General features: G+C 61.9%; 92 protein-coding genes and 4 pseudogenes (1 of these 96 cut by a window edge). 58 read left to right on the forward strand and 38 right to left on the reverse strand.

The genetic code is table 11. The features are described 5' to 3' along the window. From aceE to msrA, 4 genes are all read left to right on the forward strand, one after another. A protein-coding gene (aceE, locus tag A462_RS02260; RefSeq protein WP_003209439.1) for a pyruvate dehydrogenase (acetyl-transferring), homodimeric type crosses the window boundary here: on the forward strand, nt 1–235 show its 3' portion. 2,411 nt of this gene lie to the left of the window's left edge; 235 of the gene's 2,646 nt are visible here — the last part of the coding sequence; its start codon lies beyond the left edge, outside the window; its stop codon occupies nt 233–235. Nucleotides 236–246: 11 nt separating this feature from the next. After that, on the forward strand, nt 247–1,893 hold the full coding sequence (gene aceF, locus A462_RS02255; protein WP_008439163.1) for a dihydrolipoyllysine-residue acetyltransferase: 1,647 nt from the start codon (nt 247–249) through the stop codon (nt 1,891–1,893). A 315-nt stretch (nt 1,894–2,208) separates the two neighbouring features. Continuing rightward, nucleotides 2,209–4,899: a putative bifunctional diguanylate cyclase/phosphodiesterase gene (locus tag A462_RS02250; protein ID WP_008439165.1), complete on the forward strand. Its 2,691-nt coding sequence runs from the start codon at nt 2,209–2,211 to the stop codon at nt 4,897–4,899. A 74-nt stretch (nt 4,900–4,973) separates the two neighbouring features. Beyond that, the gene (gene msrA / locus A462_RS02245) at nt 4,974–5,621 is read left to right on the forward strand and encodes a peptide-methionine (S)-S-oxide reductase MsrA (RefSeq protein WP_003209436.1); all 648 of its coding nucleotides are present in this window, start codon (nt 4,974–4,976) and stop codon (nt 5,619–5,621) included. Nucleotides 5,622–5,744: 123 nt separating this feature from the next. On the opposite strand, the gene A462_RS02240 is transcribed toward msrA, so the two are convergent. After that, the gene (locus A462_RS02240; protein WP_003209435.1) at nt 5,745–6,581 is read right to left on the reverse strand and encodes a 23S rRNA (adenine(2030)-N(6))-methyltransferase RlmJ; all 837 of its coding nucleotides are present in this window, start codon (nt 6,579–6,581) and stop codon (nt 5,745–5,747) included. A 174-nt stretch (nt 6,582–6,755) separates the two neighbouring features. Here A462_RS02240 and A462_RS02235 point away from each other — a divergent pair, with 174 nt between their 5' ends. After that, on the forward strand, nt 6,756–8,033 hold the full coding sequence (locus A462_RS02235) for an O-acetylhomoserine aminocarboxypropyltransferase/cysteine synthase family protein (RefSeq protein ID WP_008439168.1): 1,278 nt from the start codon (nt 6,756–6,758) through the stop codon (nt 8,031–8,033). Here the strand turns inward: A462_RS02235 and A462_RS02230 are convergent. Continuing rightward, nucleotides 8,019–8,732 (reverse strand): DUF4123 domain-containing protein, encoded by a 714-nt coding sequence (locus tag A462_RS02230; RefSeq protein WP_008439170.1) that lies wholly within the window; start codon nt 8,730–8,732, stop codon nt 8,019–8,021. The genes A462_RS02235 and A462_RS02230 overlap by 15 nt on opposite strands. Then, nucleotides 8,729–10,762 (reverse strand): type VI secretion system Vgr family protein, encoded by a 2,034-nt coding sequence (locus tag A462_RS02225; RefSeq protein ID WP_008439173.1) that lies wholly within the window; start codon nt 10,760–10,762, stop codon nt 8,729–8,731. Before A462_RS02225 ends, A462_RS02230 begins: the two co-directional genes overlap by 4 nt. Before the next feature lie 188 nt (nt 10,763–10,950). Here A462_RS02225 and A462_RS02220 point away from each other — a divergent pair, with 188 nt between their 5' ends. Next, nucleotides 10,951–11,445, forward strand: coding sequence for a DUF2165 family protein (locus A462_RS02220; protein WP_008439179.1), 495 nt, complete (start codon nt 10,951–10,953; stop codon nt 11,443–11,445). 268 nt (nt 11,446–11,713) lie between these two features. On the opposite strand, the gene putP is transcribed toward A462_RS02220, so the two are convergent. Both putP and A462_RS34515 read right to left on the reverse strand, forming a co-directional pair. Next, nucleotides 11,714–13,198: a sodium/proline symporter PutP gene (putP, locus tag A462_RS02215; protein WP_003209422.1), complete on the reverse strand. Its 1,485-nt coding sequence runs from the start codon at nt 13,196–13,198 to the stop codon at nt 11,714–11,716. 138 nt (nt 13,199–13,336) lie between these two features. Further along, nucleotides 13,337–13,627, reverse strand: a complete 291-nt coding sequence (locus A462_RS34515; RefSeq protein ID WP_157222894.1) for a hypothetical protein — start codon at nt 13,625–13,627, stop codon at nt 13,337–13,339. A 29-nt stretch (nt 13,628–13,656) separates the two neighbouring features. On the opposite strand from A462_RS34515, the gene putA reads away from it, so the two are divergent. Continuing rightward, nucleotides 13,657–17,610, forward strand: a complete 3,954-nt coding sequence (gene putA, locus A462_RS02210; RefSeq protein WP_008439180.1) for a trifunctional transcriptional regulator/proline dehydrogenase/L-glutamate gamma-semialdehyde dehydrogenase — start codon at nt 13,657–13,659, stop codon at nt 17,608–17,610. A gap of 227 nt (nt 17,611–17,837) precedes the next feature. Beyond that, on the forward strand, nt 17,838–19,640 hold the full coding sequence (locus A462_RS02205; protein ID WP_008439181.1) for an acyl-CoA dehydrogenase: 1,803 nt from the start codon (nt 17,838–17,840) through the stop codon (nt 19,638–19,640). Here A462_RS02205 and A462_RS02200 read toward each other — a convergent pair. Together A462_RS02200 and A462_RS02195 are read right to left on the reverse strand one after the other, a co-directional pair. Next, entirely contained in the window at nt 19,637–19,930 is a 294-nt protein-coding gene (locus A462_RS02200) for a cell division protein ZapA (RefSeq protein ID WP_003209415.1), read from the reverse strand. The two genes, A462_RS02205 and A462_RS02200, sit on opposite strands and share 4 nt — an antisense overlap. Beyond that, nucleotides 19,927–20,157 carry a hypothetical protein gene (locus tag A462_RS02195; RefSeq protein ID WP_003209413.1) on the reverse strand — a complete coding sequence of 77 codons (231 nt, stop codon included), beginning with the start codon at nt 20,155–20,157 and terminating at the stop codon, nt 19,927–19,929. The genes A462_RS02200 and A462_RS02195 overlap by 4 nt, the downstream gene beginning before the upstream one ends. A gap of 343 nt (nt 20,158–20,500) precedes the next feature. On the opposite strand from A462_RS02195, the pseudogene A462_RS35345 reads away from it, so the two are divergent. The 5 genes and pseudogenes from A462_RS35345 to selO form a co-directional block, all read left to right on the forward strand. Beyond that, nucleotides 20,501–21,154 (forward strand): annotated as a pseudogene (locus A462_RS35345) (MCP four helix bundle domain-containing protein); the annotation flags it as partial. Nucleotides 21,155–21,463: 309 nt separating this feature from the next. Then, a pseudogene (locus A462_RS35350) lies at nt 21,464–22,060 on the forward strand (methyl-accepting chemotaxis protein); the annotation flags it as partial. 234 nt (nt 22,061–22,294) lie between these two features. Continuing rightward, nucleotides 22,295–24,037, forward strand: coding sequence for a potassium/proton antiporter (locus A462_RS02185; protein ID WP_008439183.1), 1,743 nt, complete (start codon nt 22,295–22,297; stop codon nt 24,035–24,037). Between the two features lie 70 nt (nt 24,038–24,107). Beyond that, nucleotides 24,108–27,458, forward strand: a complete 3,351-nt coding sequence (mscK, locus tag A462_RS02180; RefSeq protein ID WP_008439184.1) for a mechanosensitive channel MscK — start codon at nt 24,108–24,110, stop codon at nt 27,456–27,458. A gap of 50 nt (nt 27,459–27,508) precedes the next feature. Next, entirely contained in the window at nt 27,509–28,972 is a 1,464-nt protein-coding gene (selO, locus tag A462_RS02175) for a protein adenylyltransferase SelO (RefSeq protein WP_008439185.1), read from the forward strand. 6 nt (nt 28,973–28,978) lie between these two features. Here selO and A462_RS02170 read toward each other — a convergent pair whose 3' ends face one another. Together A462_RS02170 and A462_RS02165 are read right to left on the reverse strand one after the other, a co-directional pair. Next, nucleotides 28,979–29,380, reverse strand: coding sequence for a helix-turn-helix domain-containing protein (locus tag A462_RS02170; RefSeq protein WP_008439186.1), 402 nt, complete (start codon nt 29,378–29,380; stop codon nt 28,979–28,981). Beyond that, nucleotides 29,377–29,673 carry a type II toxin-antitoxin system HigB family toxin gene (locus tag A462_RS02165; protein ID WP_008439187.1) on the reverse strand — a complete coding sequence of 99 codons (297 nt, stop codon included), beginning with the start codon at nt 29,671–29,673 and terminating at the stop codon, nt 29,377–29,379. The genes A462_RS02170 and A462_RS02165 overlap by 4 nt, the downstream gene beginning before the upstream one ends. A 235-nt stretch (nt 29,674–29,908) precedes the next feature. Here A462_RS02165 and trxC point away from each other — a divergent pair, with 235 nt between their 5' ends. Next, nucleotides 29,909–30,343: a thioredoxin TrxC gene (gene trxC / locus A462_RS02160; protein WP_003209402.1), complete on the forward strand. Its 435-nt coding sequence runs from the start codon at nt 29,909–29,911 to the stop codon at nt 30,341–30,343. Here the strand turns inward: trxC and A462_RS02155 are convergent. After that, a complete protein-coding gene (locus A462_RS02155) occupies nt 30,331–30,579 on the reverse strand; it encodes a DUF6124 family protein (protein ID WP_003209399.1) in 249 nt (82 codons plus the stop codon). The genes trxC and A462_RS02155 overlap by 13 nt on opposite strands. A gap of 429 nt (nt 30,580–31,008) precedes the next feature. After that, the gene (locus tag A462_RS02150; RefSeq protein ID WP_003209397.1) at nt 31,009–31,779 is read right to left on the reverse strand and encodes a ParA family protein; all 771 of its coding nucleotides are present in this window, start codon (nt 31,777–31,779) and stop codon (nt 31,009–31,011) included. Nucleotides 31,780–32,127: 348 nt separating this feature from the next. On the opposite strand from A462_RS02150, the gene A462_RS02145 reads away from it, so the two are divergent. From A462_RS02145 to A462_RS02055, 19 genes are all read left to right on the forward strand, one after another. Further along, complete coding sequence (locus tag A462_RS02145) at nt 32,128–32,850, forward strand: beta-ketoacyl synthase chain length factor (protein WP_008439188.1); 723 nt, start codon at nt 32,128–32,130, stop codon at nt 32,848–32,850. Next, nucleotides 32,826–33,638 (forward strand): lysophospholipid acyltransferase family protein, encoded by an 813-nt coding sequence (locus A462_RS02140; protein ID WP_008439194.1) that lies wholly within the window; start codon nt 32,826–32,828, stop codon nt 33,636–33,638. The genes A462_RS02145 and A462_RS02140 overlap by 25 nt, the downstream gene beginning before the upstream one ends. Next, the gene (locus A462_RS02135; protein WP_008439197.1) at nt 33,616–33,885 is read left to right on the forward strand and encodes a phosphopantetheine-binding protein; all 270 of its coding nucleotides are present in this window, start codon (nt 33,616–33,618) and stop codon (nt 33,883–33,885) included. The genes A462_RS02140 and A462_RS02135 overlap by 23 nt, the downstream gene beginning before the upstream one ends. A gap of 9 nt (nt 33,886–33,894) precedes the next feature. Next, nucleotides 33,895–34,149 (forward strand): acyl carrier protein, encoded by a 255-nt coding sequence (locus A462_RS02130; protein ID WP_003209389.1) that lies wholly within the window; start codon nt 33,895–33,897, stop codon nt 34,147–34,149. Further along, nucleotides 34,146–34,691: a membrane protein gene (locus tag A462_RS02125; RefSeq protein WP_008439202.1), complete on the forward strand. Its 546-nt coding sequence runs from the start codon at nt 34,146–34,148 to the stop codon at nt 34,689–34,691. The genes A462_RS02130 and A462_RS02125 overlap by 4 nt, the downstream gene beginning before the upstream one ends. After that, complete coding sequence (locus A462_RS02120) at nt 34,688–36,358, forward strand: acyl-CoA synthetase family protein (protein ID WP_008439204.1); 1,671 nt, start codon at nt 34,688–34,690, stop codon at nt 36,356–36,358. Before A462_RS02125 ends, A462_RS02120 begins: the two co-directional genes overlap by 4 nt. A 167-nt stretch (nt 36,359–36,525) precedes the next feature. Next, nucleotides 36,526–37,260, forward strand: a complete 735-nt coding sequence (locus A462_RS02115; RefSeq protein WP_008439215.1) for a glycosyltransferase family 2 protein — start codon at nt 36,526–36,528, stop codon at nt 37,258–37,260. Beyond that, nucleotides 37,257–38,192, forward strand: coding sequence for an LpxL/LpxP family acyltransferase (locus A462_RS02110; protein WP_008439230.1), 936 nt, complete (start codon nt 37,257–37,259; stop codon nt 38,190–38,192). Before A462_RS02115 ends, A462_RS02110 begins: the two co-directional genes overlap by 4 nt. After that, nucleotides 38,176–39,717, forward strand: a complete 1,542-nt coding sequence (locus A462_RS02105) for an HAL/PAL/TAL family ammonia-lyase (RefSeq protein ID WP_008439231.1) — start codon at nt 38,176–38,178, stop codon at nt 39,715–39,717. Before A462_RS02110 ends, A462_RS02105 begins: the two co-directional genes overlap by 17 nt. Next, nucleotides 39,710–40,135: an acyl-CoA thioesterase gene (locus A462_RS02100; RefSeq protein WP_008439232.1), complete on the forward strand. Its 426-nt coding sequence runs from the start codon at nt 39,710–39,712 to the stop codon at nt 40,133–40,135. Before A462_RS02105 ends, A462_RS02100 begins: the two co-directional genes overlap by 8 nt. Further along, nucleotides 40,132–40,857 carry an outer membrane lipoprotein carrier protein LolA gene (locus A462_RS02095; protein WP_032899863.1) on the forward strand — a complete coding sequence of 242 codons (726 nt, stop codon included), beginning with the start codon at nt 40,132–40,134 and terminating at the stop codon, nt 40,855–40,857. The genes A462_RS02100 and A462_RS02095 overlap by 4 nt, the downstream gene beginning before the upstream one ends. Then, nucleotides 40,847–43,165, forward strand: coding sequence for an MMPL family transporter (locus A462_RS02090; RefSeq protein WP_008439234.1), 2,319 nt, complete (start codon nt 40,847–40,849; stop codon nt 43,163–43,165). Before A462_RS02095 ends, A462_RS02090 begins: the two co-directional genes overlap by 11 nt. Further along, on the forward strand, nt 43,162–43,896 hold the full coding sequence (locus A462_RS02085; RefSeq protein ID WP_008439235.1) for a class I SAM-dependent methyltransferase: 735 nt from the start codon (nt 43,162–43,164) through the stop codon (nt 43,894–43,896). Before A462_RS02090 ends, A462_RS02085 begins: the two co-directional genes overlap by 4 nt. Then, nucleotides 43,893–44,375: a hypothetical protein gene (locus A462_RS02080; RefSeq protein WP_032899865.1), complete on the forward strand. Its 483-nt coding sequence runs from the start codon at nt 43,893–43,895 to the stop codon at nt 44,373–44,375. The genes A462_RS02085 and A462_RS02080 overlap by 4 nt, the downstream gene beginning before the upstream one ends. After that, a complete protein-coding gene (locus A462_RS02075) occupies nt 44,372–45,538 on the forward strand; it encodes a beta-ketoacyl-[acyl-carrier-protein] synthase family protein (protein WP_008439238.1) in 1,167 nt (388 codons plus the stop codon). Before A462_RS02080 ends, A462_RS02075 begins: the two co-directional genes overlap by 4 nt. Continuing rightward, entirely contained in the window at nt 45,535–45,996 is a 462-nt protein-coding gene (locus tag A462_RS02070; protein ID WP_008439239.1) for a hotdog family protein, read from the forward strand. The genes A462_RS02075 and A462_RS02070 overlap by 4 nt, the downstream gene beginning before the upstream one ends. Next, on the forward strand, nt 45,993–46,721 hold the full coding sequence (gene fabG, locus A462_RS02065) for a 3-oxoacyl-ACP reductase FabG (RefSeq protein ID WP_008439240.1): 729 nt from the start codon (nt 45,993–45,995) through the stop codon (nt 46,719–46,721). Before A462_RS02070 ends, fabG begins: the two co-directional genes overlap by 4 nt. Continuing rightward, nucleotides 46,721–47,947, forward strand: a complete 1,227-nt coding sequence (locus A462_RS02060; protein WP_008439241.1) for a beta-ketoacyl-ACP synthase — start codon at nt 46,721–46,723, stop codon at nt 47,945–47,947. The genes fabG and A462_RS02060 overlap by 1 nt, the downstream gene beginning before the upstream one ends. Nucleotides 47,948–47,973: 26 nt before the next feature. After that, the gene (locus A462_RS02055) at nt 47,974–48,414 is read left to right on the forward strand and encodes a hypothetical protein (protein WP_003209360.1); all 441 of its coding nucleotides are present in this window, start codon (nt 47,974–47,976) and stop codon (nt 48,412–48,414) included. A gap of 161 nt (nt 48,415–48,575) precedes the next feature. Here A462_RS02055 and A462_RS02050 read toward each other — a convergent pair whose 3' ends face one another. Continuing rightward, complete coding sequence (locus A462_RS02050; protein WP_003209358.1) at nt 48,576–49,469, reverse strand: LysR family transcriptional regulator; 894 nt, start codon at nt 49,467–49,469, stop codon at nt 48,576–48,578. A gap of 181 nt (nt 49,470–49,650) precedes the next feature. On the opposite strand from A462_RS02050, the gene A462_RS02045 reads away from it, so the two are divergent. After that, the gene (locus A462_RS02045) at nt 49,651–50,868 is read left to right on the forward strand and encodes an MFS transporter (protein WP_371132458.1); all 1,218 of its coding nucleotides are present in this window, start codon (nt 49,651–49,653) and stop codon (nt 50,866–50,868) included. Nucleotides 50,869–50,921: 53 nt separating this feature from the next. Here the strand turns inward: A462_RS02045 and hemE are convergent, their stop codons facing one another. The 10 genes from hemE to pilM all read right to left on the reverse strand — a co-directional run bounded on the left by hemE (nt 50,922) and on the right by pilM (nt 65,453). Next, nucleotides 50,922–51,989, reverse strand: coding sequence for a uroporphyrinogen decarboxylase (hemE, locus tag A462_RS02040; RefSeq protein WP_008439243.1), 1,068 nt, complete (start codon nt 51,987–51,989; stop codon nt 50,922–50,924). A 242-nt stretch (nt 51,990–52,231) separates the two neighbouring features. Continuing rightward, entirely contained in the window at nt 52,232–53,650 is a 1,419-nt protein-coding gene (locus tag A462_RS02035; protein ID WP_003209353.1) for an FAD-dependent oxidoreductase, read from the reverse strand. Between the two features lie 32 nt (nt 53,651–53,682). Beyond that, entirely contained in the window at nt 53,683–58,128 is a 4,446-nt protein-coding gene (gltB, locus tag A462_RS02030; RefSeq protein WP_003209351.1) for a glutamate synthase large subunit, read from the reverse strand. Between the two features lie 350 nt (nt 58,129–58,478). Next, entirely contained in the window at nt 58,479–60,038 is a 1,560-nt protein-coding gene (locus A462_RS02025; RefSeq protein WP_003209350.1) for an SPOR domain-containing protein, read from the reverse strand. A gap of 10 nt (nt 60,039–60,048) precedes the next feature. After that, entirely contained in the window at nt 60,049–61,149 is a 1,101-nt protein-coding gene (gene aroB, locus A462_RS02020; RefSeq protein WP_003209346.1) for a 3-dehydroquinate synthase, read from the reverse strand. A 147-nt stretch (nt 61,150–61,296) separates the two neighbouring features. Then, nucleotides 61,297–61,815, reverse strand: a complete 519-nt coding sequence (aroK, locus tag A462_RS02015; protein WP_003209345.1) for a shikimate kinase AroK — start codon at nt 61,813–61,815, stop codon at nt 61,297–61,299. A gap of 4 nt (nt 61,816–61,819) precedes the next feature. Next, nucleotides 61,820–63,157 (reverse strand): type IV pilus secretin PilQ, encoded by a 1,338-nt coding sequence (locus A462_RS02010; protein WP_008439247.1) that lies wholly within the window; start codon nt 63,155–63,157, stop codon nt 61,820–61,822. A gap of 69 nt (nt 63,158–63,226) precedes the next feature. Further along, nucleotides 63,227–64,252 carry a pilus assembly protein PilP gene (locus A462_RS02005; protein WP_008439249.1) on the reverse strand — a complete coding sequence of 342 codons (1,026 nt, stop codon included), beginning with the start codon at nt 64,250–64,252 and terminating at the stop codon, nt 63,227–63,229. Continuing rightward, nucleotides 64,249–64,800, reverse strand: a complete 552-nt coding sequence (locus A462_RS02000; RefSeq protein WP_008439254.1) for a PilN domain-containing protein — start codon at nt 64,798–64,800, stop codon at nt 64,249–64,251. The genes A462_RS02005 and A462_RS02000 overlap by 4 nt, the downstream gene beginning before the upstream one ends. Then, complete coding sequence (gene pilM, locus A462_RS01995) at nt 64,800–65,453, reverse strand: type IV pilus biogenesis protein PilM (RefSeq protein WP_008439255.1); 654 nt, start codon at nt 65,451–65,453, stop codon at nt 64,800–64,802. The genes A462_RS02000 and pilM overlap by 1 nt, the downstream gene beginning before the upstream one ends. Nucleotides 65,454–65,536: 83 nt before the next feature. On the opposite strand from pilM, the gene A462_RS34520 reads away from it, so the two are divergent. Next, nucleotides 65,537–65,674: a hypothetical protein gene (locus A462_RS34520; protein WP_157222895.1), complete on the forward strand. Its 138-nt coding sequence runs from the start codon at nt 65,537–65,539 to the stop codon at nt 65,672–65,674. Beyond that, a complete protein-coding gene (locus tag A462_RS01990) occupies nt 65,674–68,130 on the forward strand; it encodes a penicillin-binding protein 1A (protein ID WP_371316571.1) in 2,457 nt (818 codons plus the stop codon). The genes A462_RS34520 and A462_RS01990 overlap by 1 nt, the downstream gene beginning before the upstream one ends. A 195-nt stretch (nt 68,131–68,325) precedes the next feature. On the opposite strand, the gene A462_RS01985 is transcribed toward A462_RS01990, so the two are convergent. From A462_RS01985 to rpmE, 3 genes are all read right to left on the reverse strand, one after another. Beyond that, nucleotides 68,326–69,594 carry a malic enzyme-like NAD(P)-binding protein gene (locus A462_RS01985; protein ID WP_003209334.1) on the reverse strand — a complete coding sequence of 423 codons (1,269 nt, stop codon included), beginning with the start codon at nt 69,592–69,594 and terminating at the stop codon, nt 68,326–68,328. 181 nt (nt 69,595–69,775) lie between these two features. Continuing rightward, nucleotides 69,776–70,564 carry a thermonuclease family protein gene (locus A462_RS01980; protein WP_032899879.1) on the reverse strand — a complete coding sequence of 263 codons (789 nt, stop codon included), beginning with the start codon at nt 70,562–70,564 and terminating at the stop codon, nt 69,776–69,778. 41 nt (nt 70,565–70,605) lie between these two features. Next, nucleotides 70,606–70,836 (reverse strand): 50S ribosomal protein L31, encoded by a 231-nt coding sequence (gene rpmE / locus A462_RS01975; RefSeq protein WP_003209330.1) that lies wholly within the window; start codon nt 70,834–70,836, stop codon nt 70,606–70,608. 297 nt (nt 70,837–71,133) lie between these two features. Here rpmE and A462_RS01970 point away from each other — a divergent pair, with 297 nt between their 5' ends. From A462_RS01970 to A462_RS01925, 10 genes are all read left to right on the forward strand, one after another. After that, nucleotides 71,134–73,353 (forward strand): primosomal protein N', encoded by a 2,220-nt coding sequence (locus tag A462_RS01970; RefSeq protein ID WP_008439257.1) that lies wholly within the window; start codon nt 71,134–71,136, stop codon nt 73,351–73,353. A gap of 234 nt (nt 73,354–73,587) precedes the next feature. After that, nucleotides 73,588–75,324 carry an arginine--tRNA ligase gene (gene argS / locus A462_RS01965; protein WP_003209327.1) on the forward strand — a complete coding sequence of 579 codons (1,737 nt, stop codon included), beginning with the start codon at nt 73,588–73,590 and terminating at the stop codon, nt 75,322–75,324. A gap of 1 nt (nt 75,325) precedes the next feature. Then, complete coding sequence (locus A462_RS01960) at nt 75,326–76,030, forward strand: SPOR domain-containing protein (RefSeq protein WP_003209324.1); 705 nt, start codon at nt 75,326–75,328, stop codon at nt 76,028–76,030. A gap of 256 nt (nt 76,031–76,286) precedes the next feature. Continuing rightward, entirely contained in the window at nt 76,287–76,817 is a 531-nt protein-coding gene (gene hslV, locus A462_RS01955; RefSeq protein WP_003209323.1) for an ATP-dependent protease subunit HslV, read from the forward strand. Between the two features lie 38 nt (nt 76,818–76,855). Beyond that, a complete protein-coding gene (gene hslU, locus A462_RS01950) occupies nt 76,856–78,193 on the forward strand; it encodes an ATP-dependent protease ATPase subunit HslU (protein WP_008439258.1) in 1,338 nt (445 codons plus the stop codon). Between the two features lie 162 nt (nt 78,194–78,355). Then, nucleotides 78,356–78,733: a gamma-butyrobetaine hydroxylase-like domain-containing protein gene (locus A462_RS01945; RefSeq protein WP_003209319.1), complete on the forward strand. Its 378-nt coding sequence runs from the start codon at nt 78,356–78,358 to the stop codon at nt 78,731–78,733. A gap of 249 nt (nt 78,734–78,982) precedes the next feature. Further along, on the forward strand, nt 78,983–80,662 hold the full coding sequence (gene phaC, locus A462_RS01940; RefSeq protein WP_003209318.1) for a class II poly(R)-hydroxyalkanoic acid synthase: 1,680 nt from the start codon (nt 78,983–78,985) through the stop codon (nt 80,660–80,662). Nucleotides 80,663–80,851: 189 nt separating this feature from the next. After that, nucleotides 80,852–81,697, forward strand: coding sequence for a poly(3-hydroxyalkanoate) depolymerase (gene phaZ, locus A462_RS01935; RefSeq protein ID WP_003209316.1), 846 nt, complete (start codon nt 80,852–80,854; stop codon nt 81,695–81,697). Between the two features lie 101 nt (nt 81,698–81,798). Continuing rightward, nucleotides 81,799–83,481 carry a class II poly(R)-hydroxyalkanoic acid synthase gene (gene phaC, locus A462_RS01930; RefSeq protein ID WP_008439266.1) on the forward strand — a complete coding sequence of 561 codons (1,683 nt, stop codon included), beginning with the start codon at nt 81,799–81,801 and terminating at the stop codon, nt 83,479–83,481. Between the two features lie 27 nt (nt 83,482–83,508). Next, complete coding sequence (locus A462_RS01925; protein WP_008439270.1) at nt 83,509–84,129, forward strand: TetR/AcrR family transcriptional regulator; 621 nt, start codon at nt 83,509–83,511, stop codon at nt 84,127–84,129. Between the two features lie 171 nt (nt 84,130–84,300). Here A462_RS01925 and A462_RS01920 read toward each other — a convergent pair whose 3' ends face one another. From A462_RS01920 to A462_RS01910, 3 genes are all read right to left on the reverse strand, one after another. Then, complete coding sequence (locus A462_RS01920; RefSeq protein WP_008439271.1) at nt 84,301–85,323, reverse strand: phasin family protein; 1,023 nt, start codon at nt 85,321–85,323, stop codon at nt 84,301–84,303. 12 nt (nt 85,324–85,335) lie between these two features. After that, complete coding sequence (locus A462_RS01915; protein ID WP_003209309.1) at nt 85,336–85,758, reverse strand: phasin family protein; 423 nt, start codon at nt 85,756–85,758, stop codon at nt 85,336–85,338. A 105-nt stretch (nt 85,759–85,863) separates the two neighbouring features. Continuing rightward, nucleotides 85,864–86,139, reverse strand: coding sequence for a polyhydroxyalkanoic acid system family protein (locus A462_RS01910; protein ID WP_008439272.1), 276 nt, complete (start codon nt 86,137–86,139; stop codon nt 85,864–85,866). Between the two features lie 143 nt (nt 86,140–86,282). Here A462_RS01910 and ubiE point away from each other — a divergent pair, with 143 nt between their 5' ends. The 12 genes and pseudogenes from ubiE to A462_RS01855 all read left to right on the forward strand — a co-directional run bounded on the left by ubiE (nt 86,283) and on the right by A462_RS01855 (nt 96,474). Continuing rightward, nucleotides 86,283–87,053: a bifunctional demethylmenaquinone methyltransferase/2-methoxy-6-polyprenyl-1,4-benzoquinol methylase UbiE gene (gene ubiE, locus A462_RS01905; RefSeq protein WP_003209306.1), complete on the forward strand. Its 771-nt coding sequence runs from the start codon at nt 86,283–86,285 to the stop codon at nt 87,051–87,053. Further along, nucleotides 87,053–87,676 carry a ubiquinone biosynthesis accessory factor UbiJ gene (locus A462_RS01900; protein WP_003209304.1) on the forward strand — a complete coding sequence of 208 codons (624 nt, stop codon included), beginning with the start codon at nt 87,053–87,055 and terminating at the stop codon, nt 87,674–87,676. Before ubiE ends, A462_RS01900 begins: the two co-directional genes overlap by 1 nt. Next, a complete protein-coding gene (gene ubiB, locus A462_RS01895; protein WP_003209302.1) occupies nt 87,673–89,277 on the forward strand; it encodes a ubiquinone biosynthesis regulatory protein kinase UbiB in 1,605 nt (534 codons plus the stop codon). Before A462_RS01900 ends, ubiB begins: the two co-directional genes overlap by 4 nt. A 41-nt stretch (nt 89,278–89,318) precedes the next feature. After that, nucleotides 89,319–89,711 (forward strand): phosphoribosyl-AMP cyclohydrolase, encoded by a 393-nt coding sequence (gene hisI / locus A462_RS01890; protein ID WP_003209300.1) that lies wholly within the window; start codon nt 89,319–89,321, stop codon nt 89,709–89,711. A 2-nt stretch (nt 89,712–89,713) separates the two neighbouring features. Then, nucleotides 89,714–90,046, forward strand: a complete 333-nt coding sequence (locus A462_RS01885) for a phosphoribosyl-ATP diphosphatase (RefSeq protein ID WP_008439273.1) — start codon at nt 89,714–89,716, stop codon at nt 90,044–90,046. A gap of 25 nt (nt 90,047–90,071) precedes the next feature. Further along, nucleotides 90,072–90,350, forward strand: coding sequence for a twin-arginine translocase TatA/TatE family subunit (locus A462_RS01880; protein ID WP_003209298.1), 279 nt, complete (start codon nt 90,072–90,074; stop codon nt 90,348–90,350). Between the two features lie 10 nt (nt 90,351–90,360). Further along, nucleotides 90,361–90,807: a Sec-independent protein translocase protein TatB gene (tatB, locus tag A462_RS01875; protein WP_008439274.1), complete on the forward strand. Its 447-nt coding sequence runs from the start codon at nt 90,361–90,363 to the stop codon at nt 90,805–90,807. Next, nucleotides 90,804–91,595, forward strand: coding sequence for a twin-arginine translocase subunit TatC (tatC, locus tag A462_RS01870; RefSeq protein WP_003209295.1), 792 nt, complete (start codon nt 90,804–90,806; stop codon nt 91,593–91,595). The genes tatB and tatC overlap by 4 nt, the downstream gene beginning before the upstream one ends. After that, nucleotides 91,592–92,299 (forward strand): 16S rRNA (uracil(1498)-N(3))-methyltransferase, encoded by a 708-nt coding sequence (locus A462_RS01865; protein WP_003209293.1) that lies wholly within the window; start codon nt 91,592–91,594, stop codon nt 92,297–92,299. The genes tatC and A462_RS01865 overlap by 4 nt, the downstream gene beginning before the upstream one ends. A gap of 178 nt (nt 92,300–92,477) precedes the next feature. Continuing rightward, nucleotides 92,478–93,536 (forward strand): annotated as a pseudogene (locus A462_RS35355) (methyl-accepting chemotaxis protein); the annotation flags it as partial. Nucleotides 93,537–93,680: 144 nt separating this feature from the next. After that, complete coding sequence (locus A462_RS35360) at nt 93,681–94,394, forward strand: methyl-accepting chemotaxis protein (protein WP_371132926.1); 714 nt, start codon at nt 93,681–93,683, stop codon at nt 94,392–94,394. Between the two features lie 172 nt (nt 94,395–94,566). Continuing rightward, complete coding sequence (locus A462_RS01855) at nt 94,567–96,474, forward strand: methyl-accepting chemotaxis protein (RefSeq protein ID WP_008439276.1); 1,908 nt, start codon at nt 94,567–94,569, stop codon at nt 96,472–96,474. Between the two features lie 126 nt (nt 96,475–96,600). On the opposite strand, the gene A462_RS01850 is transcribed toward A462_RS01855, so the two are convergent. The 10 genes and pseudogenes from A462_RS01850 to A462_RS01805 all read right to left on the reverse strand — a co-directional run bounded on the left by A462_RS01850 (nt 96,601) and on the right by A462_RS01805 (nt 108,607). After that, nucleotides 96,601–97,335, reverse strand: a complete 735-nt coding sequence (locus tag A462_RS01850; protein WP_008439278.1) for an amino acid ABC transporter ATP-binding protein — start codon at nt 97,333–97,335, stop codon at nt 96,601–96,603. Continuing rightward, nucleotides 97,328–98,287, reverse strand: a complete 960-nt coding sequence (locus A462_RS01845) for an amino acid ABC transporter permease (RefSeq protein ID WP_003209286.1) — start codon at nt 98,285–98,287, stop codon at nt 97,328–97,330. Before A462_RS01845 ends, A462_RS01850 begins: the two co-directional genes overlap by 8 nt. Before the next feature lie 128 nt (nt 98,288–98,415). Continuing rightward, nucleotides 98,416–99,213 carry a transporter substrate-binding domain-containing protein gene (locus A462_RS01840; RefSeq protein ID WP_003209284.1) on the reverse strand — a complete coding sequence of 266 codons (798 nt, stop codon included), beginning with the start codon at nt 99,211–99,213 and terminating at the stop codon, nt 98,416–98,418. A 219-nt stretch (nt 99,214–99,432) separates the two neighbouring features. After that, a complete protein-coding gene (locus A462_RS01835; protein ID WP_032899874.1) occupies nt 99,433–100,236 on the reverse strand; it encodes a transporter substrate-binding domain-containing protein in 804 nt (267 codons plus the stop codon). Nucleotides 100,237–100,473: 237 nt separating this feature from the next. After that, nucleotides 100,474–103,049, reverse strand: a pseudogene (gene mdoH / locus A462_RS01830) (glucans biosynthesis glucosyltransferase MdoH); the annotation flags it as partial. Continuing rightward, complete coding sequence (locus A462_RS01825) at nt 103,042–104,793, reverse strand: glucan biosynthesis protein G (RefSeq protein WP_008439280.1); 1,752 nt, start codon at nt 104,791–104,793, stop codon at nt 103,042–103,044. The pseudogene mdoH and the gene A462_RS01825, both read right to left, overlap by 8 nt. Nucleotides 104,794–105,060: 267 nt before the next feature. Then, the gene (gene dtd / locus A462_RS01820; RefSeq protein WP_008439281.1) at nt 105,061–105,498 is read right to left on the reverse strand and encodes a D-aminoacyl-tRNA deacylase; all 438 of its coding nucleotides are present in this window, start codon (nt 105,496–105,498) and stop codon (nt 105,061–105,063) included. Further along, nucleotides 105,495–106,466, reverse strand: a complete 972-nt coding sequence (pip, locus tag A462_RS01815; RefSeq protein ID WP_008439282.1) for a prolyl aminopeptidase — start codon at nt 106,464–106,466, stop codon at nt 105,495–105,497. The genes dtd and pip overlap by 4 nt, the downstream gene beginning before the upstream one ends. A 103-nt stretch (nt 106,467–106,569) precedes the next feature. Beyond that, nucleotides 106,570–107,505, reverse strand: a complete 936-nt coding sequence (locus A462_RS01810) for an alpha/beta hydrolase (protein ID WP_008439283.1) — start codon at nt 107,503–107,505, stop codon at nt 106,570–106,572. Between the two features lie 154 nt (nt 107,506–107,659). Beyond that, nucleotides 107,660–108,607: a choline ABC transporter substrate-binding protein gene (locus tag A462_RS01805; protein WP_008439284.1), complete on the reverse strand. Its 948-nt coding sequence runs from the start codon at nt 108,605–108,607 to the stop codon at nt 107,660–107,662. Nucleotides 108,608–108,827: the final 220 nt, after the last annotated feature.

A 108,827-nucleotide genomic window follows, 5' to 3' on the forward strand; every position in this document is an offset into this window, starting at 1 on the left:
ACAAATTCGTCAGTGGGTACCGTCCAAGGAATTCAAAGTCCTGGGCACCGACGGTTTCGGCCGTAGTGACAGCCGCAAAAAGCTGCGTCACTTCTTCGAAGTCGACCGTCACTTCGTGGTGTTGGCAGCCCTGGAAGCCTTGGCTGACCGTGGTGAAATCGAACCCAAGGTGGTAGCAGACGCTATCGTCAAGTTCGGGATCAACCCGGAAAAACGCAACCCACTGGACTGCTGAGGAGACTTTCTGTGAGCGAACTCATTCGCGTACCTGACATCGGCAGCGGTGAAGGTGAAGTAATTGAACTGTTTGTGAAGGTCGGCGACACCGTCGAAGCCGACCAGAGCATCCTGACCCTGGAATCGGACAAGGCGAGCATGGAAATCCCTGCTCCCAAGGCCGGCGTGGTCAAAAGCCTGAAAGTGAAGCTGGGCGACCGCCTGAAAGAAGGCGACGAACTGCTTGAGCTGGAAATCGAAGGTGCCGCTGATGCGGCCCCTGCGGCGGCCGCTCCTGCTGCTGCCCCGGCTCCTGCCGCTGCTGCCGCTGCTGCCGAGGCCCCTGCGGCTCCGGCGGCTGCACCTGCCGCCGAAACAGTCCAGGACATTCATGTTCCGGACATCGGTTCGTCGGGCAAGGCCAAGATCATCGAACTGCTGGTTAAAGTCGGCGACACCGTCGAAGCTGATCAATCGCTGATCACCCTGGAGTCCGACAAGGCCTCCATGGAAATCCCTTCGCCGGCTGCCGGTGTGGTGGAAAGCATTGCCGTGAAGCTGGAAGACGAAGTCGGCACTGGTGACTTCATCCTCAAGCTGAAAGTGGCGGGCGCTGCTGCCCCGGCTGCTGCCGCTCCGGCCGCCGCTGCTCCGGCCGCCAAGGCTGAAGCCGCACCGGCTGCTGCCGCGCCTGCACCTGCGCCTGCTGCAAAAGCCGAGGCCGCACCGGCTCCGGCGGCTGCACCTGCGCCAAGCGGTGCCAAGGTTCATGCCGGCCCTGCCGTGCGCCAACTGGCCCGTGAATTCGGCGTCGAGTTGAGCGCGGTAACCGCCAGCGGTCCTCACGGTCGCGTGCTCAAGGAAGACGTGCAGGTTTACGTCAAATCCATGATGCAGAAGGCCAAGGAAGCTCCGGCTGCCGGCGCTGCTACCGGTGGCTCGGGCATTCCGCCGATCCGCACCGTCGACTTCAGCCGCTTCGGCGAAATCGAAGAAGTGCCGATGACCCGCCTGATGCAAATCGGCGCGGCCGGCCTGCACGCCAGCTGGCTGAACATCCCGCACGTGACCCAGTTCGACCAGGCCGACATCACCGACCTGGAAGCATTCCGCGTTGCGCAGAAAGCCGTGGCCGAGAAGGCCGGCGTGAAGCTGACCGTGCTGCCCCTGCTGCTCAAGGCTTGCGCACATTTGCTCAAGGAGCTGCCGGACTTCAACAGTTCGCTGGCGCCAAGCGGCAAGGCGATCATTCGCAAGAAGTACGTGCACATCGGCTTTGCCGTCGACACTCCGGATGGCCTGCTGGTACCGGTCATCAAGAACGTCGACCAGAAGAGCCTGCTGCAGCTTGCCGCTGAGGCTGCTGCACTGGCTGCCAAGGCCCGCGACAAGAAGCTCACCCCGGACGACATGCAGGGCGCGTGCTTCACCATCTCCAGCCTCGGGCACATTGGCGGCACTGGCTTCACGCCAATCGTCAACGCGCCGGAAGTAGCGATCCTGGGTGTTTCCAAGGCCACTATCCAGCCTGTGTGGGACGGTAAAGCGTTCCAGCCGAAGCTGATGCTGCCACTGTCGCTGTCCTACGATCACCGTGTGATCAACGGCGCGGCTGCCGCACGCTTCACCCAGCGCCTGAGCCAGTTGCTGAACGACATCCGCACCATCCTGCTTTAAGCCACAACAGGTCTTCTGCCCATGCAGAAGACCTGGCTTCAACGATTTCCGAGCGCCACGCTCGTACCTCAACCCCGCCAATTGGCGGGGCTTTTTTTGCCTGCTTTCCAGGGAAAACCTGGACACGGAAATCGAGGTTGTACACCGCCCATCACCCCGGTTGCAGAAAACCGCTCGCTGGCCGATAACCCACTTATAGCACTTAGCCTTCATCCTCTCTTGTCAGCCTGTGCTGCATGATGCAACCTTGCCGCAGGCAACAGTAAAGAGGGCGTGAGCCCGGCGCGATGCGCATTTTTCCAAGCGAGTTTCCCCATGAAAAGCCAACCCGATGTCGCCCGTACGGCGGCCGAGGTAGTGACGCAATTACCGGTGCCTTCGCGCCTCGGTATGCTGCGTTTCGAGCGGCTTAATGAGGCTAGCTGGGCCCTGCTGTACCTCGACCCCAATTGCGAACGCCAGTTCGGCCTGCCCGCGATGGAACTGTGCGCCCTGATCGGCTCGCCCTACGCCAGCCTGATGGAGCCCCAAGCGCGCTATCAGCTGCATGATGCGATCCAGGAGCAGCTGACCATCAGCCCGCATTACCTGGTGCGCTACACCCTGCACACCAACGACGGCCCGTTGAGCCTGCTGGAACTGGGTGAAGCCTACAAACAACACAATCGTCACCTGCTGCGCGGCTACCTGATGGTGGTCGACGGCCTGTTCAGTGATCTCCCACCGGCCCCTGCGGCAGACCTGGAGAGCCAGAACAGCCGCTTGCAGATTGCCCTGGAACTCAACCAGCGCGCCCAGCAGGAACAACTGCAACACCTTGAGCGGGTGCGCGCCCAGCAGGAGTTGATCCTGCTGCTGGCCCGCCAGCGCTACAGCACCAACAACTCGCTGCAGGAAGCCGCCGAGCTGATCACCCGCAGTGCCTGCGATATCTACCAGATCGACTGCGCGAGCATCTGGAACCTCGAAAACCAGCATCTGGTGCCGATTTCCGCTTATCACCGCGCCGATCAGCAGCACCACCTGCCAGAGTCTATCGATGCCAGTGGCTTCCCGGATTACCTGGAAGCCCTGCAAACCAGCCGTGCGATCGACGCCACCAACGCCATGCGCGACCCACGCACGCGTGAAATGGCCGAGAGCCTGCGCCCGCGGGACATCCACGCCATGCTCGACGCCAGCATCCGCGTCGATGGCAACGTGGTCGGCGTGTTGTGCCTGGAGCAAAGTGGCAGCACCCGCGTCTGGCAGTCCGACGAGATCGCCTTTGCCGGCGAGCTGGCCGACCAGTTCGCCCAGGTGATCAACAACCACAACCGCCGCACCGCCACCAGTGCCCTGCACTTGTTCCAGCGAGCCGTGGAGCAAAGCGCCAATGCGTTCCTGCTGGTCAATTGCGACGGCGTGGTGGAATACGTCAACCCCAGCTTTACCGCGATCACCCAGTACAGCACCGAAGAAGTCCACGGCCACCAGCTGTCGGAACTGCCGGCGCTGGAGAACCTCAGCGAGCTGCTGTTCGACGCACCTTCAAGCCTGGCCAAGAGCAACAGTTGGCAAGGCGAGTTCAAGAGCCGGCGCAAGAACCTCGAACCCTACTGGGGCCAGTTGTCGATCTCCAAGGTTTATGGCGATAACCGTGAGTTGACCCATTACATCGGCATCTACGAAGACATCACCCAGACCAAGCTGGCCCAGCAGCGCATCGAGCGGCTGGCCTACACCGACAACCTGACCAACCTGGGCAACCGCCCGGCGTTCATCCGCAACCTGGACGAACGCTTTGCCCGGGACAGCGACAGCCCCATCAGCCTGCTGCTGGTGGACATCGACAACTTCAAGCGGATCAACGACAGCCTCGGCCACCAGACCGGCGACAAGCTGCTGATCAGCCTGGCCCGGCGCCTGCGCAACAGCCTGACCGCCAGTGGCAGCCTGGCGCGATTTGCCAGTAACGAATTTGCCGTGCTGCTGGACGATACCGACCTTGAAACCGGCCAGCAGGTCGCCAGCCAGTTGCTGGCCACCCTCGACAAGCCGATGTTCGTCGACAACCAGCTGATCAGCGTCACCGGCTCCGTGGGCCTCGCCTGCGCGCCGCTGCATGGCCGCGACCCGCAGACCCTGATGCGCAACGCAGGCCTGGCGCTGCACAAGGCCAAGGCCAACGGCAAACACCAGGTGCAGGTATTTACCGAAGCGCTGAATGCCGAAGCCAGCTACAAACTGTTCGTGGAAAACAACCTGCGCCGCGCCCTGACCCAGAACGAACTGGACGTGTTCTACCAGCCCAAGCTGTGCCTGCGCAGCGGTCGTCTGCTGGGGATGGAAGCGTTGTTACGCTGGAACCATCCGGAAAAGGGCATGATCCGCCCCGATCAATTCATCAGCGTGGCTGAAGAGACTGGGCTGATCATCCCCATCGGCAAATGGATCGCCCGCCAGGCCTGCCGCATGAGCCGACATCTGACCGCCGCCGGCATGGGCAACCTGCAAGTGGCGATCAACCTGTCGCCCAAGCAGTTTTCCGACCCGGACCTGGTGGCCTCGATTGCCACGATCCTCAAGGAAGAACAGTTGCCGGCCAACCTGCTGGAACTGGAGTTGACCGAAGGCCTGCTGCTGGAAGCCACCGAAGACACACGCCTGCAACTGGACCAACTGAAGAGCTTCGGCTTGACCCTGGCGATGGATGACTTCGGTACCGGTTACTCGTCGCTGAGCTACCTGAAAAAATTCCCGATCGACATCATCAAGATTGATCGCAGCTTCATCCATGAAATCCCGGACAACCAGGACGACATGGAAATCACCTCGGCGGTGATCGCCATGGCCCACAACCTCAAGCTCAAGGTGGTGGCCGAAGGCATCGAGACTGCCGAGCAGCTGGCGTTCCTGCGCCGCCACCGTTGCGACGTCGGCCAGGGCTACCTGTTCGACCGGCCAATCCCGGGGGCCGAGCTGATGACGATGCTTAAACGCTACCCTCGCGGGCCAATCGCCTGACAGCGCGGTAACACTCGGGCACACTGGCAGTCTGAACTCTTACTTGTAACTCAATCTGACTGAGAGGACTGATCATGGTCTTGCGCTCGGAAATCCTGGTGAATAAAAACGTGCTTCCCACTCAAGAACAAGCTTTGCCTGGCCGTGAAACCCCGATGTCGCTGCCCGAGACGCACTTCGTCAACGGCAACCCTCTGCTGGGCCCGTTTGTCGACAACGTAGAGTTTGCGATCTTCGGCCTGGGTTGCTTCTGGGGTGCAGAGCGTCGTTTCTGGCAGCGTGACGGTGTGGTCAGCACGGTGGTGGGCTATGCCGGCGGCTACACGCCGAACCCGACGTATGAAGAAGTCTGCTCGGGCCTGACCGGCCACAGCGAAGTGGTGTTGGTGGTGTTTGACCAGGACAAGATCAGCTACGAAGAGCTGCTGAAAATGTTCTGGGAACTGCACAACCCGACCCAGGGCATGCGCCAGGGCAATGACATCGGCAGCCAGTACCGCTCGGTGATCTACGCGGTCAAGCCGGAGCACCTGGAGGCGGCGAAGGCCAGCGCAGAGGCTTATCAGGCGGAATTGACCAAGGCCGGCCTGGGCACCATCACCACCGAAATCGAAGAAGCGCCGACGGTGTATTTCGCCGAGGCGTACCACCAGCAGTACCTGGCGAAGAATCCGCAGGGTTACTGCGGAATCGGCGGCACCGGCGTGACCTGCCCGATCTGATTGCACCAGATCGTTCCCACGCTCTGCGTGGGAATGCCGCTCTGGGCGCTCCGCGTCCGCTCTGAAATTCGTGACGCAGAGCGTCACAGGATGCGTTCCCACGCAGAGCGTGGGAACGATCAGTTACTCGGCGATAAGCCAATCCATCTGCCAGCCACCCTGGGTTTGCCCAAGCTGCTTGGACAACCACGGCAGCAGCTCACGCAACTCCTCCTCCAGCCCCCACGGCGGATTGGCAATCGCCAGACCCGAACCGGTCAGGGTGTTGGGCGTGTCCAGCGGATGCACCAGCAATTCCACCCGCAGCAACTTCGGCGCACCGGTACCGGCCAGGTCCTGGTAGAAGCGGCGCAGCATGCGCTGGTCCTTCACCGGGTACCAGATCGCAGCCACTGTCTGGCGCATCCGGCTCACGGCTTCCTTGAGGGACGCGGCGCAGCGCTGCATCTCGTCGAGCTTCTCGAACGGCGGGTCTATCAACATCAACGCACGCTTTTCCGGCACCGGCAGCAATGCCCGTGGCACGTGCCAACCTTCGCCAAGGTGGACTTTCACCCGACGATCACCCTTCATGTTGTCCTTGAGCAGCAGGCCGTCTTCCGGGTGCTTTTCGTTGAGCAGCACGCGGTCCTGAGGACGAGTCAGGCGTCGCGCCAGCTCCGGCGAACCCGGGTAGTAGCGCAATTCGCCATCCGGGTTCATCTCGTGCAGCACACGCATGTAATCGGCGGTCAGCGGCGGCAGGTCCGCCTGGCCCCACAGGCGGGCGATGCCTTCCAGGTATTCACCGGTACGGTTCGCCTGGTCGCCCTGCAGGTCGTACAGACCAATGCCGGCGTGGGTGTCGAGATAGGCAAACGGCTGCTCCTTGCGCGACATCAGGGCGATGAGGCGGGTCAAGGTCAGGTGTTTGAAGACATCGGCGTGGTTGCCGGCGTGATAGGCGTGACGATAATTCATGGTTGCTCCTGCGCAGGGGGCGAAGTTTACCTTTTACGCAGGCAAAGGTGCAGGGCTGCGCGTCAGGTGGCGCTTATGCCGCAAACACAGGGGCGCTGCCGAAAATAGTCTAATTGGCGGTGCGAAAGCGGATTTATTGTGGCGAGCAATTATCCATGGAGGTCATAACAACTCATGAAAGACGCCACCATCGCTTTGCACCATGGCTTCAAGTCGGACCCGACTACCAAGGCCGTCGCCGTGCCGATCTACCAGAACGTCGCTTTCGAATTCGATAACGCCCAGCACGGCGCCGACCTGTTCAACCTCGACGTGCCCGGCAATATCTACACGCGCATCATGAACCCCACCAACGACGTGCTGGAGCAACGCATCGCAGCACTCGAAGGCGGCATCGCGGCCCTGGCGGTGTCGGCCGGCAGCGCGGCGATCCACTACGCGATCCAGACCCTGACCCGTGCCGGTGACAACATCGTCACCACCCCGCAACTGTACGGTGGCACCTACACCCTGTTCGCCCACTTACTGCCGAGCTTCGGCGTTGACGTGCGCTTCGCCCGTGACGACTGCGCCGAAGCCATCGCCGAGCTGATCGATGACAACACCAAACTGGTGTACTGCGAGAGCATCGGCAACCCGGCAGGCAATATCATCGATATCGAAGCCCTGGCCAACGTCGCCCACGCCCGTGGCGTGCCGCTGATGGTGGACAACACCGTGGCCACGCCAATCCTGTGCAAGCCGATCCAGTTCGGCGCGGACATCGTCGTGCATTCGGTGACCAAATACGTGGGCGGCCACGGCAACTCGCTGGGTGGCGTGATCGTCGACAGCGGCACCTTTCCCTGGACCCAGTACCCGGAGAAATTCCCCGGCCTCAACCAGCCGGAGCCGGCCTATCACGGTGTGGTCTACACCGAAAAATTCGGCCCGGCGGCGTTCATCGCCCGCGCCCGTACCGTGCCGCTGCGCAACACCGGCGCGGCCCTGGCGCCAATGAATGCATTCCTGCTGCTGCAAGGCCTGGAAACCCTGGCCCTGCGCATGGAGCGCCACACCGAAAACGCCTTGAAGATTGCCCACTTCCTGCAAGACCACGCACTGGTGGAGTGGGTCAGCTACGCCGGCCTGCCGGATCACCCCCACCATCACCTGGCGCAGAAATACATGCAGGGCAAACCGTCGGCGATTCTGTCCTTCGGCCTGAAGGGTGGTTATGAGGCGGGCGTGCGTTTCTACGATTCGCTGCAGATCTTCAAGCGCCTGGTGAACATTGGCGATGCCAAGTCCCTGGCCTGCCACCCGGCGTCCACCACCCATCGCCAGATGAATGAACAGGAGCAGGCGAAGGCCGGGGTGAAGCCGGAGATGATTCGCCTGTCTGTCGGCATTGAGGCGATTGAGGACCTGATCGAAGACTTGCAGCAGTCGCTGGCCTCAACCCAGCTCTGAGGCCAGCCAGGCGGCCAGCGCCTGATGGCTGACATCCAGCCGGCGCACGAAGTAGGCGACCTTGTGCTTCAAGGTCGCCGGCACAAAGGCGCTGTACAGGTCCGGGCGCTGTTCTTCCAGCCACTGCAACAGGTTGTCCACCTGCGTAACGCTCGATTGCTCACCCAGGTGCTGGAGAACATGCGGCGGCACTTGCCACCATGGGCCGGGCTTTGCCGCTCCCGCTGCCGTAACCGCTACCTCATGCTGGCGACCATTGATCCAGTAGCGACTGAACACCGGGAGCAACTCCTTTGCCTGTGGCCCCAGCGCCTGCAACACAGGCAGGACATAAGCACCGTCCCAGAAGCGAAAGAACACCGCCGGCCCTTCCGGCAACAGTACCTTGGTCAGGCTGCGCAGATGCTCGACGACGGTGTGCAAGGAACAGGACGACACCGCCAGCCAACCCCAGTCGATACCTTCGCATTCGGCGGCCCATTTCAGAAAAGCGCTGTCCACGGCGACCACCGCGACGTAGGGCATGACCTCCTCCCACGCTGCATACTCGCTGCCCGCCCAGATGGGGCTAAGTGCACGTCCGTCGGTACGCCGCCACGCATCGAGCGGCTTGCAGTCGCTGGCATTGCCCATCACCGCAAACAACTGCTCGCCCGCCTGCAACGGCGCAGCCTCAAGCCACTGCCCGGGAGAAATCATGGCGCACCCGCGGGCAGTGATGTATTGCGATGCAGGGGCGTATTGCACACGCCATTCCTGCAGCGCTCGCACTCTTCGCAAAAGGGTGCGCTGCGCTTCAGGCTTAACACCTGGACGGCACTCAACGGTGCAGGTATTACCGCCAGCAACTTTTCCTGCAGCCCCGGCGTCAGCGGCGCTCCCGCCGGTGCCGGGGAGCCGCCAAGCTGGATTTGCGTGCTGCTGAAAATCCCGCCCGCCGAAACGTTGATCCACTGCCCACCGGCCTGGAGGGTCACGCTGGCACCCGCATCAATAACGACGTTTTGCCCGGCACCGATGTGAATGGTCAACCCGGCACGTACCTGCTGGGAGCCCGCGACCATCAGGTGATCGTCCTGCTTGAGTTCGGTCAGGCGGTTGCCGTGGGTGGTGCGCTGTTCTTCGCCCTGAAGCTCGTGACGATCAAGGCCTTTGACGATCACGTCGCGCTGGTTGTCGACCTGCACGTGCTGGTCGTGCAGTACATGCTGGGTCCAGTTGCGCTGGGCGCGCAGGTAGATTTCCTCGGCACCCTTGCGGTCCTCGATGCGCAGCTCGTTGTAGCCACCGCCGCCGGGGCTGGTCTGGCTACGGAAGATGCTGCGGGTCTTGTCGGCTGGCAGGTCCAGCGGCACCGGCGTGGCGGCATTGGCCAGGCAACCGACCACCAGCGGCGTGTCGGCGTCGCCGTCGACGAAACCCACCAGCACCTCCATGCCCACCCGCGGGATCAACACCGAGCCGTAGTGCTCATGGGCCCAGCCACTGGCCACCCGCAGCCAGCAACTGGAATGTTCGTCGTGCTCCCCGGCGCGATCCCAGGCCATCTGCACCTTGACCCGGCCATACTCGTCACAATGGATCTCGCTGCCTGCCGGCCCTGTAACCACGGCGTTTTGATAGCCAGACACCGGCGGTCGCGATACCAGCAGCGGTGTTCGAAACGGCACCTCCCATGGCGTTACGACAAAGTGATTGCTGTAGCCCTGAGCCGATTCATCACCTGAGGCGTCGATGGCCGACTCCTCCAGCACCTGAGGCTGGCGCCCTGCATGCGTCACCTGGGTGACCAGCCACAAATCATTCCATTCCTGGCGAGGATGCCCTTCCATCCTCAGGAACTGCCCGCTGACCAGGGACGGCTGGTCGCTATGGCCACTGGCCTGGCGAAAGTCACCGCGATGGCGCTCCAACCTACGTTGCGCCAGGTATTTACCATGAGCGCGATCCGTAAAATTCCCGGGATAACACTGTTCCTCCAGCATGGGACGCTGGCCGCCGGACACCGTGCTTTCCAAGCTCAGACGTGGCTTTCTGAAGTCGTAGTCCCGCAGATTCACATCGGTGGTACGGGTCTTCAACCGCAGGGTAAAACGCTTGATCACCGGCGTGTCGGCAACCATCCCCGAACCCGCCGCGTATTGAGTGGCTTGCTCAGGCTGGGCGAACACGCTCTGGTCATCGCCGAACACCAAAAGGTGGCGCTCGGGGTGATGCTGGAAGTGGTAGTGAATGCCCGACTCGGCGCACAAGCGCTGGATGAACGCCAGATCGGTTTCGCCAAACTGAACGCAGTACTCACGCTCGGGGTACACCCCGCTCAGTTGAAACGAGAAGGCATCCGCCTGGATACCCTGCCCTTCCAGCACCAGTGCAATGATCTGCGGCACCGTCCGGTTCTGGAAAATCCGCTGGTGAGCGCTGTGCTCAAGATAAGCCAACCGCGGAACCAGCGTGATCTGATAACGCGTCAGGCGCTTGCCCGAGTCGCCTTGTGCCACCCGATAAACTTGGCCATGAATACCATGGCCATGCGCATCAAACCCCAGGAACGCCTGGCGATGCATCAAGCTTTCCAGGTCAAGGTCGGGCTGCTCGCTGACCAGTTCAAGGTCAAAACGATAGGGCAGGCTGATGAATTCATCGCCCGTGAACTCACGTACCTTGAGAACACTTGGCACACCGTCGAGGGTCAGGCTAAAGGCACTTTGATTGGCAGGAGCGAACATCCGGTGTTTCTCTGCGAGTAGTGGGTGGCCGATTCTGCACCAGCTGTTTGCCGAGCTGAGTGCGCTGCAGGCAAATCAGTAAATCCCTACATCGCAGGCGCTTTAATCTTCATGTATCAGGCATCGAAGCCCTACCACCAGCGTGCTAGCGTATTCGTCCCCCGTCGCCCCATGACAATGGAAAAAACATGGCCACCCGCTACGCAAAAATCGTCCTGACCCTTGCCCTGGCAGCCTTCGCCACACTCGTGGCCTTCAGCAACATCACCGACTACGGCTCCAACTTTGCCTTCGTCAAACATGTGCTGAGCATGGACACCACCTTCCCCGGCAACGCCGCGATGTATCGCGCCATCACCACCCCATGGCTGTGGCACGGTGCATATTGGCTAATCATCGCCGGTGAAGCCCTGACGGCCGTGCTGCTGGCGCGTGGAGCACTGGCCTTGTGGCGGGCTCGTCGTGCCACAGGTATCGACTTCAATCGCGCCAAGAAAAGCGCAATCGTCGGGCTGACCCTGGGTTTTGTGGTGTGGTTCTTCGGCTTTATGGTGATCGGCGGCGAGTGGTTCCTGATGTGGCAATCCCATCAGTGGAACGGCCAGGAAGCGGCGTTCAAGTTTTATATGGCGATCCTGGGTGTGCTGATTTTTCTCAACCAGCCGGACACTGACCACGACTGAAAAACCACGAATTCAAAATCGGTGGATGCCCTTTCGCAAACTACTGTCAGATAGCTGACGGTAGTTTGTAGCCCTTTTCCCAAAGTATAAAAACCGCCTCACATTCAACGCTCACAGCCACCAGGCGAGCCCTTAAATTGGCCGTTTACTTCAGTGATCATCTGAATCTGTGAAAACAACACTGCGAGATCTGGAAGGCAAAAAAACGGCCCGTCATCCAAAAGATGCGGGCCGTTTTCACTTCAGCGGGCATTCAAGCCCCCGCCGATTACTTGTTGAGGTTGTAATCCGCCTCGGCTGCGTCAAACCGCTGAAGCATGCCAGCCGTCGGAGCGCCCAGCTTGCTCACGAAGTAGATCGCCAGGCTGGCGAAGATGAAGCCCGGGATGATTTCGTACAGGCCAAACAGGCTGAAGTGCTTCCACACGATCACGGTGATCGCGCCCACCAGGATGCCGGCCAGTGCGCCATTGCGTGTCATGCCTTTCCACAGTACGGAGATCAGTACCACGGGACCGAACGCAGCACCGAAACCAGCCCAGGCGTAGCTCACCAGGCCCAGTACGCGGTTTTCCGGGTTGGCGGCCATGGCGATGGCAATCAGCGCCACCAACAGCACCATGGCGCGACCGACCCATACCAGCTCGACCTGGGAGGCGTTTTTACGCAGGAAGGTTTTGTAGAAGTCTTCGGTGAGGGCACTGGAGCACACCAGCAACTGGCAGCTCAGGGTGCTCATTACCGCCGCCAGGATGGCCGACAGCAGCACACCGGCAATCCATGGGTTGAAGAGCAGCTTGGCCAACTCGATGAACACACGCTCGTGGTTCTCGGTCACGGGACCGGCGACTTCCGGGTGCGCCGAGAAGTAGGCGATACCGAAGAAGCCCACCGCCACGGTGCCGCCCAGGCACAGGATCATCCAGGTCATGGAGATGCGACGGGCATTGGCAATCGATTTCACCGAATCCGCCGCCATGAAACGCGCGAGGATGTGCGGCTGGCCGAAGTAACCCAAGCCCCAGCCCATCAGCGAAATGATGCCGATGAAGGTGGTGTTTTTCAGCATGTTGAAGTTGTCAGGGTTCTGCGCTTCGATCGCCAGGAAGGTGGTGTCGACGCCACCGGTGGCCAGCAGCACGATGATCGGGGTCAGCAACAAGGCGAAGATCATCAGCGTGGCCTGCACGGTGTCGGTCCAGCTCACGGCCAGGAAACCACCGACGAAGGTGTAGGCAATGGTCGCGGCAGCACCGGCCCACAGCGCGGTCTCGTAGGACATGCCGAAGGTGCTTTCAAACAGACGGGCGCCAGCCACGATGCCGGAAGCGCAGTAGATGGTGAAGAACACCAGGATCACCACCGCAGAGATGATTCGCAGCAGGCCGCTTTTATCTTCGAAACGGCTGGAGAAGTAATCCGGCAGGGTCAGGGCGTCGCCGTTGTGCTCGGTCTGCACCCGCAGGCGGCCGGCTACAAACAGCCAGTTCAGGTAGGCACCGACGATCAGGCCGATGGCGATCCAGCTTTCCGACAGGCCAGACATGTAGATCGCGCCGGGCAAGCCCATCAGCAACCAGCCGCTCATGTCCGAGGCACCGGCCGAAAGCGCGGTAACCACGCTGCCGAGGCTGCGACCGCCGAGGATGTAGTCGGAAAGGTTGTTGGTGGAGCGATAGGCCATGAAGCCGATCAGCACCATGGCAGCGATATAGATCACAAATGTGATCAGGGTAGGATTACTTACGCTCATTGAGTTACGCCCTGGCTTTGTTTTTATGTAGCGGCGGTCTGTCCGGACGGCCATCCACTTTGCTAGTGGATAGACGAAGCCTGGCGCCGCGCATTTATGACTGACGTTTCCCCAGGAAAGCCATCAGCCGATGAACCGTCAGTAAGAGGTTGCACCTTGGGCGCGAATGCTATTCAACAAAGCAAATAAGGTGCAACCAGTTTCTTGAGAATAAGTTGCACCTCGATGTTTTTTGTGGAAAACACCGTGTTTTTGCTCCTTTTCGGAGCAAGAGCAGCCAAAGTCATAAGCAAATGCACCAAGGCGCAGCCGATTCGGCTGCGGCGATAATTTTTCCCGATCAGCATCAAAAAATTCATGGATAAAAAGGGTTGCACCCGGTTGCACCTCTCTCGGCGCAAAGCTAATCTTGCCGCCAGCTGATGCCACGCAGTAGTGGCACCCATGAGGATAAAAAGATGGCTACGACCACCCTTGGGGTCAAACTTGACGACCCGACCCGCGAGCGCCTGAAGGCGGCCGCGACCTCCATTGATCGCACGCCGCACTGGCTGATCAAGCAGGCGATTTTCAATTACCTGGAGAAACTCGAGGGTGGTGCAACCCTGGCCGAGCTCAACGGCCTGGGCAGCAAGGACGCGGAAGAAGCCGGCGAGGTCCAGACCGACCACGCCCACCAGTGCTTCCTGGAATTTGCCGAAAGCATCCTGCCGCAATCGGTACTGCGCGCCTCGATCACCGCCGCCTACCGTCGCCCGGAGCCGGAAGTGGTGCCGATGCTGATCGAGCAGGCTCGCCTGCCCGCGGCAATGGCCGAGGCCACCAACAAGCTCGCCTCTTCGATCGCCGAGAAACTGCGCAATCAGAAAAGCGCCGGCGGCCGTGCAGGCATCGTCCAGGGCCTGCTGCAAGAATTTTCCCTGTCGTCCCAGGAAGGCGTAGCGCTGATGTGCCTCGCCGAAGCGCTGCTGCGCATCCCGGACAAGGGCACCCGCGACGCACTGATCCGCGACAAGATCAGCACCGGCAACTGGCACCCGCACCTGGGCAACAGCCCGTCGCTGTTCGTCAACGCCGCCACCTGGGGCCTGTTGCTGACCGGCAAACTGGTCGCGACCCACAACGAAGCCGGCCTGACCTCGTCCCTGAGCCGCATCATCGGCAAGAGCGGCGAGCCGATGATCCGCAAGGGCGTCGACATGGCCATGCGCCTGATGGGCGAGCAGTTCGTCACCGGCGAAACCATCGCCGAAGCCCTGGCCAATGCGAGCAAGTTCGAAGCCAAGGGCTTCCGCTATTCCTACGACATGCTCGGTGAAGCCGCACTTACCGAACATGACGCCCAGAAATACCTGGCCTCGTACGAACAAGCCATCCACTCGATCGGCAAGGCGTCCCACGGTCGCGGGATTTATGAAGGCCCGGGCATTTCCATCAAGCTCTCGGCCCTGCACCCGCGTTACAGCCGTGCGCAGTACGAGCGCGTGATGGACGAGCTGTACCCGCGCCTGCTGTCGCTGACCCTGCTGGCCAAGCAATACGACATCGGTTTGAACATCGACGCCGAAGAAGCCGATCGCCTGGAGCTGTCCCTCGACCTGCTGGAACGCCTGTGCTTCGAGCCGCAACTGACCGGCTGGAACGGCATCGGTTTCGTGATCCAGGCTTACCAGAAGCGTTGCCCGTATGTGATCGACTACGTGATCGACCTGGCACGCCGCAGCCGCCACCGCCTGATGATCCGCCTGGTAAAAGGCGCGTACTGGGACAGCGAAATCAAGCGCGCCCAGGTCGAAGGCCTGGAAGGCTATCCGGTGTACACCCGCAAGGTGTACACCGACGTCTCCTACATTGCCTGTGCACGCAAACTGCTTTCGGTACCGGAAGTTATCTACCCGCAGTTCGCCACCCACAACGCTCACACCTTGTCGGCGATTTACCATATTGCCGGTCAGAACTATTACCCCGGCCAGTACGAGTTCCAATGCCTGCACGGCATGGGCGAGCCTCTGTACGAGCAGGTTGTAGGCAAGGTCTCCGAAGGCAAGCTGAACCGTCCGTGCCGCGTGTACGCACCCGTCGGCACCCACGAAACACTGCTGGCTTACCTGGTGCGTCGCTTGCTGGAAAACGGCGCCAACACCTCGTTCGTCAACCGTATTGCCGACCAATCCATCTCGATCCAGGAGCTGGTGGCCGATCCAGTGGCCAGCATCGAGCAGATGGCGACGCTGGAAGGCGGCTTCGGCCTGCCGCACCCGCGTATCCCTCTGCCCCGCGACCTGTATGGTGCCGAGCGCGCCAACTCCGCCGGTATCGACCTGGCCAACGAACACCGCCTGGCGTCGCTGTCCTGCGCCTTGCTGGCTACCGCGCATAACAACTGGAAATCCGCGCCGATGCTCGGTTGCGCTTCCAGCAATGAAGCGGCTGCACCGGTGTTGAACCCGTCGGATCTGCGTGACGTGGTTGGCCACGTACAGGAAGCAACTGTCGAAGACGTCGACAACGCCATCCAGTGCGCCCTGAACGCTGCGCCAATCTGGCAGGCCACCCCGCCCGCCGAACGCGCCGCGATCCTGGAACGTGCCGCCGACCTGATGGAAGGCGAGATCCAGCCGCTGATGGGCCTGCTGGCCCGCGAAGCCGGCAAGACCTTCGCCAACGCCATCGCCGAAGTGCGTGAAGCCGTGGACTTCCTGCGTTACTACGCGGTGCAGGCTCGCAACGATTTCACCAACGACGCTCACCGCCCGCTGGGTCCGGTGGTGTGCATCAGCCCGTGGAACTTCCCGCTGGCGATCTTCAGTGGCCAGGTCGCCGCTGCACTGGCCGCCGGCAACCCGGTACTGGCCAAGCCTGCCGAGCAAACACCGCTGGTGGCCGCACAAGCCGTGCGCCTGCTGCTGGAAGCCGGGATTCCGGAAGGCGTGCTGCAACTGCTGCCGGGCCAGGGCGAAACCGTCGGTGCGCGCCTGGTGGGTGATGATCGCGTCAAGGGCGTGATGTTCACCGGTTCCACCGAGGTTGCGCGCTTGCTGCAACGCAGTGTCGCCGGCCGTCTGGATGCACAGGGTCGTCCGATTCCGCTGATCGCCGAAACCGGTGGCCAGAACGCAATGATCGTCGACTCCTCGGCACTCACCGAACAAGTGGTGATCGACGTAGTGTCGTCGGCCTTCGACAGTGCCGGTCAACGTTGCTCGGCCCTGCGCGTACTGTGCTTGCAGGAAGATTCCGCTGACCGCGTCATCGAAATGCTTAAAGGTGCCATGGCTGAATGCCGCCTCGGCAACCCGGAGCGCCTGTCGGTGGATATCGGCCCGGTGATCGACGCCGAAGCCAAGGCTGGCATCGAGAAACATATCCAGGCCATGCGCGACAAAGGCCGCAACGTTTACCAGGTCGCGATTGCCGATAGCGAAGAGATCAAGCGCGGCACCTTCGTGATGCCAACCCTGATCGAACTGGAAAGCTTCGACGAACTGCAACGGGAGATCTTCGGCCCGGTGCTGCACGTGGTGCGCTACAAGCGCAAAGAGATCGACCAGCTTATCGGCCAGATCAATGCCTCCGGCTATGGCCTGACCCTGGGCGTGCACACCCGCATCGACGAGACCATCGCCAAGGTGATCGACAACGTCCATGCCGGTAACGTCTACGTTAACCGCAACATCGTGGGCGCCGTGGTCGGCGTGCAGCCGTTCGGTGGCGAAGGCTTGTCGGGCACTGGCCCGAAAGCTGGCGGCCCGCTGTATCTGTACCGTTTGCTGTCGACCCGTCCTACGGACGCCATCGAGCAATCCTTCGTCCGTGGTGATGCACTGGCCGCACCGGATGTTCGCCTGCGGGATGCCATGAGCAAGCCGCTGACCGCCCTGAAAGCCTGGGCCGACAGCAGCAAGCTGAGCGACTTGAGCGCCCTGTGCGTGCAGTTCGCCGCGCAATCCCAAAGCGGTATCACCCGCCAACTGGCCGGCCCGACCGGCGAGCGCAACAGCTATGCCATCCTGCCCCGCGAGCACGTGTTGTGCCTGGCGGAAGTGGAAGGCGACCTGCTGACGCAACTGGCGGCCGTGCTGGCAGTCGGCGGCTCGGCGGTATGGCCGGAAACTGAATTGACCAAGGCCGTGTTCGCACGCTTGCCGAAGGATATTCAGGCGAAGATCACGCGGGTGGCTGACTGGACCAAGGATGAAACCGTGTTTGATGCCGTGCTGCATCACGGCGATTCCGACCAACTGCGCGGGGTTTGCCAGCAAGTGGCCAAGCGTGGCGGGGCGATTGTCGGGGTTCACGGTTTGTCTTCGGGCGAAACCGGGATTGCCCTGGAGCGCCTGGTGATCGAGCGGGCGCTGAGCGTCAACACCGCTGCGGCGGGCGGCAACGCCAGCCTGATGACCATCGGCTAACTGAAGAAACGCGGTAAAACTGTGGGAGCGGGCTTGCTCGCGAATGCGGAGTGTCAGTCACCGGAGGTACTGACTGATCCACCGCATTCGCGAGCAAGCCCGCTCCCACATTGACCGCGTTCCACCTTCGAGCCGCGTTTTGCCCCTCCATCACCCAGATCAATCTTGCTATCCAGCCTCTATTTGCGCACTTAGACTCAGGCCCATTCCCACACAGGTAAGCCGCCATGTCCGAGACGCTGCTCAGTTCCCGCAATCTGGCTTTCGAGCTGTACGAAGTCCTCGATGCCGAGGGCCTGACCCAGCGCGAGCGGTTTGCCGAACACAACCGTGAAACCTTCGACGCCGCCATCGGCACCGCCCGCAGCATTGCCGAGAAGTTCTTCGCCCCGCATAACCGCAAGGGCGACGAGAACGAGCCCCGCTACGAAAACGGTCAGGCGATTCTGATTCCCGAGGTGAAACCGGCGGTAGATGCCTTCCTCGAAGCCGGTTTTCTCAACGCCGCCCGCAGCTTCGAAGCCGGTGGCATGCAACTGCCCACCCTGCTCTCCCAGGCGTGTTTCGCCCACTTCCAGTCGGCCAACGCCGCATCCACGTCCTACCCGTTCCTGACCATGGGCGCCGCCAACCTGATCGAGAGCTTCGGCACCGAGGAGCAGAAACAACGCTTCCTGCAACCGATGATCGAAGGCCGCTTCTTTGGCACCATGGCGCTGACCGAGCCCCACGCGGGCTCATCGCTGTCGGATATTCGTACCCGCGCAGAGCCGGCGGCTGACGGCAGCTACCGCCTCAAGGGCAACAAGATCTTCATCTCCGGCGGAGATCACTCGCTGTCGGAGAACATCGTGCACATGGTGCTGGCCAAGCTGCCGGACGCACCTGCCGGGGTGAAGGGCATTTCGCTGTTTATCGTGCCCAAGTTCCTGGTCAACGACGACGGCAGCCTGGGCAAGCGCAACGATGTGCTGCTGGCCGGGCTGTTTCACAAGATGGGCTGGCGTGGCACCACCTCGACCGCGTTGAATTTCGGCGATAACGGCGAGTGCGTCGGCTACCTGGTGGGCCAGCCACATCAGGGCCTGAGTTGCATGTTCCAGATGATGAACGAAGCGCGGATCGGCGTGGGCATGGGCGCGGTGATGCTGGGTTACGCCGGCTACCTGTACTCCCTGGAATATGCCCGTGAACGTCCGCAAGGCCGCTTGCCCGACAGCAAGGATCCCAACACCGCGCCGGTGTCGATCATCCAGCACGCCGATATCAAACGCATGCTGTTGACCCAAAAAGCCTACGTGGAAGGCGCCTTCGACCTTGGCTTGTACGCCGCGCGCCTGTTCGACGACACCACCACCCTGGAAACCGAAGCTGCGCGCAAACAGGCCCACGAACTGCTGGACCTGCTGACGCCGATCGTCAAATCCTGGCCGTCGGAGTTTTGCCTTAAAGCCAACGAACTGGCGATCCAGATCCTCGGCGGCCACGGCTACACCCGCGAATACCCGGTGGAACAGTACTACCGCGACAACCGCCTGAACCCGATCCATGAAGGCACCCACGGCATTCAGTCGCTGGACTTGCTCGGGCGCAAGCTGGCGCAGAACGGCGGTGCGGGCTTGAAGCAACTGATCCGCCTGATCGCCGAGACCGGCGCACGGGCACAGGAGTATCCGTCGCTGAATGCCTTGCGGGAACCGCTGGAACAACTGGTGGCGCGCCTGCAAGAGGTCACCCTCGGCCTGCTGACGGATCTCGCCCAGGGCAAGGTCAACAGCAGCCTGGCGAATTCGGCGCTGTACCTGAAGGTGTTCGGGCATATGGTGATTGGCTGGCGCTGGCTGGAACAGGCAATTCGCGCCGAGGAAGGGCTGGCCAGGGGCAATGCTGCCGATGTCGCCTTCTATAAGGGCAAGCTCCAGGCCGCCCGGTACTTCCTGACGTGGGAAATACCGGGCTGCCATCATGAACTGGCGATTCTCGAGGCACGCGATGACACGTGCCTGGGGATGCAGGATGAGTGGTTCTAAGGCGTTCCGATTGCCTTGGAAATCACCTCGACCGTGGCGCTGACTTGCTCTTGGTAACGGTCGAGTTCCTGCTGGTGGTGCTTTTGCATTTCGATCTGCTCGGCGCACAGGTTCAGCGCCGCCAGCACCAATAGCTTGTCACCGATCAGCGTCGGGTACTTTTTCTTGGTGGTGGCCAGGGATGCCTTGAGCATCGTCACGGCGCTCATCAGGGTGTTGTCTTCCCCCTCCGGTGCCTTGATCGAGTAATCCTCACCGAGAATCGAAACGACCTTTATCCCTTCATTCATGCGCTGACAGGACCTGCGCTCACACGCTCAACCAACGCCTGGATACGGGCAGCGGTGGCGCCCTGCTTTTCTTCCTGTTCCATCAGGTTCAGCTGCAAGCTGTCGTTTTCATCCTTGGCGCGAGCCAGTTCGGCCTTGAGGGATTCGTTGGTGCCCAGTAGATCCTGGTTCTGCTGTACCAGGTCGCTGACCAGTTGTTCCAATTGGCTGAGGGATGCTTCTAACATTTTGATTTCTCGGGCTTTTTCAAAGGGCGGTGACGATAAAGAAAATTCACCTCGGATGCCAGGGTTATCCCTGGCGCGGGGCCTTGATTTTACAGGGCAGGCCACGCTTTCGAGCCTTAGTGACTGCATTTATGGCATCTGGTTCCTGAATCCCGTCGGCCCGCCCCGATCTGCGACAAAAGCGCGCACCCCCTCAAGACTTTAGTCGTATGACCGATAGGTCATGGACACCCCGCTCAAACCCCGCATGGATCGCGCTTCTCCCCAGGATCACAACATGTCTCTTCGTAATATGAATATCGCGCCGCGGGCCTTTCTCGGCTTCGCGTTGATTGGCGCGCTGATGTTGTTTCTCGGTGTGTTCGCCCTGAACCAGATGAGCAAGATCCGTGCGGCGACGGAAGACATCACCCTTAGCAGCGTGCCGAGCATTCGCGCCCTGGACGAGTTCACTCAACTGACCCTGCGCCTGCGGGTGCTGTCGTATCGCCTGCTGACCAACCGCGAGCCTGACGTCCAGCAAAAGACCCTTGAGTCTTTTGACGTGCGCAATCAGCAGATTCGTACGGCCCAGGCGGTCTACGAGAAGTTGATCGACAGCAGCGAAGAACGTGCTGCCTACGATGAATACGTGCGTCTGCTGGCCCAGTACCATCAGGTTGAAGAGCGCATGAAGAGCCTGTCACGGGCCAATCAGGTGGAAGAGCTGCGCACGCTGCTGAATACCGAGCTGCTGAACAACTCGGATCAGGTCAACGCCGTATTGAACCGGCTGCTGGACATCAACAACAAGATGGCGCTGGCCACCAACCAGCAAGCTGCCGACCAGTACGACCTGGCGTTTGAGCTGGTGGTGATCCTGCTGATCCTGGCCACTGCATTGACCATGCTGTTCGCCTGGCTGCTGACCCGCAGCATTACCCAGCCGATCGCCCAGGCCCTGGATGCCGCCGAGGAAATCGCCGAAGGCAACCTGACGCGCCCGATCAAGGTGGAAGGCAACGACGAAGCCGGCCGACTACTGTTGGCAATGGCCAAGATGCAGGACAAATTGAAGGACACCTTGCAGCGCATTTCCGGCTCGGCCACCCAATTGGCCTCCGCCGCGGAAGAGCTGAATGCCGTGACCGACGAAAGCGCCCGTGGCCTGACCCAGCAAAACAACGAAATCGAACAGGCCGCCACGGCGGTGAACGAGATGACCAGCGCGGTTGAAGAAGTGGCCCGCAACGCGGTCAGCACTTCCGAAGCCTCGAAGAACGCCACGTCGTCTACGGGCGATGGACGTGATTTGGTGCAGGAAACCGTCAGCGCCATTGAACGCATGAGCAGCGACGTGCAAGCCACTGCCACCTTGATCGGCAACCTGGCGGAAGAGTCCCGGGACATCGGCAAGGTGCTGGACGTGATTCGTGGCTTGGCTGACCAGACCAACCTGCTGGCCCTGAACGCCGCGATTGAAGCGGCGCGTGCCGGTGAAGCCGGGCGTGGTTTTGCGGTGGTGGCGGATGAGGTGCGGGCCCTGGCCCATCGCACCCAGCAGTCCACCAGCGAAATCGAGCGGATGATCGGCAGCATTCAGGCCGGTACCGAGCATGCAGTGGATTCGATGCGCAACAGCACCGAGCGGGCGGAATCGACGTTGAACATCGCCAAGGGTGCGGGGATGTCGCTGGACACCATCAACACTGCCATCGTTGAAATCAACGAGCGCAACCTGGTGATCGCCAGTGCCGCCGAAGAGCAGGCGCAGGTGGCGCGGGAAGTGGATCGTAACCTGGTGAATATTCGTGACTTGTCGGTGCAGTCGGCAACCGGCGCCAGCCAGACTAGTGCGGCGAGCAGTGAGCTGTCGCGGTTGGCGGTGGATTTGAACGGGATGGTGGGGCGGTTCAGGCTTTAACGGATACCGCAGGGCTAAAAATGTGGGAGCGGGCTTGCTCGCGAATGCGGTGGATCAGATACGCATAAGGCGACTGACACACCGCTTTCGCGAGCAAGCCCGCTCCCACATTGAATATGCGCCAGCCATTCAAAACCTTTTTGACAGCACAGCAATTCAACAGGTTAGAATCGCTGGCACGCAGACTGCATGGTCAGTTTGCGCCTCGTCTTTCCTGCTCATGGAGTACTGCCTTTGAATGCGACGACCATCAACAGCCTGTTCTTGATCGGCGCGTTGCTGGTAGGTGCGAGCATTCTGGTGAGTTCTCTTTCGTCCCGTCTGGGGATTCCGATCCTGGTGATCATCCTGGCCGTGGGCATGATCGCCGGCGTCGACGGCGGCGGCATCATCTTCGATAACTACCCGACTGCCTACCTCGTGGGCAACCTCGCCCTGGCCGTGATCCTGCTCGACGGCGGACTGCGAACGCGGGTAGCCAGTTTCCGTGTAGCCCTCTGGCCTGCGTTGTCCCTGGCGACGGTCGGGGTGCTGATCACCACCGGCCTCACCGGCATGGCAGCCGCCTGGCTGTTCAACCTCAACATCATTCAAGGCCTGCTGATCGGCGCCATCGTCGGCTCCACGGACGCCGCAGCGGTGTTCTCGCTGCTGGGCGGCAAAGGCCTGAACGAACGGGTCACCGCCAGCCTGGAAATCGAATCCGGCAGCAACGACCCGATGGCGGTGTTCCTCACCGTCACCCTGATCGACATGCTTGCCAGCGGCCAGACCGGCCTGCACTGGAGCCTGCTGGGCCACTTGATCCGTGAGTTTGGCATCGGCGGCATCATCGGCCTGGGCGGCGGCTGGTTGATGCTGCAGATGGTCAACCGGATCAACCTGGCCAACGGCCTGTACCCGATCCTGGTGATTTCCGGCGGCCTGGTGGTGTTCGCCCTGACCAACGCCTTGCACGGCAGCGGCTTCCTCGCCGTTTACCTGTGCGGCCTGGTGATCGGCAACCGCCCGGTGCGCAGCCGGCACGGCATTTTGCATATGCTCGACGGCATGGCCTGGCTGGCACAGATCGGCATGTTTCTGGTGCTGGGCCTGCTGGTCACGCCCCATGATTTGCTGCCCATCGCGCTGCCGGCCCTGGGCCTGGCGCTGTGGATGATTCTCTTCGCACGGCCGCTGTCGGTGATCGTCGGCCTGTTGCCGTTCAAGGCCTTCCATGGCCGAGAGAAAGCCTTTATCGCCTGGGTCGGCCTGCGCGGTGCGGTACCGATCATTCTGGCGGTGTTCCCGCTGATGGCCGGCCTGCCCCACGCGCAGCTGTACTTCAACCTGGCGTTCTTTATCGTGCTGGTGTCGTTGCTGGTGCAGGGTACGAGCCTGCCCTGGGTCGCCAAACTGTTGAAAGTGACGGTACCGCCAGAGCCGGCGCCGATTTCCCGGGCGGCCCTGGAAGTGCACGTCACCAGCGAGTGGGAGCTGTTCGTCTACCGCCTGGGCGCCGAAAAATGGTGCATCGGCGCCGCCCTGCGGGAGCTGAAAATGCCCGAAGGCACACGGATCGCCGCGCTGTTTCGTGGCCAGCAACTGCTCCATCCGTCGGGTAGTACGGTGCTCGAAGTCGACGATCTGCTATGCGTAATCGGCCATGAACACAACTTGCCGGCCCTCGGCAAACTGTTCAGCCAGGCACCACAACGGGGCCTCGACCTGCGCTTCTTCGGTGACTTCGTGCTGGAAGGCGACGCCCAGCTGGGCGCGGTTTCGGCCCTGTACGGGCTCAAGCTCGAGGGCATCGACCCGGACATGCCACTGAGTCGTTTCATCACCCAGAAAGTCGGCGGGGCACCCGTGGTCGGCGACCAGGTGGAATGGAACAACACCATTTGGACCGTCGCGGTCATGGACGGGAACAAGATCGGCAAAGTCGGCGTCAGATTCCCCGAAGGAAGTCGCCCGGGCCCCGGACTCTTCCTCTAAACTGCGGGGCGACGGCGCGCCAGTCGATGTCGGGACGCCCCCTATTTTTCACCTTGCTCGACCGGTCTCTATGACAACCCTGCGCACTTTTCTCGCCACTGCCCTGCTGGGCCTGACTCTCTGCGTCGGCACCGTACACGCGGCCGACCCGCCCAGCATCGATTCCGTCCAGCAAACCCTGGACAAGCTGCCGGACCGCAAGCTGCCCGACGCCGACATGAAGGCGCTGCAAAGCATCCTGCAGCAAACGCTCACCTTCCTGGGCAACCAGCAGGACTACCAGCAGCGCCTGGTGGACCTCAAGCGCCAGCTCGAAGACGCGCCGCGCCAGACCGTCGACAACCAGCGCGAACTGACCCGCCTCAAGGCCACCAAGGTGATTCCGGTCGCCCAGCGCTACGCCACCTTGCCCGTGCCACAGCTTGAACAACTGCTGGTGCAGCGCACCACCCAGCAAGGCGACCTGCAAAAGGAACTGGCCGACGCCAACAGCCTGACCATCGCGGCCCAGACCCGACCCGAGCGCGCCCAGACCGAAATCAGCAGCAGCCAGACACGTATCCAGCAGATCAACGCGACCCTCAAGGCAGGCAAGGACAACGGCAAGACCCTCAGCGGCGACCAGCGCAACCAGCTGAATGCCGAGTTGGCCGCACTCAACGCCCTGATTCCCCTGCGCCGCCAGGAACTGGCCGGCAACAGCCAACTGCAAGACCTGGGCAACAGCCAGCACGACCTGGTGCTGGAAAAGACCGCGCGCCTGGAGCAGGAAATCCAGGACCTGCAAACCCTGATCAACCAGAAACGCCTGGCCCAGTCCCAGGAAACCGTGACCCAGCAGTCCATCGAAGCCCAGAAGGCCGGTGGCAGCAGCCTGCTCGCCACGGAAAGCGCGGCCAACCTGAAACTGTCCGACTACCTGCTCAAAAGCACTGACCGGCTCAACGAGCTGACCCAGAAAAACCTGCAAACCAAGCAGCAACTGGACAGCGTGACCCAAAGCGACTCGGCGCTGGACGAGCAGATCAACGTGCTCAAGGGCAGCCTGCTACTGTCCAAGATCCTCTACAAACAGAAGCAGGCCCTCCCGCGCCTGACCGTGGACCGCGACCTGGCGGATGACATCGCCAACATTCGCCTGTACCAGTTCGAGGTCAATCAACAGCGCGAACTGATCAGCACCCCGAGCACCTACGTCGACAGCTTGCTGGCCAACCAGCCGGCCGACCAGGTGACGCCGCAACTGCGGCGCACCCTGCTGGAACTGGCGATCACCCGCAGCGACCTGCTGGAACGCTTGAGCCGGGAACTGAGCGCACTGCTCAACGAATCCATCACCCTGCAACTGAACCAGAAACAACTGCTGAGCACCGCCACCACCTTGCGGGCGACCCTCGACGAACAGATGTTCTGGATTCCCAGCAACAAGCCGCTGGATACCGAATGGCTGGAAACCGTACCGGCGCACCTGAGCAAACAGGTCAATACCCTGCCGTGGGCCTCCAGCGTCAGCGAGCTGTATGACGGCCTGACCCAGCGCCCGCTGCTGTTCCTGCCCCTGCTGTTGTTGATCGGCGCGCTGCTGTGGCGTCGCAGCTACCTGTATGCCCGGCTGAAAAAAATCCATATGGACATCGGCCACTTCAAACGCGACAGCCAGTGGCACACGCCGGTGGCGATCCTGGTGAATATCGCGCTGGCGATGCCGGTGGCCCTGGGCCTGGCACTCTGCGGCTATGCGCTGCAGATCGACGCCCGCGGGCAAAACGCCAACCTCGGCGCCGCCCTGCTGCAGATCGCCCAGGCGTGGCTGGTGTTCTACACCGCGTATCGGATCCTCGCGCCCGGCGGCGTCGCCGAGTTGCACTTCCGCTGGGAAAAACCCCAGGTCGAATTCCTCCAGGGCTGGGTACGCAAGCTCGGGCTCGTGGTACTGGCGTTGGTGGCCGTGGTGGCCATCGCCGAGCATCAGCCGGCAGCGCTGGCCGACGATGTGCTGGGCATCGGCGTGGTACTGACCTGCTACGCACTGATGGCGTGGCTGCTCGGGCGCCTGCTGCTCAACAGCCCGACTCATGAAAAAGCCTCGCTGTTTCGCAAGGCCGTGGGCCTGGTGTTTACGGCACTGCCGGTGGCGCTGTTTATCGCCGTATGTTTTGGCTACTACTACACCGCCCTCAAGCTCAGCGACCGGCTGATCAACACCTTGTACCTGCTGATGTTCTGGCTGGTGATCGAAGCCACCTTCGTACGTGGCCTGGGCGTTGCGGCACGGCGCCTGGCCTATGCGCGGGCCCTGGCCAAACGCCAGGCCGCCAAGGAAGCCGGTGAGGGTGAAGCAGTGATCGAAGAGCCGACCCTGGACATCGAACAGGTCAACGAACAGTCGATGCGCCTGATTCGCCTGGCGCTGCTGGGCGGCTTTATCGCTGCGTTGTACTGGGTGTGGTCCGACTTGATCTCGGTGTTTTCCTACCTGGACAACGTCACCCTCTACGAATACACCAGCGGCACCGGCGCCAATATCAGCATGGTGCCCATCAGCATCGGCGACTTGCTCGGCGCCCTGATCATCATCGGCATCACCTTCGCCCTGGCGCGCAACCTGCCCGGCCTGCTGGAGGTGTTGGTGCTGTCCAAGCTCGACCTGGCCCAGGGCAGCGCCTACGCCACCACCACCTTGCTGTCCTATGTGATTGCCGGCGTCGGGTTTGTCTCCACCCTGTCGACCCTCGGCGTGAGCTGGGACAAGTTGCAATGGCTGGTGGCCGCGCTGTCGGTGGGGTTGGGTTTCGGGATGCAGGAAATCTTCGCCAACTTCATCTCCGGCATCATGATCCTGTTCGAGCGCCCGGTACGGATCGGCGACACCATCACCATCGGCAACCTGTCGGGCACGGTGAGCAAGATCCGCATCCGCGCCACCACCATCACTGACTTCGACCGCAAGGACATCATTGTCCCGAACAAAACGTTCATCACCGGGCAACTGATCAACTGGTCGCTGACCGACACCATCACCCGGGTCACCCTGAAACTGGGCGTGGACTACGGCTCGGACCTGGACCTGGTGAAGGAATTGCTGCTCAAGGCCGCCGCCGAAAACCCACGCGTGCTGAAGGACCCGGCGCCCCACGTGTACTTCCTCAACTTCGGTGAAAGCACCCTCGATCACGAACTGCGCATGCATGTACGGGACCTGGGCGACCGCAACCCGGTGATCGATGAGGTCAACCGCTTCATCAACCGCGAGTTCAAGAACCACCACATCAACATCTCGTTCCGGCAGATGGAGGTTTACCTGAAGAACCTGCATGGCCAGGAATACAAGCTGGTGCCGGTGGAAGAAGAAAACCGGACCATCCTGCCGCCCGCCCAGGACCAGGACCTGCCCGAGCCGCCGCCCGCCAAACTCGACTAAACGCGCTATCCCCAGCAGAATGGTCGGACATTCTGCTCAGGAGATGGCCGTTGAAAGCCCTCGACGAACTGACCTTCGACAACCGCTTCGCCCGCCTGGGCGACGGCTTCTCAACCCATGTGCTGCCCGAGCCCATCGACGAACCGCGTTTAGTGGTGGCGAGCGAGGCAGCCATGGCGCTGCTGGATCTCGACCCCGCCGTGGCCGAAACGCCGGTATTTGCCGAGCTGTTCGGCGGGCACAAGCTGTGGGCCGAGGCCGAGCCGCGGGCGATGATCTATTCCGGGCATCAGTTTGGCTCGTACAACCCGCAACTGGGGGATGGCCGCGGATTGTTGCTGGGCGAGGTGTACAACCAGGCCGGCGAGCATTGGGACCTGCACCTCAAGGGTGCCGGGCAAACCCCGTACTCGCGCATGGGCGATGGTCGTGCGGTGTTGCGCTCGTCGATCCGGGAGTTTCTGGCGTCGGAAGCACTGCATGCGCTGGGCATTCCCAGCAGTCGTGCGCTGTGTGTGATCGGTTCCACCACGCCGGTGTGGCGCGAGAAACAGGAGCGCGCCGCCATGGTGCTGCGCCTGGCCCACAGCCACGTGCGCTTTGGGCATTTCGAATATTTCTACTACACCAAGAAGCCTGAATTGCAGAAGCAATTGGCGGAGCACGTGCTGTCCCTGCACTTCCCGGAATGCATGGAACAGCCCGAGCCGTACCTGGCGATGTTCCGCGAAATCGTCGAGCGTAATGCCGAGTTGATCGCCAAGTGGCAGGCCTATGGGTTCTGCCATGGAGTGATGAACACCGACAACATGTCGATCCTCGGCATCACCTTCGACTTCGGGCCGTTTGCATTTTTGGACGATTTCGACGCGCAGTTCGTCTGCAACCACTCCGACCATGAAGGGCGTTATTCCTTCAGCAACCAGGTGCCGATCGGGCAGTGGAACCTGAGCGCACTGGCCCAGGCGTTGACGCCGTTTATCAGCGTCGAGGCGCTGCGGGAAACGCTGGGGCTGTATCTGCCGTTGTTCCAGGCCCACTACCTGGACCTGATGCGCCGCCGACTGGGCCTCACCACCGCCGAAGATGACGATCAGAAACTGGTGGAGCGCCTGCTGCAACTGATGCAGAACAGCGGCGTCGACTACACCCTGTTCTTCCGCCGGCTGGGGGATGAATCCGCCGCATTGGCCGTGGCGCGGTTGCGCGACGACTTTGTCGACCTCAAGGGGTTTGATGGGTGGGCGGATCTGTACAAGGCGCGCGTGGAGCGCGACGCCAGCGGTACAGAAGAACAGCGACGTGAGCGGATGCATGGGGTGAATCCGCTTTATATCCTGCGCAACTATTTGGCGCAGAACGCCATCCAGGCGGCGGAGCTTGGGGATTACAGCGAAGTGCGCCGGCTGCATGAAGTGCTGACCAAACCGTTTGAAGAGCAGCCGGGGATGGAACAATACGCCCAGCGGCCGCCGGATTGGGGGAAGCATTTGGAGATTAGTTGTTCTTCATAGCGCGACCTAGATAAAGGTCTCCACTGAAACCCCAAAGCGCTCCGCCAGCCAACGAATCTGCCGCAGGTTGAGTTGGCGTTTGCCACTAAGTACTTCAGAGACAACCGACTGCGCACCAACGCCCGGGAGATCACTTTGGGTCAAGCCATGCTCTCGCATCATTGAACGTAGCACTTCAACGCCACTGGCAACGGGCATCGGCCGGTGCTCGAGATCGTAGGCCTCGATCCAGTCACTGAGGATATCCACCAGGCTCATGAGCGGGCTGGATTCATCTTCGCCTATCAGGTCCAGCAATTCGTCGAGGGCGCTGACCAAGGTATCGTAGTCCGCCTCGTTTCTTGGCTTGCGCAGCAATGGCGAAACAAATTGCCAGTGTTCGGCAGCCTGCCTGATGAGTGCGCTCATCTGATTTTCTCCTTCCATTTACCTTGCTCATATTCACGGTGATCGAACAGGTACTTGATATAAATTCGTTGTACTTGGTAATGCACGAAGGCAATCAACCTCAGCTTATTGCCCCCGATGTCAAACACATGGAACTGCCCGACTTTGTCTGTTGCAGGGAACATTCCTTTCATCGACGCAAAGTCGGCGGGACTGTTGGGTTTCATTCTGCGATACCACTCATCCAGTGCCGTGGCTGAATGCGGCCATCTTTCTTTCGCTTCCCATATCCTTTTTTCGCTGATCACTCGCATGCAACATCCTTATCGCATCTTGCTATGAAGGTTAGTCTTGCCGAAAAAATATCGCAATCTGCGATATTCCTTGGCGGACCAGTGGCGCAATTCCAAGCACCCTTCAACAGCCTAGATACGCCGCGATAGAAGTCACCACCAAAAATGTGAACGCGTACGTCACTGGCGTCGAACCTTGATAAACACCCTTCCCGGCTCCAAATAGAACCCATTGGCCACTTTCACGGAGCCCAGCATGTCCGACTCTCTAGTAATTCCCTGCCCCCACTGCAACGGTCTTAACCGCATCCCCAATGAACGCCTGGGCGATGCGCCTAAATGCGGGCGCTGCAAGCAACCGGTGCTGCTGAGCAAACCCTTTGAGCTGAAACAGGGCGATTACGCCAGCCAGATCAAGGGCGACCTGCCGTTGCTGGTGGACGTGTGGGCCGAATGGTGCGGGCCGTGCAAGTCGTTTGCACCGGTGTTTGAGCAGGCCGCCGGGCAGTTGGCCGGGAAGTGCCGATTGGCCAAGCTCGATAGCGAGGCCAATCAGCAGTTATCCGCTCAGTTGGGGATTCGCTCGATTCCCAGCCTGATCCTGTTCAAGAATGGCCGGGAAGTGGCGCGTCAGAGCGGTGCGTTTCCGTTACCGCAGTTGATGAGCTGGCTGCGCAGTCAGGGCGTTTGAGGTAGCGGGACGCCCCGGTCCATCACCTGCCCCATCAGCAATACGCCCAATTCGCTCAACTGATGAATGGCCAACGCGACATCGCGCTGCTTGCCGGTGAGGTCGTCGGAAAGGTCGAGCAAGAGGGTGGTGACTGAGGAGAAGGTTTCGTAGGTATTGAGGATCAGGGTTTCGGTGGCTTGGCCGGGGCTGACTGTAAAAAGGTACGACGGGGGATTTGGAGTAGCTTTAAACATGGTCGACATTCCTGATTGGAGCCGCCATCTGATCGCTACTAAACGAATTAGGGTGGCAGCTGTACGCAGGTTAGTAGACCGGGAAATGTCGAAGCCGGCGCGCCCGAAGACGCCCTACGCACAGCTACCATCAAGCACAGACTCAGCGCCTGAAAGATGAAGCTTATGCACTTAACGACAAACACTCGGGCTACTAAACCCGATCACTGAGAATTCAGCGACCGAGCAACCTTAGAGACGCACAAGCCGGCGGATTCTGGCGTAACTGTAGGCAACGGCGCAAGACGACGATTTCCCTGTAGGAACAAAGACCAAATGTGGGAGCGGGCTTGCTCGCGAATGCGGTGAGTCAGTCAATAGAGAATTCGACTGATCCACCGCATTCGCGAGCAAGCCCGCTCCCACATGGGTGATGTGTTGCCTGCTAAATCACGCGTTTTCCAGCAAGTTATGCAATTCCACAAACTGCTGTGTCAGCTTGTGCCGTGGGTCCAGGTGGATCAGCGGCATGTTCGCCTGGTGCGATTCACGCATGCGCACCGAACTGGTCAGGTACACCGGCAGTACCGGCAACCCTTCGGCAATCAATTCATCCAGCATCTGCTGCGGCAGGCTCGCCCGGGCCTGGAACTGGTTGACCACGATGCCTTCCACTTCCAGCCCTTCGTTGTGGTCTTCCTTCAATTCTTCGATCTCGGCCAACAGGCCATACAGCGCCTGGCGGGAGAAGCTGTCGCAATCGAAGGGGATCAGCACGCGATCAGCGGCAATCAGCGCTGAAACGGCATAAAAGTTCAACGCCGGCGGCGTATCCAGGTAGATCCGGTCGTAGTCCTCGCTCAATTCATCCAGCAGCTTTCGCAGCTTATTGATCTTGTGCTTGGCCTCGAGCTTGGGCTGCAGGTCTGCCAGTTCCGCGGTGGCGGTGATGACGTGCAGGTTGTCGAACGGGGTTTCGTAGATATCCACCTGGTTCTTCTTCGAAAACGGCCCGGAAGACAGGGTTTGCTTGAAGAAGTCGGCGATTCCCATGGGGATATCGTCGCCGGTCAGCCCGGTGAGGTACTGGGTAGAGTTAGCCTGGGCATCGAGGTCCACCAACAGGGTTCGATAGCCTTCGCTGGCGCTGACCGCCGCCAGGTTGCAGGCAATGCTGGACTTGCCAACACCGCCTTTTTGGTTGAACACCACGCGCCGCATGGAAAAACCTCCGTGTATCAATGAATGACCCGAGTGTAGAGGGCAAAAGCGCCCGTTAGCTACCTCGTTTGTTCCTGTACTACAGCATCAGAGGCTCTATCTCGCATAACAATTTCCCGTCTGTCCGACAAAGCAGGAATTGCCTGACACCTGCTGCCCTACCTGCATGATGGACAATCGGTAATTCTTTCCAGCGAATTTGTAATCATCCGTGAACAATTCTTTACCAAAGTTTGCTAGAACCCCGCAGCACCGGGATAATGCGCGCCATTCGGCGATTGCACCCTGTCCCGGTATTCGGGGCCAATGGCCGCACAAGGAAGCCCGCAGGGGCGGGATAACTTCTCAGTGATCAATTTCAACATCGCCCAATGGCGCGCCTGGGCTCCCGGGCTCGAAAGCGCGGACGACTGGCGTACCTGGTGCCGGCAGCCGATGTTGCTCGCCCGCAGCGACGCGGCACCCGACGTGTCCTTCCTGCCGGCCATGCAGCGCCGGCGCCTGAGCCGCCTGGCGCGCATGGCCTTCAGTGTGGGCTGGCCCCTGGCCGAAGGCTTGCAACAGTTGCCATTGGTGTTTGTTTCCCGTCACGGCGAAACCCCACGCACCCTCGATATTCTCAGCGACCTGGCCAACGACGAGCCCCTGTCGCCGACCCAGTTCAGCCTGTCGGTGCATAACGCGGTGATTGGCCTGTGGTCGATCCTGCGCAATGAAACCAGTGAAATGACCGCCCTCGCCGCCGCCGGCGATGGCCTGGAGCACGGCATGCTCGAAGCCGCTGCCCTGCTCAATGAAGGCGCACCGGCTGTATTGCTGATCATTACCGAGGAACAGCCCCCCGAAGCCTATGCGCGCTGGATCGAGGACGTGCCCTTCCCCTACGCCCTCGGCCTGCTGCTGACACCGGGCGACGAGTGGCAGCTGGAACTGAATACAGCCGCTGTCCAACCCACCACCAAAGCCCAGTGGCCCCACGCCCTGAACCTGCTGCGCACCCTGCTGAACGAAGAGGGCGCCTGCCAACATGCCTGGAAGAACCGAGTATGGAACTGGCAACGCAAGTCCTGACCGAAAAGCCCCGGAAGGCCTACTACTGGCGCCTGTTCGCCACTGCCACCGCCTTCGCCCTGTTTGGCCTCGGCGGCCTGTGCCTGCGTGTCCTGGTGTTTCCGCTGCTCAGTTGCCTGCCGGGTGATGCCAAACAGCATCAGCGACGCGCCCGCCACACCATCAGCTGCCTGTTCTGGTTGTTTATCCGCATGATGATGCGCCTGGGCATCCTGACCTACAGCGTCGAAGGCGCGGAAAAGCTCGGCCGCCCGGGCCAGATGATCATTGCCAACCACCCATCGCTGGTGGACGTGGTGTTCCTGATCGCCCAGATGCGCCAGACCAACTGCGTGGTCAAGCAGAGCCTGTGGCAGAACCCGTTCACCCGTGGGCCGGTGCGCGACGCCGGTTACATCAGCAACGACGGCAGCGCCGACATGCTCGACGCCGCCGCCGATGCCCTGCGGGACGGCCAGACCCTGATCATTTTCCCGGAAGGCACCCGCACCTCACCGGGCCAGGCACCGACCTTTCATCGCGGCGCCGCCGCCATTGCCCTGCGCGGTGCGAGCATCATCACTCCGGTAGTGATCAAGGTCAGCCCCACCACCCTGACCAAGGCCGAACCCTGGTATCGCATCCCGAATCGCCGCTTTCACTTCAGTTTGCGCGTGGGTGCCGATATAGAACCACAGGCGTTTGCCGCACAAGGGCCCGCGCCCCAGGCATCACGCAAGCTCAACGATTACCTGCACCAGTATTTTATTAAGGAGCTCGCCGAAGATGAGCGACCAACACCGCCTTGAGCACGACATAAAAACGCTGATCATCGAGGCCCTGGGCCTGGAAGACATCAGCGAGAGCGACATCGGCAACGAGCAAACCCTGTTCGGCGAAGGCCTTGGCCTGGATTCAGTCGACGCCCTGGAATTGGGCCTGGCGATCCAGAAAAAGTACGGCATCAAGATCGATGCCGACGCCAAGGACACCCGTAATCACTTCACCAACGTGGCCAGCCTCGCGGCGTTCGTCACGGCCCGACAGGCAGCTTGAGACCGTACCATGCAAACTCGTGACGATATTTTCAACACCTTGCGCGACGCCCTGGTGGAACTGTTTGAACTGGAACCGGAACGCGTCACGCTCGACGCCAACCTGTACCAGGACCTGGAAATCGACAGCATTGATGCAGTGGACCTGATCGACCACATCAAGCGCCAGACCGGCAAGAAAATCGCCGCCGAAGAGTTCAAGGCCGTGCGTACCGTGAATGACGTGGTCGAGGCGGTCTACCGTCTGGTTCAACCGGCCGCATGAGCCGGCTGATCGGCCTTGGCCTGTTGCTGGCGGGGCTGCTGTACCCTTTTGCGGTGTATTACGGCACTGAGCATTTTGCCCCGTGGCAATTTGGCCTGCTGCTGGGCAGCCTGTGGCTGTTGCGCGCCCTGACCGGCGCCCGGCGCCCGGGCAGCCGCTGGATGGCGGCGGCGATCATTGTCTTTTGCCTGCTGCTCGCCTGGTTCGACAACCCGCAGATGCTGCGCTGGTACCCGAGCCTGGTCAGCGCCTTCATGCTGGCACTGTTCGGCCTGAGCCTGAAATACGGGCCGCCGATGGTCGAGCGCCTGGCGCGCATGAGCGAGCCGCAACTGCCCGAAGAAGCGATTGTGTATACCCGCCAGGTCACCGTGGTGTGGAGTGTATTTTTCCTGTGTAACGGCCTGCTCGCCGCCGCCCTCACCCTGTGGGCGCCGCTGAGCTGGTGGACGTTGTACAACGGCATGATCGCCTACGGGCTGATGGGGCTGTTGTTTGCCGTGGAATGGCTGGTACGACAAAGGGTTCGAGGCCGCGTATGAATTGGTTGAATCTTGAGCACTTGCTGCTTGAGCCTGTGGAGCAGCGTTTGGTGACCACCGAACCTGCCCTGGATCACCCACACCTGTGGGAGAAGTCCCTGAGCCTAGCCGCCGGGTTGCAAGCCCGGGGCATCCAGCGCCTGGCGGTGTACCTGGAAGATGCCGGCTTGCTGGCGATCGCCCTGCTGGGTGCGTGGCGAGCAGGCGTCAGCGTGTTGTTGCCTGCCGACCTGCAACCACAAACGCGCCAACGCTGGGACGATGCCGTCGACGCCTGGTTGACCGAGGCCAGCGACTTGGACGCGCTGTATCAAGCGCCATCAAGCGCCGCAGCCCTGGACCTGGATGCCTGCTGCCTGAGCCTGTGCACCTCCGGCTCCAGCGGCGAACCCAAGCGCATCGACAAAACCCTGCGGCAGATGGCCAATGAAGTCCAGGCGCTGGAAACCTTGTGGGGCGCCGACCTGGGCGAGGCGTGCATCATCGGCAGCGTCGCCACCCAGCATATCTATGGCTTGCTGTTTCGGGTGCTGTGGCCGTTGTGTGCCGGGCGCACCTTTGTGCGCCAACAGTTGGCATTTCCCGAGGACTTGCAGCGCGCCAGCCGCGAGCATGCGCAATTTGCCTGGGTCGCCAGCCCGGCGCTCCTCAAGCGCATGGGTGACAACCTCGACTGGCCAGCGCTTACACCGGTCAAACGGGTGTTTTCCTCCGGCGGCGCCTTGCCCCTTGAGGCCGCCGGCAGCCTGCATCAGCGTTTGCAGCAATGGCCGACGGAAATCCTCGGCAGCTCGGAAACCGGCGGCATCGCCTGGCGCCAGGGCGAACAACCGTGGCAGCCGTTTGTCGACGTGCAGCTGAGCCAGGACGCCGACGGCGCCTTGCGCATCGCCTCGCCATACTTGCCCGCCGGCCATGTCGAACAGACCGCCGACGCCGCCACCATCCACGCCGACGGCCGCTTCGAATTGCTCGGCCGCCTGGACCGCATCGTCAAGCTGGAAGAAAAACGCATCTCCCTGCCGATGCTCGAACAAGCGCTGATGGACCATGCCTGGGTCGCTGAAACGCGCCTGGGCGTGGTGCAGGAAAACCGCGCCTCACTCGGCGCCCTCGTGGTGCTCAGCGCAGACGGCTTGCATGCCCTGCGTAACCAGGGCCGACGCACCGTCACCCAAACCCTGCGCCAGCACTTGAGCCAACACTGCGAAGCCCTGGCCCTGCCCCGCCGCTGGCGCCTGTTGCGCCAATTGCCGCTGAACACCCAAGGCAAGCTGCCCCAGGCCGACGTCGAAGCCCTGCTGCTGGCACCGCGCCCGAAAGCCCCGGAAGTACTGGAACAAGTCGAAGCCAACGGTGAATGGACCCTGCAACTGGCGATCCCGCCGGACCTCGCCTACTTCAGCGGCCACTTCCCGCAAACCCCGGTGCTACCGGGTGTGGTGCAAGTGGATTGGGCGCTGAGCCTGGGCCAGCAACTGCTCAACCTGCCGGGGCAGTTCGCCGGGATGGAAGTGCTGAAGTTCCAGCAGCTGGTGCGCCCGGATGACCGGATCGAACTGCACCTGCGGTTCGACCAGGAGCGCGGCAAGTTGTACTTCGCCTACCGCAATGAGGCGGCCGCCTGCTCCAGTGGGCGGATCGTGCTGGGGAGGGTCAGTGATTAAGCTTTTGTGGCGAGGGAGCTTGCTCCCGCTGGAGTGCGCAGCACTCCCAACCCAGGCACTGTGGTTTATCAGGCAGGTCTCGGTCGCCTGTGTTGGGGCTGCTTCGCAGCCCAGCGGGAGCAAGCTCCCTCGCCACGCACAGCGCTTCTGCCAATGGGGTACCTGTTATGCATAACCCCTGCGCCTTGATCCCGGTCTACAACCACGAGGCCGCCGTGCCCGCCGTGGTGCGCACCGTGCTGTCCAGAGGCCTGCCATGCCTGCTGGTAGACGACGGCAGCAGCGCCGCCTGCGCCGCCGTGCTGGCGCAACTGGCAACCCTCGACAACGTGTCCCTGCTGACCCTGCCCGCCAACCAGGGCAAAGGCGCCGCCGTCATGGCCGGCTTTCGCGAAGCCGCACGCCTGGGTTTCACCCACGCCCTGCAAGTGGACGCCGACGGCCAGCACGACCTGCGGGAAGTCGGTACCTTCCTCGACGCCTCCCGCGCCCACCCGAATGCGGTGATCTGCGGCTACCCGGAATACGACGACAGCGTGCCCAAGGGCCGCCTTTACGCGCGCTACCTGACCCACGTTTGGGTGTGGATCAACACCTTGTCGCTGCAGATCCGCGACTCCATGTGCGGCTTTCGCGTGTACCCACTGCCACCGACCCTGGCCTTGATGGACTCGGCCAGCATCGGCAAACGCATGGATTTCGACTCCGACATCCTGGTGCGCCTGGCCTGGCGCAACCAGCCGATGCGCTGGCTGCCGACCAAGGTGCACTACCCCGCCGACGGCCTGTCGCACTTTCGCCTGTTCCACGACAACGCGCTGATTTCCTCGATGCACACCCGGCTGTTCTTCGGCATGTTGGTGCGCGCGCCGATGATCCTCTGGCGCCGGTGGCAGGCATGAGCCAGGACACCAAGCACTGGGCCGACCGCGAGGAGCGCGGCAGCTTCTGGCTGATGAAATTCACCGCCTTCGCCGCCAAGGTCCTCGGGCGCCGGCTGCTGAGCCCGCTGCTCTACGGCATCGTTTTCTACTTCTTTCTGTTCGGCCGCACGGCCCGCCAAAGCGCCTGGCAATACCAGCAGCGCCTGGCCGACTGGAGCCGGCGCGACGACCTGCGCCCTACCCACAGAAGCGTCTTCGGCCAGTTCATGGCGTTCGCCGACGCCCTGCTGGACAAGCTCGACGTATGGAACGGCAAGTTGCGCCTGGAGCAGATCGAAATCATCGACCCGGCCCAACTGCGCGGCCAGCTGCGCAGCGAACGCGGGCAGATGCTGGTGGGCGCGCACCTGGGCAATCTTGAGGTGTGCCGCGCCCTCGCCGAGCTTGGCGAAAAGGTCACCATGAACGTGCTGGTGCACACCAAGCACGCTGAACGTTTCAACCGGATTCTGGGCGAAGCCGGGGCGACCAATCTGCGCCTGATCCAGGTCAGCGAACTTGACCCGGCGGTGATGATGCTGCTCAGCCAGCGCCTCGACGACGGCGAGTGGCTGGCGATTGCCGGCGACCGCGTACCGCTGCATGGCGGGCGTACGGTGCGCGTGGATTTCCTCGGCCATGACGCCGCCTTCCCCCAAGGCCCGTGGCTGTTGGCCGGTTTGCTGAAATGCCCGGTCAACCTGCTGATGTGCTTGAAGCATCAAGGCCGTTATCGCCTGATCATCGAGCCGTTCGCCCAGTTGATCGAATGGAAACGCAGCGACCGCCAGCAGGTGATCGCACAATGGACCGCCCGCTACGCCGAGCGCCTGGGCCAGTTCTGCCTGGAAGCGCCCCAACAATGGTTCAACTTTTACCCTTTCTGGAAGACCGATGACGACGCATCTTGAGCCGGTAACCTTCGGCGAAATTCCCCTGCGCATCGAAGACGTGCTGGCCCTGGCCAACCGTCAGGCGCCGACTCAACTGCAAGCCGATGCCAAGTACCGCCAGCGCATCGCCAAGGGCGCGCAGTTCCTGGATTCGTTGCTGGACAAGGAAGGCGTGATCTACGGCGTGACCACCGGCTACGGCGACTCGTGCGTGGTGGCGGTGCCGCTGGAGCACGTCGAAGCACTGCCCCGCCACCTCTACACGTTCCACGGCTGCGGCCTGGGCAAGTTGCTGGATGCGCAAGCCACCCGCGCGGTGCTGGCGGCGCGGTTGCAGTCGCTGTGCCATGGCGTGTCGGGCGTGCGCGTGGAGTTGCTGGAGCGCCTGCACGCGTTCCTGGAATTCGACGTGCTGCCGCTGATTCCGGAAGAAGGCTCGGTAGGCGCCAGCGGTGACTTGACGCCGCTGTCCTACGTGGCCGCAACCTTGTCTGGTGAGCGCGAAGTGATGTTCCGTGGCGAACGCCGCCAGGCGGCGGAGGTGCACCGCGAGCTGGGCTGGGACCCGCTGGTACTGCGCCCGAAAGAGGCCCTGGCACTGATGAACGGCACCGCCGTGATGACCGGCCTCGCCTGCCTGGCCTTCGCCCGCGCCGACTACCTGCTGCAACTGGCCACGCGCATCACCGCGCTGAACGTGGTGGCGCTGCAAGGCAACCCGGAGCATTTCGACGAGCGCCTGTTCGCCGCCAAGCCGCACCCGGGGCAGATGCAAGTCGCCGCCTGGCTGCGCAAGGATCTGGCGATTGACGCGCCGACCGCGCCGCTGCATCGCCTGCAAGACCGTTACTCCCTGCGCTGCGCGCCCCACGTCCTGGGCGTGCTGGCCGACAGCCTGAACTGGTTGCGCTCGTTCATCGAGATCGAACTCAACAGCGCCAACGACAACCCGATCATCGACGCCGAAGAAGAACGCGTGCTGCACGGCGGCCACTTCTACGGCGGCCACATCGCCTTCGCCATGGACAGCCTCAAGACCCTGGTGGCCAACGTCGCCGACCTGCTGGACCGCCAGCTCGCGCTGCTGGTGGACGTGCGTTACAACCACGGCTTGCCGAGCAATTTGTCCGGTGCGCCAGCCGAGCGGGCGATGATCAACCACGGCTTCAAGGCTGTGCAGATCGGCACCAGCGCCTGGACCGCCGAAGCGCTGAAAAACACCATGCCGGCCAGCGTGTTCTCGCGCTCCACCGAGTGCCACAACCAGGACAAAGTGAGCATGGGCACCATCGCCGCCCGCGATGCGATTCGTGTGCTGGAACTGACCGAACAAGTCGCCGCCGCCACCTTGCTCGCCGCCAACCAGGGCGTATGGCTACGGGCCCAGGCTGAAGACGCACGCCCGCTGCCGCCGGCGCTGGCCGCCATGCACGACGAACTGGCCAAGGACTTCCCGCCGGTCATCGAAGACCGCGCCCTGGAAGGCGAACTGCGCCTGTGCCTCAAGCGTATCGCCGAGCAACACTGGAGGCTGCATGCGTAGCCCCGGCGTGTTGCACTGCGACACTGAAATCCTCGTGCCGTTTTTCGACATCGACACCATGAACGTGGTGTGGCACGGGCACTACGTAAAGTACCTGGAAGTCGCCCGCTGCGCCTTGCTGGACAAGCTCGGCCACAACTACACAGCGATGCTGGAAGCGGGCTACGCCTGGCCGGTGATCGACATGCAGCTGCGCTATGTGCGCGGAGCGACCTTCGGCCAGTCCATCAACGTGCGCGCCAGCCTGGTGGAGTGGGAGAACCGCTTGAAGGTCAATTACCTGATCAGCGACAAGGCCACCGGTGAACGCCTGACCCGCGCCAGCACCGTGCAAGTGGCGGTGGAAATTGCCAGCCGCGAAATGCAGTTGGCGTCGCCAAAAATATTCACTGACGCCATAGAGAGAGCCTTGAAATGAGATTCCCTGTGGGAGCGGCGGTGCGACGATTCGACTTGCTCGCGAAAATCGTCAACGATAACGCAGGCCGCCTGACACCCCGTGGCGCCCTCAGGTTCTTCGCGAGCAAGTCGAATCGTCGCACCGCCGCTCCCACAGGAATCGCCTTCATTCTGTTGTTGGGCATTCCAGGCCTGGCCCATGCTTTCGACCTGCAGCAACTCAGCGATCAGCTGGCAAAACCGTCGGTGATCCACGGCAACTTCATCCAGGAAAAACACCTGCGCGCGCTGCCGCAGCCGCTGACCAGCAAGGGCACGTTTGTCCTGGCTAAGGATCACGGCCTGCTGTGGCTGCTGAAAACCCCGCTGCAACAGGACTACCGCATCAGCGCCAACGGCATCGCCCGGCGTGACGCCAACGGCTGGCAATTGTTGCCGAACAAGAGCGCCGGCGCCGAGCAGAACCGTTTGTTCCTCGCGGTGTTGCAGGGCGACAGCAGCGGCTTGCAGCGTGACTTCGAGCTGCAACTGCAAGGCGAAGCCCAGCAGTGGAAACTCACGTTGATCCCGCGCTCGCTGCTGCTCAAGCAGGTGTTCACCCAAATCAATATCGACGGCGGCGAACTGGTGCAGAAGATCGAGCTGCTGGAAACCCAGGGCGACAGCACCGTACTGCGCATGCAGGACAGCACCAGCAGCCAGCCCTTGAGCGACGCGGAGCAACACGACTTTGCCGAGTGAACGCTGGTTGCCGCGCCTGTTCCTGATCCTGCTGGTGGCCGTGTTGGCCCTGGCGGGTTGGCAATGGCGCCATGGCGCACCGCTGTCGGCGAACCTGATGGAACTGGTGCCCGGCACCGCGCCGGATGCGCTGGAGCTGCGCGCCGAACAGCGCATGCAGGAACCGCTGAACCGCGAAATGCTGGTGCTGGTGGGGCATGCCGACCGGCAAAAAGCCGTGGCCATGGCGACGCAATTGGGCGAAGCCTGGCAAGCCAGCGGCCTGTTTGAAAAGGTCCAGTGGAACCTCCAAGCCGACCTGCCGGCCCTGCGTCAGCAGTTGCTGCAAGGCCGGCTGGCGATGCTCTCGGCCAAGGATCGCGAGCAACTGATCGACGAGCCCCAGGCGTTTATTCAGCAGCGGGTTCAGGCGCTGTTCGACCCGTTCACCGGCTTCAGCCTGGTGCCCAGCCAGGACGATTGGCTGGGCCTCACCGGGCGCATCCAGAACAGCCAGCCGCAACACGGTTCGGTGCAGCTGGATATCGGCAGCGGCGCGCTGATCGCCGATGCCGACGGCAAAAGCTGGGTACTGCTGCGGGCCCGCACCACCGGCAATGCCTTCGACATGAAACTGCCGCTGCAAGTGGCTGAACTGCTCAAGGCCAGCCGCGAGCAGGCCGACCAGCAAGGCGCGCAATTGCTCGCCGCCAGCGGCCTGCTGTATGCAGCCAATGGTCAGCAGCAGGCCACGCGGGAAATCACTTGGGTCGGCGGCGGCGCGACGGTAGGCATCCTGTTATTGCTGCTGCTTGCGTTCCGCCGCTGGCGGGTGTTGCTGGCGTTCGTGCCGGTGCTGGTGGGCATGCTGTTTGGTGCGGTGGCCTGTGTGGCGCTGTTCGGGCATATGCATGTGATCACGCTGGTGCTGGGCTCGAGCCTGATCGGCGTGGCGGTGGATTACCCGCTGCATTACCTGTCCAAGAGCTGGAGCATGAGCCCTTGGCGCAGTTGGCCGGCCTTGCGCCTGACCTTGCCGGGCCTGAGCCTGAGCCTGGCCACCAGTTGCATCGGTTACCTAGCCCTGGCGTGGACGCCGTTCCCGGCGCTGACGCAAATCGCGGTGTTCTCCGCTGCCGGTCTGGTGGGCGCTTACCTGTCGGCCGTGTGCCTGTTGCCGGCCTTGCTCAAAGGCGTCGAGCTGCGCCCGGCGCAATGGCCGCTGCGCATTGCCGAGTTCCTGCTGAGCGTGCGCGAGTCGCTGCTCAAGCGCCTGCCAAGCCCGGTGTTGTTGATACTGGTGTTGGTGTTTTGCGCCGGTGGGCTGTGGCACCTGAACAGCAAAAACGATATCCGCCAGTGGATCGGTGCGCCGCCGCAGTTGCTGCAGGAAGCCCAGGCCGTTGCGCGGATTACCGGGTTCCAGCCCACCAGCCAGTTCTTCCTCGTGCGGGCGGACAACCAGCAGCAGTTGCTGGAACGCCAGGCCGCGCTGAGCCAGCGCCTGGATCAGTTGGTGAACATGGACAAGCTCCAGGGTTACCTGGCGCTCAACCAGTTGGTCAGCGCGCCGGCGGAGCAACAGCAACTGCGCGAGGCCCTGAAACAGCTGCCGCACTACTGGCAGCCATTGCTGGACCTCGGTGTGCCCGCCAGCGCGCTGCAAGCCGAGCTGGCCCAGTTGCAGGCCTTGCCCACCGAAGACATCGACGCAGCACTGGTTGGCCCGCTGGCCGAGCCGTGGCGCACGCTGTGGCTGGGGAATGTCGACGGTGGCGTGGCGGCGATGGTGAGCCTGCAAGGCTTGAACAACCCAGCCTTGCTGCGGGTGCAGGCCCTGGATCTGCCCGGCGTGCAGTTGGTGGACCGCCTGGGCGACTTGAACCAGGTGTTTGCCGCGACGCAAATCAGCGCTGCCGAATTGAAATTGATGTCCTGCGTGTTGATCGTACTGTTGCTGATCCTGCCGTTCGGCTTCGGCGGTGCCTTGCGCATCGTCGCCCTGCCGTTGCTGGCGGCGCTGTGCAGCCTGGCCAGCCTGGGTTGGCTGGGGCAGCCGCTGACGTTGTTCAGCCTGTTCGGCCTGCTGCTGGTGACCGCCATCAGCGTCGACTACGCGATCCTGATGCGTGAACAAATTGGCGGCGCCGCCGTGAGCCTGCTGGGCACACTGTTGGCGGCCGTGACTACTTGGCTATCGTTCGGCCTGCTGGCTATTTCCAGCACACCGGCGGTGAGTAATTTTGGGCTGTCGGTGAGCCTGGGGCTGGCGTTCAGCTTCATGCTGGCGCCGTGGGCCAGCCCGTCCGGGACAAGGAAGATGAGATGAGCAGCCAATACCTGAGTAAAAACTACGTCGAAGAAACCAAATTCGGCTTCTGGTTCCTGCGCAGCCACACCTGGCAGCACCATGTGCTGCGCGTGGCCATCAACGACCTGCGCAGCTTGTTCAGCGACCCGCTGCCGGTTGCCCCGGTGCTGCTGGACGCTGGTTGCGGCCAGGGCAAGTCGTTCCAGTACCTGCAGCAGGTGTTCGCCCCCGACCGCCTGATCGGCCTCGACGCCGACCCCCACAGCCTCGACCTGAGCCGCGCCGAAGCCGCGCGCCAGGGCATCGCCATCGAGTTGATCGGCAGCGACTGCGCGACCCTCGACGTGGCCGACGCCAGTGTCGACGTGCTGTTCTGTCACCAGACCTTCCATCATCTGGTGGAACAGCATCGCGCCCTGAAAGAGTTCTATCGGGTGCTCAAGCCAGGCGGCTACCTGCTGTTTGCCGAATCCACCGAGGCCTATATCGACACCTGGGTAATCCGCTGGCTGTTTCGTCACCCGATGCATGTGCAGAAAAGCGCCGAGGAGTACCTTGAGATGATTCGCGAGCAGGGCTTTGAGTTCGGCCCGCAGAACGTCTCGTACCCGTACCTGTGGTGGAGCCGCGCCACCGACTTCGGCCTGCTTGAGCGCTGGGGCCTGCGCCAGCCAAAACCGGCCGGCCAGCGCGAAGAAACCCTGGTCAACGTGGTCGCCCGCAAACCTCTGGCGAGCGCTGAAACATGATCCGAATGCTGTTGATCGGCTGCCTGTTGCTGCTGGGCGCGTGCGCCAGCCAGCCGCCGTTGCCGTCGAAAACCCCGGTGCTGAGCCTGCCGTTGCAACTGCATGTGCAGCGCGAACAGGATGGCCAACGCCAGGACTGGTTGCTGGTGATGCAGCGCGAAGGCGGCGGGATCCGCTGGTCGATGATGGACCCGCTGGGCATTCCCCAGGCTCGGCAGATGCTGATCAATGGCGCCTGGCAGGCCGACGGTCTGCTGCCGCCCAATCCCCAGGCGCGTGAATTGTTTGCCGCGCTGTTGTTCGCCCTGACCTCGGCGGATGAAGTTTCCAGGCTGTACCCCGGGACCCAGGAAATGGACCTGATCCGCACCCTGCCGTCCCACTGGAAGATCACCTATCACTCCTCCCTGGTGTTTCGCGTGGACGTGATCGGGCAACACCTGACCTACCACATCTCGCCGCTAGGGGCTGCCCGATGAGCGCCTACCTCAATGCCCTCGGCGTGATCTGCGCCCTGGGCCGCGACAAGCGCGAAGTCAGCCGCAGCCTGTTTGCCGGCGACTGCTCCGGCATGCGCGCCGAAAGCGGCTGGGTGCCGGAGCGTGTGTTGCCGGTGGCCGCTGTGCACGGTGAACTGGCGGCGATACCGCCCGGGCTGGAATCCCATCGCAGCCGCAATAACCAGTTGCTGCTGGAAGCCGCGTTGCAGATTGACGACGAGATCCGGCAAGCGATCCAGACGTTCGGCGCGTCGCGCATTGGCATCGTGCTCGGCACCAGCACCTCGGGCATCGATGAAGCCAGCCGTGGCATCGCCCACTATCTGCGGGAAAACCAGTTCCCCGCCGACTACGACTATCAGCAACAGGCGCTTGGCGCCCCGGCCGATTTCCTCGCCGACTGGCTGCAACTGAGCGGCCCGGCCTACGTGATTTCCACCGCCTGCACCTCCAGCGCACGAGCGCTGATGAGTGCCCAACGCCTGTTGGACCTGGGCGTGTGCGATGCGGTGATCTGCGGTGGTGTCGACACGCTGTGCAAGCTGACCCTCAATGGTTTTTCGTCGCTGGAGGCGGTTTCGGCAGAGCGCTGCAATCCGTTTTCGCTGAACCGCAACGGCATCAATATCGGCGAAGCCGCCGTGTTGTTCCTGATGAGCAAAACCCCGGCGCCGGTCGCACTGCTGGGCAGTGGTGCCAGTTGCGACGCCCACCATATTTCCGCCCCCGAGCCTACCGGCAAGGGTGCGTTGCAAGCGATGCGCAAGGCCCTGGCCAGCGCACAACTGGCGCCCGGACAAATCGGTTACCTGAACCTGCACGGCACCGCTACCCAACATAACGATGCCATGGAAAGCCTGGCGGTCGCGGCCCTGTTCCCGGACGGCGTAGCCTGCTCCTCGACCAAACCCATGACCGGCCACACCCTGGGCGCCGCCGGCGCGCTGGAAGCGGCGTTCTGCTGGCTGAGCCTGGCAGAAGGCGTAGTGCCGCCGCATGTCTGGGATGGCCAGACGGACCCCGACCTGCCCGTACTGAAGTGGGCGTCGCCCGGCGACGCCTTGGAAAAACGCTGCCTGATGAGCAACTCGTTTGCCTTCGGCGGCAACAACGTCAGCCTGATTATCGGAGACGCCCCATGACTGATTGGCCGCTCGCCGAACTGCTGCCCCACGCCGGTGACATGATCCTGATCGATCAGGTCCTGAGCTTTGATGAAGAACAGATCCAGACCCGCCTGACGGTCAAGCCCGGCGGTCTTTTCAACCGCGCCGACGGCAGCCTGCCTGCGTGGGTCGGCGTTGAGTTGATGGCGCAAAGCGTCGCGGCCTACGCCGGTTGCCGTGCGCGCCAGAAAGGTGAAGCCGTGGAGTTGGGCTTCCTGCTGGGCACGCGCAAGTTTGAGTGCAACGTCGAGCACTTTCCCGCCGGCACCGAGCTGACCATCCACGGCCTGCGCTCCCTGGAAGACGACAACGGCATGGGTGTGTTCGAATGCCACCTCACCGGTCACGGTATCCAGGCGAGTGCACGCTTGAACGTATTTCGACCGCCCCAGGCGGCCAACTATTTAGATGAATCGAAGGACACCACGCCATGACTGAATCCGTATTGGTGACCGGCTCCAGCCGTGGCATCGGCCGCGCTATCGCTGTGCGCCTGGCCCAGGCCGGGCACGACATCGTGCTGCACTGCCGCAGCGGGCGTGCCGAGGCGAATGCGGTGCAGGTCGAAATCGAAGCGCTGGGGCGCAAGGCCCGGGTGTTGCAATTCGATGTGGCGGACCGCGCCAGCTGCAAGGAGATCCTTGAAGCCGACGTGGAAGCCCATGGCGCGTATTACGGCGTGGTGCTCAATGCGGGCCTGACGCGCGACGGCGCGTTTCCAGCGCTGTCGGAAGACGATTGGGACGTGGTGATGCGCACCAACCTCGACGGTTTCTACAACGTGCTGCACCCGGTGATGATGCCGATGATTCGTCGTCGCGCCGCCGGGCGGATCGTGTGCATCACCTCGGTATCCGGGCTGATCGGCAACCGCGGCCAGGTCAACTACAGCGCGTCCAAGGCCGGGCTGATCGGCGCCGCCAAGGCCCTGGCCATCGAGCTGGGCAAGCGCAAGATCACCGTCAACTGCGTGGCCCCCGGGCTGATCGACACCGCGATGCTCGATGAAAACGTACCGGTGGAAGAGCTGATGAAAATGATCCCGGCCCAGCGCATGGGCACGCCGGAAGAAGTCGCCGGGGCGGTGAACTTCCTGATGTCGGCAGAAGCCGGCTACATCACCCGCCAAGTACTGGCCGTGAATGGAGGCCTGTGCTGATGAAACGCGTGGTGGTCACCGGTATGGCCGGCGTTACGTCCCTGGGCAGCGATTGGGCAACCATCGCCGCCAACTTCCGCGCCAACCGCAGCGGCATCCGGCGCATGGATGAGTGGGACCGTTTCACCGAACTGAACACACGGCTGGCCGGGCCGATCGATGATTTCGTGGTGCCCGCCCACTGGACCCGCAAGCAACTGCGCAGCATGGGCCGGGTTTCCCGGCTAGCGGTATGGGCAGCGGAGCAGGCGCTGAAAGATGCCGGCTTGCTGGGCGACGAGTCGATCAAGGACGGGCGCATGGGCGTGGCCTGTGGCTCGTCCACCGGCAGCACCGACGAGATCAAGGCCTTCGGCAATATGCTGCTGAACTCGGTGGCCGAGGGGCTGAACGCCAACTCCTACGTGCGGATGATGCCCCACACCACGGCGGCGAATATCAGCATCTTCTTCGGCCTCACCGGCCGGCTGATCCCCACGTCCAGCGCGTGCACCAGCGGCAGCCAGGGCATCGGCTACGCCTATGAAGCCATCAAGTTCGGCCGCCTGCCGCTGATGTTGGCAGGTGGCGCCGAAGAGCTGTGCCCTACCGAAGCCATGGTGTTCGATGCGCTGTACGCCACCAGCCTGAAAAACGATGCACCACAAACCAGCCCGCGTCCCTACGACAGTGGCCGCGACGGCCTGGTGATCGGCGAAGGCGGCGGCATCCTGGTACTCGAAGAACTGGAACATGCACTGGCCCGTGGCGCGCATATCCACGCCGAAATCGTCGGCTTCGGCAGCAACGCCGACGGCCAGCACACCACCCGCCCGGAACAGGCCACCATGCGCCGCGCCATGGAACTGGCATTGGAAGATGCGGGGCTTGCGCCCGACGCGATCGGCTATGTGAACGGCCATGGCACCGCCACCGACCAGGGCGACATCGCCGAAACCCTGGCCACCAGCAGCCTGTTCGGCAGCCGCATGCCCATCAGCTCGCAGAAGAGTTTCCTCGGCCACACCCTGGGCGCATGCGGCGCGCTGGAGTCGTGGTTCAGCATCGAGATGATGAACCGCAACCAATACGTGCACACCTTCAACCTCGACGAAGTCGACCCGCGCTGCGGCGAGCTGGACTACCTGCAAGGTGAGTTCCGCGAGCTGCACAGCGACTACGTGATGAACAACAATTTTGCCTTTGGCGGCGTCAACACTTCGCTGATTTTCCGCCGCTGGGTGTAGGTTTTTTTACTGACTGGAGAAATGGAATGTCTTCCCTGCTACGCGCAACACTGGTCGCTTTGGCCCTGCTCACCACCGCTGGCTGCACCAACAAACCGGTGCTCAACACCCAGCATGACTTGCCGGCGAACCCGCAGGTCAACGAAGAAAAAATGAAGCAGACCATTATCGCGGCCTTGAACAAACGCCAATGGGTGGTGCAGCGCCTGAGCCCGCAACTGGTGCAGGCCGAGATCAACGTGCGCAACCAGTTCCACGCTGAAATCGACATCCGCTACACCGCCACCAGCTACGCCATCACCTACCGCGACAGCCGCGACCTGGGCTACAAGGACGGCAAGATTCACCGCAACTACAACCGCTGGGTGAGCATGCTGGACCGTGACATCCTGGCGGCGTTGCGCACCAATGGTGTGAGTGACACGGCGCAGTTGCTCCAGCAGACCGGGACGTCGAAGCAGAACTGAAACACCCGCTTCCCTGTGGCTAGGGAGCTTGCTCCCGTTGGGGCGCGAAGCGCCCCTGAAACCTGCGATTGAAGGTTGCCTGGTAAAACTCAGTCGTCGGGTTTCGGGGCTGCTGCGCAGCCCAGCGGGAGCAAGCTCCCTCGCCACAGGTTATGCGTCGGTCATACCAATGCCTTGCGGGTCAGCAGCTCGACAAACGCCTTGGCCATCGGCGTCTGCTGGCCCTTGCGCTGCACCAGCCACACCGCCGTCACCGCCTCCTGATCCAGCAACGTGCGATACACCACGCCATCAATGCGGATCCGCTGATACGACGCCGGCAACACCGAGACACCCAACCCCGCCGCCACCAGGCCGATGATGGTCATCGCCTCCCCGGCCTCCTGCGCGAAGTGCGGGCTGAAGCCGGCATCACGCGCCAGGCTCATCAATTGGGCATACAACCCGCTGCCGTAAGTCCGCGGGAAAAACACAAACGGCTCTTCGGCCAATTGCGCCAGGTGCAAACCCCGCTCACTGCCCTCCACCAGCGGATGCCCGGCGTTCAGCACGGCCACCAAGGGCTCGCGCATCAGTTCCACGACGCTCAAGGAATCGGGCAACGGCAACGGTCGCATCAACCCCACCTGAATCGACTCATCCACCAGCGACTCGGCCACCTCCGTGCTGCTCATCTCCTGCAGATTCAAATGCACCGCCGGGAATGCCTGGCGAAACGCGAAGATCGCCTGTGGGATGCTGGAGTTGAACGGCGCGGAAGAAGTGAAGCCAATCTTCAACTCCCCCAGTTCCCCCAGCTGCGCCCGACGCGCCACGTCCGCCGCTTTATCCACCTGCGCCAGCACCAACCGCGCCTCTTGCAGGAACAACCTGCCGGCCTCGCTCAGCTCGACCCGACGATTGGTACGCTCAAACAACCGCGCACCTATCTCCTGCTCCAGCGCCTGGATCTGCTGGCTCAGGGGCGGCTGGGAGATCCCCAGCACCTGCGCGGCGCGGCCAAAATGCAGCTCTTCAGCCACGGCGATGAAGTAACGCAGGTGGCGCAGTTCCATGAAAACCTCATTAGGTCGTAAAAGCTCTTAAACAGGTCGAACAATATATTGGAAAGAATCAATAGGGAGCTATATTCTTTTTTGCATTGCCAGCCCTGGCAGCCTTTCCTCCCCGAGGTCCCGCGTGAAATCTGCTGTCGCTCCGCTTGCTCAAGAAGTACCGCCCACCGCCCTCGATGAAGTGGTGGCACAGCTCAACGAGCAGTACATCGAAAAAGGCACCCCGATGTTCATGCGCACGGTGCTGGCGCTGTTCTCCGGCGGTTTCGCCACTTTCGCCCTGCTCTACTGCGTACAGCCGATGATGCCGGCGCTGTCCCACGAATTTTCCATCAATGCCGCGCAAAGCAGCCTGATTCTCTCGGTGGCCACCGGCATGCTCGCCATTGGCCTGCTGATCACCGGGCCGATTTCCGACACCCTGGGGCGCAAGCCGGTGATGGTTGCCGCACTGTTCTGCGCCGCGTTGTGCACCATCGCCAGCGGCCTGATGCCAAGCTGGGAAGGCATCCTGCTGATGCGCGCACTGGTGGGCCTGTCCCTCAGCGGCCTGGCAGCGGTGGCCATGACCTACCTGAGTGAAGAGATCCACCCGCAACACATCGGCCTGGCCATGGGTTTGTACATCGGTGGTAACGCCATTGGCGGGATGAGCGGGCGCTTGATCATCGGCGTACTGATCGACTTCGTCAGCTGGCACACCGCGATGCTGATCATCGGCGCCCTGGCGCTGATCGCGGCCACGGTGTTCTGGAAGATCCTCCCCGAATCGCGCAACTTCCGCGCCAGCACCCTGCACCCGCGCAGCCTGGTGGACGGCTTCACCATGCACTTCAAGGACGCCGGCCTGCCGTGGCTGTTCCTCGAAGCCTTCGTGCTGATGGGCGCCTTTGTGACGATGTTCAACTACATCGGCTACCGCTTGCTGGCGGACCCGTACGATTTGAGCCAGGCCGTGGTAGGCCTGCTGTCGCTGGTCTACCTCTCGGGTATCTACAGCTCGGCGAAAATCGGCTCCCTGGCCGACCGCCTGGGCCGTCGTCGCGTGCTGTGGGGCACCATCGTGCTGATGCTCGGCGGTATCGCCCTGACGCTGTTTACCCCGCTGTGGCTGGTAGTGCCCGGCATGCTGATCTTCACCTTCGGCTTCTTCGGCGCCCACTCGGTGGCCAGCAGCTGGATCGGCCGCCGCGCACTGAAAGCCAAGGGCCAGGCGTCGTCGCTGTACCTGTTCAGTTACTACGTGGGGTCGAGTATTGCGGGGACGGCGGGCGGTTTCTTCTGGCACTACGCCGGGTGGAACGGGATTGGCGGGTTTATCGTCGCGCTGTTGATCGTCGCGTTGCTGGTGGCGTTGAAGCTGGCGAAGTTGCCGCCGTTGCAGGAAGCCAAGGCTTAACCAGCGCTTACAAAAAAGCCCGGCATCTGCCGGGCTTTTTCATTGCCGCGCGATCACTCGTGATACTGCGCCGACAACTCGTGCACCGCCCGCAGGAACGCGCCTGCGTGCTCCGGATCAACTTCCGGAGTAATGCCGTGGCCAAGGTTGAACACGTGACCACTGCCTTTGCCGTAGCTGGCAAGGATGCGGCCCACTTCAGCGCGGATCGCTTCCGGCTTGGCGTACAGCACGGTCGGGTCCATGTTGCCTTGCAGCGCAACCTTGCTGCCCACGCGGCGACGGGCTTCGCCGAGGTCGCAGGTCCAGTCCAGGCCCAGCGCGTCGGCGCCGGCGTCGGCGATGCTTTCCAGCCACAGGCCGCCGCCCTTGGTGAACATGATCACCGGCACCTTGCGGCCTTCGTGTTCGCGGATCAGGCCGCTGACGATCTTGCGCATGTAGGCCAGGGAGAACTCCTGGTACGCCGCCGCCGACAGGTTGCCACCCCAGGTGTCGAAAATCTGCACCGCCTGAGCGCCGGCCATGATCTGGCCGTTGAGGTAGGAGGTGACCGACTGCGCCAGCTTGTCCAGCAGCAGGTGCATGGCTTGCGGGTTGTCGTACAGCATGGCCTTGGTCTTGCGGAAGTCTTTCGACGAGCCGCCTTCGACCATGTAGGTGGCCAGGGTCCACGGGCTGCCGGAGAAGCCGATCAGCGGCACGCGGCCGTTCAGCTCGCGGCGGATGGTGCTGACCGCATCCATGACGTAGCCCAGGTCCTTGTGGGGGTCGGGGATCGGCAGGGCTTCGATGTCGGCCAGGGTGCTGACGACTTTCTTGAAACGCGGGCCTTCGCCGGTTTCGAAGTACAGGCCCTGGCCCATGGCGTCAGGGATGGTCAGGATATCGGAGAACAGGATGGCCGCATCCAGCTGTGGATAGCGGTCCAGCGGTTGCATGGTGACTTCGCAGGCGAACTCCGGGTTCATGCACAGGCTCATGAAGTCGCCGGCGTGGGCGCGACTGGCGCGGTATTCCGGCAGGTAGCGACCGGCCTGGCGCATCATCCACACAGGGGTGACGTCCACGGGTTGCTTGAGCAGGGCACGAAGGAAACGGTCGTTCTTGAGGGCAGTCATGTCGGCATCCGCAAAAAAAGTGCGGGCATTTTCTCAGAGCGCGACGCAAAAGGCACGGCAAGAGCCGTGCCTTTTGTCTATCGGGTCAATTTGTCGCGGATATGAAAGCGCCACAAAACAAATGTGGGAGCGGGCTTGCTCGCGAAAGCGGTGGGTCAGCTAACACATCTGGTGACTGATATACCGCATTCGCGAGCAAGCCCGCTCCCACATTTTGATCCCATTTCAATCCGGGATCGGGGTCAGACCTGCAGGTAATCCAGGATCCCTTCGGCGGCGTTGCGGCCTTCGAAGATGGCCGTCACTACCAGGTCAGACCCGCGCACCATGTCGCCACCGGCGAAGATTTTCGGGTTGCTGGTCTGGTGTTTGTACTGGCCTTGTTCCGGGGCTACAACGCGGCCCTGGCTGTCGGTCTGGATTTCGAACTGCTCGAACCAAGGCGCCGGGCTTGGGCGGAAACCGAAGGCGATGACCACGGCGTCTGCCGGGATGATCTCTTCGGAACCCGGGATCGGCTCGGGGCTGCGACGGCCACGGGCGTCCGGCTCGCCGAGACGGGTCTCGACCACTTTCACGCCTTCGACACGGTCTTCACCGACGATAGCGATCGGCTGGCGGTTGTAGAGGAATTTCACGCCTTCTTCCTTGGCGTTCTTCACCTCTTTGCGCGAACCCGGCATGTTGGCTTCGTCACGACGGTAGGCACAGGTCACCGACTTGGCGCCCTGGCGAATCGAAGTGCGGTTGCAGTCCATCGCGGTATCACCACCGCCCAGCACCACGACCTTCTTGCCTTTCATGTCGACGAAATCTTCCGGCGACTTTTCAAAGCCCAGGTTGCGGTTGACGTTGGCGATCAGGAAGTCCAGAGCGTCGTACACGCCCGGCAGGTCTTCACCGGCGAAGCCACCCTTCATGTAGGTGTAGGTGCCCATGCCCATGAACACGGCATCGTATTCTTCGAGCAGTTGCTCCATGGTCACGTCCTTGCCGATTTCGGTATTGAGGCGGAACTCGATACCCATGCCGGTGAAGACTTCGCGACGATGGCTCAGTACGGTTTTTTCCAGCTTGAACTCGGGGATGCCGAAGGTCAGCAGGCCACCGATTTCCGGGTTCTTGTCGAACACCACCGGGGTCACGCCGCCACGCACCAGCACGTCGGCACAGCCCAGGCCCGCCGGGCCCGCGCCGATGATCGCGACGCGCTTGCCGGTCGGCTTGACCTTGGACATGTCCGGGCGCCAGCCCATGGCGAACGCGGTGTCGGTGATGTACTTCTCCACCGAACCGATGGTCACCGCGCCGAAGCCGTCGTTGAGGGTGCACGCACCCTCGCACAGACGGTCCTGCGGGCACACCCGGCCGCACACTTCCGGCAGGGTGTTGGTCTGGTGCGACAACTCGGCGGCGGCGAGGATGTTGCCCTCGGCCACCAGCTTCAGCCAGTTCGGAATGAAGTTGTGCACCGGGCACTTCCATTCGCAATACGGGTTACCGCAACCCAAGCAGCGGTGGGCCTGGTCGGCCGAGTGCTGGGGTTTGAAGGGCTCGTAGATTTCCACGAACTCTTTCTTGCGTTGACGCAACAGTTTCTTCTTCGGATCTTTGCGCCCGACATCGATGAACTGGAAGTCGTTATTCAGACGTTCAGCCATGTTAAAACCTCATCAAACTCTTCAGGCGCATATCACTGCGGGTTGGCACGGATGCTGGAAAGCAACGATTTCAGGTTGGCAGCCTTGGGCTTGACCAGCCAGAAACGACGCAGGTAGTCATCGAGGTTTTCAGCGAGGTTGCGACCCCATTCGCTGTTGGTTTCCTCGACATATTCGTCCAGCACATGCTGCAAGTGGTTGCGATAGGATTCCATCGCTTCGCCGCTGATCCGCTGGATCTCCACCAACTCGTGGTTCACCTTGTCGACGAAGGTGTTGTCCTGGTCGAGCACGTAGGCGAAACCGCCGGTCATGCCCGAACCGAAGTTGTAGCCGGTCTTGCCCAGCACCGCGACAAAACCACCGGTCATGTACTCGCAGCAGTGATCGCCCGTGCCTTCAACCACGGTGTGGGCACCGGAGTTACGCACTGCGAAACGCTCACCGGCCGTGCCCGCAGCAAACAGCTTGCCGCCGGTTGCGCCGTACAGGCAGGTGTTGCCGATGATGGCACTGTCTTGAGTCTTGTAGACGCTGCCCACTGGCGGGACGATCACCAGCTTGCCGCCGGTCATGCCCTTGCCCACGTAGTCGTTGGCGTCGCCTTCGAGGTACATGTTCAAGCCACCGGCGTTCCATACGCCGAAGCTCTGGCCAGCGGTGCCCTTGAAGCGGAAGGTGATCGGCGCCTTGGCCATGCCCTGGTTGCCGTGCTTGCGCGCGATTTCGCCGGAGATGCGTGCGCCGATGGAACGGTCGCAGTTGCAGATATCCAGGGCGAATTCGCCGCCGCTTGCGTCGTTGATCGACGAAGTGGCCATCTCGACCATCTTCTCGGCCAGCAGGCCCTTGTCGAACGGCGGGTTGCGGTCAACCTGGCAGAACTGTGGCTTGTCGGCCGGGATGTGATCACTGCCCAACAGCGGCGTGAGGTCCAGGTGTTGTTGCTTGGCGGTCTGGCCTTCGAGGATGTCCAGCAGGTCGGTACGGCCGATCAGCTCTTCCAGGGAACGCACGCCCAGCTTGGCCAGCCACTCACGGGTTTCTTCGGCGACGTAGGTGAAGAAATTCACCACCATGTCGACGGTACCGATGTAGTGGTCCTTGCGCAGCTTCTCGTTCTGAGTGGCCACGCCGGTGGCGCAGTTGTTCAGGTGGCAGATGCGCAGGTATTTGCAGCCCAGGGCGATCATTGGCGCGGTGCCGAAGCCGAAGCTTTCGGCGCCGAGGATCGCAGCCTTGATCACGTCGAGGCCGGTTTTCAGGCCACCGTCGGTCTGCACCCGGACTTTGCCGCGCAGGTCGTTGCCGCGCAGGGTCTGGTGGGTTTCAGCCAGGCCCAGTTCCCACGGTGCGCCGGCGTACTTAATGGAGGTCAGCGGCGAAGCGCCGGTGCCGCCGTCGTAGCCGGAGATGGTGATCAGGTCGGCATAGGCCTTGGCCACACCCGCGGCGATGGTGCCCACGCCGGCTTCCGCGACCAGTTTCACCGAGACCAGGGCCTGCGGGTTGACTTGTTTGAGGTCGAAAATCAGCTGCGACAAATCCTCGATCGAGTAGATGTCGTGGTGCGGCGGCGGTGAAATCAACGTCACGCCCGGCACTGCATAACGCAGCTTGGCGATCAGGCCGTTGACCTTGCCGCCTGGCAGTTGCCCGCCTTCGCCCGGCTTGGCGCCCTGGGCAACCTTGATCTGCAGCACTTCGGCGTTGACCAGGTATTCCGGGGTTACACCAAAACGGCCGGTGGCAACCTGCTTGATTTTCGAGCTCTTGATGGTGCCGTAGCGCGCCGGGTCTTCACCGCCTTCGCCGGAGTTGGAACGCGCACCCAGGCGGTTCATGGCTTCGGCCAGGGCTTCGTGAGCCTCAGGCGACAAGGCGCCCAGGGAAATACCGGCAGAGTCGAAACGCTTGAGGATCGATTCCAGTGGCTCGATCTCGCTGATGGCCAGCGGCGTGTCCAGGGTTTTCACCTTGAACAAATCGCGGATCATCGACACCGGGCGGTTATCCACCAGCGCGGTGTATTCCTTGAACTTGGCGTAGTCGCCTTGCTGCACGGCGGCTTGCAGGGTGTTGACCACGTCCGGGTTGTAGGCGTGGTATTCGCCACCGTGCACGAACTTCAGCAGGCCGCCTTGCTGGATCGGCTTGCGCGCGCTCCAGGCTTCGGCGGCCAGGGCTTTCTGCTCGGCTTCGATGTCGACGAAACGCGCACCCTTGATGCGGCTCGGCACACCACGGAAGCTCATCTCGCAAACTTCTTCCGACAGGCCGATGGCTTCGAACAATTGCGCGCCGCGGTAGGACGTGACGGTGGAGATGCCCATCTTCGACAGGATCTTCAGCAGGCCCTTGGTGATGCCCTTACGGTAGTTCTTGAACACCTCGTAGAGGTCGCCCAGGACTTCGCCGGTACGGATCAGGTCGCCGAGTACTTCGTAAGCCAGGAACGGATACACCGCCGAGGCGCCGAAGCCGATCAACACCGCAAAGTGATGCGGGTCGCGGGCGGTGGCGGTTTCAACCAGGATGTTGGAATCGCAACGCAGGCCCTTTTCGGTCAGGCGGTGGTGTACCGCGCCGGTGGCCAGGGAAGCGTGGATCGGCAACTTGCCCGGGGCAATGTGGCGGTCGGTCAGCACGATTTGGGTACGGCCGGCGCGCACGGCTTCTTCAGCCTGATCGGCGACGTTGCGCACAGCGGCTTCCAGGCCGAGGCTCTCGTCGTAGTTCAGGTCGATGATCTGCCGATCGAAGCCCGGGCGGTCCAGGGTCATCAACGAGCGCCACTTGGCCGGGGAAATGACCGGCGAGCTGAGGATCACGCGGGAAGCGTGCTCAGGCGATTCCTGGAAGATGTTGCGCTCGGCACCGAGGCACACTTCCAGGGACATCACGATAGCTTCGCGCAGCGGGTCGATCGGCGGGTTGGTCACCTGGGCGAACTGCTGGCGGAAATAGTCGTACGGCGTGCGCACGCGCTGGGACAGCACGGCCATTGGCGTGTCATCGCCCATGGAGCCGACGGCTTCGTAGCCCTGCTCGCCCAGTGGGCGCAGCACCTGGTCACGTTCTTCGAAAGTGACCTGGTACATCTTCATGTACTGCTTGAGCTGGTCGACGTCATAGAAAGCCGAACCGTGGTCGTTGTCTTCCATGGTTGCCTGGATGCGCAGGGCATTCTTGCGCAGCCATTGCTTGTACGGATGACGGGACTTCAAGCGGTTGTCGATGGCATCGGTGTCGAGGATCTGACCGGTCTCGGTGTCCACGGCGAGGATCTGGCCCGGGCCAACGCGGCCCTTGGCGATCACGTCTTCCGGCTTGTAGTTCCACACGCCGATTTCCGACGCCAGGGTGATGAAGCCGTTGGTGGTGGTCACCCAGCGCGCCGGGCGCAGGCCGTTACGGTCGAGCAGGCACACGGCGTAGCGACCGTCGGTCATTACCACGCCGGCCGGGCCGTCCCACGGTTCCATGTGCATCGAGTTGTACTCATAGAACGCCCGCAGGTCGGGGTCCATGGTCTCGACGTTCTGCCACGCTGGCGGAATGATCATGCGCACGCCACGGAACAGGTCGATGCCGCCGGTGACCATCAGTTCGAGCATGTTGTCCATGCTGGAAGAGTCGGAACCCACGCGGTTGACCAGCGGGCCGAGCTCTTCCAGGTCCATCAGGTCGTTGGCGAACTTGGTGCGACGGGCCACGGCCCAGTTGCGGTTGCCGGTGATGGTGTTGATCTCGCCGTTGTGGGCGAGGAAGCGGAATGGCTGGGCCAGCGGCCATTTCGGCAGGGTGTTGGTGGAGAAGCGCTGGTGGAACACGCAGATTGCGGTTTGCAGGCGCTCATCGCTCAGGTCTGGATAGAAGGCGGTCAAGTCCGCCGGCATCATGAGGCCTTTATAAATGATGGTCTTGTGGGAAAAGCTGCAGATGTAGTGGTCGGTGTCGGCGGCATTGGCCACGGACGAGCGACGACGAGAGGTGAACAGCTTGATCGCCATGTCCTGGTCGCTCAGGCCGTCGCCTGCGATGAACACTTGTTCGATCTGCGGCAGGCGCTCCAGGGCCAGGCGGCCGAGTACGCTGGTGTCGATCGGCACTTTGCGCCAGCCGACGAGCTGCAGGCCAGCGGCCAGGATCTCGCGGTTCATGTTCTCGCGAGCAGCTTCGGCTTTTACCGGGTCCTGGTTGAAGAACACCATGCCCACAGCGTACTGCTTGGGCAAATCGGCGCCGAAATGTTCCTTGGCGACTGCGCGCAGGAACTGGTCGGGCTTTTGAATCAGCAAGCCGCAACCGTCACCGGTCTTGCCGTCGGCGTTGATCCCACCGCGGTGGGTCATGCAGGTCAGGGCCTCGATGGCCGTTTGCAAAAGGGTATGACTGGGCTCGCCCTGCATGTGGGCTATCAGGCCGAAACCGCAGTTATCCTTGAATTCATCGGGTTGGTACAGACCTGCTTTCATAGACACTTTCTCACCAGGCTGCCTCTTATTTCGAGGCAAATTTCTTTTCAATTCAACCGGTTACCTTCCACGCCGAACGTACGCCGGCTTAGCGGGGGCAAAAGGGAGGTCATTGTACACACCGACACAGACGCTCACAAATTTAGCGACGAAATGTCGCAAATCTATGTCGCATTTATGAAAGGTTTAAAGCGATATGCTGTGCTAGTCAAAACTTTTTTAATTTTGACCGCTACGACTCAAAAGCCACTGTGACGCAGACACCACAAAGCGCGCGGCCTTCAGGGCTGCACGCTGTGTTGTTTTTTTTGAGGTGCCGAGAGGGCGGCCTGGGTAAGGCCGCCGGATCTTCAGCGAGTTGTTGCCAGTTCTTGTTGAACGCTGGCGACAGTGCGAGGCCAAGGTTTACCAGCCTGAACCTTCGCTGGCAAGGCCTTGATAGCGGATTCCGCTGCTGTACGGCTGGAGAAGTTGCCGTAAGTGATCACGTAGAGAGGCTTGCCGTTGAGCACTTTCTTGAAATAACGGTACTCGCCGCCCTGCTCTTTCACGAACGCCTGGGCGTTGGCTTCGGAGCTGGTGCCGAGGATCTGCACCACGAAGTTACCGGTAGGCTGGCTGGCATACCAGCTGCTGCCGGCAGCGCCAGTCGCGGCCTTGGCCACGACGGCCGGTTTTTCGGCAGGCTTGGCGGCTGGAGCCGGCTTGGCCGCAGGCGCCGGGGCGACTGGCTTGGCAACAGGTGCAGGCTTGGCGGTGGCGACCTGGGCTGGCGCTGGCGTCGGCTTGGCCGCTGGCTGACCGGCTGGCACGCCCGCAGGTGGCGCGGTGGTGGTCACGGTCGGCGGCGTGGCGCTGGAGCCTTCCACGGGCACCCCATCGTCGCCTTCGGAGATGCCGCCAGCTTCTTCGGCGAGCGGGCCGCGCATCACCGGTTGGCCGACCATTGGCAGGTTGGTGGGTTGGCCGGAGTTGGCAAACTCAACGTTCGGTGTTGGCTTGCCCAGTGGCAACTGCGCCTGTTCGGTTGGCGCGCCAGCGGTGGTCGGTGCCTTGTTGCGACCTGGAATCAACCAGGCGGCAGCGACGGCAACCACGACAACGGCAGAAATTGCCAATACGTGCTTCTTCGGCATAGTAAACCCCATCTTTGGACGCTTTACCGCTGAGCGGCTGGCAATCATGGCTTCGATCATGGCATCCCGGGCAACCTGGTTGATGGTGCCAGGCCAGCCGTCGGAGCTTTCGTGAATATCAGAGATCTGCGAAGCGGAGAAAAGTTCGATGCCCTGCCCTGCGCCTTCCAGCCGCTGGGCCAGGTATTCGCGGGTTTCTTCTTCTTCGTAAGGCTGCAGTTCGATGACGTGGAACAGCTCCTGCTCGCCGCTGATCTGTTCAAGTTCGGCGATCAGCGAAGACTCGCCAAACAGGAACACATGCGGGCGCCCTTCAGGCGTACCGGCCGCCAGGGCCAGCAACGCTTCCAGGGCAGATTCGTCGAGCTGCTCGGCGTCATCCACCAGCAGGTAGACTTCCTGGCCGGTCAGGCCCAGTTGCACCACTTGCTTGAGGATCGCATTCGGCTCGGCAGTGGACACGTCGAGGGCCTGGGCCACTTGACGCAACACGCCTGCCGCATCACCGGCACCACGGGCGGAAACCACCACGCTCTGTACCGATTGCTTGTTGGTGCTGGCCACCAGTGCCTGGCGCAGCAAGGTCTTGCCGCTGCCCAATGGGCCGGTGACCACCAGCAGCAACTGGCTGTAGCGCGCCAGGTGGTGCAGTTGCCCCAGCACCGGCTTGCGTTGCGCAGGGAAAAACTTGAAACCAGGCACCCGAGGAGCAAAAGGGTCGTGGCTTAACTGGTAATGGCCGAGGAACGCCTCGTCGGCATGCAAACTAGTCATCGGGATCTTATTAACCTTTAAGCTGGGCCAGGGCGCGGTAATCCGCTCCCAGCGTGGCCTGTAAAATCTCTTTCGGATAATCGTCGGTCACTACCGCTTCGCCCATTCGGCGCAACAGCACCAGTCGCAGTCGACCGTCGATCACTTTCTTGTCTATTGCCATATGTTCGAGAAAATCTGCCTCGGTCATCTCTTCGGGAGGAATGACCGGCAACCCGGCGCGCTGGAACAGGCGGATCCCGCGATCACGCTCCTGGGCGCTGATCCAGCCCAGGCGTTGCGACATCTCCAATGCCATCACTGTGCCAGCCGCTACGGCCTCTCCATGCAACCACACACCATAGCCCATGTGGGTCTCGATCGCATGGCCGAAGGTGTGGCCGAGGTTCAAGGTGGCGCGCACGCCGGACTCACGTTCGTCGGCATTCACCACCAGCGCCTTGGCGGCGCAGGAGCGGGAAATCGCTTCGGTGAGTGCCACCTGGTCGAGGGCGCGCAGGGCGTCGACGTGTTCTTCCAGCCAGGTCAGGAACGGCTCGTCGCAGATCAGCCCGTACTTGATGACTTCCGCCAGGCCCGCCGACAGCTCGCGGGGTGGCAGGGTATTGAGGGTGGCAGTGTCGATCAGCACCACATTCGGCTGATAGAACGCGCCGACCATGTTCTTGCCCAGCGGGTGGTTGATGCCGGTCTTGCCGCCCACCGACGAATCGACCTGGGACAGCAAGGTGGTCGGTACCTGGATAAAGTCCACGCCGCGCTGATAGCAGGCGGCTGCAAAGCCGGCCATGTCGCCGATCACACCGCCACCCAGGGCCACCACCGTGGTGCGCCGGTCATGACGGGCCGTCAGCAGGCCATCAAAGATCAGTTGCAGGGTTTCCCAGGTCTTGAAGGCCTCGCCGTCCGGCAGCACCACCGAGATCACCGAGTACGCCGCCAGGCTGCGGCTCAGACGCTCAAGATACAGCGGCGCGACCGTTTCATTGGAGATGATCGCCACTTGCCGCCCGGCAATATGCGGTGCGAGCAACTCGGGCTGGTCCAACAAACCTTCGCCAATATGGATCGGGTAGCTGCGCTCGCCAAGATCGACCTTAAGTGTCTGCATGTGTCCCCGCGTTGAAGATGAAAGCAGGCGTCCTGCCCTACATTAACGTTGTCGGCAACGTCGGGATCTGACGCTGCCTGATGGCTCTACGCCACAACTCGGACGGTCATGACGCGCCGCCGAGGATAGCGCATTTCGGCCCTGGCTTTAACGGGGTGGCAACTGTGCCAGGCGCTCGAGAATGTCGAGAACCACCATTCGTGGCGGCCGCTCATCGGTTTCCACCACCAGATCGGCGATTTCCCGATAAAGCGGGTCGCGCAGCGTCAGCAGGTCCCGCAGGGTTTTTGCCGGGTCGGCGGTGCGCAGCAATGGGCGATTGCGGTCGCGAGCGGTGCGGCCCACCTGCTGCTCGACAGACGCGTGCAGATAAACCACGCGACCGCCGGCGTGCAGCGCCCGGCGGTTCTCGTCGCGCATCACTGCGCCACCGCCGGTGGCCAATACCACGCCATCGCAGCCGCACAGTTCGGCAATCATCGCCTGCTCGCGGTCGCGAAAGCCCAGTTCGCCTTCCTTATCGAAGATCCACGGGATATTGGCGCCCGTGCGCAATTCAATTTCCTTATCGGAGTCTTTGAATGGCAGGCGCAGCTCTTTGGCCAGCAAACGGCCGATGGTGCTTTTTCCAGCCCCCATCGGTCCTACAAGAATCAAATTTCGCACAGAATCAACGACTCACAGCAATCGCCTGGTTATTCATAATACGCGGAGTCAGGAATACCAGCAGCTCGGATTTTTTCTCCGAAACCACATCCCGCCGGAAAAGGCGGCCAAGATACGGCACATCGCCCAAAAATGGCACTTTATCTACCACTTTGCTTTGAGTATTGGAGAAAACCCCGCCGATCACGATGGTCTCCCCGTCCTTGACCAGCACCTTGGCATTGACCTCGTTTTTCTTGATCGGCGGCACATCGTTGAGCCTGTTCAGGTAGTCGGGCTCGTCCTTGGTGACCTTGACCTCCATGATCACCCAGCCGTCCGGGGTGATTTGCGGGGTCACTTCCAATGACAAGGAGGCCTCCTTGAACGACACCGAGGTCGCGCCGGTGGAGCTGGACTCCTGATAGGGGATCTCGGTGCCCTTGAGGATTCGCGCGGTTTCCTTGTCGGAGGTGACGACCTTGGGCTGCGAAACGATTTCACCATTGCCGGTTTTTTCCATGGCGGTCAGTTCCAGGTCCAGCAGCAGGTTGTCGGTGATAAACGCGACACCCAGGCCAGCGCTGCCGTTGACCGCCCCCAGGTCCACAAACGGCGAGCTGGGCGGGGTTTCAGGCGGCTCGGCCCCCTCCGCCAGCGGCTTCCTGATCCCTCCAGCCCCCCAGTTACCCCGATTCAGTTGCCCGCCCCAGCGCACGCCAAGGCTTTTGTCGTAATCCACATTGGCCTCGACGATCCGCGCCTCGATCATCACCTGCCTAACCGGAATATCCAGTTGCGCCACAATCGTGCGCAGCTCCTCCAGCCGCTCCCGGGTCTGGTAGGCGATGATGTTGTTGGTGCGGTCATCCACCGCCACCGAGCCGCGCTCATCGGTGGCGCCTTCCAGGCCCACGGCCGACTGGAAGAGCTTGGCCAGGTCCGACGCCTTGGCGTAATTGACTTGCAGCAACTCGCGGCGCAGCGGTGCCAAGTCAGTCATTTGCTTGCGCGACTCCATCGCCAGCAACTCGCGGGCGGCCAACTCCTCGGCCGGCGCGACCAGCAGCACATTGGCCGTCACACGTTTATCCAACCCCTTGGTTTGCAGCACCAGGTCCAGGGCCTGGTCCCAGGGCACGTCCTTGAGGCGCAGTGTGATCGAACCCTGCACGTCGTCGCTGGTCACCAGATTGAGGCCGGCAACGTCAGCAATCTGCTGCAGCACCGCGCGCAACTCGATGTTCTGGAAGTTGAGGGACAGCTTGTCCCCGGTGAACGCCACTTGCCCGGTACTCAGGGGCGCATTGCCAGGTGGCGGCAGGTGAATCAAGTCGATTCGATTGGGCACAGCCATGACCATCGGTGCCGTGAACGCTATCCATAGCGCCACACCGAAGGACGAAAAAGTCCTTTTCATTGTTTGTTTCCGTTATGAGTTCACGTTCAGGGCAAGGGTTTGCGAGCGTTCCAGCCACGCGCCCTGGCCATCCGGGAAAAGCTCGGCCAGTTCGACATGGGAGTCATGAATCGCCGTGATGCGCCCGTGGTCCGGGCCCAGGTAATCGCCGATTGCCAGCCGATGGACAGACGACGCTCCGCGCAGCAGGGCGAAGGTTTGAGCCCCCAGGGACAAGGTCCCGACCATTTCGAACTGCTCCACGGCGAAGCCTTCGAGGATTCCGCGAGGCCTGGCGAGATCAGGTCCGGCAGCCGGTCGCCCGGCGGGTCGAACCAGTTGGCGAGAGGGCGGCTGGAAAGGGTCGCGCAAGGCTGCAAAATCGTACGCCACTTGCTGCGGCCCGGGCTCGGCGACAGCCTGTGCCGGCGGGTGCAAATCAACCTTCAGGTCATCGCCCGCCTGGCGGTTGTGACGATAGGTCCTGGCTACCAGACTGAGGTGCAACACCGAGGGATCGACAGGACTGAATGCCAAGTCATGCACCGTGACAATTCCTGGCAAGCTGGCCATGCCGTTGATGAACGCCGCCAGGTCGTGAAAAGTCCCGGTGACGCCAATCTGCATGGGCGATTCGATGTACAGGGCGCGAGGCTGGTCATCCCGAAGTTCGATGGCCTCCAGCACCAAGCCATTGGCGGCACTCAGGCGGCCAATATCTTCAAGCAGGCCGGGTACCTGGGTGTCGGCAGGCAGCCGCCGTAACAGGTTGGCGAAATGGCCTCGCATTGTTTCGAGTTCGCGGACCAGGGACTCCAGGCCGGCAGCCTGGATGGTTTTCAGCGCGACCTGCTGTTCAAGCGCCACTTCCTGCGACTCAAGCTGGCGCAGTTGCTCCCGCGCCCCACTCAAGTAGAAGGTATTGCCCACCGCCCACAGCAGGCAAACCACCGCGCCAGCCAGCAACGCCTTGCCCGGCAAGGGCCAGTTGGCGGCGTTCTGGCAGAGCTGGGTTATATCGGATTCCGTCAGCCCTGGCAGGCCTGACGCCCCTCTCATTGGCGCACCTCATCCGAGTGACCATGGCGAACCGTCAACTGGAAGCCATTGTCGTCGCCCTCCTGCGCGCCGCGAACCCGTTGAAGCCGGGGCGTTTCCAAGTCTTCGGCAGCTTCGAGGCGTCGCATGAACTGAGCAATGTCCCGGTTCGATCCGGCCGTGCCGCTGATGGAAACAGAACCGCCGTCGACGCTCACTTCGCGCAACTGCACCCCGTCCGGCACGGCGCGGGCCAACTGGTCCAGCAACTGAGCACCCGCCGCACGATCGTCCTGCAAACCCTGCACAACTTTCATCCGTTCCATCAACTGCTGGCGCTGCTCATGCAGTTCGTCGATGGCCTTGATCCGCGAGTCGAGCCCGGTGACACCCTGGCTCAACTGGTTATTGCGGGCCAACTGCCGATCGATTGCACGGTCGATCACCTGGTCTGCCAGCCAAACCGCAGCCAGCGCCACCGCTGCAGCCCCCGCCAGAAACACCAGAAAATATTTGCGCCGCCGCTCATTCCGTTCTGCGCGCCACGGCAACAGGTTGATTCGTGTCATCAGTCGAAACTCCTCAGGGCCAGCCCGCAGGCCACTCCCATTCCCTGGGCATCCACGGCCCATTGCGCGCCATCGACACGACGGCCCGGCGTGATGCTGTCCGAAGCCTGCCTGCCCGCGCGAGCCAATGCAAATGCTTCGACATCCACTATCCGCGTCGCCAGCCCCGCAAGGGCCAAAACCGCCTCACGGGCCTCTACCTGTTCCTTGAGGCAGGCAACCAGCAGCACATCGACGCTTTGCGGGTCATGGGCCGACGGGCCCTGCACCTGGAAGTCGATAGCCACATCCTCCAGCGGATAAGGAATGTACTGGTCTGCTTCGCCATGGATTCGACGCACCATTTCAGCATCCGTCAGCCCCGCGTCCATCTCCAGCACGCGGGTAATCACCGAGGGCCCTGCCACGGCCACGGCGGCATGCCTGAGTGATGCATGCGCCTGTACCAGCGCCCGGGAAAGTGCCTGCGCGACGGCATCGAAATCAACCACGCTGCTGTCGACCACCGCATGGGCCGGCAACTGCTGCATGGCGTAGCCCCGCACGCTGTAGCCAGTGCCTGAAGCCTCCAGCTCCACCAGCCTGACGCCGGTGTCATTGATGTCGACACCCAGGACGGCATCGGCTTTTCGCCTGAAAAATCCCTTTCTCATAAAACTCCCCAAAACTTTCCCTGTCTTACGGACTGATTGCTGCCAGGCTTCCTGCATTCGGTCGGCTTGTATGAGCGGCGCGAATGACGCCCGAAGCCGAAAAATGCTTTAATGCCCAGCGTTTTTTCCCGCGTTTATCTGCTGGCCGGGTCGATCCACCACTTGCCGTGCATGCCCCGACGCCTAACCCATTCTTTTCCTTGGAAATCCAAAAGCCTTGATTCGTCTGCTGAAGTTTTTCGGGTACTCCATTGTCGCGATCGTCTGCGGGCTGATGCTCGTGCTCAGCGGGGCCTATCTCTACCTTAGTCCGGGTTTGCCCTCCGTAGAGGCCCTGAGAAGTATCCAGTTGCAGATTCCTTTGCGGGTCTACAGCAGCGATGAAAAACTGATCGCGGAGTTCGGCGAAATGCGCCGCACACCGATCCGTTTCGCCGACATTCCACCCAATTTCATCAACGCCCTGCTGTCGGCTGAAGACGATAACTTCGCCAATCACTACGGCGTCGACCCAAGCAGCCTGGTGCGGGCGGCCACGCAGTTGGTAAAAAGCGGACACATTCAATCCGGTGGCAGCACCATCACCATGCAGGTGGCGAAGAACTTCTTCCTCACCAGCGAACGCAGCTTTTCCCGCAAAGCCACGGAAATCCTCCTGGCGTTGCAGATCGAACGTCAGCTGACCAAGGATGAGATCCTTGAGCTGTACGTCAACAAGATCTATCTGGGCAACCGCGCCTACGGCATCGAGGCGGCTTCACAGGTTTACTACGGCAAGTCGATTCGTGACGCCAGCCTGGCGCAGATGGCGATGATTGCCGGCCTGCCCAAGGCGCCTTCGCGCTTCAACCCGCTGGCCAACCCGGCGCGCAGCAAAGAGCGCCGCGACTGGATCCTGGGCCGCATGTACAAGCTGGGCAAGATCGACCAGGCCGCGTACGAAAGTGCGGTGGCCGAGCCGCTGAACGCCAGCTATCACGTGCCGACCCCGGAAGTGAATGCCCCGTATATCGCCGAAATGGCCCGTGCCGAGATGGTCGGCCGCTATGGCAGCGAGGCGTACACCGAAGGTTTCCGCGTGACCACGACGATTCCGAGCAACCTGCAGGAAATCGCCAACAAGTCGGTACACGATGGCCTGGTCGCCTATGACCAGCGCCATGGCTACCGCGGCCCTGAATCGCGCCTGCCGGGCAAGACCCTGAGCGCCTGGACCGTCGAGCTGGGCAAACAGCGCCCGATCAGCGGCCTTGAACCCGCCATCGTCACCCAGGTGAAGAAAGATGGCGTGCAGGTACTGACGCGCACCGGCGAAGAGCATGTGTCGTGGGACAGCATGAAATGGGCCCGCCCGTTCCTGAACACCAACAGCATGGGCCCGATGCCCAAGCAGCCGTCGGACGTGGCCCAGGTCGGTGACCTGGTTCGCGTGCAGCGCCAGAAGGACGACAGCCTGAAATTCAGCCAGGTGCCCGTGGCACAGGGCGCGCTGGTGTCGCTTGACCCGCAGAACGGTGCAATCCGTGCCCTGGTCGGCGGCTTTGCCTTCGAGCAGAGCAACTACAACCGCGCCACCCAGGCCAAGCGCCAGCCGGGTTCCAGCTTCAAGCCGTTCATCTACAGCGCCGCCCTGGATAACGGCTACACCGCCGCCAGCCTGGTCAACGATGCACCGATCGTGTTCGTCGACGAGTACCTGGACAAAGTCTGGCGCCCGAAGAACGACACCAACACCTTCCTCGGCCCGATCCGCGTCCGCGAGGCGCTGTACAAGTCGCGTAACCTGGTGTCGATCCGCCTGCTGCAGGCGATGGGCGTAGGCAAGACCATCGACTACATCACCCGCTTCGGCTTCAACAAGTCGGACCTGCCGCCCAACCTGTCCCTGGCACTGGGTACCGCCACGCTGACACCGATGGAAATCGCCACCGGCTGGAGCACCTTTGCCAACGGCGGCTACAAGATCACCCCGTACCTGATCGACAAGATAGAAAGCCGTAGCGGCGAAACCCTGTTCACCGCCAACCCACCACGGGTACCGGGCGACGTGGTCAATGGCGTCGCGGCCACTGACGGCCAGGCAGCACCGGCCAACGGCGGCATCACCATCGAGCCGACGCCAGGCGAAGCCCCGGCAGCCGGCGCTCCCGCCGCACCACAAGCGCCGGCGGTAGCCGAACGCGTTGTGGATGGCCGTACCACTTACATCCTCAACAGCATCCTGGAAGACGTGATCAAGAAGGGTACTGGGCGTCGCGCCCTGGCCCTGGGCCGTGCCGATATCGCCGGCAAAACCGGTACCACCAACGACTCCAAGGATGCCTGGTTCTCCGGCTACAACGCCGACTACGTGACCACCGTATGGACCGGTTACGACCAGCCGGAAAGCCTCGGTCGCCGGGAGTTCGGCGGCACTGTCGCGCTGCCGATCTGGATGAGCTACATGGGCGCCGCGCTGAAGGATATGCCGCTGCATACCCAGCCGGAACCGGAAGGCATCCTGAGCCTGCGGATCGACCCGGTCAGCGGCCGTGCAGCAGCGCCGAGCACGCCGAATGCGTACTTCGAGCTGTTCAAGAGCGAGGACACGCCGCCGTCGGTCAACGAGCTGGGCAATGGTGTTGCACCGGGCAGCCCGCTGCCGGCGGACGAGGCGGCGCCGATCGATTTGTTCTAACACGCAGTTCCAATGTGGGAGCGGGCTTGCTCGCGAAAGCGGAGTATCAGGCTCAGATGGGCCGACTGACACACCGTCTTCGCGAGCAAGCCCGCTCCCACAGTTGGATCACCGCCAGGCTCGAGCCAATTGCCAGCCACAAAAAAAGCCCCGACTCGCAAGAGCCGGGGCTTTTTGGTGGTGCGCTACAACGGCTTAGCCGTTGAACACATCATCCACGCTTTGCAGCGGGTAGTTCTTCGGATACGGCAGGGTGGCCACACCCGTCTCGATTGCGGCTTTGGCCACGGCATCGGAGATCAGGGTGATCAGGCGCTTGTCCATTGGTTTCGGGATGATGTACTCACGACCGAATTCCAGCTTGATGCCGCCGTAGGCGTCGCACACTTCCTGAGGAACCGGCAGCTTGGCCAGTTCGCGCAGGGCGTTGGCGGCCGCAACTTTCATCTCTTCGTTGATGCGCTTGGCGCGAACGTCCAGGGCACCACGGAAGATGAACGGGAAGCCCAGTACGTTGTTGACCTGGTTCGGGTAGTCCGAACGGCCGGTGGCCATGATCACGTCGCTACGGGTGGCGTGGGCCAGTTCCGGGGAGATTTCCGGATCCGGGTTGGAGCACGCGAACACGATCGGGTTGGCCGCCATGGACTTGAGGCCTTCGGCGCTCAGCAGGTTCGGGCCGGACAGGCCAACGAACACGTCTGCACCGTCCAGGGCGTCAGCCAGGGTACGCTTGGAGGACGGATGCGCGAACATCGCCTTGTACTGGTTCAGGTCGGTACGCTCGGACTGCACAACGCCCTTGCTGTCGACCATGTAGATGTTTTCCAGCTTGGCGCCCATGCTCACCAGCAACTTCATGCAGGAGATGGCCGCGGCGCCGGCGCCCAGGCAAACGATCTTGGCTTCGCCAAGGGTTTTGCCGGCGATTTCCAGGGCATTGATCATGCCGGCCGCGGTAACGATCGCGGTGCCGTGCTGGTCATCGTGGAATACCGGGATGTCGCACTGTTCGATCAGGGCCTTTTCGATCTCGAAGCACTCAGGTGCCTTGATGTCTTCCAGGTTGATGCCACCGAAGGTGATGGAGATGCGCTTTACGGTGTCGATGAAAGCCTGCGGGCTCTCGGAATCGACTTCGATATCGAATACGTCAATGCCGGCGAAGCGCTTGAACAGCACGCCTTTACCTTCCATGACTGGCTTGGAAGCCAATGGGCCGAGGTTACCCAGGCCGAGGATCGCGGTGCCATCAGAGATCACTGCAACCAGGTTGCCTTTGCCGGTGTACTTGTAGGCCAGTTCAGGATCGCGGGCGATTTCACGTACGGGCTCGGCAACGCCAGGGCTGTAGGCCAGCGACAGGTCGCGGGCGGTGGCAGTGGCTTTGGTGAGCTCTACACTCAGCTTTCCTGGACGAGGATGGGCATGATATTCGAGAGCGGCAGTTTTCAAATCAGACATATCGGCATTCCGCTTTTACTGTTGGTCGACGGACCGCCGAGGATACGCGTGTCGCAAAGTCCCCACAAGACTGGGCAGTCACAGGTGTCAAGGGCCCTGCCCTACGACTTTTGGCCAAGAGCCACGGGATACAAGGGCTCAACTGTTCACAATCGACCTGAAAAATGTCTACAATTTTTTCTTACGGCGCCTGCTCGAGCATGCCGGGATCGGTCAGTGGCAACAGCCAGCGTGCCTGGCCCTTTTCCAGGCCGCCGCGTCGGGAGCGGTCCAGCACCCAGCCGCGGGCTTCGATGGACTGGCCCTGCAAACCCTTCAACAGCGCACTGTCGAATCGGCCCACCAGATTGGGTGCAATGCGCAGTACCAGTGAGCCCTGCAACTCAATCCAGACTCCGCCGCGATTGCGTTCGATTTTGCTCACTCGGCCGCTGACCACCGCAAAGCCCGAGCGCCGGATCTTCGCCGCATCGACCACCGGTGACCGGCGCCACACCCCCAGCCGGGCCTGCCGGGCGCTGCGTTCGGCGGCTTGCTGGCAGGCCACCAGTGCCACATTCGGCGCGACCGCCACCTGGAAGCCAAGGCCTTCGGCGAGCAACTGCGCTTCCAGATTTGCTCCATTGGCACCGTAGAGATGGGCCAGGGTGCGGCCGTAACGGTCCTTGCTCTCCCGTCCGGGCACCACGCCAACGCGCCCACCGCTCGCGTCCACCAGACTTTGCAGGCGCTCGCGAGCGGCCACGGCGAAGGGCTCGTCAGTGCGCCCCTGCTTGCCGGTTTCCGGGGCATTGACGCCGATCATGCGTATGCTGCGGCCGTCCTTGAGGCGCACGGTGTCACCATCCACTACCCGCTGCACGTCGAAGGTCGCGACATCGCCGGGCGCCGGGCAGAATACCTCGCCCTGGGCGGGCGCCAGCCAAATCGCAGACACAAAAAAGGCGCCCACGAGGGACGCCTTTTTCATCAGCGAGGACAAGCCATACAGGCCATCCAAGCGGACCAGCCTTACTCGGCTTTAGGAGCAGCTTTAGCGCCGAAAGCACCGAAGCGGGTCTTGAAGCGGTCAACACGGCCGCCAACATCCAGAGTCTTCTGCTTACCGGTGTAGAACGGGTGGCACTCGTTGCACACGTCGATTGGCAGAGCTTTGCCGAAAGTCGAACGGGTTTCGAACTTGTTACCGCAGCTGCAGGTAACGTCGATGGCAACATAGTTTGGATGGATATCGGCTTTCATGGTGTATTCCTCAGGCTAGCGTGCCGCCAATCAACACTATTGTTGAATACCGCACGTAATTAGGCCGCGGATTCTACCAGACCTTTTTAAACGCGCAAGAAGCACAACGGCCCCTTTCATCAGAAAAGCGCGGCATACACAAGGCCCTGTGGGAGCCGGGCTTGCCCGCGATGCAGGCGCGGCGGTGCCTCAGGTGCACCGTGTCGATACTATCGCGGGCAAGCCCGGCTCCCACATCCACCGCTGGTCTGCTAGGCTCCCGCCCTTCTTCGCCGCCCGTCATATGAGAACCCCCGCGTGCCCGACGCCATTTTGCGCCTCGCCCTGCCCTCGCCCCTGCGCCGCCTGTTCGATTATCGGGCCCCTGCCGGCGTATTGCGGTCGCAGTTGCAGCCCGGCATGCGCGTACGGGTACCGTTTGGCCGGCGGGAGATGATCGGCATCCTGGTGGAAGTCGCCGATCACAGCGAAGTGCCCGCCGAGAAGCTCAAGCCGGCCGTGGCCATCCTCGACAGCACGCCGCCGCTGCCGCCCGCGCTGTTCAAGCTGTGCCTGTGGACCTCGCAGTATTACCAGCACAGCCTCGGCGACACCTTGAGCTGGGCGCTGCCGGTGCTGTTGCGCCAGGGCGAACTGGCCGAGGCGCGCCAGGAGCGTTTCTGGTCGATGGTCCCGGGGGCGCGCATGGACGACCCGCGCATCGCCCGCGCCCCGCGCCAGCGTGAAGCCCTGGCAACCCTGGCCCAGCATCCCCACGGCGTCGCCCATCAGCTGTTAAGCAAGCTGATGCTGAGCAAGGACAGCCTGGACTTGCTGCTGGCCAAGGGCCTGGTGCAGGTGGAGATCCGCAAGCACGCCCCCGGCGAGCGCCACGAACACTGGCTGGCCCAGCCGGAACTGCCGCTCAACCCCGAACAACGCGCCGCCTATGAAGCGATTCGCGCCGGTTTCGACAGTTTCCACGCGTTCCTGCTGGCGGGCGTCACCGGCAGCGGCAAGACCGAAGTCTATTTGCAACTGATCCGCGAAACCCTCGAAGCCGGCAAACAGGCACTGGTGCTGATCCCCGAGATCAACCTCGGCCCGCAAACCCTGGCGCGTTTCGAGCAGCGTTTCAACGCGCGCATCGCCCTGGTGCACTCGGCGGTCAACGACCGCGAGCGCCTGGAATCCTGGCTCGCCGCCCGGGACGGTGAGGCCGACATTATTATCGGCACCCGTTCGGCGCTGTTCACCCCGATGAAAAATCCCGGGCTGATCATCATCGACGAAGAACACGACGGCTCCTATAAACAGCAGGAAGGCCTGCGCTACCACGCCCGCGACCTGGCGCTGGTGCGTGCCCGCCAGGAAAACATCCCGATTGTGCTGGGCTCGGCCACGCCTTCCCTGGAAAGCCTGCACAACGCCTACACCGGGCGCTACGGCCTGCTGCGTCTCAATGAACGTGCCGGCGGTGCCAAGCAGCCCCGCTTCCTGCGCCTGGATGTAAAAAGTCGCCCGCTGGACAGCGGCATTTCCGGGCCGATGCAGCAAGCCATCGGGCAAACCCTCGCGGCGGGCCAGCAAGTGCTGGTGTTCCTCAACCGCCGGGGTTTTGCGCCGACGCTGCTGTGCCACGACTGCGGCTGGATGTCCGAGTGCAATCGCTGCGATGCGCGAATGACCGTGCACCAGCGCTCCGGCGAGTTGCGCTGCCATCACTGCGGCCATGTGGAGCGGGTGCCGCGGCACTGCCCGCAGTGCGGCAAAGTCGACTTGCGACCGGTGGGTGCGGGCACCGAGCGCGCCGAAGAACGACTGGGCATCCTGTTCCCGGATTACCCGGTGCTGCGGGTCGACCGCGACAGCACCTCGCGCAAGGACGCGATGAATCAGTTGTTCGCCACGATCCAGAAGGGCCAGCCGTGCATTCTGGTGGGCACGCAGATGCTTGCCAAAGGGCATCACTTCCCACGGGTGACCCTGGTGTCGATCCTGGATGCCGACGGCGGGCTGTTCTCCGGGGATTTTCGCGCCAGCGAGCGCATGGCGCAGTTGATCGTGCAGGTCGCAGGCCGGGCCGGGCGGGCCGAAGAGCCGGGCAAGGTGATCATCCAGACGCACCTGGCCGACCACCCGCTGCTGATTCAACTGACAGAACAAGGTTACTTTGCCTTCGCCGAACAGGCCTTGAGCGAGCGACGCTCGGCAGGTTTGCCACCGTTTGCGCATCTGGCGCTGCTGCGGGCCGAAGCGCACAAGCCAGGGCAGGCCGAAGGTTTCCTGGATGAAGCGTGCAGCGAGGCTGAACGTTTGCTGGGGGAACTGGGTCTGACCGGCATCGAGCTATTGGGCCCGGTGCCAGCACCGATGGAACGCCGCGCCGGGCGCTACCGCGCCCAGCTACTCTTGCAAGCCAGTGCCCGCGCGCCGCTGCATCGTTTATTAAGCAGCTGGTTACTTGCGCTGGAGCAAATGCCAAGCGGGCGACAAGTGAGATGGTCGCTGGACGTAGACCCGGTAGATTTGTATTAACCCCCTGTGGCGAGGGAGCTTGCTCCCGCTGGGCTGCGTAGCAGCCCCAAAAAGGCCGGGAGCGCTACGCACTCCAGCGGGAGCAAGCTCCCTCGCCACAGCAAGCTCCCTCGCCACAGGTTAATCGTCCGTCAAGGTCCCGCGAAGGTTGGCAAGCCCGCCCTCGCCACGGATAATGCCCAGTTTTTCCACCTGCGCATCGCGCGCCACCGCTTGCGGTCGAAAGAGAACACCATGAAAGACACCATTCGCCAGCTGATCCAACAAGCCCTCACCCAACTCGTCAACGAAGGTGTGTTGCCTGAAGGCCTGACGCCGGCGATCCAGGTGGAAAATACCCGCGACAAGACCCACGGTGATTTCGCCAGCAACATCGCGATGATGCTGGCCAAGCCGGCCGGCCTGAAGCCGCGCGACCTGGCGGAAAAAATCATCGCCGCGCTGCCGGCCGACCCGCAGGTGACCAAGGCTGAAATCGCCGGCCCAGGCTTCATCAACTTCTTCCAGAACACCCAGGCCCTGGCTTCGCGCCTGGACGCGGCCCTGGCCGACGCGAAAATCGGCGTGCGCAAGGCCGGCCCGGCACAGCGCGTGGCCATCGACCTGTCGGCACCGAACCTGGCCAAGGAAATGCACGTGGGCCACCTGCGCTCCACCATCATCGGTGACGGCGTGGCGCGGGTCCTGGAGTTCCTCGGCGATGACGTGATCCGCCAGAACCACGTGGGCGACTGGGGTACCCAGTTCGGCATGCTGATGGCCTATCTGCAGGAAAACCCGATCACCAGCAACGAGCTGTCGGACCTGGAGAATTTCTACCGCGCCGCGAAGAAGCGTTTCGACGAATCCGAAGAATTCGCCGACCGCGCCCGTGGCCTGGTGGTCAAGCTGCAAGCCGGCGATGCCGAATGCCTGGAACTGTGGGGCCGCTTCCGCGAGATCTCGCTGTCCCACTGCCAGGAAATCTACGAGCTGCTCAACGTCAAATTGACCATGGCCGACGTGATGGGCGAAAGCGCCTACAACGACGACCTGATCAACGTGGTCAACGACCTCAAGGCCAAGGGCCTGCTGGTTGAAAGCAACGGCGCGCAGTGCGTGTTCCTCGAAGAATTCAAGACCGCCGACGGCGACCCGCTGCCGGTGATCATCGTCAAGGCCGATGGCGGCTACCTCTACGCCACCACCGACCTGGCCGCCGTGCGCTACCGCAGCGGCGTGCTGAAAGCCGACCGTGCCCTGTATTTCGTTGACCAGCGCCAGGCCCTGCACTTCCAGCAAGTGTTCGAAGTGGCGCGCCGCGCCGGTTTCGTGACCCACCCGATGCAGATGGAACACATGGGCTTCGGCACCATGAACGGCGCCGATGGCCGCCCGTTCAAGACCCGTGACGGCGGCACCGTGAAGCTGATCGACCTGCTGAACGAAGCCCAGGACCGCGCCTACAACCTGGTGAAGGAAAAGAACCCTGAGCTGGCCGAAGCCGACCTGCGCAACATCGCCCGCGTCGTGGGGATTGGCGCGGTGAAATACGCCGACCTGTCCAAGCACCGCACCAGCGACTACAGCTTCAACTTCGAACTGATGCTCAACTTCGAAGGCAACACCGCGCCGTACCTGCTGTATGCCTACACACGGGTGGCCGGTGTGTTCCGCAAGCTCGGCAAGGACTTCAGCGAAGTCGAAGGCCAGATCAACCTTGAGGCGCCACACGAGCAGGAGCTGGCCGCCAAACTGGCGCAATTCGGCGAAGTGCTGAACAGCGTCGGCGAAAAAGGCACACCGCACATCCTCTGCACCTATTTGTACGAAGTCGCCGGTTTGTTCTCCAGCTTCTACGAGAACTGCCCGATCCTGACCGCAGACGACGAAGCCCAAAAGCAGAGCCGCCTGCGCCTCGCCGCACTGGCAGGACGGACCCTCAAGCAAGGCCTGGAATTGTTGGGCCTGGAAACTCTGGAGCGTATGTAAGTTGGCTGCCAAGAAAAAACCTGCACCCAAGCGCGGCGCCAGCCGCTACCAGGCACCGGCGAAGAAGCCTATTCCGGGCTGGTTGTGGATGGCCATCGGCCTGACGGTCGGCGCGTTTGTGGTGTTCCTGATGAAGCTCGACCCGGGCAAGGGCGATGACGTCAAACGGGTCAAGCAAGAACAGCAGAAGGCCACGAAAATGGCCGAGGCGAACAAGACACCGCCTAGCCCGACTGCGCCGGTGAAGCCGAAATACGACTTCTACACGCTGCTGCCGGAATCGGAAGTGATCGTGCCGCCGGACGCCGTGCCGGAGAAAACCCTGCCGACGCCGCAGCCGGTGCCGACTACGCCGGTTACCCCGGCGGAAGCAGCGAAGATCGACACGGCCCGGGCCCAGGCTGCGCTGGCCGGGATTACCCCGCCGCCACCGCCGCCGGTCGCCACCACCAAGGCCGCGCCCGTGACCAAGTTCTTCCTGCAGGCGGGCTCGTTCCCGAAACAGGCGGATGCGGACCGGGTACGCGCGCAGATTATTTTGCTGGGGCAGGCGGTGACGGTGGAGTCCGGGACGGTTAAGGATGCGACCTGGTATCGCGTGCTGGTGGGGCCGTTCAGCAACCGTGAACAGCTGACCGTGGCGCAGAAGCAACTGGCCGGCGCCGGGTTTAGCAACCTGTTGTTACAACAACGCCAGAGCCGCTGATTCCGGAAACAGCATCGGGTTAATGTGGGAGCGGGCTTGCTCGCGAATGCGGTAGATCAGTCAATATTTTAGGTGACTGACACACCGCATTCGCGAGCAAGCCCGCTCCCACATTTGATTTTCATCGGCCTCAGGACCGAGTCCGACACATAAACACCACTCGTCCGCCCTCCCGTCCTACAGTTGAAATCCCCCCCGCCACCCCCATATGAGTTCCATCAGGGCATTTTCGCCCCGCAGCGTGGAGACTCTCCCCTTGACCACCATCGTTTCAGTTCGCCGCCACGGCAAAGTCGTCATGGGCGGCGACGGCCAGGTTTCACTTGGCAATACCGTGATGAAAGGCAACGCGAAAAAAGTCCGTCGCCTGTACCACGGCCAGGTCCTCGCCGGTTTTGCCGGCGCCACCGCTGACGCCTTTACCCTGTTCGAGCGCTTTGAAGGCCAACTTGAGAAGCACCAGGGCCATCTGGTCCGTGCCGCCGTCGAGCTCGCCAAAGAATGGCGCACCGACCGCTCACTCAGCCGCCTGGAAGCCATGCTGGCCGTCGCCAACAAAGACGCCTCCCTGATCATCACCGGCAACGGCGACGTGGTTGAACCCGAAGAAGGCCTGATCGCCATGGGCTCCGGCGGCGGCTACGCACAAGCGGCGGCCAGCGCCCTGTTGAAGAAAACCGACCTGTCGGCCCGGGAAATCGTCGAGACTGCCCTGGGTATCGCTGGCGACATCTGTGTCTTCACCAACCACAACCTGACCATTGAGGAGCAGGACCTCGCCGAGTAAGCCGTAGGCTTATTCCCGCTTGAGGACCGCCAATTACTATGTCCATGACTCCCCGCGAAATCGTCCATGAACTCAATCGCCATATCATCGGCCAGGACGATGCCAAGCGCGCCGTTGCCATCGCCCTGCGTAACCGCTGGCGCCGGATGCAACTGCCCGAAGAATTGCGCGTTGAAGTAACCCCCAAGAACATCCTGATGATCGGCCCGACCGGTGTCGGTAAAACCGAGATCGCCCGGCGCCTGGCCAAGCTGGCCAATGCGCCGTTCATCAAGGTCGAAGCCACCAAGTTCACCGAAGTGGGCTATGTGGGCCGTGACGTCGAGTCGATCATTCGTGACCTGGCCGACGCTGCCCTGAAGCTGCTGCGCGAACAGGAAATGACCAAGGTCAGCCATCGCGCCGAAGACGCCGCTGAAGAACGCATCCTCGACGCCTTGCTGCCACCGGCACGCATGGGCTTCAACGAAGACGCCGCGCCAAGCTCGGATTCCAACACCCGCCAGCTGTTCCGCAAGCGCCTGCGTGAAGGTCAGCTGGACGACAAGGAAATCGAGATCGAAGTCGCCGAAGTGTCCGGCGTCGACATCTCCGCACCGCCTGGCATGGAAGAAATGACCAGCCAGTTGCAGAACCTGTTCGCCAACATGGGCAAAGGCAAGAAGAAAAGCCGCAAGCTCAAGGTGAAGGAAGCGCTGAAACTGGTGCGCGACGAAGAAGCCGGGCGCCTGGTGAATGAGGAAGAACTCAAGGCCAAGGCCCTGGAAGCGGTCGAGCAGCACGGCATCGTGTTTATCGACGAGATCGACAAGGTGGCCAAGCGCGGTAATTCCGGCGGGGTCGATGTGTCCCGCGAAGGCGTGCAGCGCGACCTGCTGCCGCTGATCGAAGGCTGCACCGTCAACACCAAGCTGGGCATGGTCAAGACCGACCACATCCTGTTTATCGCGTCCGGTGCGTTCCACCTGAGCAAGCCAAGTGACCTGGTGCCGGAGCTGCAAGGCCGTCTGCCGATTCGCGTTGAGCTGAAAGCGCTGACGCCGGGCGACTTCGAACGCATCCTCAGCGAGCCCCACGCGTCGCTGACCGAGCAATACCGCGAGCTGCTGAAAACCGAAGGCCTGGGGATTGAGTTCCTGCCGGACGGTATCAAGCGTCTGGCGGAGATTGCCTGGCAGGTCAACGAGAAGACCGAGAACATCGGTGCCCGTCGCTTGCACACCCTGCTTGAGCGCCTGCTGGAGGAAGTGTCCTTCAGTGCCGGCGACATGGCGGGCGCGCAGAATGGCGAAGCAATCAAGATCGACGCCGACTACGTCAACAGCCACCTGGGCGAATTGGCGCAGAACGAAGATCTGTCTCGTTATATCCTGTAAGCCTCACGCAGGAACCGCTCTGCTTTAATGTGGGAGCGGGCTTGCTCGCGAATGCGGTGGGTCAGTCACAATTGCATGAACTGACCCACCGCATTCGCGAGCAAGCCCGCTCCCACAGTTTAAAGCCGGTTCCTTCAGGATCATCTCTGAGCGGTTCCCCAAATGACCAAACTGCCTACCGCCATCAACCTGCACAAAGCCTCCAGGACCCTGGGCCTCACCTACGGTCCCGACGAGGTGTATCAACTGCCCGCCGAATTCCTTCGCGTGCACTCCCCCTCCGCCGAGGTCCAGGGCCACGGCAAACCGATCCTGCAATTCGGCAAGCTCAATGTCGGCTTGACCAAGATCGAACCCGCCGGCCAATACGCACTGAAATTGACCTTCGACGATGGCCATGACAGCGGATTGTTCACCTGGGACTACCTCTATCAACTGGCCGTGCGTCAGGACGCGCTGTGGGCTGACTATCTTGCCGAGCTGAAAGCCGCCGGAAAAACCCGCGACCCGAGCCAGTCGGTCGTGCGGCTGATGCTCTAGCCCAAGCCTCTTGCTCATTAGTGGGCATTTTCTAATTCCATCTGCTTGAATGCCCCTCTGTCGTGGCCAACGATTGGCCCGCTTGCGAAAAAAATTAAACTCGGGTAACCAATGGAACTGGCAAGTTCCCTGCATTTGACGATGCGGTATTAACGGTCACCCGAGCAGTAGTACCAGGCTGTGCTGTGTGGCAAGTAGTGGTACACAGCGGTACCCGGTACTCGTCTGTCGGACAATGGAGCGTCGTAGATGAGTAACAAGAACAACGATGACTTGAAACGCCAGGCCTCGGAAAACACCCTGGGGCTGAACCCGATCATCGCGTTACGGAAAAAGGATTTACTGGCATCCGCTCGGATGGTGCTGACCCAGGCCATCAAACAACCGTTGCACAGCGTCAAGCATGTCGCCCATTTCGGCGTCGAATTGAAGAACGTGGTGTTCGGCAAATCACAGCTGACACCCGAGGCCGACGACCGTCGTTTCAACGACCCGGCGTGGACTCAGAACCCGCTCTACAAACGTTACCTGCAAACCTACCTGGCGTGGCGCAAGGAGCTGCACGACTGGATCGGTGACAGCAACCTGTCGGAACACGACATCAGCCGCGGCCACTTCGTCATCAACCTGATGACCGAGGCCATGGCGCCCACCAACAGCGCAGCCAACCCGGCGGCGGTCAAACGCTTCTTTGAAACCGGCGGCAAGAGCCTGCTGGATGGCCTGTCCCACCTGGCCAAGGACATGGTGCACAACGGCGGCATGCCGAGCCAGGTCAACATGGGCGCCTTTGAAGTGGGCAAGAGCCTGGGCACCACCGAAGGCGCCGTGGTGTTTCGCAACGATGTGCTGGAACTGATCCAGTACCGGCCGATCACCGAGCAGGTGCACGAACGCCCGCTGCTGGTGGTGCCGCCGCAGATCAACAAGTTCTATGTATTCGACCTGAGCCCGGACAAGAGCCTGGCGCGCTTCTGCCTGCGCAATAACCAGCAGACGTTTATCGTCAGTTGGCGCAACCCGACCAAGGCCCAGCGCGAGTGGGGCCTGTCGACCTACATCGAGGCGCTGAAAGAAGCGGTCGATGTGGTGAGCGCGATCACCGGCAGCAAAGACATCAACATGCTCGGCGCCTGCTCCGGCGGCATCACCTGCACCGCCCTGCTGGGCCACTACGCGGCGCTGGGCGAGAAGAAGGTCAACGCCCTGACCCTGCTGGTGAGCGTGCTGGACACCACCCTGGACACCCAGGTGGCGTTGTTCGTCGACGAACAGACCCTGGAAGCAGCCAAGCGCCATTCCTACCAGGCCGGTGTGCTGGAAGGCCGCGACATGGCCAAGGTGTTTGCCTGGATGCGCCCCAATGACCTGATCTGGAACTACTGGGTCAACAACTACCTGCTGGGCAACGAGCCACCGGTGTTCGACATCCTGTTCTGGAACAACGACACCACCCGCTTGCCGGCCGCGTTCCATGGCGACCTGATCGAACTGTTCAAGAACAATCCCTTGGTGCGGGCCAATGCCCTGGAAGTGTGCGGCACGCCGATCGACCTGAAGCAGGTCACTGCCGATATTTATTCTTTGGCCGGCACCAACGACCACATCACACCGTGGCAGTCCTGCTACAAGTCGGCGCAGCTGTTTGGCGGCAAGGTGGAGTTTGTGCTGTCCAGCAGCGGGCATATCCAGAGCATTCTGAACCCGCCGGGCAATCCCAAATCGCGTTACCAGACCAGCGATACGATGCCGGGCAAGGCCCTGGACTGGCAGGAGAACGCCACCAAGCACACCGATTCGTGGTGGTTGCATTGGCAGGCGTGGCAGGCGGAGCGGTCGGGCAAGTTGAAGAAGGCGCCTGCGAACCTGGGCAACAAGACTTATGCAGCGGCGGAAGCGGCGCCGGGCACTTATGTACATGAACGATAAAGCACACACACTTTTGTGACTGGAACGGTATCAACTGTGGGAGCGGGCTTGCTCGCGAAGGGGGTGTGTCAGTTGATGCATCTAGAGACGGATTCACCGCCTTCGCGAGCAAGTCGAATCGTCGCACCGCCGCTCCCACACTGACCGAGTTCCGACAGGGAATAGCGCGCCACTTTGCAGGGTAAGCCCATGCCGCAACCGTTCATCTTCCGTACCATCGACCTGGATGGCCAAGCCATCCGCACGGCGGTACGCCCGGGCAAGCCTCACTTGACGCCGCTGCTGATTTTCAATGGCATCGGCGCCAACCTTGAGCTGGTGTTTCCGTTCGTCCAGGCCCTGGACCCGGACCTGGAAGTGATTGCCTTTGATGTGCCAGGCGTCGGCGGCTCGTCGACCCCCAGCCGCCCTTATCGCTTTCCCGGCCTGGCCAAACTCACCGCGCGCATGCTCGATTACCTGGACTATGGCCAGGTCAACGCGGTGGGCGTTTCCTGGGGCGGCGCGCTGGCGCAGCAGTTCGCCTATGACTATCCGGAACGCTGCAAGAAGCTGATTCTGGCCGCCACCGCCGCCGGTGCCTTCATGGTGCCGGGCAAGCCGAAGGTCTTGTGGCTGATGGCCAGCCCCCGGCGTTATATCCAACCGTCCCACGTGGTGCGCATTGCACCGATGATCTACGGCGGCTCCTTCCGTCGGGATTCGAAACTGGCCGCCGAACACGCGAGCAAAGTGCGTTCGGCGGGCAAGCTGGGTTACTACTGGCAACTGTTCGCCGGGCTTGGCTGGACCAGCATCCACTGGCTGCACAAGATCAAGCAGCCGACCCTGGTGCTGGCCGGCGACGACGACCCGCTGATCCCGCTGATCAACATGCGCATGCTGGCCTGGCGCATTCCCAACGCCCAACTGCACATCATCGACGACGGCCATCTGTTCCTGATTACCCGGGCCGAGGCCGTGGCGCCGATCATCATGAAGTTTCTCCAGGAGGAACGCCTGAGGGCGGTGATTCACCCGCAACCCGCACTTTAGACGGCAGCGGTCAGGACGACCGCGCCGCGCAACTTGGCCAGAACCGACTATGGTTCTGAATTGGCGTGCTTGTTGATGGCTTGACGAAGGAGTGTTGGCGCATGCGAGAAAGACCCGTATCGAACCCGGTGCCCACACCCGCCGCGTTCATCAATATTGAAAGTGCGATCACCGGCCTGCGCGGCCGGGATTTGCTCTCGACCCTGCGCAGCGTCGCCGCACACGGCTTGCGCAATCCGGTGCACACCGCCCGCCACGCCTTGAAGTTGGGCGGGCAATTGGGCCGCGTGCTGCTCGGGGAAACGGTGCACGAGCCGAACCCGAAGGACAGCCGCTTCGCCGACCCGACCTGGCAGCTCAACCCGTTTTATCGGCGCAGCCTGCAAGCCTACCTGAGCTGGCAAAAACAGACTCGCCACTGGATCGACGACAGCAACCTCAGCGCCGACGACCAGGCGCGGGCGCACTTTGCCTTTGCCCTGCTCAACGATGCGGTGTCGCCATCCAACACCCTGCTCAACCCGCTGGCGATCAAGGAGCTGCTCAACTCCGGCGGCAACAGCGTGGTGCGTGGCGTCAGCAACCTGTTCGACGACCTGCTGCACAACAACGGCTTGCCGCGCCAGGTCACCAAGCAGGCCTTTGAAGTCGGCAAGACGGTGGCCACCACACCCGGTTCGGTGGTGTTTCGCAATGAACTGCTGGAGCTGATCCAGTACAAGCCCATGAGCGAAAAACAGTACGCCAAGCCGCTGCTGGTGGTGCCGCCGCAAATCAACAAGTACTACATTTTCGACCTGAGCCCGAACAACAGCTTCGTCCAGTTCGCCCTGAAAAATGGCCTGCAAGTGTTTATGGTCAGCTGGCGCAACCCGGATGTACGCCACCGCGAATGGGGCTTGTCCACCTACGTCGCGGCTTTGGAAGAAGCGCTGAACGTAACCCGCGCAATCACCGGCGCCCGTGAGGTCAACCTGATGGGCGCCTGCGCCGGTGGCCTGACCATCGCCGCGCTGCAAGGCCATCTGCAGGCCAAGCGCCAGCTGCGCCGCATCTCCAGCGCCAGCTACCTGGTGAGCCTGCTGGACAGCCAGATCGACAGCCCCGCCACCCTGTTCGCCGACGAACAGACGCTGGAAGCCGCCAAGCGCCGCTCTTACCAGCAAGGCGTACTCGACGGCCGGGACATGGCCAAGGTATTCGCCTGGATGCGTCCCAACGACCTGATCTGGAACTACTGGATCAACAATTACCTGCTGGGCAAGGAACCGCCGGCCTTCGACATCCTGTACTGGAACAACGACAACACCCGCCTGCCCGCCGCGCTGCACGGCGACTTGCTGGACTTCTTCAAGCACAACCCGCTGAGCCATCCCGGCGGCCTGGAGGTGTGCGGCACGCCCGTCGACTTACAGAAAGTCACGGTGGACAGTTTCAGCGTGGGCGGCATCAACGACCACATCACGCCGTGGGACGCGGTGTACCGCTCCACCCAGCTGCTGGGCGGCGACAAGCGCTTCATTCTGTCCAACAGCGGGCATGTCCAGAGCATCCTCAACCCGCCGGGCAACCCCAAGGCCAACTACGTCGAGAACCTCAAGCTGAGCAGCGACCCGCGCGCCTGGTACTACGACGCCAATCATGTCGAGGGCAGCTGGTGGCCCAACTGGCTGGCGTGGATCCAGCAGCGCTCCGGTGTACAGCGCGAAACACTGACCGCCCTGGGCAACCAGAATTACCCACCGATGGAAGCGGCGCCGGGCACCTATGTGCGAGTCCGCTGAGCCCCACGACGACTTTAAGAAGACTGGATGAAGACCCGCGACCGTATCCTTGAATGTGCCTTGCAGTTGTTCAACCACAAGGGCGAGCCGAACGTGTCGACCATGGAGGTGGCCAATGAAATGGGGATCAGCCCCGGCAATCTCTATTACCACTTCCATGGCAAGGAACCGTTGGTGCTCGGGCTGTTCGAGCGCTTTCAAAACGAATTGGCGCCGTTGCTCGATCCGCCGGAAGACGCACAACTGGCGGCCGAGGATTACTGGCTGTTCCTGCACCTGATCGTGGAGCGCATGGCGCACTATCGGTTTCTGTTCCAGGACCTGTCGAACCTGGCGGGCCGCTTGCCGAAACTAGCCAAGGGCATCCGCAACCTGCTGACGGCGCTCAAGCGCACGCTGGCCTCGTTGCTGGCCCGCCTCAAGACGGATGGGCAACTGGTCAGTGAAACCCAGGCGCTGGGGCAGTTGGTGGAACAGATCACCATGACCTTGCTGTTTTCCCTGGACTACCAGCGGATTCTCGACCGAGCAGGTGAGGTGCGGGTGGTGGTGTACCAGATCATGATGCTGGTGGCCCCGCATCTGCTGATGCCGGCGAGGCTGGCGACAGAGAGGTTGGCGCTGCGCTACCTGGACGACGCGGACTAAAATGTGGGAGCGGGCTTGCTCGCGAAAGCGGAGTGTCAGTCAATACATGTGTGACTGATCCACCGCTTTCGCGAGCAAGCCCGCTCCCACATTGGATTTGTGTTGTTCTGTAGATTCCATAAAAAACGCCCGACCTTCGCAGGCCGGGCGTTTTTATGTGTCCCGTAAAAATCAGGACTGACTGGTAGGCGTCGGGGTTGCCGGCGTTGCAGTCGGGGTAGCAGCAGGCGTCGGTGGCGTGACCGAGTTGGTCGCCGGCGCTGCAGTTGCAGGCTTGGCCGCTACCGCTGGCTTCGGCGCTGCTGGCTTTTTGGCTACGGCCGGCTTCTTCGCCGCAGCCGGTTTTGCAGCTGGCTTGGCCGCTGCAGGTTTTGCAGCCGCAGGCTTGGCGGCGGGTTTGGCAGCAACCGGCTTGGCTGCAGGTTTCGCAGCGGCTGGCTTGGCAGCAGGCTTCGCTGCAGCAGGTTTGGCGGCGGCGGTTTTCACCGCTGGCTTGGCTGCTGCTTTTGCTGCCGGCTTGGCTGCAGGTTTCGCCGCAGGTTTTGCAGCTGCTTTAGCGGCCACTGGTTTAGCGGCAGGCTTGGCGGCCGGTTTAGCCGCTGCGGTTTTCGCCGCAGGCTTGGCAGCCGGTTTTGCAGCAGCTTTGGCCGGCGCCTTGGCGGCTGGCTTGGCTGCCGGTTTGGCGGCGGCCTTGACCAGCGGTTTAGCGGCGGTTTTAGCAGCAGGCTTGGCCGCTGCAGTTTTCGCCGCAGGCTTGGCAGCCGGTTTAGCCGCTGCAGTTTTAGCCGCAACTGGCGCAGCTTTAAGGCCGGTGAGTTTTTCGATTTGCCTGGTCAAGGTATCGACCTTGCTGTGCAGCGCTTTCACTTCAGTACGGCTAGGTACGCCGAGTCGCGAAATGGCACTGTTCAGGCGCTTGTCAAAAGCCCCTTCCAGTTCGCCCCACTTGTCGCTGATACGTGATTTGGCAGAACCGGCGGAAGCCTTTGCCGCATCGACTTGTTTACCCACTGTGCTCTTGGTCAACTTCTCGGCCTTCTCGCCGTCCTTAACCAAAGTCTCGAAGTATTTACCGCCGTCACTGCTCACCTTCGAGTACACGCCTAAACCGGCCAGCCAGATCTTGCGGGAGTATTTTTCAACTTCCCCGATCCACGAGCTGCCTTCTTTATCAGTAGTCTTTTTACCAGCCATCCCGTTGTCTCCTTAGTGTTTACGCGCGACACGTTCGAGCAATGCCGTCAGCTCATCGAGCTTAGCAGAGAGTGTCTCCACGTCATGTTTAGACGGAATGCCGATCCGATTCAAGGCACTTCCAACACGACTATCAAAAGCGCTTTCAACTTTATCCAGTTGCACTTCGACTCGACCTTTGATGCCGAAGACTTCGCTCTTGACTTGATCAATCTGACTGTTGGCTGCATCAAGTTGTTCAATCACAACTTTTTTGCCTTTACTTTCAACATGTTGACCAGTCTTAACCAGCTCTTTGAAGTACTCGGCGCCCTCGCTTCCGACCTTGGCGTAAGCCCCCAAACCGGCCAGCCAGATCTTGCGGGCATAGGATTTAACGTCAGTCAGGGCGTTAGTTCCGGTAGCAATTTTTTTCTTCAAAATAACTTTGGCCATGGTGCACCTCACGCATAAAGGGGGGAGGAACTGCCCACAGAAGTTGGGGGCTTGGGCACAAAGTAGGCAGAAAAATTAGAATCGGCACCCTAAGAAGGTCGCAAATCAGGCCAGGGCTTTATCCAGTGCCTTCTCGATTTCGGACTTGATGGTGCCACTCATGGCCGACATCAACAGGCCCAGTTCGACTTCAATCCGCAGGGAATCTTCCGCCACTTTCACGGTGCCTTTAACGCCCGAACGTTTGAGGTTCAGTGTGTCGCCGGCCCAGGAAGACTCCAGGCCATATTGCTCCTTGAGTTTGCTCGCCAACTTGTCGGCTTTTTCTCGCGCAGCGTCTTTGCCCAGTGTGTGGGCACGTTCAACCTGTATACGGGCCATTTGAATGACTCCTCGTTATAGAGACTTGTCGACCCGCCATGCGGCAAAAGGTCTCGGTGACCACCTATCTTACCTTCAGCCTTGCCAAGACAAAGCATGCCTTGGGGATTAGAATGCCCCCATTCTCTTTTGGTGACAGCGATATGACTGATCAGCGCAAAGGCAGCGATGCCGAACCCACCACTCACTTCGGCTTCAAGAACGTCCCGGAAAGCCAGAAAGCGGAAAAAGTCGCCGAGGTGTTCCACTCGGTCGCCGCCAAGTACGACTTGATGAACGACGTGCTCTCCGGCGGCATGCACCGTCTGTGGAAGCGCTTCACCATTGAGTTGTCGGGTGTACGCACCGGCAACCGTGTGCTGGATATCGCAGGCGGCACGGGCGACCTGGCCGCCAAGTTCTCCAAGCTGGTGGGCCCCACCGGGCAGGTGGTACTGGCCGACATCAACGGCTCGATGCTCAAGGTCGGTCGTGATCGCCTGCTGGACAAAGGTGTGGCGGGCAATATCGAGTTCGTCCAGGCCGACGCTGAAAAGCTGCCGTTCCCGGACAACCACTTCGACTGCGTGACCATCGCCTTCGGCCTGCGTAACGTGACCCACAAGGAAGACGCACTGCGCTCGATGCTGCGCGTACTCAAGCCCGGCGGTCGCCTGCTGGTGCTGGAGTTCTCCAAGCCGACCAACGCACTGATGTCCAAGGTCTACGACACCTACTCGTTCGCCTTCATGCCGTTGATGGGCAAGCTGATCACCAATGACGCCGAAAGCTACCGCTACCTGGCCGAATCGATCCGCATGCACCCGAACCAGGAAACCCTGAAGTCGATGATGGTAGAGGCCGGTTTCGACCGCGTGACCTACCACAACATGACCTCGGGCATCGTCGCCCTGCACCGCGGCATCAAGCCCTGATGCTGTTCGCAGGCCTTCTCGCCAGCGTCGAACACGGCCTCAACCGTGTACTGCGCCTGGACAGCACCGCCCTGGCACGGCTGGCGCACCTGAACGGCAGGATCATCGCCGTCGACTGCACCAGCCCCGCCTTGCAGCTGTTTATCCTGCCCAGCGATGAAGGCCTGTTGCTGGCGTCCCACTGGGCCGCCGACGCCGACTGCACCCTGCGTGCTTCCGGCTCAAGCCTGCTGCGCCTGGCCCTGAGCCGGGACAAGACGGCGATCCTCCACGGCCCGGACGTGGAACTTGAAGGCGACAGCGCGGTGCTGATGGACCTGGCCGCCGTGCTGCAAGACCTGGAACTGGACTGGGAATACGAGCTGTCACGTTGGCTCGGCCCGGTGGCCACCCAACTGATCAGCGGTCATCTGCGCAGCCGCACGCGCTGGTACCAGCAGGGTTTCGCCAGCCTGAACCAGAACCTCGCCGAATACCTGAGCGAAGAATCGCGCACCCTGGTCGGACAACGGGAAGCGGAAGCGCGCTTTCGCGAACTCGACCAGGCCAAACTCGACCTGGAACGACTTGAGGCGCGCTTCGAGCGCCTGAGCCGCTCCCTTGATTCAAGCGATAACGCATGAAGCTGCTCGCCGTCCGCCGTTTGTTTCGTATCCAGCGCGTCGTAATCCGCTACCGCCTCGATGACCTGCTGTTCGCCCTGCCGCTGCCGTGGTTTCTGCTGGCGGTGCGCTATGTGCTGCCGTGGCGCTGGTTCCCGCGCAAGACCCTCGAGCTGAGCCGTGGCGCGCGCCTGCGCCTGGCGTTGCAGGACCTGGGGCCGATCTTCATCAAGTTCGGGCAGATCCTCTCCACCCGCCGCGACCTGTTGCCCGAAGATATCGCCGACGAGCTGATGCTGTTGCAGGACCGCGTGCCACCGTTCGACTCGCAACTGGCAGTCACGCTGATTGAAGAACAGCTGGGCAAGAAGATCAGCGAAGTCTTCAGCCGCTTCGACATCGCGCCGCTGGCCTCGGCCTCGGTGGCCCAGGTGCATGCCGCGCAACTGAAAAGCGGCGAAGAAGTGGTGGTGAAGGTGATCCGCCCGGGCCTCAAGCCGATCATCGGCCAGGACCTGGCGTGGCTGTTCATCCTCGCCCGCGCCGCCGAGCGCTTCTCTGCCGATGCGCGCCTGCTGCACCCGGTGGACGTGGTGCTGGACTACGAAAAAACCATCTACGACGAACTCGACCTGCTGCGCGAAGCGGCCAACGCCAGCCAGCTCAAGCGCAACTTCGAAGGCTCGCAGCTGCTGTACGTGCCGCAAGTCTATTGGGACTGGTGCCGCCCGAAAGTGCTGGTGATGGAGCGCATCTACGGCGTGCAGGTCACCGACCTCGCGACCCTGGCCGACCAGCGCACCGACATGAAGATGCTTGCCGAGCGCGGCGTGGAAATTTTCTTCACCCAGGTATTCCGCGACAGCTTCTTCCATGCCGACATGCACCCCGGCAACATCTTCGTCAGCACCGTGAACCCGTGGAGCCCGCAGTACATTGCGATCGACTGCGGCATCGTCGGCAGCCTGACCCCGGAAGACCAGGATTACCTGGCGCGCAACCTGTTCGCTTTCTTCAAGCGTGATTACCGCCGCGTGGCGCAGTTGCACATCGATTCGGGCTGGGTGCCGGCCGAAACCAAGCTCAACGAATTCGAAGCGGCGATCCGCACTGTGTGCGAGCCGATCTTTGAAAAACCGTTAAAGGATATTTCCTTCGGTCAGGTGCTGATGCGTCTGTTCCAGACGGCGCGGCGCTTCAATATGGAAGTGCAGCCGCAGCTGGTACTGTTGCAAAAGACCCTGCTGAACATCGAAGGCCTGGGCCGCCAGTTGTACCCGGACCTCGACCTGTGGAACACCGCCCAGCCGTTCCTCGAGCGCTGGATGCGGGACCGTATCAGCCCGAAAACCCTGCTGGGCAACCTGCAAAGCCAGGTCGAGCAACTGCCGCACCTGGCCAACATGACCCGCGACCTGCTGGAGCGCATGTCCCAGCCCCACGCCAAGGACCCCGCACCGCCGTGGCACAAGCGCAAGGACGACTGGTTCCTGCGCCTGCTGGGCGCCGCGCACCTGGTGGGCGGTACGATACTGGCCGCCGGCGGGCCGCTGAATGAACTGGGCCACTGGCCGGCCGGCATCATGGTCGCGGTGGGCGTGTATCTGATCGTGCGTCGATAGCCAATCCGGTTATACACTGTCGCAAATTGCCGGAGCCGAAAATGAAAGACTGGCTGGACGAGATCAAGTGGGACAGTGACGGCCTGGTGCCGGCCATTGCCCAGGACTACAAGACCGGGCGCGTGCTGATGATGGCCTGGATGAACCGCGAGGCCCTGAGCCTGACCGCCGCCGAGAACCGCGCCATCTACTGGTCACGTTCCCGTGGCAAACTGTGGCGCAAGGGCGAAGAGTCCGGGCACGTGCAAACCCTGCATGAGATGCGCATCGACTGCGATGCCGATGTGGTGATCCTCAAGGTCGAGCAGATCGGCGATATCGCCTGTCACACCGGCCGTCACAGCTGCTTCTACCGCGTGTTCCAGAACGGCGAGTGGAAGACCGTCGAGCCAGTGCTCAAAGACCCGCACGCTATCTATTCGGCAGGACACTGAACATGAGCGATACCCTCAACCGTGTGGCCCAGGTGCTGGAAGACCGCAAAGGCGCGGACGCCGACAGCTCCTACGTCGCCAGCCTGTACCACAAGGGTCTGAACAAGATCCTGGAAAAACTCGGCGAAGAATCCGTCGAGACGATTATTGCGGCCAAGGACGCGCAAATCAGCGGCGACTGCAGCGACGTGATCTACGAAACTGCCGACTTGTGGTTCCACAGTCTGGTCATGCTCGCCCAACTGGGGCAGCATCCACAGGCAGTGCTTGATGAACTGGACCGTCGCTTCGGCTTGTCCGGGCATGCCGAAAAGGCCTCGCGCCCGTCCGTCTGACCAACTTTTACAGAGGAATTGCAGCATGGGCATTTTTGACTGGAAACACTGGATCGTCATTCTTGTGGTCGTTGTGCTGGTGTTCGGCACCAAGAAACTGAAAAACCTCGGCACCGACGTCGGTGAATCGATCAAGGGCTTTCGCAAGGCCATGAACGACGACGAAAAGCCTGCCGACCCGGCCGTCAATCCGGTGCCACCGGCGCAGCCTGTACACCCGCAGGCCACTCAGCCGATCACTGAACGTCGCACCTTCGACGTGCAGGCCGAGCACGTCAAAGAGCAGAACCAAAAAGACTCGTGAGTACTGAATAATGTTTGGTATCAGCTTCTCTGAACTGCTGCTCGTCGGCCTCGTGGCCCTGCTGGTACTGGGGCCGGAACGCCTGCCCGGTGCCGCGCGCACGGCCGGCCTGTGGATCGGGCGCCTGAAACGCAGTTTCAACGCCATCAAACAGGAAGTTGAACGGGAAATCGGCGCCGACGAGATTCGCCGGCAACTGCACAACGAACACATTCTGTCGTTGGAGCAGGAGGCACGGAAGATTCTCTCGCCGGTGCAGGAAACGCCCAAGCCGGTCGAGCCTGTGGCCGAGCATTCGATTGCTCCGCCCGCCGCACCCGCGTCTGCACCGGTCGCTGAACCCGTGCACGCCGTCGAGCCTGCGCCCACTGCGCCCGTGACCCCGACCGAACCCGCGCCGACACCTGCCGTGTCGCCCGCGCCCCACGACCCTACATTGCCGCCGCGAGCCCCATGAGCGCTGATAAACCGGAAACCGACCAGCACATGCCACTGGTCTCGCACCTCACCGAGTTGCGCACCCGCCTGCTGCGCTGTGTCGCGGCGATCTTCATCATCTTTGCCGGGCTGTTTGCCTTCACCCAGCAGATCTACACCTTCGTCTCCACGCCGCTGCGCAATTACCTGCCGGCCGGCGCGACGATGATCGCCACCGACGTGTCGTCACCGTTCCTCACGCCGTTGAAGCTGACGATGATGGTTTCGCTGTTCCTGGCGATCCCGGTGATCCTGCATCAGATCTGGGGCTTTATCGCGCCGGGCCTGTACAAGCATGAAAAACGCATCGCCGTGCCGCTGCTGGTGTCGAGCATCCTGCTGTTCTATACCGGGATGGCTTTTGCCTACTTCCTGGTGTTCCCGCTGATCTTCAAGTTCTTCGCCGCCGCCACCCCGGCCGGCGTAGAGATGATGACCGACATCACCAGCTACCTCGACTTCGTGATGACGCTGTTCTTCGCCTTCGGCGTGGCGTTCGAAATCCCGGTGGCCGTGGTGCTGCTGGTGTGGATCGGCGTGGTCGACGTCAAATACCTGAAGAAGATCCGCCCGTACGTGATCATCGGCTGCTTCGTGGTCGGCATGATCCTGACCCCGCCGGACATCTTCTCCCAGACCCTGCTGGCCGTACCGATGTGGATGCTGTTCGAGATTGGCATCCTGTTTGGCAGCCTGGTGAGCAAGCGTGGCGATCACCCCGATGACCAACCCGCCGACGACGACCAGCCGCCAGCGACCCAGCCGTGAACCTGCTGCTGCTTGAGGAGGCCGACTTTATCGCGGCCGACCGGGTGGTGCTGCGTGATCGGCGCCTGGTGCATATGCAGGAAGTCCACCGTGCCGCCGTAGGCGACAGCCTGCGGGTCGGACGCATCGGCGGTTTGATGGGCAACGCGCAGTTGCTGCGCCTGGAAGCCCGGGAAGCCGAGCTGGAAGTCACCTTCGACCAGCCGCCGCCGGCCAAACTGCCCCTGACCCTGCTGCTGGCCCTGCCCCGTCCGAAAATGCTGCGCCGGGTTCTGCAAACCGTGGCGTCCATGGGCGTGCCGCGAGTGGTGCTGGTGAACAGCTATCGCGTGGAAAAAAGCTTCTGGCAGACGCCGTTCCTGGAGCCGGAAGCGATTCGCGAGCAATTGATCCTCGGCCTGGAACAGGCCCGGGACACAGTGCTGCCCGAGATCGTGATCGAAAAGCGCTTCAAGCCATTCGTCGAAGACCGCCTGCCCGCCATGGCGCAAGGCACCCTCGGCCTGATTGGTCACCCTGGCGACTATCCGCCCTGCCCTCGCGGGCTGGATGAGCCGGTCACCCTGGCCATCGGGCCGGAAGGCGGCTGGATTCCCTACGAGGTGGACCTGTTGGCCAAGGCCGGGTTGCAGCCGGTGCAACTCGGCGCGCGCATCCTGAGAGTCGAAACCGCCGTCACCGCATTGCTCGCCCGCCTTTTCTAACACCGCCCTCTCCTGTAGGAGCGAGCTTGCTCGCGAAAAACTCAAGGACACCGCGCTCACTCAGAATGCCCGCGTTATCGTTGACGACCTTCGCGAGCAAGCTCGCTCCTACAGAAACATCCGAATCTGCCGATACGCTCTGAATAAGTCCAAGCCTTGTTCCAGGGGAGTTCGCAGCATGTATCGTTGGTTAGCCGAGAAACTGGGGAATGTCAGCGTCAACCGCAAGCTGAGCATAGGCTTCGGCCTGGTATTGGTCTTGACCCTATTGATCACCTTCACCGGCTGGACCGGCCTCAGCGGCGTGATCAGCCGTGGCGACAAGCTGGGCTACATCTCCAGCCTCAACGGGCTGACCAAGGACCTGCGCCTGGCGCGACTGGACTTCGAAATGCGCCGCGGCGAACAAGGCACCAGCGCGGTCAACGACCTGATCACCCAGCTGGACAGTGGCCTGAAAACCGCCGCAGACCTGATCGAGCAACCCGACGACAAGCTCGTGGTAGAGCAGCAACAGGATGCCTTGGGCCAATACAAAAAAGCCTTCGGCGCCATGGTGCAGGCCGGCCTCAAGCGTGAAGGCGCCCGCAGCAAACTGGGCGATACCGCCGACAACGCCGTCGCAAAAATCAACGAAGTGGAAAAATCCCTGCTGCAAGGCGACAGCGTCACCCTGTTCAACAGCGTGGTCGACCTGAGCAAACTGATCCAGCAAGCGCGCTTCCAGGTGCGCGGCTACACCTACAGCGGCAAGGTCGAGGCCGAACAGCCGGCGCTGGATGCCATCGACAACGCCCTGAAGAAAATCACCGACCTCAACGACCAGTTACCCGAGCAATACCGGGCCAACCTGCAAGAGGCCAGCGCCTCGCTGCAGGCCTACCGCGCCGCCGTGAGCCAGTACCGCGACTCCCAGGTGGCCAGTGCCGCCGCGATGAAAATCATGGGCGAGCAGGGCGATATCCTGCTCGATCGCAGTAACAAACTCACCACTTCGCAAACCGTGGTGCGTGATACCGATGCCGCCCACGCCAAGAACCTGCTGTTACTGGCCACCGCCCTCGCGCTGGCGTTTGGTGTACTCGCCGCCTGGGCCATTACCCGGCAGATCGTGATTCCACTGAACCAGACCCTCAAAGTCGCCGAGCGCGTGGCGTCCGGCGACCTGAGCCACAACCTGATCTCCCTGCGCCAGGATGAACTGGGGCAGCTGCAACGGTCGATGCAAAGCATGACCGTGGGCCTGCGGGAGCTGATTGGCGGTATCAGCGACGGCGTTACCCAGATCGCCAGTGCCGCCGAGCAGCTATCGGCCGTTACCGAGCAGACCAGCGCCGGGGTCAACAGCCAGAAGGTCGAGACCGACCAGGTGGCCACCGCCATGAACGAAATGGCCGCTACCGTGCAGGAAGTCGCCCGTAACGCTGAAGAAGCCTCGGAAGCCGCCGTAGCCGCCGACCAGCAGGCCCGTGAAGGCGACAAGGTGGTCGGTGAGGCCATCGCCCAGATCGAGCGCCTGGCCAGCGAGGTGGGCAACTCCACCGAAGCCATGGGCCATCTCAAGCGTGAGAGCGACAAGATCGGCAGTGTGCTGGACGTCATCAAGTCGGTGGCCCAGCAAACCAACCTGCTGGCCCTTAACGCAGCGATTGAAGCGGCGCGCGCCGGTGAAGCCGGACGCGGTTTTGCGGTGGTTGCCGATGAAGTGCGCAGCCTTGCCCAGCGGACGCAGAAGTCCACCGAGGAAATCGAAGAGTTGATCGTCGGCCTGCAAAGCGGCACCCAGCAGGTGGCAACCATCATGGACAACAGTCGCGGCCTGACCGACAGCAGCGTCGAGCTGACCCGTCGGGCCGGCAATGCCCTGGAAAACATCACCCGTACCGTCTCGGCGATCCAGGCGATGAACCAGCAGATCGCCACCGCCGCCGAGCAGCAAAGCGCCGTGGCCGAAGAGATCAACCGCAGCGTGCTCAACGTGCGGGACGTTTCCGAACAAACCTCGGCGGCCAGCGAAGAAACTGCGGCTTCCAGTGCCGAGCTGGCGCGCCTGGGGGTTTACCTGCAAAGCCTGGTAGGTCGCTTCAAGGTCTGACCCGCTTCCGGCGGCCATCAGGGCCGCCGCTCCGACAATATGTGAAATTTCCTACGCGTTTTTCAGGTCGTGGATCACACACCTGGCGCCGAATAAAAGTAGCGTTTCAACTCCCCTGACCATTGTTGGCCGGACGCTTGAGACGCTCCTTTTGATTCGTTGGAGGTTCACCATGTTTCGTCCACTGACCCGCCTGCTCGGAAACATCAGCATCAGCCTCAAACTTGCCCTGGGCTTTGGCCTGGTGCTCAGCCTCAGCCTGATCATCGCCTCTACCGGTTGGCAAGCCTTGAGCGCATCCCTCGAGCGCTCCCAAAAACTCACGCTGCTCTCGCAATTGGCAGTCGTCGGCGAAGAGTTGCGCGCTGATCGCATCGTCTATCGCACCCTGAACGACCCGGCCAGCCTGTCCAAAATAGAGCTGCACATGGACAAGATCGACCAGTTCCTGGTGGATCTTTCCCCGCGATTTACCGACCCGGTCAACCAACAACAGCTGCAGGAAAGCCGACGCTTCGTCACCAGTTTCAAGACCGCCTTAAGCGGCCTGGAGGGGCTGATCAAGCAACGTGAAAACGCCCGTGAACAGCTCAAGCGCAGCTCAGTCCAGAGCAGTGACAGCCTCTCTGAACTGTCGAGCAACCTGCCCAATCAAGACGATGAAAAGGCCCTCGATGCCGTGGAACAATTGCGCCAGGCCCTGGAACAAGCCGAAGACCGCGCCCAGAGCCCCGCCTGGGCCGCTGCGTCATTGGACGCCTACGCCAAGGACGTGAGTGATGCGCTACTGGCCCTGGATGGCGCCCAGGCGGCGGTAGGCGCGCTGCCGGTTGACGCCAGCGCCCTGAAAAAAGTCCTGCTCGACTTTCGGACTCACCTGACACGCCTCAAGGACGCCCAACTCAGCGCCGAAACCACCCAGAACCAGCTTGAACAGTGGCTGGATCAATTGCTCACGGAAAGCGACCTGCTGAGCCAGGACCAGACCGCCAAGCGTGACAACGAAGCCAGCCTCGCCCGCACCCTGCTGCTCAACGTTACTGCAGCGGCGCTGTTGCTCGGCGTCGTGGCCGCCTGGTTGATCGCCGGCCAGATCGTCGCGCCGCTGCGCCAGGCCCTGTCCGTGGCCAACCGGATTGCCGAAGGTGACCTGAGCCACGACATCCAGGCCTCGCGCCAGGATGAACTGGGGCAGTTGCAGCGCAGCATCGGGCAAATGACCCTCAACCTGCGGGGCTTGATCAGCGGCATCGGCGACAGCGCCCAGCAGATCGCCAGCGCCGCCGAGCAACTCTCGGCGGTCACCGAGCAAACCCGCGACGGGGTCGACGGCCAGAAGCAGGAAACCGAACAGGTGGCCACCGCCATGAACGAGATGCTCGCCACCTCCCAGGAAGTTGCGCGCCATGCCGAGCAAGCGTCGCTGGCTGCTGCCGAGGCCGACCGGCAGGCGGGCCAGGGCGATCAGGTGGTGGCTGAGGCCATTACCCACATCGAGCACCTGGCTCAGGAAATGGCTCGTTCAAGCCAGGCCATGCAAGGCCTGCAACAGGAAAGCCGGAAGATCGGCAGCGTGCTGGAGGTGATCAAGTCGGTATCGGAACAGACCAACTTGCTGGCCCTCAACGCCGCGATCGAGGCGGCCCGCGCAGGCGAAGCCGGCAGGGGGTTTGCCGTGGTCGCCGATGAAGTGCGCAGCCTGGCACAACGCACCCAGCAGTCGGCCGAGGAAATCGAGGAGTTGATCAGCGGTCTGCACCGGGGCACGCAGCAGGTGGCCGACATCATGGACAACAGTCGCAGCCTCACCGACAACAGCGTGCAACTGACCCGTCGCGCAGGAGAGGCGCTGGCTGGCATCACCCGTACCGTGTCGGTGATCCAGGAGATGAACCCGCAGATTGCCGCTGCCGCCGAGGAACAAACCGCGGTCGCCGAGGAGATCAACCGCAGCGTGTTGAAGGTCAAGGATGTATCGGAACAGACCTGGGCCGCGAGTCAGGACACAGCGGCGGCCAGTGTCGAACTGGCGCGCCTGGGGGCGGATTTGCAGGTGTGGGTGGGGAAGTTCAAGGTCTGAAAAAACCCAACCTGTGGCGAGGGAGCTTGCTCCCACTGGAGTGCGCAGCGCTCCTATCTTTTTTGGGAGCCGCTACGCAGCCCAGCGGGAGCAAGCTCCCTCGCCACAAGAAGCATTCCCACGCATTTATAGAACCTGGCGCAGGAAGGCTTGGGCGCGAGGGTCCTTCGGCGCATCGAAGAATTGCGCCGGGGCGGCGTCCTCCAACAGTTTGCCGTGATCGAAGAACAGCACGCGATCAGCCACTTCCCGGGCAAAGCCCATTTCATGGGTGACGCAGACCATGGTCATGCCTTCCAGGGCCAGGGTCTTCATCACGTCCAGCACTTCGCCGACCATTTCCGGGTCCAGGGCCGAGGTGGGCTCGTCAAACAGCATCACCTTGGGCTCCATCGCCAGCGCGCGGGCAATCGCGACGCGTTGCTGCTGGCCACCGGAAAGCCGCGACGGGAACTCGTGGGCTTTCTGGGCAATGCCGACTTTCTCCAGGAGCGCCAGGGCCTTGGCCTCGCGCTCTTTCTTGCCGCGCTTGCGCACGACTTTTTGCGCCAGGCAGAGGTTTTCCAGCACGGTCATGTGGGGGAACAGGTTGAAGTGCTGGAACACCATGCCGACTTCACGGCGGTAGGCGTTCACGTCGGTTTTCGGGTCTGCCAGTTGCAGGCCGTCGATGCTTACCGAGCCGGAATCGAATTCCTCCAGGCCGTTAAGGCAGCGCAGGAACGTCGACTTGCCGGAACCGGACGGGCCGATCACCACCAGCACTTCACCCCTGGCCACCTGCGTGGTCACGCTGTCCACCGCGCGCACGACGTGGCCACGGGTGTCGAAGACTTTTACCAGATCGCGGACTTCAATCACTTTGCGCGAGCCTCCGCTCAAGCCGGCTGGCGATTTTCGACAGCGGCAGGTTGATCAGCAGGTACAGGCCTGCGACGCAGAACAGGATTTCGAACGGCGAGAACGAGGTGGTGATGACCTCGCGGCCGCTTTTGAGCAGCTCGGTAATCGCGATCACCGACACCAGGGATGTGTCCTTGACCAGGCTGATAAATTGCCCGGCCAGGGGCGGCAGCACGCGCTTGAAGGCTTGCGGCAACACCACGTGGCGCATCGACTGGCCAGCACTGAGCCCCAGGGAGCGGGCTGCCTCATTCTGCCCACGGGCAATCGACTGCACGCCGGCACGGATGATTTCCGCCACATACGCGCCGGTAAACAGTGACAGCGCGGCGATCCCGGCGAATTCCCGGGACAGGTTGAGCACCGTGCCGATAAAGAAATAGAAAATGAAGATCTGCACCAATAGTGGCGTACCGCGTACCAGTTCGACGTAGATCGTCGACAGATCGCGTAAAGTCGGGTTGTTCGACAGGCGACACAATCCGGTCGCCAGGCCGATCAACAGTCCCAGCACCCCGGACACCACCGATAGCCACAACGTAGTCCACAAGCCCCACAGCAGAGGGCCCGCAGCCCAATGCCGGGTGACGCCGACCACATCGCCCTCGGCCACGTCATCGCCCTTGGCCACTTGCAGACTGTTCTCGGCCACGGTCAGGTGCTGTTCGTTGCCCTCGTCATTACGCAGGGTGACGTCAGCCACATCGCCCTTGCGCACCAGCTCGCTGACGGTGGAAATGTCCGACGCACGCTGGGATTCTTCGGCCTGGTAGACGAAGTACTGCGGCACGCGGTTCCAGCGCCATTCGTAGGACATCAGCGAGGTGGCGTAATACAACGCGCCGGCCAGGCCGACCAGCACCAGCACCGTCAGCAGGTGCCAGGGCCATTGGGCTTTTTTCTGTTTCATTTCAGGTTCCGGGATGTGTATCGCCTGGCAGGCCCTATTCGCGAGCAAGCCCGCTCCCACATTTCGACCGCGATCTAATGTGGGAGCGGGCTTGCTCGCGAAGGGCTCGACTCGGTATTAAGCCAACCTTATTCCATGTCCTTGAGCCACTCAGAGCTCTTGAACCACTTGTCATGGATGCGATCGTAGGTGCCGTCGTTGCGGATCTGGTGCAGGAAGTTGTTGATGAAGTTGATGCTGTCGTAGTCGCCCTTCTTCAGGCCGAACGCCAGGGGTTCAAAGGTGAACGGCTGATCAAGGAACACCAGTTTGCCGGCGCCGACCTTGTTCACGGCCACCACGTTGTACGGGGCGTCATAGACGAAGGCGTCAGCCTTGCCGTTGACCACGTCCAGAACAGCTTCCTGCTCGTTGTCATAGCCGTGGTACTTGGCTTTGGAGATCAGCTTCTTGGCCACCATCTCGCCGGTGGTGCCGAGCTTGGAGGTCAGGCGGTATTTCTCGTCATTCAGGTCTTTGTAGGACTTGATGGTGCCCTCCAGCTCCTTGCGGATCAGCAGGGTCTGGCCGACCACGATGAACGGTTCGCTGAAGTTCAGGCGCAGGTTGCGTTCCTGGGTCAGGGTCATGCCGCTGCCGATCATGTCGAACTTGTCGGTCAACAGGGCCGGGATGATGCCGTCGTAACCGGTGGAAATCGGCTCGAACTTCACGCCCATCGACTTGGCCATGGCCTTGAGGATGTCGACTTCAAAGCCGATGATTTCACCGCGCTTGTTGGTCATCTGGAACGGCATGTAGGTCGGGTCCATGCCGACTTTCAGCGTGCCGCGCTTGACCGCATCATCGATGGCGCCGGCGTGGGCCGCGTTGACCGCCACCAGTGCGGTGACGCCCAGCAGCAGCATCGAAAGATACTTTTTCATCATCAAGTCCCCTGAACTCATTTTCTTGTGAGGTCGGCGCGCAAAAGGGCTGCACCATTTCGGGGTGCGATCCTAACTCACTCACCGCCGGGTACAAAGGTTTCGCCGGGATTTGTTGCCAAGGTATGACAGAAAAGCCCCACAACCGTGCAGAGAAAGGCATGGCTAGACACCTCGATCCACGGCCCAGCCAATTGCTTGATGTGTAAGCAGTTATGACTACCAGTCCACTTCCGCCATCCAGCCCGAGTCCTTGAACCACTTGTCATGCAGCCGATCGTAGGTGCCGTCCTGGGCCACCTGGTTGAGGAAATGATTGATCCAGTTGAGGCTGTCGTAATCGCCCTTTTTCAAGCCGAACGCCAGGGGCTCGTAGGTAAAGGGTTGCTCCAGCGCCAACAGCGCACTGTTCTGGGGCTTGGTAATGGCGATCAGGTTATACGGCGCATCATGGATAAACGCATCGGCCTTGCCCTCCACCACCTGGCGCACGCCTTCTTCAGGTGTTGGAAAACTGCGCAGCCGTGCAGTGCCGAGAAACCTTTTCGCCGCCGCCTCGCCTGTGGTGCCTTCGGCGGCCACGATCCGGTAACCGGCCTCGTTCAAGTCCTCGATGCTCTGGACCTTGTCGGCCAACCGAGGGTTCAGCAGCACGGTCTGGCCGACGATGATGAACGAGTCGCTGAAATTGAGGGTCAGGTTGCGCTCCTGCGTGACAGTCATGCCGCTGCCGATCAGGTCGAACCGGCCGGCCAGCAGGCCGGGAATCAGGTCGATATACGGTACCGAAACCAGCTCCAGCTTGACCCCCAGCGCCTTGCTCATCTCCCGAAGCAGGTCAATTTCAAACCCGACGATCCGGCCTTTCTTGTCGGTCATCTCAAAGGGCACGTAGGCTGGATTGGTGCCGACTTTCAACACACCTCGCCGAACGGCCTCATCTATGGCCCCGGCATGCGCCAGGTAACCGTGGGAAAATGTGACGATGCCGAGCAGCAGCATCGACAAATACCTTTTGATCATGAAAAAAGCCCCTGTTCCATTAAACACTCCCACACCCGGCCACGCGCAAGTTCGCGTAAGCCGCAGGCTTCGAGTCAGATTTGGGGGGCGATGCTAACCCACTCGCAGGCACGGCAATATGCCTCGGAGAAGGGTCTTTTGTTTCGAAATAACAAGGAGTTAGCGCGATGCAGCAGAAGGGAAAAACAACGTAGGACGGTTATCGCAAACGCCCCCGAGGTGGCACCTCGGGGGCGTCGGAATCAGGCCGGTTGAGCCTGGGACGACAGCGGCTTCAATGGCAGCAATGGCGCATGCGGATCGGCCTTGACCGATTCGCGCCAGGCGCTCAGCCACTCGGCGTGGCCTTCGCTCCAGACCTGCTCGTGCAAGCGTGCCAGGGCGACCGGGTCGCTGAGCAAGGCCAGGCGTTCACCGTTGTTGAGGCCGGCCGGGCCGACTTTCAACGCGTGGCGAACCCGGTCAACACGCAGCCACTCAATCGGCTCCGCCTGCCCGTGACGGGAAGTTGCCAAGGCGCACGCCAGGGCGTTCTGCTGCGGATCGACCACCGCCCGCACAAAACCGTCATTGAGCGCATGCCAACGGTTTTCGTGGGTGTACTTGTCGGTCGACAACAGCGCCTGGGGCGGATTGTATTCCTCGGGGATCAGGAACAGGCTCTCGTCGCGAGACTTGAGGCCCAGTTTGACCCGGCTGGAAATCACCGACACCGGAATCGACAGCATCAGCGAACCGACGATCGGCACCAGCCACCACAGGAAGCTTGGGTTCAACCACACCACCAGCAGCGCCCAGAAGAAGCCGAGCAGGGTCTGCGGACCGTGGCGCTTGACTGCCTCGCTCCATGGCGTGGAGTCGTCGTCACGCTGTGGCGAGTTCCAGGTCGCCGCCCAGCCGAGGAACGCGGCCAGTACGAAACGGGTGTGGAAAATCATCCGCACCGGCGCCAGCAACATGGAGAACAGCATCTCCAGCAGCATCGACAGGGTCACCTTGAACTTGCCGCCGAACTCTTTCGCGCCCTTGGCCCAGATCAGGATGATGCTCAGCAACTTAGGCAGGAACAGCAGCACGATGGTGGTGGAGAACAGCGCCACCGCCTTGTCCGGATGCCATTGTGGCCACAACGGATACAACTGGCGCGGCGCCATGAAGTATTGCGGCTCCATCAGTGTGTTGACCGCCAGCAAGGCCGTGGACAGCACCAGGAAGAAGAACCACAACGGCGCCGACAGGTACGACATCACGCCGGTGAGGAACACCGCACGGTGCACCGGGTGCATGCCTTTTACCAAAAACAGGCGGAAGTTCATCAGGTTGCCGTGGCACCAGCGACGGTCACGCTTGAGTTCGTCCAGCAGGTTCGGCGGCAGCTCTTCGTAGCTGCCCGGCAAGTCGTAGGCAATCCACACGCCCCAGCCGGCACGGCGCATCAGCGCCGCTTCAACGAAGTCGTGGGAAAGAATCGCACCGGCAAACGCACCTTTACCCGGCAACGGCGCCAGGGCGCAGTGCTCGATAAACGGCTTCATGCGGATGATCGCGTTGTGACCCCAGTAGTGGGATTCACCCAACTGCCAGAAGTGCAGGCCGGCGGTGAACAGCGGGCCGTACACCCGGGTGGCGAACTGCTGCATGCGCGCATACAGGGTATCCATGCCCGACGCACGTGGCGCGGTCTGGATAATCCCGGCATCCGGCGTGGCTTCCATCAGGCGCACCAGGCTGGTCAGGCATTCGCCGCTCATCACGCTGTCGGCGTCGAGCACCACCATGTACTTGTAGTCACCGCCCCAGCGACGGCAGAAGTCGTCGAGGTTGCCGCTCTTGCGTTTGACGCGACGGCGACGACGGCGATAGAAGATCTTGCCGAAGCCACCGGCTTCGCGGCACACGTCGAGCCAGGCTTGCTGCTCGGCGATGCAGATGTCGGCCTCGTTGCTGTCGCTGAGGACGAAGAAGTCGAAACGGTCCAGGTCACCGGTGGCAGCCACCGATTCGAACGTCGCGCGCAGGCCGGCAAATACCCGGGGCACGTCTTCGTTGCAGATCGGCATGACCAGGGCGGTGCGGGCGTCTTTCGGAATCGGCTCGTCACCGGCACTTTTACCGGAGATACGGTATTTATCGTGACCGGTCAGCAGTTCCAGGAAGCCCATCAGCGCGGTCCAGAAACCGGCCGAGACCCAGCAGAACAGAATCCCGAACAGCACGAGGATGCTGGTTTGCAGGGCGTAAGGCAGTACCTGGGTCGCGGTTTGCAGCAGGGTCTGGTTGCGGATCTCGTCAAAGTCGACGAAGGACCAGCCCTGGTACGGCATGATGCCTTTCATGTACCAGCCGGCAACGATCGTCTGGCCGAGCATCAGCACCAGCAGGATATAGCGACGGATCGAACCGACGGTGCGCCAGCGGGCGGCCGGCAGTACGCGCTCATCCTTCGGCGGGGCCGGTGGATTCGTGCGGCCGGTCAGGCGGCGCCAGCCACGCACCAGGATATTGGTGCGCCACGGCTCAGGCACGACCTTGGTCCGACGGATCGGCGGCGTGGCCTTGAGGCAAACCCGGCCGCTGGCGTCGAGCACCAGCATTTCGGCGTCTTGCAGCTCTTCGGCAGTGTTGAGGGTCAGCCGGGCGCCTACCGATGCCTGGGCAGCGTCGGCAGGCGCGTCGAACGTGGACGATGACAGGCGCTTGTGCAATTCACTGAAGGACTCGCAGCCCGCCAGTTCGGCGCGCTGCTCATCGGTCATCGGTAGATGCGCCAGGTACTCGGCAAGAGTCTCTGGCTGGACTTGAGAATTACTCATCGGCAGGCAACTGATAGCTCCAGGTTTCGGTCAGGACTTGCTCTGTCTTGGCCTGATCCTGGGTAGGGAGTGGTGTGGCTGGGGCAGCCGCTTCCGGCTGCTTGGCGTCCTTGTCCTTGGCGTCTTTCTTGGCCGCTTTCTCGTGCTGTTTAGCCAGTACTTTGTCGGCTTTCAACACTTGGGTCGAAACCTTCTCCGGTTCCGGCTGCACGATGTCCTGAACCAGAGCAGCACGCATTTCAGTCGGCTTGCCTGCGTCCTTGATCTTCATGCGCAGGGTCAGGCGCCAGCCTTGGGTGTGCGGGTTGTAGCGCACGCTGTTTTCTACAATTTCGGCGTTGTCGCCCACGCTGACCTGGCTGCGAACCGGTGCGTCAGCTGGCAGTTTCTTCAGGGACGGGCCCTCGAAGTCCACCAGGTAAGCCACGCTGCCGTCTGGCTGACGGATCAGGTTGGATTGCTTGACGTCGCCGGTGGAACGCAGGGTCTGCTTGACCCAGGCGCTTTCTGGCGAATGGAACTCGGCGTCTTGCAATGTCCAGTGCAGGCGGTAGGCAACGTCCAGCGGCTTGCCTGGCTCAGGCAGTGTTTCCGGGCTCCAGAACGCAACGATGTTGTCGTTGGTTTCATCGGCGGTCGGAATCTCTACCAGGTCGACGGAGCCCTTGCCCCAATCGCCTTCAGGCTCGATCCAGGCGCTTGGGCGCTTGTCGTAGTTGTCGTCGAGGTCTTCGTAGTGGCTGAAGTTGCGGCCGCGTTGCAGCAGGCCGAAACCACGCGGGTTTTCCACGGTGAAGTTGCTGACCGACAGGTGTTTGGGGTTGTTCAGTGGGCGCCAGATCCACTCGCCGTTGCCGGCATGGATCGACAGGCCGCTGGAATCGTGCAGCTCGCGACGGTAGTTGAGGACCTTGGACGGCTGGTTGGCGCCGAACAGGAACATGCTGGTCAGCGGGGCGATGCCCAGCTTGGTGACCTTGTCACGCAGGTACATCTGGGATTTGACGTCGACGATGGTGTCGGTACCCGGGCGCAGGATCAGGCGATAAGCGCCGGTGGCCCGCGGCGAATCCAGCAGGGCGTAGATCACCAGCTGTTTCTCACCCGGTTTTGGACGCTCGATCCAGAACTCGGTGAAACGCGGGAATTCTTCGCCGGACGGCAACGCAGTGTCGATCGCCATGCCGCGGGCAGACAGGCCGTAGACCTGGTCCTTGCCCACGACGCGGAAATAGCTGGCGCCGAGCATGGTCATGATTTCGTCTTGCTTGTCACCCTTGTTGATCGGGTACAGCACACGGAAACCGGCATAACCCAGCTGTTCGGTGGATTTGGGATCAAACTTGACGTCGCCGAAATCGAAGCGGGACGGGTCGTACTTGATTTCCTGAACGCTGTCGGCGGTGACTTCGTTGATTTTCACCGGTGTATCGAAATGCATACCCTGGTGGTAGAAGGACAGCTTGAACGGGGTGTTCTGATCGGCCCACTCGGCTTTTTCGTTGCGGAAACGAATTTTCTGGTAATCAGCGAATTTCATTTCGCGGAATTCGTTCGGCAAATTGCTGCGCGGAGCTTCGTATTTCTGCCCGGCCAGCTCTTTTGCCTTGGCCGACACATCATCCAGACTGAATGCCCACAGTTGACCCGCGCCGAACAGGCAAAACAGGGCAGAGCCCGTCACCAGTACGTTTCGTAACCGTTTGGCAGACAATTTTGGTGCATTACAGGGACTAACAATCACGAGCAACCCTCGCCGAAAACAGATCAAAAAACCAACGGCCAGCTATCTATATGCCAGGTTGGCGAGCATTGTTCCGACTCCCATGGGGCTAAATGATTCCCCAATGGCTATCGGACAAGTCTCTACCTAAGTCAAAAATGGACCAATTAACGCTGATCCCCGTAGCGCGCGATTATCTAGTAGCCCGCGTGACAACGCATCAGGGTCAGCGAAGTATTTGTAGCGAAAACCCGGTTTTTTGGGCATCACAAGTCGTTTTCAGTACATTCACGTCTGTAACAGGAAGGTGACCGGCCCATCATTGACCAAATGCACCTGCATATCAGCGCCAAAACGCCCTGCCGCTACCGTGCCATGCAATTGTTGCGCTTGTAACAGCAGATAGTCGAAAAGCGCCTCGCCCACCGCCGGCGGTGCCGCCGTGGAGAAGCTCGGCCTCAGCCCACTCTTGGTGTCTGCCGCCAGGGTGAACTGCGACACCAGCAGCAAACCGCCGCCAATGTCTTTCAAGGACAGGTTCATCTTGCCCTCGTCGTCGCTGAACACCCGATAGTTAAGCAGCTTATGCAGCAGCTTGTCGGCGCTGGCTTGCGTATCCGAAGGCTCGACAGCCACCAGCACCAGCAAACCCTGGTCTATCGCCCCGACCACCTGCCCCTCTACCTCGACCCGGGCGCCGCGCACCCGTTGCAAAAGCCCCTTCATGCTTCTTCAGGCGGCAAATCAAGCAGGCGCCGTGCCATTTCACTCGCCGCACGCACCAGCGCATCGGTAATTCCGGGTTCGGAAGCCGCATGGCCGGCCTCGCGGATGATCTGCAGCTCACTGTTGGGCCAGGCCTGATGCAGCTCCCAGGCATTGTCCAGCGGGCAGATCATATCGTAGCGGCCATGCACGATTACGCCAGGCAGGTGGGCGATCTTGTGCATGTCGCGGATCAGTTGGTCAGGTTCAAGGAACGAGTTATTGGTGAAGTAATGGCATTCGATACGGGCAATCGACAGGGCGCGCTGGGGTTCGGAGAAACGCTCGATCAATTGCGGGTTCGGGCACAGGCCCAACATGCGCCCTTCCCACGTGGACCAGGCCTTGGCGGCGTGCATCTGGGCGATCTGGTCGTTGCCGGTCAGGCGCTTGTGGTAGGCGCTGAGCAGGTCGTGCCGCTCCTCCGCCGGGATGGGCGCCAGGTAGTCCTGCCAGTAATCGGGGAACAGCCGGCTGGCGCCAGCCTGGTAGAACCACTGAATGTCCTGGGGGCGGGCCAGGAAAATGCCCCGCACGATCAGGCCGTGCACACGCTCCGGGTGGGTTTGCGCGTAGGCCAGGGCCAGGGTCGAGCCCCAGGAACCGCCGAACAGCACCCATTTTTCGATGCCCAGGTGTTCGCGAATCCGCTCAAGGTCGGCCACCAGGTCCCAGGTGGTGTTGTTTTCCAGGCTGGCCCGTGGGGTGGAGCGCCCGCAGCCACGCTGATCAAAAGTAACAATTCGGTACAGATTAGGATCGAAATAGCAGCGGCTATTGGCATCACACCCGGCGCCCGGGCCGCCATGGATGAACACAACGGGCAAGCCTTCCGGGGAACCGCTTTCGTCGACGTACAGGACGTGGGTTTCATCGACGGCCAGATCGTGCCGGGCGTAGGGTTTGATCTGCGGGTACAAAGTCTGCATTGCGCGCTCCGTAAGGGGTCGAGTTCATCCCTGAGGGGACGTCTATTATTTTGCCGTCTGGCATCATAAACCCGAATTGTGCAATGAGCATGTCCTCGTGGACCTAGACCTGTGTCAGCAGAACACCACGCAGGTAGTCCAGCAGATAAACGTACAGCCGGTCGACCTCCAACACCTGGCCCCGGGCCCGCAGGCAGCCGTGAACCAGGCCTTTGCCGGGATACAGCGTGGCCGCCACCCCGGCAGCCTGGAGGCGCTCGGCGTAGAGCATGCCGTCGTCCCGCAACGGGTCGAACTGGGCGACAGCGATCAAAGCCTGCGGCAACCCGCTGAAATCCACGGCCAGCAATGGCATGGCGTAGGGCGACGGCTTGTCCGGCCCACGCAGGTAAAGGGCGAGGTAGCACTCGGTGTCGGCGGTACTGAGCAATGGCGCGTCGACGCAATCGCGGCGGGACGGCAGGTCGGCGGGGCCGCCCAGGCCGGGGTAGATCAGGACTTGCGCCAGGGGCTGCGGCTGATGGTCATCCCGCAGGCCCAGGCACAGGGCCGCCGCCAGGTTACCGCCGGCGCTGTCACCGGCCACCACCAGACGCTGAAGGTTGATCGGCTGGGGCGCTTCGCCCACCTGGATCGCCTGCCAGACCGCACGGCAATCCTCAAAGGCGGCCGGAAACGGGTGTTCGGGTGCCAGGCGGTAATCGATGGCGATTACCAGCACTTGCAGTGAGTCGGCCAGTTCAGCACACATGAAGTCATGGGAATCCAGGCCGCCGACCACCCAGCCGCCACCGTGCATATAAAGGATGCATGGCCAGCCGCTATCAGGGGTTGGCGTCGCCGGTTGATAAATGCGTACGCCCACGCCACCCAGGGAAACGTCTGACACCTGTAACCCTTCGGGCCGCGCCGGGGTGAACGCCTGGCACATGCGGTCGTAGCCTCGGCGGAATCCGGCCAGCGATGTGTCGTCGCTGGTGAAGGATTCGGTTTTTTCGACGAAGGCGCACATCTGCGCGGAAATCGGGTAATGGGACATCGAAGGATCGTCCTGAAGATAAGGATTTAACAGCCGCCACGAATCCAATGTGGGAGCGGGCTTGCTCGCGAATGCGGTGTATCAGTCAATACTTGTGTGGCTGACCCACCGCATTCGCGAGCAAGCCCGCTCCCACATTTTGATCTTCATTTGCTCAGGGCTTGAGGCTGGCCTGCACCGCCGCCACGCCGTCCTTGCCATCCAGGGTCGTTACACCCGCCAGCCAGCGCTGCAAATCCTCGGGATTGTCGCGCAGCCACTGTCTGGCCACATCCTGCGGCGTCTTGCGGTCCATGATCGGCACCATCAACTGGCTTTCCTGGGCCGCAGTGTAGGTCAGGTTTTCCAGCAGGCGTGTCACGTTGGGGCAACGTTCGGCGTAATCCGGCGCCGTCACCGTGGAGACCGTGGCCATGCCTTCGTTGGCGCCAAACACATCTTCACTGCCGGTCAGGTACGCCATTTTCATGTTGATGTTCATCGGGTGCGGGGTCCAGCCGACAAACACCACGAACTCCTTGCGATTCACTGCCCGCTGCACCGCCGCCAGCATGCCTGCCTCGCCGGACGCCACCAGCTTGAAGCCGCCGAGGCCAAAGCGGTTGCTGTCGATCATTTTCTGGATATCGGTATTGGCACCGCTGCCCGGCTCGATGCCATAGATCTTGCCGCCCAGCTTGTCCTTGAAGCGGGCAATGTCGGCAAAGGTTTTCAAGCCGGCGTCGGCAACGTACTGCGGCACCGCCAGCGTCGCTTGAGCGTCGGACAGGCTCGGCTTGTCGAACACCTTGACCTGCTTGGCCGCGAGGAACGGTGCGATGTTGTTGTCCATCGCCGGTTTCCAATAGCCCAGGAATATATCCAGGCGCTTGTCGCGGATGCCGGCAAAGATGATCTGCTGCACGGCGCTGGTTTGCTTGCTGTCATAGCCCAGGCCATTGAGCAGCACGTCGGCCATGCCGCTGGTGGCGATCACGTCAGTCCAGCTGACCACGCCCATGCGCACGACCTTGCACGAGGCCGGGTCGGCAGCCATCGCGTTGGCGCTCAAGAGTGCGGCGCCGGTGAGAATCAACAGACAACGGTTGAACAGTCTTTTCATCGATGCGGTCTCACTCGGCAGTTTTTATTGTGGGAGTGGCGTCTGACGCGCCGTGCCCAACACCTTACCCAGCGAGACCTTGATCAAAGCGAACTGTGGCGACAGGGATTTGCACACAGACGACTTGGGAGGTGTGTTGCTGTTGAGGGCCTCTTCGCGAGCAAGCCCGCTCCCACATTCGACCGTGTTCCTCCTGAAGAAACACGGTCGAATGTGGGAG

Source organism: Pseudomonas sp. Ag1 (genome assembly GCF_000278565.1).
GTDB lineage: Bacteria > Pseudomonadota > Gammaproteobacteria > Pseudomonadales > Pseudomonadaceae > Aquipseudomonas.

Excerpts from the sequence above, each read along its gene's own strand:
- hisI (WP_003209300.1), top strand. The coding sequence starts at position 89,319 with ATGAAAGACTGGCTGGACGAGATCAAGTGGGACAGTGACGGCCTGGTG.
- hemE (WP_008439243.1), bottom strand. The coding sequence starts at position 51,989 with ATGACTGCCCTCAAGAACGACCGTTTCCTTCGTGCCCTGCTCAAGCAA.
- A462_RS34520 (WP_157222895.1), top strand. The coding sequence starts at position 65,537 with ATGACGCCCGAAGCCGAAAAATGCTTTAATGCCCAGCGTTTTTTCCCG.
- A462_RS02130 (WP_003209389.1), top strand. The coding sequence starts at position 33,895 with ATGCAAACTCGTGACGATATTTTCAACACCTTGCGCGACGCCCTGGTG.
- mscK (WP_008439184.1), top strand. The coding sequence starts at position 24,108 with ATGACAACCCTGCGCACTTTTCTCGCCACTGCCCTGCTGGGCCTGACT.
- gltB (WP_003209351.1), bottom strand. The coding sequence starts at position 58,128 with ATGAAAGCAGGTCTGTACCAACCCGATGAATTCAAGGATAACTGCGGT.
- ubiE (WP_003209306.1), top strand. The coding sequence starts at position 86,283 with ATGACTGATCAGCGCAAAGGCAGCGATGCCGAACCCACCACTCACTTC.
- msrA (WP_003209436.1), top strand. The coding sequence starts at position 4,974 with ATGGTCTTGCGCTCGGAAATCCTGGTGAATAAAAACGTGCTTCCCACT.
- A462_RS02195 (WP_003209413.1), bottom strand. The coding sequence starts at position 20,157 with ATGTTAGAAGCATCCCTCAGCCAATTGGAACAACTGGTCAGCGACCTG.
- A462_RS01985 (WP_003209334.1), bottom strand. The coding sequence starts at position 69,594 with ATGTCTGATTTGAAAACTGCCGCTCTCGAATATCATGCCCATCCTCGT.
- A462_RS02240 (WP_003209435.1), bottom strand. The coding sequence starts at position 6,581 with ATGAATTATCGTCACGCCTATCACGCCGGCAACCACGCCGATGTCTTC.
- phaC (WP_008439266.1), top strand. The coding sequence starts at position 81,799 with ATGCGAGAAAGACCCGTATCGAACCCGGTGCCCACACCCGCCGCGTTC.
- phaZ (WP_003209316.1), top strand. The coding sequence starts at position 80,852 with ATGCCGCAACCGTTCATCTTCCGTACCATCGACCTGGATGGCCAAGCC.
- phaC (WP_003209318.1), top strand. The coding sequence starts at position 78,983 with ATGAGTAACAAGAACAACGATGACTTGAAACGCCAGGCCTCGGAAAAC.
- A462_RS02000 (WP_008439254.1), bottom strand. The coding sequence starts at position 64,800 with ATGACACGAATCAACCTGTTGCCGTGGCGCGCAGAACGGAATGAGCGG.
- A462_RS01840 (WP_003209284.1), bottom strand. The coding sequence starts at position 99,213 with ATGAAAAAGTATCTTTCGATGCTGCTGCTGGGCGTCACCGCACTGGTG.
- putP (WP_003209422.1), bottom strand. The coding sequence starts at position 13,198 with ATGAGCGTAAGTAATCCTACCCTGATCACATTTGTGATCTATATCGCT.
- A462_RS01885 (WP_008439273.1), top strand. The coding sequence starts at position 89,714 with ATGAGCGATACCCTCAACCGTGTGGCCCAGGTGCTGGAAGACCGCAAA.
- A462_RS02250 (WP_008439165.1), top strand. The coding sequence starts at position 2,209 with ATGAAAAGCCAACCCGATGTCGCCCGTACGGCGGCCGAGGTAGTGACG.
- A462_RS02055 (WP_003209360.1), top strand. The coding sequence starts at position 47,974 with ATGTCTTCCCTGCTACGCGCAACACTGGTCGCTTTGGCCCTGCTCACC.
- A462_RS02225 (WP_008439173.1), bottom strand. The coding sequence starts at position 10,762 with ATGTTCGCTCCTGCCAATCAAAGTGCCTTTAGCCTGACCCTCGACGGT.
- fabG (WP_008439240.1), top strand. The coding sequence starts at position 45,993 with ATGACTGAATCCGTATTGGTGACCGGCTCCAGCCGTGGCATCGGCCGC.
- pip (WP_008439282.1), bottom strand. The coding sequence starts at position 106,466 with ATGCAGACTTTGTACCCGCAGATCAAACCCTACGCCCGGCACGATCTG.
- A462_RS02025 (WP_003209350.1), bottom strand. The coding sequence starts at position 60,038 with ATGACTAGTTTGCATGCCGACGAGGCGTTCCTCGGCCATTACCAGTTA.
- A462_RS01945 (WP_003209319.1), top strand. The coding sequence starts at position 78,356 with ATGACCAAACTGCCTACCGCCATCAACCTGCACAAAGCCTCCAGGACC.
- argS (WP_003209327.1), top strand. The coding sequence starts at position 73,588 with ATGAAAGACACCATTCGCCAGCTGATCCAACAAGCCCTCACCCAACTC.
- A462_RS02010 (WP_008439247.1), bottom strand. The coding sequence starts at position 63,157 with ATGGTCATGGCTGTGCCCAATCGAATCGACTTGATTCACCTGCCGCCA.
- A462_RS01915 (WP_003209309.1), bottom strand. The coding sequence starts at position 85,758 with ATGGCCAAAGTTATTTTGAAGAAAAAAATTGCTACCGGAACTAACGCC.
- A462_RS02135 (WP_008439197.1), top strand. The coding sequence starts at position 33,616 with ATGAGCGACCAACACCGCCTTGAGCACGACATAAAAACGCTGATCATC.
- tatC (WP_003209295.1), top strand. The coding sequence starts at position 90,804 with ATGAGCGCTGATAAACCGGAAACCGACCAGCACATGCCACTGGTCTCG.
- A462_RS01845 (WP_003209286.1), bottom strand. The coding sequence starts at position 98,287 with ATGAAACAGAAAAAAGCCCAATGGCCCTGGCACCTGCTGACGGTGCTG.
- A462_RS02165 (WP_008439187.1), bottom strand. The coding sequence starts at position 29,673 with ATGCGAGTGATCAGCGAAAAAAGGATATGGGAAGCGAAAGAAAGATGG.
- A462_RS01855 (WP_008439276.1), top strand. The coding sequence starts at position 94,567 with ATGTTTCGTCCACTGACCCGCCTGCTCGGAAACATCAGCATCAGCCTC.
- A462_RS02075 (WP_008439238.1), top strand. The coding sequence starts at position 44,372 with ATGAGCGCCTACCTCAATGCCCTCGGCGTGATCTGCGCCCTGGGCCGC.
- trxC (WP_003209402.1), top strand. The coding sequence starts at position 29,909 with ATGTCCGACTCTCTAGTAATTCCCTGCCCCCACTGCAACGGTCTTAAC.
- A462_RS02070 (WP_008439239.1), top strand. The coding sequence starts at position 45,535 with ATGACTGATTGGCCGCTCGCCGAACTGCTGCCCCACGCCGGTGACATG.
- A462_RS01880 (WP_003209298.1), top strand. The coding sequence starts at position 90,072 with ATGGGCATTTTTGACTGGAAACACTGGATCGTCATTCTTGTGGTCGTT.
- A462_RS02005 (WP_008439249.1), bottom strand. The coding sequence starts at position 64,252 with ATGAGAGGGGCGTCAGGCCTGCCAGGGCTGACGGAATCCGATATAACC.
- A462_RS01920 (WP_008439271.1), bottom strand. The coding sequence starts at position 85,323 with ATGGCTGGTAAAAAGACTACTGATAAAGAAGGCAGCTCGTGGATCGGG.
- A462_RS02095 (WP_032899863.1), top strand. The coding sequence starts at position 40,132 with ATGAGATTCCCTGTGGGAGCGGCGGTGCGACGATTCGACTTGCTCGCG.
- A462_RS02220 (WP_008439179.1), top strand. The coding sequence starts at position 10,951 with ATGGCCACCCGCTACGCAAAAATCGTCCTGACCCTTGCCCTGGCAGCC.
- A462_RS01980 (WP_032899879.1), bottom strand. The coding sequence starts at position 70,564 with ATGAAAAAGGCGTCCCTCGTGGGCGCCTTTTTTGTGTCTGCGATTTGG.
- rpmE (WP_003209330.1), bottom strand. The coding sequence starts at position 70,836 with ATGAAAGCCGATATCCATCCAAACTATGTTGCCATCGACGTTACCTGC.
- A462_RS02200 (WP_003209415.1), bottom strand. The coding sequence starts at position 19,930 with ATGAATGAAGGGATAAAGGTCGTTTCGATTCTCGGTGAGGATTACTCG.
- A462_RS02085 (WP_008439235.1), top strand. The coding sequence starts at position 43,162 with ATGAGCAGCCAATACCTGAGTAAAAACTACGTCGAAGAAACCAAATTC.
- A462_RS01835 (WP_032899874.1), bottom strand. The coding sequence starts at position 100,236 with ATGATCAAAAGGTATTTGTCGATGCTGCTGCTCGGCATCGTCACATTT.
- A462_RS02110 (WP_008439230.1), top strand. The coding sequence starts at position 37,257 with ATGAGCCAGGACACCAAGCACTGGGCCGACCGCGAGGAGCGCGGCAGC.
- A462_RS02100 (WP_008439232.1), top strand. The coding sequence starts at position 39,710 with ATGCGTAGCCCCGGCGTGTTGCACTGCGACACTGAAATCCTCGTGCCG.
- A462_RS01805 (WP_008439284.1), bottom strand. The coding sequence starts at position 108,607 with ATGAAAAGACTGTTCAACCGTTGTCTGTTGATTCTCACCGGCGCCGCA.
- A462_RS02205 (WP_008439181.1), top strand. The coding sequence starts at position 17,838 with ATGTCCGAGACGCTGCTCAGTTCCCGCAATCTGGCTTTCGAGCTGTAC.
- A462_RS01810 (WP_008439283.1), bottom strand. The coding sequence starts at position 107,505 with ATGTCCCATTACCCGATTTCCGCGCAGATGTGCGCCTTCGTCGAAAAA.
- ubiB (WP_003209302.1), top strand. The coding sequence starts at position 87,673 with ATGAAGCTGCTCGCCGTCCGCCGTTTGTTTCGTATCCAGCGCGTCGTA.
- dtd (WP_008439281.1), bottom strand. The coding sequence starts at position 105,498 with ATGAAGGGGCTTTTGCAACGGGTGCGCGGCGCCCGGGTCGAGGTAGAG.
- A462_RS02080 (WP_032899865.1), top strand. The coding sequence starts at position 43,893 with ATGATCCGAATGCTGTTGATCGGCTGCCTGTTGCTGCTGGGCGCGTGC.
- hslU (WP_008439258.1), top strand. The coding sequence starts at position 76,856 with ATGTCCATGACTCCCCGCGAAATCGTCCATGAACTCAATCGCCATATC.
- aroB (WP_003209346.1), bottom strand. The coding sequence starts at position 61,149 with ATGCAGACACTTAAGGTCGATCTTGGCGAGCGCAGCTACCCGATCCAT.
- A462_RS02155 (WP_003209399.1), bottom strand. The coding sequence starts at position 30,579 with ATGTTTAAAGCTACTCCAAATCCCCCGTCGTACCTTTTTACAGTCAGC.
- pilM (WP_008439255.1), bottom strand. The coding sequence starts at position 65,453 with ATGAGAAAGGGATTTTTCAGGCGAAAAGCCGATGCCGTCCTGGGTGTC.
- A462_RS02105 (WP_008439231.1), top strand. The coding sequence starts at position 38,176 with ATGACGACGCATCTTGAGCCGGTAACCTTCGGCGAAATTCCCCTGCGC.
- A462_RS02115 (WP_008439215.1), top strand. The coding sequence starts at position 36,526 with ATGCATAACCCCTGCGCCTTGATCCCGGTCTACAACCACGAGGCCGCC.
- A462_RS02170 (WP_008439186.1), bottom strand. The coding sequence starts at position 29,380 with ATGAGCGCACTCATCAGGCAGGCTGCCGAACACTGGCAATTTGTTTCG.
- A462_RS02230 (WP_008439170.1), bottom strand. The coding sequence starts at position 8,732 with ATGATTTCTCCCGGGCAGTGGCTTGAGGCTGCGCCGTTGCAGGCGGGC.
- A462_RS02140 (WP_008439194.1), top strand. The coding sequence starts at position 32,826 with ATGGAACTGGCAACGCAAGTCCTGACCGAAAAGCCCCGGAAGGCCTAC.
- A462_RS02050 (WP_003209358.1), bottom strand. The coding sequence starts at position 49,469 with ATGGAACTGCGCCACCTGCGTTACTTCATCGCCGTGGCTGAAGAGCTG.
- A462_RS02150 (WP_003209397.1), bottom strand. The coding sequence starts at position 31,779 with ATGCGGCGCGTGGTGTTCAACCAAAAAGGCGGTGTTGGCAAGTCCAGC.
- A462_RS35360 (WP_371132926.1), top strand. The coding sequence starts at position 93,681 with ATGAACGAAATGGCCGCTACCGTGCAGGAAGTCGCCCGTAACGCTGAA.
- A462_RS02120 (WP_008439204.1), top strand. The coding sequence starts at position 34,688 with ATGAATTGGTTGAATCTTGAGCACTTGCTGCTTGAGCCTGTGGAGCAG.
- A462_RS01910 (WP_008439272.1), bottom strand. The coding sequence starts at position 86,139 with ATGGCCCGTATACAGGTTGAACGTGCCCACACACTGGGCAAAGACGCT.
- A462_RS02125 (WP_008439202.1), top strand. The coding sequence starts at position 34,146 with ATGAGCCGGCTGATCGGCCTTGGCCTGTTGCTGGCGGGGCTGCTGTAC.
- A462_RS02235 (WP_008439168.1), top strand. The coding sequence starts at position 6,756 with ATGAAAGACGCCACCATCGCTTTGCACCATGGCTTCAAGTCGGACCCG.
- putA (WP_008439180.1), top strand. The coding sequence starts at position 13,657 with ATGGCTACGACCACCCTTGGGGTCAAACTTGACGACCCGACCCGCGAG.
- tatB (WP_008439274.1), top strand. The coding sequence starts at position 90,361 with ATGTTTGGTATCAGCTTCTCTGAACTGCTGCTCGTCGGCCTCGTGGCC.
- A462_RS01925 (WP_008439270.1), top strand. The coding sequence starts at position 83,509 with ATGAAGACCCGCGACCGTATCCTTGAATGTGCCTTGCAGTTGTTCAAC.
- A462_RS02035 (WP_003209353.1), bottom strand. The coding sequence starts at position 53,650 with ATGGCTGAACGTCTGAATAACGACTTCCAGTTCATCGATGTCGGGCGC.
- A462_RS01900 (WP_003209304.1), top strand. The coding sequence starts at position 87,053 with ATGCTGTTCGCAGGCCTTCTCGCCAGCGTCGAACACGGCCTCAACCGT.
- A462_RS02060 (WP_008439241.1), top strand. The coding sequence starts at position 46,721 with ATGAAACGCGTGGTGGTCACCGGTATGGCCGGCGTTACGTCCCTGGGC.